Annotated in this window: 83 protein-coding genes (2 of these 83 cut by a window edge); 54 read left to right on the top strand and 29 right to left on the bottom strand. The window is 72.4% G+C overall.

From position 1 onward, the window contains the following. Nucleotides 1-530, bottom strand: partial view of an SDR family NAD(P)-dependent oxidoreductase gene (locus ABT053_RS18380; protein WP_350970253.1) — the 5' portion only. It extends 235 nt beyond the left edge of the window; 530 of the gene's 765 nt are visible here — the first part of the coding sequence; the start codon lies at nt 528-530; the stop codon falls past the left edge of the window. 115 nt (nt 531-645) lie between these two features. On the opposite strand from ABT053_RS18380, the gene ABT053_RS18375 reads away from it, so the two are divergent. From ABT053_RS18375 to ABT053_RS18365, 3 genes are all read left to right on the top strand, one after another. Next, nucleotides 646-3537 (top strand): condensation domain-containing protein, encoded by a 2892-nt coding sequence (locus ABT053_RS18375; protein WP_350970252.1) that lies wholly within the window; start codon nt 646-648, stop codon nt 3535-3537. Then, a complete protein-coding gene (locus ABT053_RS18370; protein WP_350970251.1) occupies nt 3534-4745 on the top strand; it encodes an acyltransferase family protein in 1212 nt (403 codons plus the stop codon). Before ABT053_RS18375 ends, ABT053_RS18370 begins: the two co-directional genes overlap by 4 nt. A 374-nt stretch (nt 4746-5119) precedes the next feature. Further along, nucleotides 5120-5602, top strand: a complete 483-nt coding sequence (locus ABT053_RS18365) for a hemerythrin domain-containing protein (protein WP_350970250.1) — start codon at nt 5120-5122, stop codon at nt 5600-5602. A gap of 79 nt (nt 5603-5681) precedes the next feature. On the opposite strand, the gene ABT053_RS18360 is transcribed toward ABT053_RS18365, so the two are convergent. Beyond that, the gene (locus ABT053_RS18360; protein ID WP_350970249.1) at nt 5682-7202 is read right to left on the bottom strand and encodes a DHA2 family efflux MFS transporter permease subunit; all 1521 of its coding nucleotides are present in this window, start codon (nt 7200-7202) and stop codon (nt 5682-5684) included. Nucleotides 7203-7345: 143 nt separating this feature from the next. On the opposite strand from ABT053_RS18360, the gene ABT053_RS18355 reads away from it, so the two are divergent. From ABT053_RS18355 to ABT053_RS18320, 8 genes are all read left to right on the top strand, one after another. Continuing rightward, complete coding sequence (locus tag ABT053_RS18355; protein ID WP_350970248.1) at nt 7346-8005, top strand: TetR/AcrR family transcriptional regulator; 660 nt, start codon at nt 7346-7348, stop codon at nt 8003-8005. Between the two features lie 842 nt (nt 8006-8847). Then, a complete protein-coding gene (locus ABT053_RS18350) occupies nt 8848-10881 on the top strand; it encodes a beta-alanine-activating enzyme beta-propeller domain-containing protein (RefSeq protein WP_350970247.1) in 2034 nt (677 codons plus the stop codon). 148 nt (nt 10882-11029) lie between these two features. Further along, nucleotides 11030-11236 (top strand): DUF397 domain-containing protein, encoded by a 207-nt coding sequence (locus tag ABT053_RS18345; RefSeq protein ID WP_350970246.1) that lies wholly within the window; start codon nt 11030-11032, stop codon nt 11234-11236. A 478-nt stretch (nt 11237-11714) separates the two neighbouring features. After that, complete coding sequence (locus tag ABT053_RS18340) at nt 11715-12683, top strand: ABC transporter substrate-binding protein (protein ID WP_350970245.1); 969 nt, start codon at nt 11715-11717, stop codon at nt 12681-12683. Beyond that, a complete protein-coding gene (locus ABT053_RS18335; protein ID WP_350970244.1) occupies nt 12673-13728 on the top strand; it encodes a FecCD family ABC transporter permease in 1056 nt (351 codons plus the stop codon). The genes ABT053_RS18340 and ABT053_RS18335 overlap by 11 nt, the downstream gene beginning before the upstream one ends. Beyond that, a complete protein-coding gene (locus ABT053_RS18330; protein ID WP_350970243.1) occupies nt 13725-14726 on the top strand; it encodes a FecCD family ABC transporter permease in 1002 nt (333 codons plus the stop codon). Before ABT053_RS18335 ends, ABT053_RS18330 begins: the two co-directional genes overlap by 4 nt. Further along, nucleotides 14719-15564: an ABC transporter ATP-binding protein gene (locus tag ABT053_RS18325; RefSeq protein WP_350970241.1), complete on the top strand. Its 846-nt coding sequence runs from the start codon at nt 14719-14721 to the stop codon at nt 15562-15564. Before ABT053_RS18330 ends, ABT053_RS18325 begins: the two co-directional genes overlap by 8 nt. Further along, the gene (locus ABT053_RS18320) at nt 15561-16460 is read left to right on the top strand and encodes a MurR/RpiR family transcriptional regulator (RefSeq protein WP_350970239.1); all 900 of its coding nucleotides are present in this window, start codon (nt 15561-15563) and stop codon (nt 16458-16460) included. The genes ABT053_RS18325 and ABT053_RS18320 overlap by 4 nt, the downstream gene beginning before the upstream one ends. 119 nt (nt 16461-16579) lie before the next feature. Here ABT053_RS18320 and ABT053_RS18315 read toward each other — a convergent pair whose 3' ends face one another. Beyond that, nucleotides 16580-20137, bottom strand: coding sequence for a non-ribosomal peptide synthetase (locus ABT053_RS18315; protein WP_350970238.1), 3558 nt, complete (start codon nt 20135-20137; stop codon nt 16580-16582). After that, entirely contained in the window at nt 20134-22680 is a 2547-nt protein-coding gene (locus tag ABT053_RS18310) for a S9 family peptidase (protein ID WP_350970236.1), read from the bottom strand. Before ABT053_RS18310 ends, ABT053_RS18315 begins: the two co-directional genes overlap by 4 nt. A 301-nt stretch (nt 22681-22981) precedes the next feature. On the opposite strand from ABT053_RS18310, the gene ABT053_RS18305 reads away from it, so the two are divergent. Beyond that, nucleotides 22982-24193: a cytochrome P450 gene (locus tag ABT053_RS18305; RefSeq protein WP_350970235.1), complete on the top strand. Its 1212-nt coding sequence runs from the start codon at nt 22982-22984 to the stop codon at nt 24191-24193. Between the two features lie 11 nt (nt 24194-24204). Next, on the top strand, nt 24205-25362 hold the full coding sequence (locus tag ABT053_RS18300) for a winged helix DNA-binding domain-containing protein (RefSeq protein ID WP_350970234.1): 1158 nt from the start codon (nt 24205-24207) through the stop codon (nt 25360-25362). 362 nt (nt 25363-25724) lie between these two features. Here the strand turns inward: ABT053_RS18300 and ABT053_RS18295 are convergent, their stop codons facing one another. The 4 genes from ABT053_RS18295 to ABT053_RS18280 all read right to left on the bottom strand — a co-directional run bounded on the left by ABT053_RS18295 (nt 25725) and on the right by ABT053_RS18280 (nt 28703). Then, entirely contained in the window at nt 25725-26510 is a 786-nt protein-coding gene (locus tag ABT053_RS18295; RefSeq protein WP_350970233.1) for a thioesterase II family protein, read from the bottom strand. Between the two features lie 2 nt (nt 26511-26512). Then, the gene (locus ABT053_RS18290; RefSeq protein WP_350970231.1) at nt 26513-27574 is read right to left on the bottom strand and encodes a hypothetical protein; all 1062 of its coding nucleotides are present in this window, start codon (nt 27572-27574) and stop codon (nt 26513-26515) included. After that, a complete protein-coding gene (gene pyrF / locus ABT053_RS18285) occupies nt 27568-28413 on the bottom strand; it encodes an orotidine-5'-phosphate decarboxylase (RefSeq protein WP_350970230.1) in 846 nt (281 codons plus the stop codon). Before pyrF ends, ABT053_RS18290 begins: the two co-directional genes overlap by 7 nt. A gap of 89 nt (nt 28414-28502) precedes the next feature. Then, on the bottom strand, nt 28503-28703 hold the full coding sequence (locus ABT053_RS18280) for a hypothetical protein (protein WP_350970229.1): 201 nt from the start codon (nt 28701-28703) through the stop codon (nt 28503-28505). Between the two features lie 803 nt (nt 28704-29506). Here ABT053_RS18280 and ABT053_RS18275 point away from each other — a divergent pair. Beyond that, nucleotides 29507-30721 carry an ice-binding family protein gene (locus tag ABT053_RS18275; protein ID WP_350970227.1) on the top strand — a complete coding sequence of 405 codons (1215 nt, stop codon included), beginning with the start codon at nt 29507-29509 and terminating at the stop codon, nt 30719-30721. Nucleotides 30722-30877: 156 nt separating this feature from the next. Here ABT053_RS18275 and ABT053_RS18270 read toward each other — a convergent pair whose 3' ends face one another. Next, nucleotides 30878-31330, bottom strand: a complete 453-nt coding sequence (locus ABT053_RS18270) for an Lrp/AsnC family transcriptional regulator (protein ID WP_350970226.1) — start codon at nt 31328-31330, stop codon at nt 30878-30880. Between the two features lie 93 nt (nt 31331-31423). Between ABT053_RS18270 and ABT053_RS18265 the strand changes: the two genes are divergently transcribed. Continuing rightward, on the top strand, nt 31424-32293 hold the full coding sequence (locus ABT053_RS18265) for an LLM class flavin-dependent oxidoreductase (RefSeq protein ID WP_350970225.1): 870 nt from the start codon (nt 31424-31426) through the stop codon (nt 32291-32293). Beyond that, nucleotides 32290-32715, top strand: a complete 426-nt coding sequence (locus ABT053_RS18260; protein WP_350970224.1) for a nucleoside deaminase — start codon at nt 32290-32292, stop codon at nt 32713-32715. The genes ABT053_RS18265 and ABT053_RS18260 overlap by 4 nt, the downstream gene beginning before the upstream one ends. Before the next feature lie 16 nt (nt 32716-32731). Here the strand turns inward: ABT053_RS18260 and ABT053_RS18255 are convergent, their stop codons facing one another. Further along, entirely contained in the window at nt 32732-33664 is a 933-nt protein-coding gene (locus ABT053_RS18255; RefSeq protein ID WP_350970223.1) for an alpha/beta fold hydrolase, read from the bottom strand. Nucleotides 33665-34095: 431 nt separating this feature from the next. Next, complete coding sequence (locus tag ABT053_RS18250) at nt 34096-35055, bottom strand: ArsR/SmtB family transcription factor (protein ID WP_350970222.1); 960 nt, start codon at nt 35053-35055, stop codon at nt 34096-34098. A 60-nt stretch (nt 35056-35115) separates the two neighbouring features. Here ABT053_RS18250 and ABT053_RS18245 point away from each other — a divergent pair, with 60 nt between their 5' ends. The 4 genes from ABT053_RS18245 to ABT053_RS18230 all read left to right on the top strand — a co-directional run bounded on the left by ABT053_RS18245 (nt 35116) and on the right by ABT053_RS18230 (nt 40519). Next, entirely contained in the window at nt 35116-36315 is a 1200-nt protein-coding gene (locus ABT053_RS18245) for an MFS transporter (RefSeq protein WP_350970221.1), read from the top strand. Nucleotides 36316-36432: 117 nt separating this feature from the next. Next, a complete protein-coding gene (locus tag ABT053_RS18240; protein WP_350970220.1) occupies nt 36433-37614 on the top strand; it encodes a sensor histidine kinase in 1182 nt (393 codons plus the stop codon). After that, nucleotides 37611-38273: a response regulator gene (locus ABT053_RS18235; protein WP_350970319.1), complete on the top strand. Its 663-nt coding sequence runs from the start codon at nt 37611-37613 to the stop codon at nt 38271-38273. Before ABT053_RS18240 ends, ABT053_RS18235 begins: the two co-directional genes overlap by 4 nt. 182 nt (nt 38274-38455) lie before the next feature. Continuing rightward, nucleotides 38456-40519, top strand: coding sequence for an MMPL family transporter (locus ABT053_RS18230; RefSeq protein WP_350970219.1), 2064 nt, complete (start codon nt 38456-38458; stop codon nt 40517-40519). 26 nt (nt 40520-40545) lie between these two features. Here ABT053_RS18230 and ABT053_RS18225 read toward each other — a convergent pair whose 3' ends face one another. The 3 genes from ABT053_RS18225 to cobF form a co-directional block, all read right to left on the bottom strand. Continuing rightward, nucleotides 40546-41385 (bottom strand): pentapeptide repeat-containing protein, encoded by an 840-nt coding sequence (locus ABT053_RS18225; protein ID WP_350970218.1) that lies wholly within the window; start codon nt 41383-41385, stop codon nt 40546-40548. Nucleotides 41386-41493: 108 nt separating this feature from the next. Beyond that, complete coding sequence (locus tag ABT053_RS18220) at nt 41494-42462, bottom strand: putative protein N(5)-glutamine methyltransferase (RefSeq protein WP_350970217.1); 969 nt, start codon at nt 42460-42462, stop codon at nt 41494-41496. Between the two features lie 244 nt (nt 42463-42706). Continuing rightward, nucleotides 42707-43492, bottom strand: coding sequence for a precorrin-6A synthase (deacetylating) (gene cobF / locus ABT053_RS18215; protein WP_350970216.1), 786 nt, complete (start codon nt 43490-43492; stop codon nt 42707-42709). Between the two features lie 155 nt (nt 43493-43647). Between cobF and ABT053_RS18210 the strand changes: the two genes are divergently transcribed. Both ABT053_RS18210 and ABT053_RS18205 read left to right on the top strand, forming a co-directional pair. Next, nucleotides 43648-44136, top strand: coding sequence for an NUDIX domain-containing protein (locus tag ABT053_RS18210; RefSeq protein WP_350970215.1), 489 nt, complete (start codon nt 43648-43650; stop codon nt 44134-44136). 167 nt (nt 44137-44303) lie between these two features. After that, a complete protein-coding gene (locus ABT053_RS18205; RefSeq protein ID WP_350970214.1) occupies nt 44304-44654 on the top strand; it encodes a PRC-barrel domain-containing protein in 351 nt (116 codons plus the stop codon). 412 nt (nt 44655-45066) lie between these two features. Here ABT053_RS18205 and ABT053_RS18200 read toward each other — a convergent pair whose 3' ends face one another. Both ABT053_RS18200 and ABT053_RS18195 read right to left on the bottom strand, forming a co-directional pair. Then, complete coding sequence (locus tag ABT053_RS18200; RefSeq protein WP_350970213.1) at nt 45067-47220, bottom strand: pectate lyase-like domain-containing protein; 2154 nt, start codon at nt 47218-47220, stop codon at nt 45067-45069. Between the two features lie 518 nt (nt 47221-47738). After that, nucleotides 47739-48749 (bottom strand): helix-turn-helix transcriptional regulator, encoded by a 1011-nt coding sequence (locus ABT053_RS18195; RefSeq protein WP_350970212.1) that lies wholly within the window; start codon nt 48747-48749, stop codon nt 47739-47741. Between the two features lie 62 nt (nt 48750-48811). Here ABT053_RS18195 and ABT053_RS18190 point away from each other — a divergent pair, with 62 nt between their 5' ends. Further along, nucleotides 48812-49654 carry an SDR family oxidoreductase gene (locus ABT053_RS18190; protein WP_350970211.1) on the top strand — a complete coding sequence of 281 codons (843 nt, stop codon included), beginning with the start codon at nt 48812-48814 and terminating at the stop codon, nt 49652-49654. A gap of 224 nt (nt 49655-49878) precedes the next feature. Further along, on the top strand, nt 49879-50991 hold the full coding sequence (locus ABT053_RS18185; RefSeq protein WP_350970210.1) for a winged helix DNA-binding domain-containing protein: 1113 nt from the start codon (nt 49879-49881) through the stop codon (nt 50989-50991). A gap of 65 nt (nt 50992-51056) precedes the next feature. On the opposite strand, the gene ABT053_RS18180 is transcribed toward ABT053_RS18185, so the two are convergent. Then, nucleotides 51057-51269 (bottom strand): hypothetical protein, encoded by a 213-nt coding sequence (locus ABT053_RS18180; RefSeq protein ID WP_350970209.1) that lies wholly within the window; start codon nt 51267-51269, stop codon nt 51057-51059. A 408-nt stretch (nt 51270-51677) separates the two neighbouring features. Between ABT053_RS18180 and ABT053_RS18175 the strand changes: the two genes are divergently transcribed. The 7 genes from ABT053_RS18175 (at nt 51678) to crcB (ending at nt 58266) form a co-directional block, all read left to right on the top strand. Then, on the top strand, nt 51678-52787 hold the full coding sequence (locus ABT053_RS18175; RefSeq protein WP_350970208.1) for a helix-turn-helix domain-containing protein: 1110 nt from the start codon (nt 51678-51680) through the stop codon (nt 52785-52787). Further along, complete coding sequence (locus ABT053_RS18170; RefSeq protein WP_350970207.1) at nt 52777-53964, top strand: hypothetical protein; 1188 nt, start codon at nt 52777-52779, stop codon at nt 53962-53964. The genes ABT053_RS18175 and ABT053_RS18170 overlap by 11 nt, the downstream gene beginning before the upstream one ends. Before the next feature lie 41 nt (nt 53965-54005). Next, nucleotides 54006-54554 (top strand): GNAT family N-acetyltransferase, encoded by a 549-nt coding sequence (locus ABT053_RS18165; protein WP_350970206.1) that lies wholly within the window; start codon nt 54006-54008, stop codon nt 54552-54554. 252 nt (nt 54555-54806) lie between these two features. Further along, nucleotides 54807-56372: an acetyl-CoA acetyltransferase gene (locus ABT053_RS18160; protein ID WP_350970205.1), complete on the top strand. Its 1566-nt coding sequence runs from the start codon at nt 54807-54809 to the stop codon at nt 56370-56372. 408 nt (nt 56373-56780) lie between these two features. Further along, a complete protein-coding gene (locus tag ABT053_RS18155; RefSeq protein WP_350970204.1) occupies nt 56781-57545 on the top strand; it encodes a fluoride efflux transporter FluC in 765 nt (254 codons plus the stop codon). Continuing rightward, on the top strand, nt 57542-57883 hold the full coding sequence (locus ABT053_RS18150; protein ID WP_350970203.1) for a DUF190 domain-containing protein: 342 nt from the start codon (nt 57542-57544) through the stop codon (nt 57881-57883). Before ABT053_RS18155 ends, ABT053_RS18150 begins: the two co-directional genes overlap by 4 nt. Next, the gene (gene crcB, locus ABT053_RS18145) at nt 57880-58266 is read left to right on the top strand and encodes a fluoride efflux transporter CrcB (RefSeq protein WP_350970202.1); all 387 of its coding nucleotides are present in this window, start codon (nt 57880-57882) and stop codon (nt 58264-58266) included. Before ABT053_RS18150 ends, crcB begins: the two co-directional genes overlap by 4 nt. 124 nt (nt 58267-58390) lie before the next feature. On the opposite strand, the gene ABT053_RS18140 is transcribed toward crcB, so the two are convergent. Beyond that, nucleotides 58391-59071 carry a TetR/AcrR family transcriptional regulator gene (locus tag ABT053_RS18140; protein ID WP_350970201.1) on the bottom strand — a complete coding sequence of 227 codons (681 nt, stop codon included), beginning with the start codon at nt 59069-59071 and terminating at the stop codon, nt 58391-58393. 146 nt (nt 59072-59217) lie between these two features. Between ABT053_RS18140 and ABT053_RS18135 the strand changes: the two genes are divergently transcribed. Further along, nucleotides 59218-60744 carry an MDR family MFS transporter gene (locus ABT053_RS18135; protein ID WP_350970317.1) on the top strand — a complete coding sequence of 509 codons (1527 nt, stop codon included), beginning with the start codon at nt 59218-59220 and terminating at the stop codon, nt 60742-60744. Between the two features lie 269 nt (nt 60745-61013). Here ABT053_RS18135 and ABT053_RS18130 read toward each other — a convergent pair whose 3' ends face one another. The 3 genes from ABT053_RS18130 to ABT053_RS18120 form a co-directional block, all read right to left on the bottom strand. Continuing rightward, complete coding sequence (locus tag ABT053_RS18130; RefSeq protein ID WP_350970200.1) at nt 61014-62000, bottom strand: alpha/beta fold hydrolase; 987 nt, start codon at nt 61998-62000, stop codon at nt 61014-61016. Between the two features lie 130 nt (nt 62001-62130). Then, complete coding sequence (locus ABT053_RS18125) at nt 62131-62325, bottom strand: hypothetical protein (RefSeq protein WP_350970199.1); 195 nt, start codon at nt 62323-62325, stop codon at nt 62131-62133. An 83-nt stretch (nt 62326-62408) separates the two neighbouring features. Continuing rightward, a complete protein-coding gene (locus ABT053_RS18120; protein ID WP_350970198.1) occupies nt 62409-63161 on the bottom strand; it encodes a class I SAM-dependent methyltransferase in 753 nt (250 codons plus the stop codon). A gap of 107 nt (nt 63162-63268) precedes the next feature. Between ABT053_RS18120 and ABT053_RS18115 the strand changes: the two genes are divergently transcribed. Beyond that, on the top strand, nt 63269-63859 hold the full coding sequence (locus tag ABT053_RS18115) for a helix-turn-helix domain-containing protein (protein ID WP_350970197.1): 591 nt from the start codon (nt 63269-63271) through the stop codon (nt 63857-63859). Between the two features lie 199 nt (nt 63860-64058). Here the strand turns inward: ABT053_RS18115 and ABT053_RS18110 are convergent, their stop codons facing one another. Further along, nucleotides 64059-64880, bottom strand: coding sequence for a nitroreductase/quinone reductase family protein (locus tag ABT053_RS18110; protein WP_350970196.1), 822 nt, complete (start codon nt 64878-64880; stop codon nt 64059-64061). 615 nt (nt 64881-65495) lie between these two features. On the opposite strand from ABT053_RS18110, the gene ABT053_RS18105 reads away from it, so the two are divergent. From ABT053_RS18105 to ABT053_RS18090, 4 genes are all read left to right on the top strand, one after another. Next, entirely contained in the window at nt 65496-66020 is a 525-nt protein-coding gene (locus ABT053_RS18105; RefSeq protein WP_350970195.1) for a PadR family transcriptional regulator, read from the top strand. Beyond that, nucleotides 66013-66675, top strand: coding sequence for an ABC transporter ATP-binding protein (locus ABT053_RS18100; RefSeq protein ID WP_350970194.1), 663 nt, complete (start codon nt 66013-66015; stop codon nt 66673-66675). Before ABT053_RS18105 ends, ABT053_RS18100 begins: the two co-directional genes overlap by 8 nt. Next, nucleotides 66672-68036: an FtsX-like permease family protein gene (locus ABT053_RS18095; protein WP_350970193.1), complete on the top strand. Its 1365-nt coding sequence runs from the start codon at nt 66672-66674 to the stop codon at nt 68034-68036. Before ABT053_RS18100 ends, ABT053_RS18095 begins: the two co-directional genes overlap by 4 nt. A 247-nt stretch (nt 68037-68283) precedes the next feature. Then, the gene (locus ABT053_RS18090; protein ID WP_350970192.1) at nt 68284-69087 is read left to right on the top strand and encodes a (2Fe-2S)-binding protein; all 804 of its coding nucleotides are present in this window, start codon (nt 68284-68286) and stop codon (nt 69085-69087) included. On the opposite strand, the gene ABT053_RS18085 is transcribed toward ABT053_RS18090, so the two are convergent. Then, nucleotides 68985-69602, bottom strand: a complete 618-nt coding sequence (locus tag ABT053_RS18085) for a DoxX family protein (RefSeq protein ID WP_350970191.1) — start codon at nt 69600-69602, stop codon at nt 68985-68987. The genes ABT053_RS18090 and ABT053_RS18085 overlap by 103 nt on opposite strands. A 279-nt stretch (nt 69603-69881) precedes the next feature. After that, nucleotides 69882-70307, bottom strand: a complete 426-nt coding sequence (locus ABT053_RS18080; protein WP_350970190.1) for an SgcJ/EcaC family oxidoreductase — start codon at nt 70305-70307, stop codon at nt 69882-69884. Nucleotides 70308-70699: 392 nt separating this feature from the next. On the opposite strand from ABT053_RS18080, the gene ABT053_RS18075 reads away from it, so the two are divergent. From ABT053_RS18075 to ABT053_RS18045, 7 genes are all read left to right on the top strand, one after another. Next, nucleotides 70700-71203, top strand: a complete 504-nt coding sequence (locus tag ABT053_RS18075; RefSeq protein WP_350970189.1) for a diol dehydratase small subunit — start codon at nt 70700-70702, stop codon at nt 71201-71203. 418 nt (nt 71204-71621) lie between these two features. Beyond that, on the top strand, nt 71622-73886 hold the full coding sequence (locus tag ABT053_RS18070; RefSeq protein WP_350970188.1) for a propanediol/glycerol family dehydratase large subunit: 2265 nt from the start codon (nt 71622-71624) through the stop codon (nt 73884-73886). Between the two features lie 117 nt (nt 73887-74003). After that, nucleotides 74004-75851, top strand: a complete 1848-nt coding sequence (locus ABT053_RS18065) for a diol dehydratase reactivase subunit alpha (protein ID WP_350970186.1) — start codon at nt 74004-74006, stop codon at nt 75849-75851. After that, nucleotides 75848-76480 (top strand): glycerol dehydratase reactivase beta/small subunit family protein, encoded by a 633-nt coding sequence (locus tag ABT053_RS18060; RefSeq protein WP_350970185.1) that lies wholly within the window; start codon nt 75848-75850, stop codon nt 76478-76480. Before ABT053_RS18065 ends, ABT053_RS18060 begins: the two co-directional genes overlap by 4 nt. Next, nucleotides 76438-76881, top strand: coding sequence for an OsmC family peroxiredoxin (locus tag ABT053_RS18055; protein ID WP_350970184.1), 444 nt, complete (start codon nt 76438-76440; stop codon nt 76879-76881). The genes ABT053_RS18060 and ABT053_RS18055 overlap by 43 nt, the downstream gene beginning before the upstream one ends. A gap of 146 nt (nt 76882-77027) precedes the next feature. Beyond that, entirely contained in the window at nt 77028-77516 is a 489-nt protein-coding gene (locus tag ABT053_RS18050; protein ID WP_350970183.1) for a GlcG/HbpS family heme-binding protein, read from the top strand. 270 nt (nt 77517-77786) lie between these two features. Next, nucleotides 77787-79283, top strand: coding sequence for an aldehyde dehydrogenase family protein (locus ABT053_RS18045; RefSeq protein ID WP_350970182.1), 1497 nt, complete (start codon nt 77787-77789; stop codon nt 79281-79283). Between the two features lie 320 nt (nt 79284-79603). On the opposite strand, the gene ABT053_RS18040 is transcribed toward ABT053_RS18045, so the two are convergent. Beyond that, nucleotides 79604-80716: a hypothetical protein gene (locus tag ABT053_RS18040; protein ID WP_350970181.1), complete on the bottom strand. Its 1113-nt coding sequence runs from the start codon at nt 80714-80716 to the stop codon at nt 79604-79606. Nucleotides 80717-81146: 430 nt separating this feature from the next. On the opposite strand from ABT053_RS18040, the gene ABT053_RS18035 reads away from it, so the two are divergent. After that, complete coding sequence (locus ABT053_RS18035) at nt 81147-81863, top strand: polyprenol monophosphomannose synthase (RefSeq protein WP_350970180.1); 717 nt, start codon at nt 81147-81149, stop codon at nt 81861-81863. 364 nt (nt 81864-82227) lie between these two features. Further along, on the top strand, nt 82228-83316 hold the full coding sequence (locus tag ABT053_RS18030) for an ice-binding family protein (protein WP_350970179.1): 1089 nt from the start codon (nt 82228-82230) through the stop codon (nt 83314-83316). Nucleotides 83317-83663: 347 nt separating this feature from the next. Here ABT053_RS18030 and ABT053_RS18025 read toward each other — a convergent pair whose 3' ends face one another. Next, on the bottom strand, nt 83664-84239 hold the full coding sequence (locus ABT053_RS18025) for a DinB family protein (RefSeq protein WP_350970178.1): 576 nt from the start codon (nt 84237-84239) through the stop codon (nt 83664-83666). A 372-nt stretch (nt 84240-84611) separates the two neighbouring features. On the opposite strand from ABT053_RS18025, the gene ABT053_RS18020 reads away from it, so the two are divergent. Together ABT053_RS18020 and ABT053_RS18015 are read left to right on the top strand one after the other, a co-directional pair. After that, nucleotides 84612-85940 carry a PP2C family protein-serine/threonine phosphatase gene (locus ABT053_RS18020; RefSeq protein ID WP_350970176.1) on the top strand — a complete coding sequence of 443 codons (1329 nt, stop codon included), beginning with the start codon at nt 84612-84614 and terminating at the stop codon, nt 85938-85940. A 138-nt stretch (nt 85941-86078) separates the two neighbouring features. Beyond that, nucleotides 86079-87383 (top strand): aminotransferase class V-fold PLP-dependent enzyme, encoded by a 1305-nt coding sequence (locus ABT053_RS18015; RefSeq protein ID WP_350970175.1) that lies wholly within the window; start codon nt 86079-86081, stop codon nt 87381-87383. Nucleotides 87384-87624: 241 nt separating this feature from the next. On the opposite strand, the gene ABT053_RS18010 is transcribed toward ABT053_RS18015, so the two are convergent. The 3 genes from ABT053_RS18010 to ABT053_RS18000 all read right to left on the bottom strand — a co-directional run bounded on the left by ABT053_RS18010 (nt 87625) and on the right by ABT053_RS18000 (nt 90829). Further along, nucleotides 87625-88905 (bottom strand): MFS transporter, encoded by a 1281-nt coding sequence (locus tag ABT053_RS18010; protein ID WP_350970174.1) that lies wholly within the window; start codon nt 88903-88905, stop codon nt 87625-87627. Beyond that, nucleotides 88902-90272 (bottom strand): PLP-dependent cysteine synthase family protein, encoded by a 1371-nt coding sequence (locus ABT053_RS18005; protein WP_350970173.1) that lies wholly within the window; start codon nt 90270-90272, stop codon nt 88902-88904. The genes ABT053_RS18010 and ABT053_RS18005 overlap by 4 nt, the downstream gene beginning before the upstream one ends. Nucleotides 90273-90385: 113 nt before the next feature. Continuing rightward, nucleotides 90386-90829 (bottom strand): hypothetical protein, encoded by a 444-nt coding sequence (locus tag ABT053_RS18000; protein ID WP_350970172.1) that lies wholly within the window; start codon nt 90827-90829, stop codon nt 90386-90388. Nucleotides 90830-90874: 45 nt separating this feature from the next. Here ABT053_RS18000 and ABT053_RS17995 point away from each other — a divergent pair, with 45 nt between their 5' ends. From ABT053_RS17995 to ABT053_RS17970, 6 genes are all read left to right on the top strand, one after another. Continuing rightward, the gene (locus tag ABT053_RS17995) at nt 90875-91150 is read left to right on the top strand and encodes a hypothetical protein (protein ID WP_350970171.1); all 276 of its coding nucleotides are present in this window, start codon (nt 90875-90877) and stop codon (nt 91148-91150) included. Nucleotides 91151-91346: 196 nt separating this feature from the next. After that, the gene (locus tag ABT053_RS17990) at nt 91347-92225 is read left to right on the top strand and encodes an isocitrate lyase/PEP mutase family protein (protein ID WP_350970170.1); all 879 of its coding nucleotides are present in this window, start codon (nt 91347-91349) and stop codon (nt 92223-92225) included. Nucleotides 92226-92576: 351 nt separating this feature from the next. Continuing rightward, nucleotides 92577-94166: a helix-turn-helix transcriptional regulator gene (locus ABT053_RS17985; RefSeq protein ID WP_350970169.1), complete on the top strand. Its 1590-nt coding sequence runs from the start codon at nt 92577-92579 to the stop codon at nt 94164-94166. A gap of 104 nt (nt 94167-94270) precedes the next feature. Next, a complete protein-coding gene (locus ABT053_RS17980) occupies nt 94271-104518 on the top strand; it encodes a type I polyketide synthase (protein WP_350970168.1) in 10248 nt (3415 codons plus the stop codon). Between the two features lie 14 nt (nt 104519-104532). Continuing rightward, nucleotides 104533-109392, top strand: a complete 4860-nt coding sequence (locus ABT053_RS17975) for a type I polyketide synthase (RefSeq protein WP_350970167.1) — start codon at nt 104533-104535, stop codon at nt 109390-109392. 31 nt (nt 109393-109423) lie between these two features. Next, on the top strand, nt 109424-115343 hold the 5' portion of the coding sequence (locus ABT053_RS17970) for a type I polyketide synthase (protein ID WP_350970165.1). Its footprint extends 2825 nt past the window's final position; only the first 5920 of its 8745 coding nucleotides appear in the window; the start codon lies at nt 109424-109426; its stop codon lies off the right edge, out of view.

Genomic DNA, 115343 nt, shown 5'->3' with positions numbered 1-115343 from the left:
TCGCGGGCGGCCGGCAGGGTGAGCGCCGCGACGGCGCCCTTGGAGGCGGCGTAGGCGACCTGGCCCGCCTGGCCGTCCTCGGCGGCGGCCGAGGAGGTGTTGACGACCACGCCGCGCTCGCCGTCCTCCAGCGGCTCGGTCGCGGCCATCGCGGCGGCGGCCAGGCGCATCACGTTGAAGGTGCCGACCACGTTGACCGCGAGCGCCCGCTCGAAGGTCTCCACGTCGTGCGGCCGGCCGTCGAGGCCGACCGTACGGGCGGCGGGCGCGATCCCCGCGCAGCTCACCGCCACGCGCAGCGGCCCCGCCACCCCGGCGGCCACCTCCACGGCACGTTCGACCGAACCCGCGTCGGTCACGTCCGTCTCCACGAACGTGCCGCCCACCTCGTCGGCCACCGGGCCTCCCGTACCGGCGTCCAGGTCGGCCACGACCACGTGCGCGCCGGCCTTGGCGAGCTCGCGCGCGGTGGCGGCGCCCAGCCCGCCACCGGCCCCCGAGACCAGCGCCGTCACACCCTGCAGCTCCATATCCGTTTCGCCGCCTTTTCGCAATAGAGGGTAAATGCTCTCGCTTATCAAGACATATCCTGACGCAAAATTCTGCATTCACGCTGCACCCCACAGACGTGAGGACACCATTCACATGACGATTGCCAACAGCGCGGACAATGTGCACGACCTGATCGCCCGCCGCCGGCGCGAGCGAGATCGCATCCCGCGACATCCCGTGCCGGCTTCGGGGGTGCCGGTCTCCTCAACCCAGGAGCGCATCTGGTTCGGCGAGATGTTCAATCCGGGTTTCGGGTTCTACCACGTGCCCGCCACCCTGCGGCTGCGCGGTCCCCTCGACGCGGGCGCCCTCGACCGGGCGCTGTGCGAGGTGATCCGGCGCCACGAGATCCTGCGCTCCACCGTCGAGGAGGTCGACGGCATGCCCGTGCAGCGCGTCGGCGACGCGCCCACGAGCGTGCTGCGCTCCGTGGACCTGGGTTCCGAGGACCCGGGTTCCGAGGACTCGGCCGGAGAGGTCGAGGCGGAGGCCGCGCGGATGGCCGCCGACGACATCCTGGCCCCGTTCGACCTGCGCCACGGGCCGCTCTGGCGGGCCCTGCTGCTCAGGCTGGGACCCGACGACCACGTGCTCGTGCTCACCTTCCACCACATCGTCTTCGACGACCCGTCCTTCGGCATCGTCGGGCGCGAGATCGAGACCCTCTACGACGCGGCCGGCGACGGGGGGGCGAGCCTGCCCGACCTGGACCTGCAGTACACCGACTTCTCCGTCTGGCAGCGCGAGCGGCTGCGCACCGAGGACGTGCGCTCGCGCCTGGTCGACTACTGGCGGCGGACCCTGGACGGCGTTCCCCGCCTGCTCGACCTGCCCTCCGACCGGCCCCGGCCGCCGCACCGGCGCCGCGCGGGCCGCTTCCACCGCTCCCGGCTGTCCGGCGACGCCGTCGCCGCCGTGCGCGCGGTGGCGCGCGACGAGGGCACCACCCCGTTCACCGTGCTGCTGGCCGCCTACGGCGTGCTGCTGTCGCGCTACGCGGGCCAGGCCGACATCGTCACCGCCGTACCCGCCGCCGGGCGCATCCGGCCCGAGCTCGAAGCGCTCGTCGGGTGCTTCATCAACATCATCTGCCTCCGCCTCGACCTGCGCGGCGAGCCCACCTTCCGCGAGCTGCTGCGCCGGGTGCGCCACGCCTCCGTCGAGGGGCACGACCACGAGGAGATGCCCTTCGAGGAGCTGGTGCGCGAGCTGCACCCGCAGCGGCCGCAGAGCCACACGCCGCTGTTCCAGGCCGGGCTCGGGGTACGCGACAACGACGGGGTCTTCCTGAACCTGCCGGGCGTGCGGGCCTCGGAGTTCGTCCCCGACGTCGAGGTCTCGCACTTCGACCTGATGGTGGACTTCAGCGTCGACGGCGACGGCATGGCGGGCCTGTGGGGCTACAACGACGACCTGTTCGACCCGGCCGCCGTCGAGGTCCTCGCCGAGCAGTTCGCGCTCCTGGTCGCGAAGGCCTGCGCCGACCCGGACCGGCCGGTCGGCGACCTCGCGCTCCCCCCGGCCCCCCGGCTTCCCGGGCCGGAGGCCGGTGACGCCGAGCGGGCGGCGGCCGTCCTGGCCGAGCGGGTACGGCTCACCCCTGACTCGCCCGCCGTCACCGCCCACGGGTCCTCCGTTTCCGGGGACGCGTCCTCCGTCGCTTCCGGCGTCACGCTGACGTACGCCGAACTCGACGCGCGGGCCGAGAGCCTCGTGCCCGCCGTGCGCAGGGGGGCCGAGCCGCCGTCCGCCGACAGCCCCGACCCCGCCGTCTGGCGGTACGCCCGCCTCAAGGCGGACATCCTCGACGGCGGCACGGCGAGCACGGCGAGCACGGCGAGCACGGCCACCGCGCCGATCGCGGACCTGGCCTCGCGGATCGGCCTGGGCATCGGTGAACGCGCCGACACCGTGCTCACCTTCGCCCCGCCCGCGTCCGGCGCGTTCACCGACGCCATGCTGCTGGCACTCCTGCACGGCGCGCACCTGGTGACCGCGCCCCCCGAGGCCGCCCGCGACGCCGGGCGGCTGAGGGAACTGGTCGCGGACGCCACCGTCGTGCACGCCCCGCCCGCCGCGTGGCGGCTGCTGCTGCAGGACGGCCTGCCCGCCGACCGGCCGTTCACCGCGCTCTGCGACGCGGCCACCACCCCGCCCGGCCTCGCGCGGGAGCTGGCCGCGGCCGTCCCCACCTGGACCCTGTACGGGGAGCGCTGGGCCTCGGCCCGCCGGATCGACCCGCTCGCCGAACCCCGCAGGGGCGTCCTCCTCGGCGAACCCCTGGCCGGTACGCAGATCGAGGTCGCCGACCGGGCCGGGCGCCCCGGCGCCACCGGCGTGCCCGGCGAGATCCACGTCCGGGGCGCCGCCACCGGCGACCGGGGCCGTACCCTCCCCGACGGCTCGATGGAGCTGCTCGGCCGCTTCGACCGGATGTTCACCGTCGGCGGGTTCCGGGTGGACACCGACGAGCTGGCCCGTTCCCTGGCCGGCCGCCCCGGCGTGGCCGAGGCCGCCGTGGACGTGCGCCACGACCGGCTCGCCGCGTACGTGGCGGGGGAGGGGATCGACACCAAGGAGCTCACCGCCCACCTGCCCGAGTACCAGGTGCCCGGCTCCGTCACCGTCCTCGACTCCCTGCCCAGGACCGCCGCGGGCCACGTCGCCCACGAGGAGCTGCCCAGCCCCGACGCCCCCGCCGACGAGGGCGGGCACGTGCCGGTCCAGGGCGGCACCGAAGAGGCCGTCGCCGGGATCTGGCGCGAGCTGCTCGGCGTGGAGGAGATCGGCGCCTCCGACGGCTTCCTCGACCTCGGCGGCCACTCGCTCACCCTGGCCAGGCTGAGCCTGCGCTACGAGGTGGCGTTCGGCGTCGAGGTGGAACTGCCCGACCTGCTGCGTCACGCGACCGTCCGCGAACAGGCGGCGCTGGTCGACGAACGCCGCGCGCAAGCCGGCCTCACGGGAGAGGAGGCGGCGTCGTGACCTCGTTAGCCGCCAGGCCGTCACCGGAAACGATCGAGGGACCGCCCAGGACGCGGCTGGAGTCACTGACCGGGCTGCGGTGGTTCGCCGCGTTCGGGGTGTTCTTCAGCCACGTCGCGATCCTGCTGCCCCTGCCCTACCTCAACGAGCTGTTCGTCCTCGGCACGGCCGGGGTGACGTTCTTCTTTGTCCTGTCCGGATACGTCCTCACCTGGACGTTCTTCGACCGGGACACCGCGCCGAAGTTCTACTGGCGCCGCTTCGCCAGGATCTGGCCGTCGCTGCTCATCACCACCGTCGCGGCGGTCGCGCTGCTCGTCGGCGGCCAGCTCTGGCCCACCGAGGGTGGCACGTCGCTGGTGTGGTGGACGGTCGCCACGCTGCTCATGGTGCAGGCGTGGTTCCCGTCGTCGTTCCAGGGCGACACCGTGCCGCACACCGTCTCCTGGTCGCTGTCGTGCGAGGCGTTCTTCTACGCGGTCTTCCCGTTCGTGGTGCGCCCGATCGTGCGGCGCACCCTGCGGCAGATGGTGCTGATCGCCGCGGCGCTCATCGCGATCAGCATCGGCACGCGCGTGTGGCTCTGGCTCGCCAACCCGCAGCTCACCGGGGAGAACTGGTTCACCTCCGACCTGTACTACTTCGCCACCCACTCGCCGATCTCCCGGGTCAGCGAGTTCGTGCTGGGCATCGTGATCGCCGCCGCGGTGCGCAGGGGCTGGCGCAGCCCGATCGGGCTGCGCACGGCGACCGCGATCACTGTCGTCTACTTCGGGCTGCTGTGGGCGTGGTCCTGGTCCGGCGTGTGGCAGACCGCGCTGGCCGAGACCGCCAACCGGGGCAGCATCGTGGTGTTCGCGCTGCTCATCGCGGCCGCGGCGACCAACGACCTGGCCGGACGGCGCAGCCTGCTGAGCTCCCGCCCGCTGGTGGCGCTCGGCCAGTGGTCCTACGCCTTCTACCTGATCCACTTCCTGGTGCTCTTCCCCATCGCCAAGCACGCGTTCGGGCGGCAGTCGCTCTACGACTTCCCGCAGCCCACCTGGGCGCACCTGCCGTACGCGCTCGTCGGCCTGGTCGTCAGCGTGCTGCTGTCGTGGGGGCTGTACCGGCTGTACGAGTATCCGATCGAGAAGAAACTGCGGGCCCTGCTGCGCCGCGAGCCCAAGGCCGCCACCCCGGCCCCGGGCGCGGAACCCTCCATGTGAGCCGAGGGTTCGAAGGGTCGTCATGGTGACCCCCGCGGTCACCATGACCCCCCGCACCGCCCGCTCATGGCGTGACCGCCCGGTCCGTACCGCGCGGGGCCGGGCTCCCCGGCCCCCTGCGGCCCGTCCGTGAGACCATGCACAGGCGTCTCCGGCCCCGCCGTGGACACCCCCGGGCCGTGGAAGGTCATCCGCGGGTGTGGCCGTACCACCGCGGTTCCACCGGGACTCGCCGCGCGCCTCCGGATCTTCGGGGGCGCCGGGTGGATCGACCTGTCGGTGAAGTCGGGGAGTCGGGGAGTCGGGGGAAGAGCGTGAACGCACGTCCCGGGGCGGGTGACCGCCTCACCGCTTTCGGTACACAGTTGCTCGAAGTGCACATCTGGCTCCGGGAGATGCTGGAGGGCCTCCAGGACGGCGTCGACGACTACTTCGACGGCAAGGGGCTTCCGCCGCGTGACCTGCGCGCCCACTGCCTCTCCTTCTGCGCTGCGTTGACGCGCCACCACACCGGCGAGGACAGGGGCGCGTTCCCGGTGATCGCCGAGGAGTTCCCCGAGCTGGGCAAGGTGCTCTCCGACCTGCGTACGGACCACAACCATCTGGACTGGCTGCTGGGGAACCTCCAGAAACTACTCGCATCCCTCCCGGAGAAGCCGGACCCGGTAACGGCCTCCAAGGTGCGCCAGGAGGTGGAGGCGCTGTCGGCCGTCATGCGGACGCACTTCATCTACGAGGAGAAGAAGCTGATCTCCGTGCTCAACTCGATGGACGTCCCCGGGTGGCACGAGAACCGGCCCGACTTCCTGCTGATCGACGACGACGAGGAGGACGGGCCCGGGACCTCGCCCTGGTGAGGTTCCACACCGCTCCACACCGGGAGAACGGTGACCCCGGGGTGGCACGGGCCGGGAACGCACGTCCCCGTCCCCATCTTCAGGATCGCGGACCGTCGCCGGAGTACTGGGACGTCCTTTCGGACGTGGCGGAGTCCTCTTCCTCCCGTACGACGGGGCCCTCCCGTACGACGGGGCCCTCCCGTACGACGGGGCCCTCCCGTACGGCCGGATCCTCCGGGCGGCCGGGCAGGAGCGGGACGGCGGCCAGGACGACCAGGATCATGGCGACGGCGAACCAGAAGACACCGTGGAAGCCGGTCACCGCGTCGGCGGCGGTCTGCAGGATGAGCGTGACGACGGCGACGCCGATCGCGGCGCCGAGCTGGTTGAGCGTGTAGAGCACCGAGCTGCCCTGCGCCACCAGCGGGGCGGGCAGCGTCCGGTACAGAGACCCCATGGTGGGCGCGCTGAAGAAGCCCATCCCCAGGCCCAGGGTGAGAGAGGCCAGCGCGGGCCACACCTCGGGGGTGTCCGCTCCGGCCCGGGTGAGGGCGAGCCCGCTGAGCGCGGCCACGAGCGCTCCGCCACCGGCGAGCCCGCGGGCGCCGATCCGGTCCGACAGCCGTCCGGCGAGCGGCATGCTGATCGCGCCGCCAAGACCCAGCGGCGCCATCAGCAGTCCGGCGGCGAGCACGCCGTGCCCGTGCGCCTGCTGGTAGTACAGCGGCAGCGCGAACAGGACGGCGAAGTTCGCGAGCCCGCCGAGGCCCATGATGGTGACGCTCGCGGTGAACCCGCGACCGGCGAACAGCCGCAGGTCGATCAGGGGTGGCGTACGCCGGACGCTAAGCGCGTGGATCGCGTAGACGGTCAGCAGGGCGACACCGGCGGCCAGAGGGGTGAGCGCCTGCCAGGCGGTGAAGGCACCCTGCTCGGCCGTCTGCGAGAGGGCCAGGGCGAGAGCGGCGAAACCCGGGCCGAGCAGGGCCAGGCCGAGGACGTCGAGCCGGGCCCGAGGCCGCTGCCGTTCGGTAGGTGGATCGGCGGGCAGCACGCGCAGGGCGAGCAGGAGGGCGACGAGACCGACGGGCACGCTGAGCAGGAACATCCAGCGCCACGGCAGGCCCTGCAGGATGGCGCCGCCCGCGATGGGCCCGAGGATGGGGCCGAGGCAGAGGACCACCCCCATCAGGCCCATCACGCGCCCCGCGCGGTGGGGGCCGGCCGCGCGGGCCAGCAGGATCAGGACGAGCGGGTCGAGGAGGCCGGCGCCGACACCCTGGACGACACGGAAGGCGATCAGGCCGCCGACGTTCCAGGCCAGCCCGGAGGCGAGGGATCCGGCCAGGAACAGGACGAGACCCCACAGCCACAGCCGCCTGCCGCCGAACCGGTCGACGGCCCAGGTGGTGAAGGGGATGGTCGCCGTCACGGCCAGCAGGAAGCCGGTGGAGGTCCAGCCGATCGTGCTCAGCGAGGTGTCGAACGCCCTGGCCAGGGTGCCGGTGGCGACGGCGGCCATCGTGCTGTTGAGGATGCCCAGCAACCCGCCGAGCAGGATCACGGCGATCAGCCGCAGCAGTGCCGGATCCAGCCGGTCGTCTCGCGGTCGTGTCATGGGCCGGCTCCGATCTGGTGGTTTGATCAAGGTCAACTAGACCAGCGAGTCCAAATTAAGAGACCGATCAGTCTTAGTCAATCAAGTCCACCGAAATAGACTCACCGGTATAGTCGCGTGATTCTCGCGCTATGATGCGGCCCATGAACGGAGCGGGAACCTCAGCCGGGCGGGGCCTCGCCACCGCGCGCGGGCGCATCGACAAGCGGAAGGCGATCCTGGACGCCGCGTTCGCGGTGTTCGCCCGCCAGGGATACGCCCAGGCCGGGGTGGACGTGATCGCCGCCGAGGCGGGCGTCGCCAAGGCGACCGTGTACAACCACTTCGGCGACAAGGAGACCCTGCTCCGCCAGGCGATCACCGCTCAGGCCGACAGGGCGCTGGCCAGGAACATGGCCACGCTGGAGCGGCTCACCGACGACGGTGGCGAGCTGTGCGCGACGCTGGAGGAGGTCGGTCACAGCCTGCTCCGGTGTTACTGCGACGACAGCTCCTGGGCACTGCGACGACTGCTCGCGGCGGAGCTCAACCAGTTTCCCGACCTGCTCGACATCGTCCAGGGACGAGCGGCCGACCGCGTCGCCCAGGCCCTGGCCGACCGGCTGGCCAGGCTCATGCTCGCCGGCCGCCTGCGCGCGGCCGACCCCGCTCAGGCCGCCGAACAGTTCGGCGCCCTGCTCACCGGCCCGATGGAGGCGCGGTCGCGGCTGGGCACCCGCGAGGTCGCCGACACCGAGCTGCGGGACGTGACCCGCGCCGCCGTCCACACGTTCCTGCGCGCCTTCGGCCCCGACGCCGTCTAGTCGCCCGTCGCGCGATCTCGGCCGGGTGGCCGGTCCGGCTCCGCCTGGGTGGGTCGGCGGCAGCCGTCACGCCGGCCTCCGGGACGTCGGGTGGCCTACGCGTCGCGGCGCCGTATCGGCACGGCGCCCGCGTGCAGGGCGACGGCCAGCAGGTGGTTGCGCGCGCCGCGCCCGCCGTGCACGGCCAATGAACGGCACCCCCACCGCCGCCAACGCTTCGGGCAGCTCCGGCAGCTCCGCCGCAGCGGTCTTGACCTGCATCGATTTCCCGGCAGCCCTGGCAGCCGGATCCGGATCGAGCGCCGAGACCGCCCACATCGGCAGCCCCGTCTCGTCGCGCTGCTGCACCGGCCGGGTGGGCGTGGACGCCTCAAAATCACCGACCGGCGCAACTTCCCCTGACGCGAAACGGTCGTGCGGGAAAAGATATTTGATAAATACAGGGATAAGTCCTCCCTGTGGCGCTTGTAAATGGCCCAACAGGCGACCCGCGTTCCTTATTCTGCTCCATCGGACAGGCGTCTGTTACGAGCACTTGAAAGCGCTTCGGTAATCACTACTACCACTCGAAATGCCATGTATAGCACTGGGTGACAACCTCGCCAGCACTCATCCCAATGCTTTACCGGTAGGGCATCGGGGTGTGATCTAGGCCGCAACGCGACCGAAAACACCCATGCCAAAGTTGGGCTAAATCACTAAATTAGTATCATTAAGGTCAAAACGTATGCAAGTGGACATTGCTGTTCCCGGATAGGCGTCAAGCAGCGCTTGTAGAGATCCGGTTACGACCTGAACGCGTAACGTGTGCCCCACCGCAACGCGGCACCACAATAAGAACCATGCGTGCGCATCAGGAACACAACCGGCGATGGTGGCACAAGCAGCCATGGACAGTCGCCGGACTGGCGCTTTGCGCGCTGGCGCTAGGGCTGTGGTTTTTCTTGCGCGCCTTGGGCTTGGAGACCGCAGCCAATATTGCCGGACTGATATCCCTGATAGGGACTATGACGGCAAGCGTGGTCGGGTGGGCGCGATCCCGGAACCAGACCACAAGCCCGCAGGTCGAGCACACCACTCCGGCAGCGGTGGCGGAGCTGCTGGAGACCATCACCGAGACCATGGACCGTGTCCAACACTCCATCGACCGGCAAAGATCTCTGGCCGACGGCCTCACCGAGATGCGCGACCGACTCACACAAGCCGCGAGCAGACTGACCGGTCAGCGTCAAGTACTCCGCCAGCAAATCGCCGATCATCAGTCGCAGCCCACCGTGCTGGCAAGCATGGGCGCCGTCGAACGTGAGCAACTCAAAGTTGAAAACGCCCGGTTACGCAACGAGCTGGCTGACACGCAACAACGTCTGGAAAAAGCCGAACGATTGTGTGCCAGGGTAGAGCAACGGCTAGCGGAAGCTAAAGACCGATGCACTCAAGCCGAACGGCTGCATCAACAGGCACGCGCGCAAGCCGAAGATCTCGCCCGTCGCCTCGCCAACCTAAAAGCCATCTCAGTACCCACACCCACGGCTCTCACCAGCCTCGAACCAGTCGCCGAGCCCCAGCCACTAATGGGAGAAACTGACCAGCGCGTCGCTGCCCAGATCCTGCGCCGTGTCGACCAGATGCTTCAGCAAGAGACCAACACCTTAGAGCGAGTCCACGACGACCTCGCCAAGAGCGCATTCACCATCGACCAACTCGATCATCCCGATACGATCACCAACCCGCCCCAGCCGCCGACAGACCGTCTGCCAAGGATGCTGATCGCCAGTGCGGCCGTGGTCACCGTCGGTGCTTTCCTCCTCGCTGGCCTGCTCCCGCAAATCTTCCTGGGCACAGCCCAGCCACACGCTGTCCAAACCACTGGCCAGTCACACAAACCATCCATCACACCACCCCGCCACACCGGATGGACCTACACCACCGGCAACGAGGTTGAGTCCAGTCCGACGGTGGTCGGTGACGCCGTCTACATCGGCAGCTACGACAAGAAGGTGTATGCGTTGAACGCCGTCGACGGTACTCAGCGCTGGGCCCACACCACCGATGGCTTCGTTTTTTCCAGCCCGGCGGTGGTCGGTGACACCGTTTACATCGGCAGCAGTGACGGCAAGGTGTATGCGTTGAATACCGCTGACGGTACTCAACGCTGGGCCCACACCACTGGCGGCGCCGTCCACTCTAATCCGACGGTGGTTGGCGACACCGTCTACGTCGGCAGTAACGACAACAAGGTGTATGCGTTGAACGCCGCTGACGGTACTCAACGCTGGGCCCACACCGCCGGCGGTTTAGTCGTCTCTAGTCCGGCGGTGGTTGGTGGCACAGTCTACGTCGGCAGCAGTGACGGCAAGGTGTATGCGTTGAACGCCGTCGACGGTACTCAGCGCTGGGCCCACACCACTGGCGGCGCCGTCATCTCCAGTCCGGCGGTGGTCGGTGGCACCGTCTACGTCGGCAGCAGCGACAACAAGGTGTATGCGTTGAACGCCGCTGACGGTACTCAACGCTGGGCCCACACCACGGGCGGTTTAGTCGTCTCCAGTCCGGCGGTGGTTGGCGACACCGTCTATATCGGCAGTAACGACCTCAAGGTGTATGCGCTGAACGCCGTTGACGGTACCAAGCGCTGGATCCACACCACCGGCAACGCCGTTGTCTCCAGTCCGGCGGTGGTCGGTGGCACCGTCTATATCGGCAGCATCGACGGCAAGGTGTATGCGCTGAACGCCGTTGACGGTACCAAGCGCTGGATCCACACCACCGGCGGCGACATCGTCTCCAGTCCGGCGGTGGTCGGTGGCACCGTCTACGTCGGCAGTCACGACGGCAAGGTGTACGCATTGGACGCTGAGACAGGCAGACCTGACTAGCAAGGCAGAAATCTGCCGATGATGCTTATCTTGTACAAGTCCAGACCTGACGCACATTTTTGAGCACCTGCGGGCCATAGCTGCCGGTCCGGACGCAACACGGACCCTATTGGCCGAGGCTCAACAGAGTTGGAAGGGGGCGGGCGTGATGGATCTTGACCTGTCCAACGCCGAATGGCGTACGAGTACTCGCAGCCAAGGCAACGGCCAATGCGTGGAAGTTGCCACCAACATCCCTGGGGTCGCAGCCGTCCGAGACAGCAAGAACCCCGAGGGGCCAGCCCTGGTCTTCATGCCTGCTGACTGGAGAACCTTCCTCGCAGGCGTGAAAAGCGGAAAGTTCGACGCAGCCTGAGACGAGCACGGAAGCGCCCGATCACCTGTGTGGTGGTCGGGCGCTTCGCTTGAAAAACTTGCCTCCGGCGGGGATCTCCGCTCCGAGATGAACGAGGAGCGCAGCGGAGTGGCTGAGGTGGGCGCCTGCTCATCCCGTCCGCCTGGACCAGGCAGAGCCCGGCGGACCGGCCGCCTACGGATCAAGGGCCGTCTGTGATTGTTCTCTCCAGGTCGGATCGGCGCCGCCTCGCAAGGCGCGGCCCGCCCCGCTGATCCGGCCCCGCCGACCATGACAGACGGCCCCGCCGGCCGTGACGGACAGGCCCGTCATGTCATGCGGCCCGGCACTGCTCCCGTGCCCTGCCTGCGGGAAGGCGGGAGGTGTCGCGTACGTTCCAGTTTTGACCTGTGCACTACAGGTTAGGTTAGGCTGCCCACACTAGCGCGTGCCCGATCTGTCGGGTGAGGCGCATTAATGTGTGAAAGGTCTGTTTTTAATGTCTTCCGTCCCCCTGCGCCCGGCCCGTCCTCTGGGCCGGGTCGTGCTCGCCGTCGTCGCCGTCCTGGCCGCCGCCGGGCTCTCCGCCTGTTCGAGCCAGGCCGCCACGAAACTCGCCGGAGCGAGTGACACGAACGCCCGCGACATCGTCCACGAGCTCGGCACGACGAAGATCGGGGGACGGCCCGCCCGGGTGGTGGCGCTGGAGTTCTCGTTCGTCCAGACCCTCGACCAGCTCGGGGTCACCCCGGTCGGCATCGCGGACGACGACGACGCGGCCCGCATCCCGCAGCTGCTGGGCAAGAAGATCGACTACACCTCGGTCGGCACCCGTCTGGAACCCAACCTGGAGCTCGTCAGCGGCCTCCAGCCGGACCTGATCATCGCCGACTCGACGCGGCACGCCACGATCTACCCCCAGCTCGGCGCCATCGCGCCCACGATCGTGCTCAACAGCTGGGAGGGCAGCTACCAGGACATCAAGGACTCCGCCCTCACGATCGCGGACGCCCTCGGCGACAGGGCCAAGGGCGAGACCGCCGTCGCCGAGCACGACAGGCGCATGAAGGAGATCGCCGCGAAGATCCCGGCGGGCTCCGACGGGCGCGTCCTGCTCGCCGTCGCCACGCCGGACGGGATGAGCCTGCACACCTCCTCGGCGTTCACCGGATCGGTGTTCAAGGCGATCGGGCTGAAGCCCGCGGTCGACGCGACGGACACGGTCGAGAGCGGTGTCGGGCTCGAACGCCTCGTCGCGGTCGACCCGGACATGCTGTTCGTCGCGACCGACGGGCCGGGCACCGTGTACGACGAGTGGCGGAACAACAGCGCCTGGGCCGGCATCTCGGCCGTCAGGTCGAAGGCCGTGTACGAGGTGAACCGGAACGCGTTCTCCCGCTTCCGCGGCATGCACACGGCGGAGGTCATCGCCGCCGACGTCGTGCGGAAGCTCAACGGTGACCGGTAGCACCGGGTCCCTGGCGCCGTCGCCTCCCGCGCCCGGCCGCCGCGGAGAACGTCCGCGACGGCCCGCCGGGGCCGGGCGGACGCTCGTGCTCGCGCTGGCCGGGACGGGCCTGCTCGTCCTGGCCGGTCTCTGGAGCCTGACGGTGGGCGCCACCGGGATGCCGCCGGACCGGGTGGCCGGCGCGCTGTGGGCAGCGGCCGGATCCGCCGACCGCGGCCTCGTTCTCGGGGTGCGGCTTCCCCGGATCGTGCTGGCCGCGCTCGTCGGGGCGAGCCTCGCGGTGGCCGGCCTCCTGGCGCAGACTCTCACCCGCAACCCCCTCGCCTCGGCCCAGACGTTCGGGATCAACGCGGGCGCCGCGGTGGCGATCGTCGCGACGACGATCGCGTTCGGCGCGGGCGGCGTGGCGGCGACCGTCGCGGCGTTCGCCGGAGCGGGGGTCGTGGGGGTCGTGATGTGGGCGCTGTCGGCGGCGACCGCGATCGGCACCGTCGGTCTCGCGCTGGCCGGCATGTCCCTGCAGATCCTGCTGTCGGCACTGGTGCAGGCGATCCTCGTGATGAACAACTCCACCCAGGACATCGTCTTCTGGCTCGCCGGATCGGTCACCGGCGCCCAGTGGCCCGACGTGACCCTGCTGCTGCCGTTCACCCTGACCGGCTGCGCCGTCGCCGCCGTGGCCCACCGCGGGTTCGGCCTGCTCGCCCTCGACTCCGCCACCGGGGAGGCGCTCGGGCAGAACACCCGCCGCGTCGCCGGAGGGGCGGCACTGCTGGTCGTGACACTGGCCGGCGCGTCGGTCGCCGTCGCCGGGCCGATCGGCTTCGTCGGCCTGATCGTCCCGCACATCGCCCGCGCGCTCGTCGGCGGCGACTTCGGGCGCCGCCTGGTCCTGTGCGTCGTGGGCGGTGCCCTGCTGCTGGTCGTGGCCGACCTGCTCGCGCGCCTGGTGGCGTTCCCCGGGGAGACCCCGGCGGGTGTGATCACGGCGGTCGTCGGCGCCCCCGCCTTCCTCTTCCTGGCCCTGCGGAGCAAGACACGATGACCCTCCCGGGAAACCGGACCCGGACCCGGGTCCACGTGATCGTCCTGCTCGGCCTCCTGGTGGCCGGGCTGGCCCTCGCGGGGATCTGCGCCGGAGCGGTGCCGCTCTCGCCGCCCCAGGTCCTCGACGCGCTCACCGGCGGGCCCAACGGCTTCGTCGTCCTGCAGTACCGGCTGCCGAGGGTCGCTGTCGCCGTCCTCGCCGGCGCCGCGCTGGCCCTGTCCGGACTCTTTCTGCAGGCCGCGGTACGCAACCCGCTGGCCTCGCCCGACGTGATCGGGGTGACCAAGGGGGCCGGGCTCGGCGCGATGCTCGTGGCGGTGCTCGTCCCCCCGGGCGCCCACCTGTGGGCCACCCCGGTCGGGGTCGTCGCCGGGGCCGCCTCCGTGACCGCGCTGCTGCTCCGCTTCTCCCGCCGGGCGGGGGCGCACGGCGCGACCCTGGCGCTCGCCGGGATCGCGATCGCCGCCCTGGCCGCCGCCGCGATGCAGTACCTGATGGTGGTGTTCCCCCAGCGCGCCGACCAGGCGATGGTGTGGCTGGCCGGCAGCGTCTACGGCAGCACGGGCGCCGACGTCGCGGGCCTGGCCGTCTGGCTCGTCGTCTGCCTCCCCGGGGTCGTGGTCTGCGCGCGGCTGCTCGACCTGGCCGGGCTCGGCGACGACAGCCAGTCCGGCCTGGGATGGTCGCCCCGGGGGATCCGGGTGCTCCTCGTCGTCGTCGCCGTGGCCCTGGCCGCCGGCTCGGTCGCCGCCGTGGGCGGGATCGGGTTCCTCGGCCTGCTCGCCCCGCACCTGGCCGCCCGCCTCGCCGGCCGCAGGGCGAGATGGCTCGTCCCCGCGACCGCGCTCACCGGCGCCGTCGTCCTCAGCCTCGCCGACCTGGCCGGACGGCTGGTCGCCCTGCCGAACGAACTGCCGGCCGGCGTCGTCGCCGCAGTCGTCGGCGGACCCTACCTCCTTTACATCCTTCTCCGGGAAGCACGCGTCCATGCCTGAACCCCGCACCGGCGGCCACCGCCTCGAAGCCGTCCAGGTCTCCGTCGGCTACTCCGCCGCCGCCCCGGTCCTGACCGCCACGGACCTGAGCGTCCCGCCGGGGCGGATCACCGCCCTGATCGGGTCGAACGGCTCGGGCAAGTCGACCCTCCTGCGTACGCTCGCCCGCGCGCTCGAACCGCTCGCGGGCCGGGTGCTCCTCGACGGCGCCGACATCGCCCGCATGCCCAGGCGCGACCTCGCCCGCGCCCTGTCGATCCTCCCGCAGTCCCCGGTCGCGCCGGAGGGGCTCACGGTCCGGGACCTCTGCCGGTTCGGACGTCACCCCCACCGGGGCTTCCTCGCCCGCGAGACCGAGGACGACCGGCGCGCGGTCGAGGCGGCGATCGGCGCGGCGCACCTCGGGGAGCTCGCCGACCGCGACCTCGACGAGCTCTCCGGCGGGCAGCGGCAACGGGCCTGGATCGCGCTGTGCCTGGCGCAGAACTCCCCGATCATGCTGCTCGACGAGCCCACGACCTACCTCGACATCGCCCACCAGATCGAGGTGCTCGACCTGCTCCGCGAGCTCAACCAGACCGCGGGGACCACCGTCGTCATGGTGCTGCACGACCTCAACCAGGCCGCCCAGTACGCCGACCACGTGATCGCCGTCGCCGACCGGCGGGTGCACGCGGCCGGGCCCCCGGCCGAGGTGCTGACCCCCGGCACCGTCCGCGCGGTCTTCGGCGTCGACTCCGTCGTCGTCGAGCACCCCGTGACCGGCTCCCCGCTCTGCCTGCCCCTGTCACGTCCGGGACGCGTTCCGGCCGGACAGGCGGGAGACTGGAGCGGATGACCCGGACCAACGCCTCCCCAGACCCCGCCGAGGGATCCCCGGTGCTGCGCGAACGGATCGCGCGGCACGGCCGGACCCTGTCACGCACCGAACGGATCGTCGCGGAGTACCTCGCGACACTCGCGCCGAGCGAGCTCCCGTTCGTCAACGCCGACGCGATAGCCGAGGCGACCGGGACCAGCGACGCGAGCGTCATCCGGACGGCCCGCAGGCTCGGGTTCAGCGGGCTGCCCGAGCTCAAACGCCTCGCCACGAGACCCCACGCCACCGTGACACCCCCGCGTGAACGCGTCGTCCGCAGGCTCGCCGCCCTCGGCACCGACCTCGGCCCCGCGACCGCGCGGATCTTCGACGCCGCGCACGAACTACTGCACGAGACGGCGGCGGTCCTCGACCTGGAGGCCCTGGACACGGCGATCGGGACGATCTCGGCCGCCGACACCGTCTGGTGCGTCGGGATGGGAACCTCCGCGGCGCCGGCCCTGCATCTGTCGGACCTGCTGAGCCGGGCGGGCACCCGCACCCGCTGGCTGCACGAGACCGGCTTCGACCTCGCCAACAGGCTCCTCGACCTGCGCGACGGCGACGCGGTCGTTCTCGTCCACGCGGCCCGTCCCATGCCCGACGTCCACGCGCTCGTCACGCTCGCGGGCGAACGCGGCGTCCCGCTGATCCTCGTCTGCGGTACGCAACTGGCCGACCGGTACGGCGACGAGGTCACCGCCGTGCTCGGCGCCGTGGGGTCGGCGTCCCGCATGGCGAGCTGGAACACCGGCGCGTTCGTCCTCGCCGAGATACTCGGGCTCATGGTCGAGGGCGCCCAGGAGACGGCCGCGCTGGAGACCCGGGACAGGCTCGTCGACCTGCGAGCGCGTTTCGGGCACGCGCCCCGGTAGCGTGCCCTGACCGGGCCGGCCGGGCTCGGGAAGTGCCCGCGACGGGCGTACGCGCGGATACGGCCTTCCGCGGCCGGGCCCACCGTAGAGCGGTTGCCGCTGTTCCCGCGCGGTACCGCTTACCCGAGTTCGCGCAGTGCCGAGGCGAGGCCCGCGGCCGTGGGGCGTTCCCAGAGCAGGCGGGCCGCCACCGGCCTGCGCAGGCCGCCGCGCAGGCGGCCGAGCAGCGTCACCGCGAGCCGGGAGTCGCCGCCCGACTCGAAGAAGGCGTCGTGCGGGCCCATCCGCGGCTTGTCCAGCACCCGCCGGAAGGCCTCCAGCACCTCCAGTTCCAGCCGGTCGCGAGGCTCGTCCGACCGGCTTCCGGCGCGGGCGGCCGAGGAGGCCAGCCGGCGGCGGTCTATTTTGCCCGCGGTGGTCAGCGGCAGCTCGTCCAGCACGTGCACGGTTCCCGGAACCATGTAGCCGGGCAGCCGCCCGGCCGTCCACGCTCTGGCGTCCTTCGCCGTCACCGGGGCGATGGCTCCGGGGGCGGATTCCGAAACGGAGGCGGAAGCGGGGGGAGAGGCGGAGGCGGGGATGGAGTCGGAGGCGGGGGCGGCCACGTAGGCCACCAGTTGCTCGTCCTCCAGCGCCACCGCCGCGTCGTCCACGCCGGGACAGGCCCGCAGCGTCTGCTCGATCTCGCCCAGCTCGATCCGGTAACCGCGATGCTTGACCTGGTGGTCCACCCGGCCGATGAAGTCGAGACGGCCGTCGGGGCGCTGCCGTACCAGGTCACCGGTCCGGTAGAGCCGCCCGCCGGACATCGGGGGCGGGGGCCCGCCCGGGGACGGGGACGAAGGCTCGTCCGAGGCCGAGGCCGAGGTGGGTGGTCCGCTTGGTGTCGAGGATGAAGGTCCGTCCGATGCCGAGGGTGAAAGTTCGCCCGGTGCCGTCGGGGGCGGTCCGGCGAGGGGGACGAACCGCTCTGCGGTCAGCGCGGGCCGCCGGTGGTAGCCGCGCGCCACGCCCGCGCCGCCGACGTGCAGCTCGCCGGGCACCCCCCACGGAGCGACGCGCCCGGCGGCGTCCAGCACCAGCGCGTACGCCCCCGCCATGGGCAGCCCGATCGGCGGCACGCCCTCTCCGGCCGAGCAGTCGGCCAGGGTCGCGATGACGGTCGCCTCGGTCGGCCCGTAGGCGTTGACCATGCGCCTTCCGGCACCCCAGCGCTCGACCAGCTCGGGGGTGCACGCCTCGCCGCCGGTCACCAGCACCCGCAGCTCGGGCAGCGGGTCGTCGGGCAGTGTCGCGATCACCGAGGGGGGCAGCAGCACGGCGTTCACCTCGCGCTCCGACAGGCACCTGCTCAGCGCCCGGCCGACGAGGATGTTCCCGGCCTCCGGCACGCACAGGGTGCCGCCGGAGACCAGCGTGGTGAACACCTCCCACACCCAGGCGTCGAAGGTCGGCGGCGCGAACTGCAGCAGCCGCACCCCGGGCCCGATGCCCAGCTCGGGGGCGAGGGCCATGACCAGGTTGCACGCGCCGGAGTGCTCCAGCAGCACCCCCTTGGGCAGGCCGGTCGAGCCCGAGGTGTAGATCATGTACGCGAGGTCGCGCGGCCCGGCCGGGCTGGGCGCGGCGGTCCTGGCGGGGTCGCGCAGGTCGAGGTCGAGACGGCGCCCCCCGCCCTCCGGCAGGCCGCCGAGGATCTCCTCGGTGCTCACCAGGACGGTCGCCGCCGCGTCGGACAGCAGGTACTCCAGCCGGGGGGCCGGTTGCGACGGGTCGAGCGCGAGGAACGCGCCGCCCGCGTACAGCACCCCGGCCACGACCGTGACCAGGCGGGCCGAGCGCGGCAGGCAGATCGCGACCACGCTGCCGGGGCCCACGCCCTCGGCGGCGAGCCACCCGGCCAGTTCCCTGGCGCGCTCGTCCAGCTCGCGATAGGTGAGGCGTCCGTCGTCCCCGTCCACGGCGGTCGCGTCGGGGGTGCGCCCGGCCTGGGCGGCGATCAGCGCGGCCAGGGTGGAGCCCGGGGAGTCCAGGTCCACCGCCGCGGGCGGGCCCGCGATCTGGCCCGAGCGGTCGTCGAGCGGCAGGTCGAGCACCGGCCGCCCGGGGGAGCGGGCCATCTCGGCGAGCAGCCGGGTCAGGCGGGCGGCCATCAGTTCGATCGTGGCGTGGTCGAAGACGTCGGTGGCGTAGGTCAGGATCGCCCGGAACCGGCCGCCACTTCCGGCGCCTTCCCCGGTTTCGCTTCTGTCGCTTTCCCCGTCTCCGGTCCCAGTTCCGGTTCGGGTCTCGGTTCCGGGTTCGGTCCGGGTTCCGGCGCCTTCCCCGTTCCCGTTCCCGGTCTCAGCCCCGGTCCCGGTGTCGGTCCCGGTTTCGTGCGGTGTGTCCGTGGTGAGGCGCAGGTCCAGGTCGCAGGCCGTGCGACGGGCGGCGGGTTCCCGGTCGCCGAGCGGTTCGAGGCGCAGGCCCGCGGCCTCGTGCGCGGCGGGACGGGGGACGACGCCGTACGCCACGTCGAACAGCGCGCCCCGGCTGGGGTCGCGGGGCGGGGCGACGGCGGCGGCGAGGTCCTGCAGGGGCAGCCGGTGCCGCCAGGCGCCGTCCGCGGCCCGGTCCAGGCGGGCGGAGAACGCGGCGAGGTCCGGATCGCCGGACAGGTCCACGGGCAGGGGGACGAGGTCGTCCAGCGGCCCCGCCGTCCCGGCGAACTCGTTCGGCTCCCCGCCGAGCAGCCCCGAGACGCGGCCCGGGGCGTGCACGCCGATCGTGAAGCGCTCCTGGCCCGAGCAGCGCGCCAGCAGGACGGCGAACGCCGCGAGCACCGCCCGGGAGGGGACGCCCAGCTCGGGCGGCACGGTCACCTCGAAGCGGTGCGCCCCGCCCGCGCCGGAGCGGCGCCCGGGGCGGGCCCGGTCGGTGGCCGGTTCCAGCGGCGGCACGTCCCGCAACGCCTCCCGCCAGAACTCCCGCCTGTCCCCGTCCGTCACCTCGGGACCGGTGCCCGGCGCCGGCGCGGAGGCACCGGCCGATCCGTCCAGGCCGCCCGCGGACGCGCGGGGCGCGGCGGAAAGGCGCGGGAGGTCGTTCTCGGCGGGTGCGCGAGGCGTACCCGGCAGGCGCGAGGGGTCGTCCTCGGTGGGTGCGCGGGGCACGGCGGGAAGGCGCGGGAAGTCGTCCTCGGCGGGTACGCGGGGCGTACCGGAAAGGCGTGAGGAGCCGTCCTCGGCTCGGGCCCGGTACAGCTCGGCCAGGTCGGCGGCGAGCACGGCGACCGAGCCCTCGTCCGCGACGCACGGGTGCATGCGCAGCACCAGCACGTGCTCCTCGGGGCCGAGTTCCAGCAGGGAGACGCGGGCCAGCGGACCCGTCACCGGGTCGAACGGGCGGCCCTCCACCTCGGCCAGCGCCGCGCCGAGCCTCTCCGGCTCGACCGGCACCGCGCGCGGCGCGGGCAGCGCCCCGGCCGACACCACCGGGCGAGGGCCGTCGCCCCGGGTCGGCAGGGCCCAGCGCAGCACCTCGTGCCGTTCGGCCAGGTCGCCGAGCGCCGAGCCCAGCGCCTTCTCGTCGAGGGGACCGGTCAGCCGCAGCCGCAGGGAGATCCCGTCCGGCACGGCGTCGCCGCGAATCCGGTGTTCCAGCCAGGCCCGTTCCTGGGCGGGCGAGAAAAGTCTCACTGGTTGCCTCCGGGCAGGTTCAGGCGGAGCCACTCCAGCTCCTGCTCGATCATGCTCTGGAAGTTCGCGGGGGAGACCATCGAGTACGGCATGTGCGCCTCGCCCCAGTAGCTGACCAGCCGCACCTTCTTGGCCTGCCTGGCCAGCGCGGTGTACATCTCCTCCGAGCCGGTGTGGGTCAGGTAGTCACGCTCGCCGTGCAGCATGAGCACCGGCGTCTTGATCTTGCCCGCGTGCAGGAGCGGGCTGTTGCGCACGTACCGCTGCGGGTCCTCCCACGGCGGCTTGCCCAGCCCGAACTCGAACGCCGGGTCCTCGATGTAGGCGGGCGCGAACCACTCCTGGGCGCGCGGGGTGTAGCGGAAGCGGGAGTCGAACACGCCGTAGCTGCTGATCACGTCGGAGAAGCCGGAGATCGCGATCGCCGCCTTGAAGCGGTCGGTCTGTGTGACGAGGCTGTGCACGTTGTAGGAGCCGAAGGAGTGCCCCAGCACCGCCAGCCGCTTCGGGTCGGCCACGCCCTCGTCGATCACGGCGTCCACCGCGTTCATGATCGGCTTGGTGGGCCACGTCATCGGCTCGGCCGCGGCCTTGCCCTCGGGGCGGGGGATCGAGGGGACGAGCACGGCGTAGCCGCGGGCCGCGAGGAACTGCAGGGTGAGGTAGCTCGGGTTGTTCACCTTGAACTCCGGCACGTCCTCCAGCGTGGAGACGATCCGGGTGCCGTACACGTTGACCACGAGCGGGTGGCGCTGCCCGTCGCGGTGGCCCGGGGGCAGCAGCAGCGCGCCGGTCAGCTTCTCCCCGTTCGCGCCCTTGTAGGTGACGAGCTCGCGCTTGGGCGGGGTCACCTGGGCGAGGTGGCCGTTCAGCGACAGCCGCTGGGTGTGGCGCCCGGCGTGGGAGGTCCACAGCGCGGTGCCCTGGTCGCCGCCCGCGCCGAAGATCACGGTGCGGTTCGCGGGGGAGTACCCGGCGACGCCCGCCTCGGGGTGGGGCAGGGGGAGCGGGGTCAGCGTGGGCGAGGCGCCGGGGGCCAGCTCGTACAGGCCGCCCTTGGCGTCGCGTGCCAGCACCAGGGGGAAGTCGCGGTCGAGACGGGGGTTGGCCGGTTCGGCGCCGCCCCGGTCGGTGGGCCGCACGCCGTTGCGCCTGACGCCGTCGTCCAGCGGCCAGGCCAGCTCCGCCAGCGGGGCGGCGCCGGTCGCCTTCAGGTCGCGCGCCTGCCCGGTACGCGGGTCGATCAGCCACGCGCGCCCGTCGGCCACGCCCAGCACGCCGCCGGGCACCGGTACCAGCTCCAGCGGCGGCACCTTGAACCGCGAGGTCAGGTCGCGCGGCGCGGCGGAGGGGTCGGCGGGGTCGAACGCCCACCAGTCCTGGCGGGCCGTGGGATCAACGGCGTTCGCGGTCTTTATGCCGCGCACCAGCGGGGTGCCCGCGCCCCACAGCAGGCCGGTGGCCACCAGCCGGTCGGCGGCGAGCGGCGCGGCCTTCCCCCCGGTCGCGGGGACGAGGTAGGCGGTGAACGGGTCGGGGGTCTCGGGGGTGGTCTTGCCGACGACCAGCAGCCGGGAGCCGTCGGCGGCCCAGCGGGGCTGCACGGTGACCGAGGGGCTCGGCACGTCGCTCACCACGCGCGGCTGCCCGCCGGAGGCGGAGGCGATCGCGAGCTGGGTGCGCCGCTCCAGGACCCGCTTGAGCTGCCCGTCGACCGCCGGGGTGGGGCCGAGGTCGTCCACCCGGGCGATGTTCCGCCCGGTCGGGTCGGCCACCAGGTTGCCCGCCGTGTAGGTGCGGGCCGGTCCCGCCGAGGTGATCTTCCCGGTGACGGCGTCGACGACGGCGACCTCCTCGTCCAGCTTGTCCTGGTCCTGGGTCGCGGAGCTGTCGAGGACCGAGGCGGTGGTCTCCTTGCCCTTCTCGACCTTGGCCCACTGCTTCGGGGCGGCGCGCTGGGCCTCCAGCCACTGCCCGTACTCCAGCGCCCAGCGGCCGGCGTTCACCATCGGGGCGATCACCCGCCGCGCGTCCAGCCACTGGATCAGGTAGCCCGAGGCGTTCGTCATCGTCTGCACCCCGCGCGGGGTCAGCTTGCGGGTCTCGCCCGTCTCGCGGTCCCACACGTGCAGGAACACGTCGTCGCCGCCCCGGGTGGAGGCGAAGGCCAGCAGACGCCCGTCGGGCGACCACACCGGGTTGTAGTGGCCGGTGCCGTCCTTCGCGCCGTGCGTCACGTCGCGCGCCGGTCCGTCGCCGTCGGCTATCCAGATGTCCGCGCGCTCGTTTCCGTCGACAAATGATGCGCCATATCTGCTCGACTCGCTCGGCCCGCGTTTCACGACCGCCGCCACCGCTTTACCGTCGGGGGACGGGACGACCTGGCCGAGTTTCCTCGTGGTCATGAAGTCCTGCATCGCGAACGGCCTCGCGGTCCCCGTGGCGGCGGGTCGTTCCACCGATGGGGAAGCAGGTGGTGAGGCGCCTCCCACCAGGGCGGCGGCCGTGAGCAACGACAGGACGAGCTTGACACGTAGCACCATGGGAGGACGATAACCATGTCGCCGGAAACGCGGAAAAACGCTCGAACGGGCCTCCGGCGGGCGGCCTATAATCCCGCCCTCGCCTTAATTCGGGGCGGCACGCGGGTTAATCAGGGCCGCCCGCAGGTAATCGACCTCGTCCCCCAGTCGAACGGGCCCGCCGCCAATCGGACCTGTCACCGATCGGTCCTGTCACCGATCAGGTCCACCGGTAATCGGGTCAGGTCCACCGGTAATCGGGCCATCCCGCCGGCGAGATGACTTCTGCCGGAAAATTCTCCGAGGAATGGGAAGTTCCTAAATGACTGATGTCGATCTGGCCGATGCCGATCTGCACGTCGGCGACAGACCCCACGAGGTCTTCCGCCACCTGCGAGACAACGACCCGCTCTACTGGAACCCCGACGGCAAGGAGCCCGGCTTCTGGTCGGTCACCCGGTACGAGGACTGCGTGAACGTCCAGAAGGACCCCCAGACGTTCAGTTCCAACCAGACCAACACCCTCGGCCCGCACCGCAACACCGGTGACCAGGGATCCGGAAAGATGATCAACACGACGGACCCGCCCCGCCACACCGAGCTGCGCAAGCTGGTCAACAAGTGCTTCACCCCCCGGGCGATCGCCGCCCTGGAGCCGTACCTGCGCTCGGTCGTCAAGGACGTGTTCGCCGACGCTCTGGAGCGCCGGGAGTGCGACTTCGCCACCGTCGTGGCGGCCCTGCCCGTCGCGGGCATCTCCGCGCTGCTGGACGTGCCGCGCCAGGACTGGGACCTGATGCTCAGGCTCACCTCCACGGCGTTCGGCTCGCACGACAGCGAGTACCAGATGACCTCCGACGTGCGCGCCAACGCCGCCCAGGCGCACGGCCAGCTCCTGCTGTACTGCCAGGGCCTGGTGGAGAAGCGCCGCAAGTCGCCCGGCGACGACATCGTGAGCCTGCTCGCCCGCTCCCAGGACGCGGGGGTGCTGAGCGAGGAGGAGTGCCTGCTCTTCTTCGACGTGCTGATGCTCGGCGGCAACGAGACCACCCGGCACGCCGCCGTCGGCGGGCTGCTCGCCTTCATGGAGCACCCCGACCAGTGGGACCGGCTGCGCAAGGAACCCGAGCTGGTGCCCAACGCGGTGGGCGAGCTGCTGCGCTGGACCTCGCCCAGCCGGCACGTGCTGCGCCGCGCCGCCCGCGACACCGAGCTGCACGGCAAGACCATCCACGCGGGCCAGGACGTCGTCATCTGGCACACCTCCGCCAACCGCGACGAGCGCGTGTTCGACTCCCCCGAGGTGTTCGACGTCGGCCGGCCGCGCAGCTCCCGCAGCGGGCACGTCGCGTTCGGCTCCGGGCCGCACTTCTGCCTGGGGGCCGCCCTCGCCGAGCTGGAGCTCACCGTCTTCCTGGACGAGCTCGCGAACTCGGTGTCGGCGGCGGAGCTGCTCGGGCCGCCCGACTACCTGCGCTCTCCCGTCATCAACGGCGTCAAGCACGTCCAGGTTCGGCTGCATCCCATGGGGTAGAAGCGACGACCATGAACTCACTCACCTGGGATCAGGTCCACGCGCGGCGGCTGGCCCGCCACCATCTCGTGAAACCCGTCTCCGGCGACCTGCGCAAACCCGTGCGCGACGTGTGCGGGGTGCAGTCGCAGGTCGCCGCCGCGGCCGAGCTGGCCATCGGGTCACGGGTGAAGGGCGCCACGCAGGAGCAGGTGCGCGCCGAGCTGTACGACAAGAAACGCCTCGTCAAGACGTACAGCCTGCGCGGCACCCTGCACGTCCACGCCGCCGACGAGCTGGCGCTGTGGATGGCGGCGATGCGCTGGAAGCCCTACTGGCGCGCCAAGGGCAGCTGGCACGCCCACCACGGGCTCACCGCCAAGCAGGGCGAGGCGTTCGTCGACGCGGTCCGCGAGGCGCTGGACGGCGAGTGCCTCACCCGCGAGGAGCTCGCCAAGGAGGTCTCCGGCCACGTCGGCGCGTGGGCCAAGGACAAGCTCGCCTCCAACTGGGGCGAGCTGCTGCGTCCCGTCGCCTACCTCGGCGTCCTCTGCTTCGGGCCGGTGCGGGGCGCCAAGGTCACCTACGTCAGGCCCGACCGGTGGGCGGGGCTGAAGACCGAGGTCAAGGACCAGCCCGACCCTGAGGAGTCGGCGATGGAGATCGTGCGCCGCTACCTGCGCGCGTACGGCCCGGCCACCCACCAGGACCTCGCCCGCTGGTTCGCGCTCAGGCCGCCCGAGGCGCGCGAGGCGCTGGAGTCGCTCGGCGACGAGGTCGCCCAGGTCGAGGTCGAGGGGCGCAAGGCGTACGTCCTCGCCACCGACGAGGGCCGCTGGCCGTCCGACCCGAGCTGCGTGCGGCTGCTGCCGCAGTACGAGGCGTACGTCCTTGGCAGCGGTCCCAAGGAGGTCGTCGTGCCCAAGGACACCGCCGCCCGCGTCTTCGAGCACGGCCGGGGCAGGTACGAGGGCGCGGTCGCCCACCAGATCATGCTGGTCGACGGGGTCGTCTCCGGGATGTGGGAGCGCAGGGAGAAGGGCGGCAAGGTCGAGATCAAGCTGGAGTCGTTCGTCAAGCTCGACTCCGGCCAGACCAAGGAGCTGGAGAAGGAGGTCGAGCGCGTCGGCCGCTTCTACGGCGCCGAGGCCACCCTGTCCACGGGCAAGCTCGTCGGCAAGAAGCGCTGAGGGTCTCTCACAGGCTTCACAGGCCGCCCGCCGGACCAGATGGGCACGTTCGGGTGGGGAGTCCGTCCGGGACTCCCGCCCATCGGCGGGCACCGGATTGCCGCCCGGTCCTTCGCGCACGGTCTCGCCCGGGACTTCCGTCCATCGGGTTCCCGGTCAGCCGCGTCTCGCTCACGGCCGCGCGGGCACCGGTCCGGGGCCGTCCGTCTCGCCCGGGGCTTCCGTCCGCCGGGTTCCCGGTCAGCCGCGTCTCGCTCACGGCCGTGCGGGCACCGGTCCGGCCGGACTCACCGCTCGTGACCCGGCCCGCCCGGCCCGCCCGGCCCGGGGCCGTCCGTGCCCCGGCCTCCCTCACCGGCAGCTCACCGGCAGGTGCCGAGGTCTCCGCGTATCGCGCGCAGCACCGCCCGGCGCTGGGTGTGGATGAAGAAGTGCCCGCCGGGCAGCAGCCGCAGCCGGAACGCCGACTCCGTCTGCGCGCTCCACGCGCCCAGCCCGGCCGCCGTCGTGGTCGGGTCGCCGTTCCCGCCGAACACCGAGATCGGGCAGGCCAGCGGCGGCTCGTCCTGGTGGACGTACGACTCCGCCGCGTTCAGGTCGGCCCGCAGCACCGGCATGACGAGGCTCATCAGCTCCGCGTTGCCGATCACCTCAGGCGGGATGCCGTCCAGCCGGTGCAGCACCCGCATCAGGTCCTCGTCGCCGAGCTGCCCGAGGCGCGGCATGCCGTCGCGGACGTGGGGGGCGTTCCAGCCCGACACGAACAGCCGCCCGGGACCCGGCAGCCCGCGCGAGCGCAGCCGCCGCGTCACCGTGAACGACACCAGCGCGCCCATGCTGTGCCCGAACAGCGCGAACGGCAGCGGGTCCAGGCGCGACAGCCCGTCGACCACCGGATCGACGATCGCCGACAGCTTGTGCAGGGGCTTCTCCGAGATGCGGGTCTCCCTGCCCGGCGAGCGCACCGCCCACAGCTCCACGTCGCCGGGGAGCAGGTCGGCCCAGCCGCGGAACGTCGTGGCGCCGCCTCCCGCGTTGGGCACGCAGACCAGCCGCGCGCGGGGCCGTTCCGGCCGGTGCAGCGGCACCAGCCAGCTCGCGGGGTGAGCCGCCGAGGTCGTGGGGGCAGGGGAGGAAGCAGTGGACACAGTCATAGCGGAACCGCCAGGGATCGTGCGGAGTCCCGGGCCCGCTCGCAGGCGGAGACCAGGTCCGCCAGGGACTCGGGAGGGAACATGTGCGCCGCGTCGCCCGGCCGGTACATCCGCCCGGGCTTCACGCACGACTCGATGAGCAGCCCGTCCGCGCCGTACGCCGAGGCCGCCAGCGAGGCCGGGGCCACCAGCGAGGCCGAGCCGGTGCTGTGGCTGGGGTCGAAGACCACCGGCAGGTCGGTATGGGCGCGCAGCGCGGCGATCGCCCCGAAACCGGGCTGGGGCGGCGTCCCCGAGGCGCCCGCGCAGAGCACCACGGCGGCGTTGCCCCGGGCGAGGACGAACTCCGCCGCCCGCAGCCAGTCGTCGACGCTCGCCCGGGGCCCGCGCATCAGCAGTACGGGCCTGGGCTGCGCGCCCAGCTCGGCGAGGAGGGGGCGGTTGTCCAGCTGGCGCCCGTCCACCTGCAGGCAGTCGGCCACCTCGGCGACCGCCTCCACCTCGCGCGGGTCGCACACCTCGGTGATCACCGGGATGGCCGCCGCCCGCCGGACCTCCGCGAGCGCCGCCAGGCCCCGCACGCCCTTGCCGGGGAAGTTGTAGGGGCTGCTGCGCGTCTTGGACAGCCCGGCTCGCAGGGCGTGCGCCCCCTGCGCCCTGACCGCGAGGGCCGTCTCGACCGCGTCCTCGGCCGACTCCAGCGCGCACGGTCCGGCCGCCCACCACAGCCGCGGCCCCCCGACCGTCGCGCCGGTCGTCTGTCCGGGGGAACCGGGAGCCGCCGGAGGACCGGACCCCGGAGAGGGGCCGATCGTCACCTCGCGCGGTGCCACGCCGCTCTCCCGCCGTACCAGCCAGTGGCCGTCGGGGGTCGGGCGGCGGGCCAGCACGGCGGGCGAGGCGGGTACGCGGGCGAGGGACTCGTCGCCGCTCACCACGACGAAGGTCCTCCCGGCCAGGGTGACCGGCCAGGCGGTGACGTCCTCGTGCGCCCCGGCCTGCGCCGCCACCTCCGCGGCGACGTCGGCGGGGGTGCCGGGCCGCAGCTCGATCAGCACGCCGGGGCCCCCGTGCCGATCGCGCCGATCGCGCCGATCTCCTCCCGCCAGGCCGCGATGCTCGCGCCCAGCGCGGCGACGTCGGGCCCGTGCCGCAGCACCCCGGTCGTGACCGGCAGGACGGCCCGGCCGGGTGCCTCGGCGGCGACGGCGACGAGGTCGCGGGTCTCGCGCCCGGCCCGGCCGAGGCCCGGCAGTTCCACGACCGCCGACGGCATGCGGCCCACCAGGTCGAGGGCCTCCTCGCGGCCGGCCCCGACCACGGCCGCGGCCGCCACGCCGTGCTCGTCGTTCCACTCCCGCACCTCGTCGGCGGTGCGCTGCGCGACGGTGCGCGATCCGGTCACGGCGCCCTGCACCCCGCCGGCCGCGTGGTTGGAGGTGCGTACGAGCACCATGACCAGCGTCCCGCTGTCACGGGCCCGGCGCAGCAGCGGGCCGAGGGCGGCGAAGCCCATGAACGGGTTCGCCGTCACCGCGTCCCCGGCCAGCACGCTGCCGGGACCCAGGTAGAGGTCGGCGTAGGAGTCCATGGTGTCGTCGGCGTCGCACACCTTCGCGTCCAGCACGGCGAGCGAGCCCCGCTCGTGCACGCCGTCGACGACCTCGCGCAGCAGGGCCGTGCCCGCGGCGCCGAAGCGGGTGAAGAACGGCACCTGGATCCGGTAGACGGAGACCAGCTCGCCCGCGGCCTCCAGCACCACCGCGCACATCCGCCGGGCCCCGTCCAGGTCGTCGTCCATCCTCCACGCCTCCAGCCACTTGGGGGAGGGGGCGATCCCCAGGCAGAGGGCGGAACGGGTCGTGAGCAGATCGGTCCATATCGGTACGGCAGCCATGGGCCCATTGCACACGCTTGTGCCGGGGACCGCCTCGCGCCCGCCCGCCGTCAGGGTTCCGTCGGTTAAAATGCTCCCATCTTTCTGATCTACATTGTAAAGGCGCTCAGCGAGTACAGCGCCCCCCGTTCCTGGGCGGGATCAGGTCCACGAGGTAGCGGGTCACGGTGTCGTCGACGCAGGGCGTCGAGGTCGCGCCTGCCCCCGCGCAGGGGCTTGGTCCTCGCCCGCGCGATCACCTTGTCGATGGCGGCCAGGACGCCCTTCGCGCTGGTGGCCGGGCAGGCCATCCGGGGGTCGTCACGGCCGCCGCGGTGGCCGGCGCCACCACGGCTCCCGCCCGTCGACGCCGGGCACCGCCGGTTCTCGTCGGCTGCGCGCCGTTCATGTTCTTCTCCTTCGGGTCGGTCCTGATCGGTCCGCCCTACCTGCGGGTGGAGTCGAGGATCACCGGACGGCAGAAAAGAACCTCGGGGGAGAAAAATAGATCTTTCCGCCTCTGCCTACCTTTGTAGGCATTTCGAGTTGTAGGCCGCTTTCGTGGCGCTTGACGGGTGGCTGTCAGTGGCGGATCGAGTGACTTTCCGGGCGATCTGCGGGGTGAGAGGCAAGGAGGCGGAGGGGTCCGAAGCGAGTACCGGGGGGTGGGGGCGCGGACGCGTTCCCGGGGTCTCGTGGTCGCGGGTTGGACGGCGCACGGCCCCGCCGGTGAACGACGTGTCTCCCACGCCCCTTCCACCGCCTTCCCCGCAGCCCCGCCTTCCCGGGACCTTCCCGGCGCCCTTCCGGGACCCTCCCGCCGCCTTCCCGCAGCCCTCCCGTCATACGGCCGCGGGGCATCTGAATCAAAAAGTTATTTCAAGACATAAGTCGATATGATGTCGTTAACGGCTTTCTTGTGCGTATAGGTTGATGTCCTCGCAGGTGGGAGTGGAGTCGGCGGTGATGGGATTTACCCGTATGTCGTATAACGAGTACGGCTCCGCTAATCGGTATTGTCGAAAGGAGTGGTGCATCGCTGGAAATGCGCCCTTACGGGGCAATGTTCAAAGAAAAGGAAAACATTATGATGGAGACCGTTCAACCTCGTTTGATGGCGCGAAACACCGTTCGTTCCCGGCTGGCGGGTGTCCTCGTCGCCGTGGTCGCGCTGGGGGGCGTGGCCGCCTCACCGGCGGCCGCGAGTGTGGGAGCGCCGGTGCCGCTCGGCACGGCCGCGAGCGTGGCGACACCGGTGCCGCTCGGCACGGCGTCGGGCTTCGCGGTCCTGGGCCGGGACGCCGTCACGAACACCGGGACCACCGTCGTCACCGGAGACCTCGGGGTGTGGCCGGGCGCGGCGCTGAGCGGCTTCCCGCCCGGTGTCGTGAACGGGACCATCCACCTGACCGACGCCGTCGCCCAGCAGGCCCAGACGGATCTGACCACCGCCTACAACAACGCCGCGGGCCAGCCCGTCGACGCCACCATCGCGACGCAGCTCGGCGGGACCACCCTGACGCCCGGCGTCTACGACTCCGCCTCCGGGACCTTCCAGATCACCGGGAACCTGACCCTCGACGGGCAGGGGGACCCGAACGCCGTCTTCGTCTTCAAGACGGCCACCACCCTGGTCACCGCGGGCGCCAGCACGGTGACCCTCATCGGGGGCGCGCAGGCGGCCAACGTCTTCTGGCAGGTCGGCAGCGCGGCCACGCTGGGCGCCAATTCCAGCTTCGCGGGGAGCATCCTCTCGCTGGGCGCGATCACCGCGACCACCAGCGCGACCGTGGTCGGACGCCTGCTGAGCCGCAACGACGCGATCACCCTGGACACGGACACGATCTCGCTGCCACTCTTCGCGTCCTGCGGGGTGCCGACGACCACCACGCTGACCTCCGCGTGCCCGCTGGGAGACGGTGGCCCGATCACCTTCACCGCGACGGTGACGTCCTCGGACGCGACCATCCCCACGGGGCAGGTCGTCTTCGCCACCGACGGGGCGACGCTGGGCACCGTACCGCTCGTCGGGGGCGTCGCCACCCTGACCACCTCCAGCCTCCCCGCGGGGGTGGATCGCGTCGTCGCCACCTACACAGGTACGGCCCAGCTCGACCCCAGCACCTCGCCGGTGCTGATCCAGCGGGTGGACCTCGGGTGTCCCTGCACGCCGGTGACCCTGCGGGGGAGGAGCGGTGAGCGAGGCGATGTCCGCCGCGACGACCAGGCCGGTGCGCGGGCAGGTGCGCAGGCAGGTGCGCGGACCGGTTCCGCGGCCGAGGGGAAGGCCGGCACCCGGATCACGGCCACCTGCGGCCGCCGCTCCTGACCGGCGCGCGGGGGACGGGACCCCGCGGCCGTCGTCCCTGTCCGGCGCGCGGGAAGCGGACCGCCGCGGTCGTCCCTGTCCGGCGCGCGGGCACCGCGCCCCCGCCCCCCCCCCTACCCCCCGCCCCGGGATGCCGCCGCCCCCCGGGGACCCCGATCAGGATCGGGGTCCCCGGGGGCCGCGATAGGGGAGTGTCCGGCTGTAGACGAGGTTGGTGGTGGTGCTGCCCAGCTGGGCCAGCTCGTTGACGAGCTCTTCGAGGTGGCCCATGGAGGTCGCGGCCACCTTCAGCATGTAGCAGTCGTCGCCGGTGGTCCGCAGGCACTCCAGGATCTCCAGGCGCTCGCCGAGCAGCCGGTGCAGCGGCTCGTGCCGGCTGCCCGGATACTTCAGGCGGACGACGGCCAGCACGGGGAAACCGGCTTTCTCCAGGTCGACGTTCGCGTGGTATCCGGTGATGACGCCCGCCGCCTCCAGCCGCCTGACCCGCTCGGTCGTGGCGGAGGCGCCGAGGTTCACCCGCCGCCCCAGCTCGGTGATCGGGATCCGGCCGTCCCACTGGACCTCGGCCAGGATCGACCAGTCGGTCGCGTCGAGATTCTCGGTCATCTGGCGAAGATACCGGCATATCACCGGCGTACGGCCTCGTACGCCGGGATGAGTCCCTTCCGGCCGCCGGTGATCAATGGATAGCCTGAAGCCGTGAAAATAGGGGTTAATGTCCCAAACTTTGGACCCGGTACCGATCCCGGGGCGCTCCGCGGCTGGGCGCGGACGGTGGAGGGCCTGGGTTTCGACCTGCTCATGGTCTCGGACCACGTCGTGATCACTCCCGACGTCGCCGAGCAGTATCCGGCGCCGTTCTACGAGCCCTTCACCACCCTCGCCTGGCTGGCCGGGGTCACCGACGGGATCCGGATCGGCACCACGGTGCTCATCGTGCCGTACCGCCACCCGCTGCTCGTCGCCCGGATGGCCGCCAACCTCGACCGGCTCAGCGGCGGGCGGCTCGTCCTCGGCGTGGGCGTCGGCTGGGCGCGGCAGGAGTTCGAGGCGCTCGGGGTCGCGTTCGAGCGGCGGGGGGCGCTGACCGACGACCATCTCCGGGTGATGCGCGCGGCCTGGGACGACGAGGAGGACTACCGGGCCGGGCGGATCCCGGTGTGGGTCGGCGGCAACAGCGACGCCGGCCTGCGCAGGGCGGTGCGCCTGGGCGAGGCGTGGCACCCGCTGCGCCTCACCCTCGGCCGGATGCGCGAGGCGCTGGACCGGCTGAAGGTCATCGCGGACGAGGAGGGCCGGCCGGTGCCCGGTTTCGCACCCCGTATCGCCCTGCGGCTCACCGAATCCCCGATCACCGCCCCCGGGCGGCTCGCCGGTGAGGGCACGATCGACCAGGTCGCCGACGACCTCGAACGGCTGCGGCTGCTCGGCGCCGACACCGTCGTGCTCGACCCGTTCGACGGCGACCCGGAGGAGACGCGCCACCCGGAGGTGGCCTGGCGAGCGCTCGCCGCCGTGGCCGCCCGCTGGGATCTGCGCACCCATCGACCACGAACAGGACAATCATGACGAACGACGACGAGAAGCATCTCCGCCGGGCCATCGAGCTCGCCGCCAGGGCGCGGGAGGGCGGAGAGGCCCCGTTCGGGTCGCTGCTGGTGGGCCCGGACGGCGCCGTCCTCGCCGAGGACCACAACACGGTCCTCGGCGACCGCGACATCAGCGCCCACCCCGAGCTGAAGCTGGCCAGGTGGGCGGCCCGCGAGCTCGACCCCGGCGCCGCGGCGGCCACGACCATGTACACCAGCTGCCAGCCCTGCCCCATGTGCGAGGGCGCCATCGCACGCTCCGGCCTCGGCCGCGTCGTGTTCGCGCTCTCCAACGAGCAGTTCGCGAGCCTCAAGCCGGGAGGCGGCTGGCCGCACGTGCCCCAGGAGGGGCCCGCGCTGTTCGACGAGGCGCGCGTCCCGGTCGAGGGCTACTACACCTGACGGTCCGCCCCGGCCGCTACCGTGTCGTCGCGGCCGGGCCCCCGGGCGGACTCCCGGCCGGGCTCTCGGAGAGGAACGAGCCGAGCAGCTCGGCCGTCGTCTCGGGGGCCTCCTCGGGGAGATAGTGCCCGCCGGGCACCGCCCGGCCGCGCACGTCGTCCGCGTACCCCCGCCAGACGTCCAGGACGTCGTAGTTGCGCCCGACGAAACCGCGCTCGCCCCACAGGGCCAGGACGGGGCAGGTCACGCGCCGGCCCGCGTCCGCGTCGGCGTCGTCGTGGCGCAGGTCGATGCTCGCGGCGGCCCGGTAGTCCTCGCAGGAGGCGTGGACGGCCGCCGGATCGGAGAAGCAGCGGACGTACTCGTCCTGGGCCGCCGGGTCGAACGAGGGGCCGCCGTGCTGGACCTTCATGTGGGAGCGGACCCAGTAGCCGGGATCGGCGCCGATCATGCGCTCGGGGACGCCGTCGCCCGCGGCGAGGAAGAACCAGTGGTAGTAGCCGAGCGCGAACGCGGCGTCGGCGTGCCGGAACGCGTGGCGGGTGGGCACGATGTCCAGCACGGCCAGCCTGGTCACCGCCCCGGGCTCGTCCAGGGTCAGGCGGTGGCCGACCCGCCCCCCGCGGTCGTGGCCCGCCACCGCGAAGCGGCCGAAGCCGAGCGAGCGCATGACCAGCAGCTGGTCGTGCGCCATCGCCCGCTTGGAGTAGGGGGCGTGGTCCGGCGCGGAGGGAGGCTTGTCGCTGTCCCCGTACCCCCGCAGGTCGGTGAGGACCACGGTGTGCTCGCGGGCGAGCACGGGCGCCACCCGATGCCAGATGAGATGTGTCTGCGGGTAGCCGTGCAGCAGCAGGACCGGGGGACCGTCGCCCGAGACGTACGTGTTGACGCGCACGCCGTCGGCGTCGATCACGTGGTGGGCGAACGAGGCGGGCAGAGGGATGCTCACGGTGGTGCCTCCGATGGGCGCGACGGGTCCGCGGGACCGGCCGGTCGCCTCGCGGCTTCAGGTCGTCCCCTGCCTGGATACCGGAACCCGGCGCCGCCTGTCGCCCGTGACACGTCCGCGCCCCGGCTTCCTCCTCCTCGGATTCTCGACGAGAACCGGATCTCCCCGGCGGGAGCGGAATTCTCGGCGGGAGCGGGACTCCTCGATGGGCGCTGGGCCCTTCGGCGGGAGCAGGACTCCTCGATGGGCGCGGGGCCCTTCGGCGGGAGCGGGACCCCTCGATGGGCGCCGGGCGGCTCATCCGCCGGAGGGCCAGGCGCGCATGCCGTCTCGGCGACCCGCGGCAGATCGTCCCTGGAGCGTCCCGCGGCCGCCTGGACCGCGATGCCGTCGATGAGGGCCGTTCCGTCGCCGGCCTCACCGTGCCGCGTTCACGCGTTCCACTCGGCCAGGGCGTCGCCCGTCGGGGTGCGCGTGTAGAGCACCGACCGCCCGCTCCTGCCGCGCGAGACCAGCCCCGAGCGCCTGAGCACCGCGAGGTGGTCGCCGACGCCGCCGAGCGTCATGCCCAGCCTGGCGACGAGCTGGCTGGTGCTCGCGGGCGCCGCCAGCTCCAGCAGCACCGCGGCCCTGCCCCTGCCGAGCAGCGCGGCCAGGCCGTCCGGCGCGGGCACCCGGCTCTCCCACAGCGCGGCCACCCCCCGCGCGGGGTAGGTGAGCCCGAAGGCGCGCGGCGGGTCGAGGTAGACGGTCCTCGCGTCGAACGCGTTGGGCATCAGGACCAGGCCGACACCGCCCAGCCGGTGCGAGGCGCCCGCCACCCGGCCGAGCAGGATCCGCTCGCCCTCCAGCGAGATGTGCACGCCCAGCCCGTCGAACACCTCGGCCCAGCCGTACGCCGCCAGCCGTCCCGCCCGCCGCACGATGTCGTGCTCCAGCAGCGCGCGCATCCTCGGCCAGTCGGGCTCGATCAGCTCGTTCCACACGGCGGTCAGGCTCCCGGCCACCCGCCCGGCGACGTCGGGCACGTCCAGCGCCCCGGCCGTCGCCCGGCCCCAGTAGCTCAGCTCCAGGTCGGCGCGGGCCTTCCGGTACGGCGTGCGCCGTACCGCCAGCGCCTCCTCGGAGAACGTGACGGCCACGCGGGGCGGCACGCAGAAGAAGTCGGGCACGTAGTCGGTGACCATCAGCAGGTCGGCCAGCGCCCGCAGGACGGGGTCGGCGGCGACCAGCGCCTCGTAGCGGTCGCGCACCCCGGCCGTCCACCGCGACATCCCGGCCGGCAGCCGGCCGCCGCCGAGCAGGGGCAGGGCGGCGACCACCTGGGCCATCGGCGACACCACGAAGCGGGTGCGGGCCAGGTCCTCGGGGGTGCACTCCAGATAGGCCAAGGTTTCGCCTCCTGACGAAACAATAGCCCCCGGCGGGGGCCCGCCCGCATGCTCCGATGCGTGAACACCTATCGGGAGATCTTCGCCGTCGGCGAGTTCAGGACGCTGTTCGCCGCGCAGGCCGTGACCGTGGTGGGCAAGACCATGGAGAGCCTGGCGCTGTCCACGCTGGTGTACGCCCACACCGGCTCGCCGTTCCTGGCCGCGCTGGCCTACCTCGCGGGGTTCCTGCCGCAGGCCGTCGGCGCGCTGGCGCTCGGCGGGCTCGCCGACAGGCTGCCGCCCCGGGCACTGCTGGTCTCGTGGGCCCTGGCCAGGGCGGTCGCGGTCGCGGTGCTCGCTCTCGGGGTGTTGCCGGTGTGGGGGATGTTCGCGCTGGTCATGACGTGCGGGCTGTTCGACGCCGTCGCGGGCGGCGCGCGCCAGGCGCTGCTGGCCGACCTGCTGCCGGGCAACGGCTACGTGCTGGGCCGCTCGGCGCTGAACATCGCGGTCGGCGCCACCCAGATCGCCGGATTCGCCCTCGGCGGGACGCTGCTGGCCTGGGCCGGGCCGCACGCGGCGCTGTGGTCGGGCGCGGCGCTCGGCGCGCTGGTGGCACTCATGCAGCGGCTGGGACTGAGGGCCAGGCCGCCGAGGGTGTCGGGGCGGCCGACCTGGCGGCAGATCCGGGCGGTGAACGGGGAACTGCTGGGCGACCGGCGGATCCGCGGGCTGCTGCTCGTGCAGTGGGTGCCGAACGGGCTGGTCGTCGGGGCGGAGGCGCTCTACGTGCCGTACGCGGGCGGCTCGGCGGCGGGGGCGCTGTTCATCGCGGCGGCCGGGGGCATGCTCGCGGGTGATCTCGTGGTCGGCCGGTGGACCACGCCCGAGCGGCGGGTCCGGCTGGCGGTGCCGCTGTTCACGCTGATGGCGGTGCCGTATCTCTTCTTCGCGCTGTCACCGGGCACGTGGGTCGCGACGGCACTGGTGGCGGTGGCCTCCTTCGGGTTCGCCGGGCACCTGGGCACGCAGGAGCGCTACGTGGCGGCGGTGCCCGAACGCGTCAGGGGGCAGGCGCTCGGGCTGGCGGGCAGCGGCACGATGGCCGGGCAGGCGCTGGCGGCCTCGGGGACGGGGACGCTGGCCGAGTTCGTGCCGGTCTCCGCGGCGATGGCGCTGGCGGGGGTGGCGTCGCTGGTGGCGACCGCGTGCCTGTGTCCCGCCCTGACCCGCCCCGTGCGGGCGCGCGAGGCTTCGCGGCCGGGCGGCGGGTCGTGAGGCCGCCCGGTACGGTGGCCGCGAGAGGCCCGGCCGTCCGGGCGTGCACCTCCGGCGGTAGGCGGCTACCGCCACGGGGGGATGTCCCGGCCCGCCGGGCGGGATTAGTGTGCGGGGGTGAACAGGTTCGCGCTGGTGGCCGCCATGGCCGTGGTCGTCGGGTTCTCCTCGGTCATGGCCTACGGCAACCAGCCCGGTGCCCGGCCGCTCGACGTCCTCGGCTGCGCGCTGCTGGCCCTGACGGTGCTCGGCCTGATCAGGCTGGGCGAGTGGCCCGGGTTCGGCCTGGCCGTCTGCGCGGCCTCGGCGGCGGCCGTGTTCACCCTCGGCTACGCCTACGCGCTGTGGCCGGTCCCCGCGCTGATCGCCGTGTTCGCGACGATCTCCTCGGGACGCCGGGCGCTGGGCTGGGCGGGTACGGGTTTCCTCGTGGCGGTCCCCTCGGGCGCCGTGCTCGCCGACAGGACCCTCGACAACCTCACCGGCCTGCTGCTGTGGGCGCTCATCGCGGTGGTGGTCGGGCAGCTCGCCGAGGTGTCCAGGGCCCGCCGCGCGCACGCCGCCGAGGCGGAGCGGCGGATGGTCGAGGCCGAGCGGACCCGCGAGGAGATGGCGCGCGGGCGGGGGCGGGAGGAGCGGCTCAAGGTCGCCAGGGAACTGCACGACGTCACCTCCCACACCGTGTCGCTGATCGCGCTGCACGCCGCCGTCGCCGCGGAGGCGATCGACCGCTCCGGCGGCCCCGAGGCGGCCAGGGAGGCGCTGTCGGTGATCCGTACGGCCAGCCGTGAGGCCCTGGCGGAGATGAAGGGCGTCCTCGGAGTCCTGCGCGAGGACGGGCCCGAGGGAAGGCGGCCGATGCCGGGCGCCGGGCAGCTGGAGGAGCTGGTCGCCGCCGCGGGCCTGCCGGTAGAGTTCGAGATCGCGGGGGAGCGGCGGGCGCTGGCCCCCGTGGTGGACCTGACCGCGTACCGGATCGTGCAGGAGGCGCTCACCAACACCATGCGTCACGCGAGGGCGAGCACGGCACGGGTCCGGCTGGGCTTCGAGACCGGCGGCGTGACCGTCCAGGTGGACGACGACGGCCAGGGGAGCGGCGTGCCCCAGCCGGGCGGTCCGCGCGTGCCGGTCGGCGGTGAGGGGATCCGCGCCGGACACGAGCGGGTCGGTGACGACGGGATCCGCGGGGGGCACGGGCTGGCGGGGATGGCGGAGCGGGTGGCCGCGGTCGGCGGGCGGCTCGTCGTCGGAGACCGGCCGGAGGGCGGTTTCCAGGTCGCCGCGTGGCTTCCGGCGTGATCACCGTCCTGCTCGCCGACGACCAGCCACTGGTCCGCGCCGGCCTGCGAGCCCTGCTCGACGCGGAGGAGGATCTCACCGTTCTCGGTGAGGCCGCCAACGGCCGCGAAGCCGTGCGGCTGGCCGCCGAGCTCCGCCCCGACGTCGTGCTGATGGACATCCGCATGCCGGAGATCGACGGCCTGGAGGCCACCCGCAGGATCGTGGCGGCGGGCGGCGCCAAGGTGGTCGTGGTCACCACCTTCGACCTCGACGAGTACGTCTACGAGGCGCTCCGCTCGGGGGCCAGCGGTTTCCTGGTCAAGGACGCCGAACCGGCCGAGCTGCGCCACGCCGTACGCGTCGCCGCCAGGGGAGACGCGCTGCTGTCGCCGGGCGTCACCCGGCGGCTCATCGAGGAGTTCTCCGCCAGGCCCGATCCCGCGCCCGGCCGGGCCAGGCTGGCGCGGCTGACCGATCGCGAGCGCGAGGTGCTGGCCGGGGTCGCCGAGGGGCTGAGCAACCTCCAGATCGCCGAGCGTCTGCACATGAGTCCCGCCACGGTGAAGACGCACGTCAACCGCATGATGGCGAAGCTGGCCGTGCACGACAGGGCGCAGCTCGTCGTCCTGGGCTACGAAAGCGGCCTGGTCCGCCCCGGCCTGCCGGGACAGCGGTGAACCGGGGCGCCGGTGAATCGAGGCGCTCATAGGTCGAGTGGCGTCGGTGGAGGCGTTGGCGGGTCAAGCTGCCGGCGGGCCGGGGAAATCCCCGCGTTCCCGTGTCCTACCGCCGGTGCGGTAGGGCGCCGCCCGCGCCGGGTGGACGACCGCGGGCGGTGCCCGTTCCTAGCGTCGGGATCATGACATCCCTCAACTCCCTGGCCCGCCTCTGCGCCCGCCACGGATGGCTGGTGCTGCTCGCCTGGCTGGCCCTGGCCGTCGCCCTCGTCGTGGGCGCCGGCCGCGCGCCCGGCGCCACGGCCGACGACTTCACGCTGCCCGGCTCGGAGAGCCAGCGGGCCGCCGACCTGCTGGGCGACCGCCCCGCCGAACCCCGGGGCAGGCTCGTGGTGTCCGCGCCGGCGGGCGTGCGCGCCCCCGAGGTACGGCGGGCGGTCACCGCCCTGATCGCCCGCATGAACACCGTCCCCGGCGTGACGGTCGCCGCCCCGGCCCCGGCCTCGGGCTCGCGGTCCCAGCCGCCGCCGGAGGCCCCTCACAAAGAGGCCCCCTACGAGCAGGTGTCCACGGACGGCACCGTCGCCACCGTCCCGATCGGCTACACCGGCCAGGAGAGCGTCACGAAGCTCAAGGAGGTGCGCGACGCCTTCCGTCCCCCCACCACTCCCGTCCTCACGGCCGAACTGTCCGGTGACGACTTCGCCGACTTCACCCCCGGGGGTCTCACCGAGGGCATCGGGCTGCTGGCCGCCGCGGTGATCCTGCTCGTCGCGTTCAGGTCGCTGATCGCGACGGCGCTGCCGCTGCTGACGGGCGTGACCGGGGTGGTCTGCGCCGTCTCCCTGCTCTCGTTGCTGGGCAACGTCGTCCCCACGCCGGGGTTCGCCGTGTACGTGACCATCATGCTCGGCCTCGGCGTGGGCATCGACTACGCGCTGCTCGTCGTCACCCGCTTCCGCACCTCGCTCGGGGAGGGCCGTACCGTCGAGGACGCCGTGGTGCGGGCGATGACCACCGCGGGCAGGTCGGTGCTGTTCGCCGGAGTCACGGTGATCATCACCGGCGCGGGCATGCTGGTTCTCGGTCCCTCGCTGGGCGGTGGCATCGCGCTGGCCGCCGGGTGCGGCGTGCTCATGGTGATGCTCACCGCCCTCACCCTGTTGCCCGCGCTGCTGGGCCTTCTCGGCACCCGCGTCGACCGCTTCTCGCTGCCGCGCCGCAGCGGGACGACCGGCTCGCCGGCCCGCCGGTGGAGCCGGGCCGTGCAGCGCCGTCCCCTGGTGGCCGGCGCCCTCGCGCTCGGGCTGCTCCTCGGGCTCGCGCTGCCCGTGGCGAGCCTGCGCTTCGGCTGGTCGGACGCGGGCAACCGGCCGGTCTCCGACACCACCCGCCGCGCCCACGAACTGCTCGCCGACGGGTTCGGCCCCGGCGCGGCGGGCCCGCTCGTCCTGGTCTCCGCCGAACCCCTGGGCCGGGCGGTCGCCCAGGCCGCGAGCACGCCGGGCGTGGCCGGGGTGACCGCGCTGGACGAGCGGACCGCCCTGGTCGTGCCGAAGACGGGACCGCAGGAGGAGGCCACCACCGCCCTGGTCCACGCGCTGCGCGCCGGGTTGCCGGCCCCCGTCCTGGTCACCGGCGGTACGGCGGCGGGCATCGACTTCGCCGAGCACTCCTTCGACCGGCTGCCCTGGATGGTCGGCGCGGCGCTGCTCGCCTCGTTCGCGCTGCTGGTGCCGGTCTTTCGCAGCCTGGTCGTGCCGTTGAAGGCCATCGCGGTGAACCTGCTGTCGATCGGCGCCTCCTACGGCGCGGTCGTCGCGATCTTCCAGTGGGACGTGCTCGGCCTGGGCACGGGCGGGCCGGTCGACGCGTGGGTGCCGATGATGCTGTTCGTGGTCACGTTCGGGCTGACCATGGACTACGAGGTGTTCCTGCTCTCCAGGATCCAGGAGGAGTACGCCCGCACCCGTGACAACAGCCGCGCGGTCACCGAGGGCCTGGCGGCGACGGCACGTGTGATCACCGCGGCTGCCGCGATCATGTTCTGCGTGTTCGCCGCGTTCGGCACGTTCGACGACAGGCCGCTCCGGATCCTGGGTGTCGGCCTGGCCGCCGCCGTCCTCATCGACGCCACCGTCGTCCGCCTGGTCCTGGTGCCGTCGGCGATGGAACTGCTCGGCGACCGCAACTGGTGGTTCCCCGGGACCGGCCGCGGGCGCGCCGCTGCCGAGCCGGTCGGGTGAGGACGGGAACCGCCTGTGAGCGGGGACTACCAGTGCGCCGGGCGGGTGAGTGACGGCGGCAGCGTGGTCCTGGCGTCGCCCTTCGCCGCGTCCAGCTGGGACTGGATCAGGAAGATGCTCCCGGTGAGGTCGGCCCCCGAGAGGTCGGCGCCCCTGAGGTCGGCCCCGATGAGGTCGGCCGTCCTCAGGTCGGCGCCCCGCAGGTCGGCCCCGATGAGATAGGCCCCCCGCAGGTTGGCGCCCCTGAGGTCGGCGCCCCTCAGCTTGGCCCCGATGAGGTCGGCGCCCCTGCGGTCCTTCTTCCCGCGCCCGGCTCCGGCGCGCACGAGCTCGCTCGCCCGCAGCAGCAGGGCGTTGACCTCCCGCCGGTGTGCCGCCACGTCCAGCCGTACGAGGGCGTCGGGGGTGTCGCGGGTGAGGCGTTCGGTCCTCTCCAGGGCGAGGGCGAGCTCGGCGTGGACGGGGCGGGCCGGGGGCAGCGTGAGCGCCTCGGAGAGGTACCAGAGCAGCTCGTGGAGATCCCGCATGATCGGGAACACCTCGAACATCCGCTCGGCGGTCTGCGGCGCCCGCCGCCAGTCCTGCCCGCCGAAGGTGACCTGGGAGACCTTCTGCCCGGCGCCGAAGCAGTCGTAGACGGTGCAGCCCCGGAAGCCCTTGTCCCTGAGGCGGGTGTGGATGCCGCAGCGGAAGTCGGCCCGCAGGTTGGGGCAGGCCTGCCCGGCCTTCTTGTCGATCGCGAAGTCCGACGAGGCCGAGAAGGCGGGCACGACACAGCACAGCGCGAAGCAGCTCTCGCAGTCGGCTCGCAGCTCGGCGCGATCGTCCCCCGGGGAGGGGGCCGGGTGCTCGCGGCTCTCGGACACTGCGCGGGATCTCCTGAACAGGGCGGACGTGCCGTCCACGGCCGCCGGAAAACGGCCGTGAACAGCGATTTCACCTGTGCACCCTACCCGAACCCGCCCGTCTCCCGATCACGTGCGGGACCGCGCGGGCGGGTGAGGGGCGGGCGGGTGAGGGGTGGGCATGGTCCCGATGACGACGGTGGCGTCCAGCTCGTCGGAACCGGCCACCCGTGGGATCAACCCGTTGCGGGCGAAGGCCTCCGCGGTCTGGGGCGCCTGGCGCTCGCTCGTCTCGATCAGCAGGTGGCCGCCCGGTGCCAGCCACAGCGCCGCCGCCGCGGTCACCCGCCGCTGGATCTCCAGCCCGTCCGCGCCGCCGTCGAGCGCCACCAGCGGTTCGTGCACACGGGCCTCCGGGGGCAGCAGCCCGATCGCCCCGGTGGGCACGTAGGGCGCGTTGGCGGTCAGGATGTCGACGCGGCCCCGCAGCGCGGCGGGCAGCGGCTCGTAGAGATCGCCCTCGTACACCAGGCCGTCGGCGGCGGGGATGTTGCGCCGGGCGCAGCGCACCGCGGCGGGGTCGATGTCGACGGAGTGCGACTCGACCCGGCCCAGGGCCGCGACCAGCGCGGCGCCCACCGCGCCGGAACCGCAGCACAGGTCGACGACGACCCATGGCCGGTCGGGGACCTGACCGGCGGGGTCGGCGGGGGCAGCGGAGTCGCTGGGGACGGCGGAGTCGGTGGGGTCGGCGGGGCTCGCGGGATCGGCCGGGACGGTGGCCGGGCGGGAGCGGCCGGTGGGCCCGGCGGCCCGGCGGGCGAGGGCGACGGCCTGGTGGACGAGGAACTCGGTGCGGCGGCGGGGAACGAAGACCCCGGTGTCCACCGCTATCCGCAGCCCGCAGAAGTCCGCCCAGCCGAGAACGTGTTCGAGGGGCAGACCGGCGACCCGCCGGTCCACCATGGCGCTGAGGTCGGACGGTGTCCGCGCCGTGGAGATGAGCAACCGCGCCTCGTCCTCGGCGAAGACACAACCGGCGGCCCGAAGCCTGGTGACGATGACGGGCTGGGGGAGGAACGACGATGAAGCCGACATTGGAGCCTTTCGGAACGCCGATGGGGCTCCCCCGGTCACCTACGTCGGAAGGACCGCGCGGCCGTGAGATGGGAGCACCCGACCTGACACAGCGGTAATGGGTCTCACCTCCTCGATCACGTCCATTGCTGGAGGGCAACACTACCCGAGCCGCTCCCGGGCGCGAGCACGTTCACGGCGAGCGCGCCCTCCGGCGGAGCGCGCGTCCTCCGGGGGGAGGACGCGGCGCGCGGGGAGCTCCGGCTCAGGAGGGGGACTCGGGGTGCTCCGCGCGAGGGATCCGCCTCAGCAGGTAGGTGTCCATGATCCAGCCCTTGCGCTCCCGGGCCTCGGTGCGGACGTCGCGGATCCGGTCGGCGACCTCCGCGACCGGCCCGGCCACCAGGATCTCGTCGGGGGTGCCGAGGTAGGCGCCCCAGTAGATCTCGAAGCCGGTGGTGTCGGGCAGGGAGGCGAAGGCGTGGCGGGCGTCGAGCATCACGACGATGTCGTCGGACCCGCCGGGACCCTCCTCGGACAGGCGGCGGCCCGTGGTGATGTGCAGGGGCCGCGCGACCTGGGTCAGGCTGGTGCGGTGCCGGGCGGCCAGCGCGGACACGCTGCTGATGCCGGGCACGACGTCGTACTCGAACCGGACCGTGCCCCGGGCGAGGACCTCCTCGACGATGGCGAGCGTGCTGTCGTAGAGGGAGGGGTCGCCCCAGACGAGGAACGCGCCGGTCTCGTCGTCGCCGAGCTTGTCGCGGACGAGCCGCTCGTAGATGTCGGCCCGGCGCGACCGCCAGTCCTCCACCGCGCCCGCGTACGCGGGGGTGGTCCGGTCGCGGTCGGGGTCGCGGGCCTCGACCAGCCGGTACGAGGGGCGGGCGTGCGCGTCGACGAGGTCCTGCCGGAGCTGGACGAGGTCGTGCTTGGCCTCTCCCTTGTCGAGGACGAAGAACACGTCGGTCGCGGCGATGGCCTTGACCGCCTGAAGGGTGAGGTGGTCGGGGTTTCCCGCGCCGATACCGATGATGAGGATTCGCTTCACGCGGGAAAGTCTGCCGCCCGCGCGAAGGGGCCGACGCGCCGGGCCGGGCCTTGACGCCGACCCTCCTCATCCGGCCGCCCTCCTCCCTCGGCCGATTTCCGGCAGGAGGGGCGAAAGCGTGAGGTAGGGCCTCGTCCTGGTCTAGTCTCGCGACCGTGACGATCAGGAATTCGCACTGCTCCTTCTGCGGTGAGGCCTTCGCCCCGGACCAGCCATGGCCGCGCACCTGCTCCGGTTGTGAGAACACCTCCTACCTCAATCCGCTGCCGGTCGCCGTGATGGTGCTGCCGGTGGACGACAGCCTGCTCGTGGTCCGTCGCGGCATCGAACCGCACCGGGGCGGGCTCGCCCTGCCCGGCGGCTTCGTCGACATGGGCGAGTCCTGGCAGCAGGCGGCCGTACGGGAGCTTCGCGAGGAGACGGGCGTCGTCGTCGACGCGGACGGCGTGCGGCTCCTCGACGTGCTCAGCGCTCCCGACGGGACCGTGCTGGTCTTCGCCCTGGGGCCGCAGACCGGCGAGGAGGACCTCCCGCCGGTCGTGCCGACGGCCGAGACGACGGAGTGGCTGCTGATCGACGGGCCGCGAGAGCTGGCGTTCCCGCTGCACACCCGGATCGTGGCGGATTACTTCGCCGGAAAATGATTACGGTGAGTGCCGGTGGCCGCGATCCGGTCCCCGACCTCGGCGGGAGGCGCGACACGGCCGCAGGGGGTTCCCCGGCTCGGCTCCTCGTTCCCGTACGGCCCGTTTAGCGCGGGCGCGACGGGTAGAAGGCGGGTGTCCTACCTTCACTGACGAGGAGAAACGCCATGACGGAGAACGTGTGGAGCTACCGCCCCGAGGCCTACAGTGGCGAGCAGGCGCTGGACCTCGTGGGGTTCGACGTGGAGGCCACCGACGGCAAGATCGGTTCGGTGGACGAGGAGAGCAACGCGGTGGGTGACAGCTACATCGTCGTCGACACCGGTTTCTGGATTTTCGGCAAGAAGGTCGTGCTTCCGGCCGGCACCGTGCACCAGATCGACCCGCAGGAGCGCAAGGTGTACGTCTCGCGCACCAAGCAGGAGATCAAGGATGCGCCGGAGTTCGACGAGGCGACCTACAAGGAGCCCGACTACCGCGACAAGCTGGGCGGCTACTACGGCCCCGGCGCGCCGTAATCGTTGACCGTCAACGAGCCCCTCCCCTCCCGGGGAGGGGCTCGTTCGTCGTATCCACCCCGTTTCGCACCTCTCCGCGAAGGTGAGGAGAGAGGAAGGGGACGGCCAGGGCGATATGGATCGGGACGTTCACCTCGTCTCCCCGCTCCGCGCGTCACGTGTGAGACGTCCTCCGTTCCGTGTGTCACACGTTCCGTGTGTCACACGTTCCGTGCTTCACGCGTAAGACGCTCACCGGCTCGAACCGTTCGCCGAGCCGGACCTGTGCCTCGCGCACCTCGCGGCGGTCCGTGACGCCTCGTGACATTTCACGACGCGGGGTAACCGGCGGGGGCGCGTGGGCCGGACGCCGCGCCCCGGGACCCCGAGGCGGTGGCCTCGGAGCGGTCCCGGAACGCGGCGGGAGGTCCGGTCAGGGGTAGTTGACCAGGTTGGCCACGTTGGTGCTGGAGTTGGACGGGCCGCCCGTCGTGTTGATGATGTTGCGGATCGTGCCGACGCCGCCGAGCGAGACCGTCACCATGTTGTGGAAACGGACGCCGGGCGTGTTCGGCGCCTCGAACGCGCGGGCCGCCACGACCCCCGGATTGACGTTGAAGTAGCAGTAGCTGCCCAGGCCCCACGCCTCGTGCGTGGTGACCGTGTTGGCCACCTTGTACGCGGTGTAGCCCTGCGTGCTCCCGTTCATCCAGGCGGCCTGGTTGGGCGGGTCGTAGGGCATCTCGTTCTGGTAGAAGTACGTCCGGCCGCCGTTGCCGTTCCAGACGGTCTGGTGCTGCTGGTAGTGCTCGACGAACAGGCCGTACATCGTGACGTCGTCACCGTTGACGGTGAGCCCGTTGGCGGCGGTGTTGCTGTTCCAGCCGATGCCGCTGCCGTGGTCGCCGCGCCAGATCCACAGGTGGTCGCCGATCACGTTGTCGCTGTTGACGACCAGGCTCTGGGTGGCCTTGCCGACGGCCGCGCCGCCGACCCGGAAGTACACGTCGTGCAGCGACGTCGGGTTGGCGGCGTGGCTCGCCGACGATCCCGTGGGGCCGACCTGCATCAGCATGGCCGAGTTGGTCGTGCCCGCGTCGAACAGCACCCCGGCCACCTTGACGCCGTCCACGTCGGCGACGGTCATCGCGGTCACGCCGTTGTCGGGGATGAGCGTGGCCAGGCCCAGGCCGAGCACGACGGTGTTGGCGCGGGTCACCCTGATCGTGTCGTTGAGGTGGTAGACGGCCGGGGTGAACAGCAGGTTCAGCCCCTGCGCGAGCGCCGCGTTGATGTCCGCCGCGGTGTGGCCGGGCTTGACTATGAAGAACTGGCTGATCGGGATCGAGGTGCCCGCCGGGTTGCCGCCGGTCCACGTGGTGCCGACGGAGTTGGTCCGCAGCGCGGGGACGAACACCTGGTAGGCGCCGGCCTGGTCGACGTACAGGAACGGCTTCTCCCGCACGACCGGCGTGGTCGCCACCCTGGTGTACGGCGGGTTCGGGAAGTTGCCCGCGGGCGGGTTGTTGACGCCCACGAACACCATGTTCCAGTTGGAACCGGTCCAGCTTCCCCACTCGGCGTTGCGCGACAGCCACTGCTGCTGCGAGCCCGACCTGACCTGGCCGTCGATCTTCGAGTCGGCGATGAAGCCGCCGCTCGACCAGCCGCCGTCGTCGAGCTGCAGGTTGCCGCGCAGGTGCATCCGCCGGTACGAGGCGGCCTGCGAGACCGCCCAGCGGTCGGTGCCCGACGGCGGGTTGACCGACAGGTTCTCGGCGCCGCGCCAGAAGTTGTGGGTCGCGTTGCCCTGGAACCAGTCGGCCTCGGCGTGCACGCCGCCGTTGATGGTGACGTTGTCGGGGGACAGGCCGAGACCGGCGATCTGCGTGTAGAAGCCGATGTTGGCGTCCACCGAGTACGAGCCCGGCTTGAACAGCAGGGCGAAGCGGTTGCCGCCGAACTGGTTGGTCTGCTGCTGGCCGAAGACCGAGTTGAGCCTGGCCTGGATGGTCGCGGTGGGCGTCGACGGGTCGAAGACGCTCACGTTCGGGCCGAGGTCGGGGTTGTTCCCGGTCGGCGGCGGGCTGCCCAGGCTGAAGGACTGGGCGGTCGTGCCGTTGCACGTGTACTGCTGGAACTGCACGCTGTCCCCGATCGAGGCGCCCGGCACGTCGAGACACTTGCCGCTGTGCCGGTTGACGAAGTGGTAGAAGCCGCCGGGTTCCTCCACGGCCTGCCACTGCTGGTTGTTGCCGCCAGAGTACGACCAGAGCTGGATAGGGGCGCCGTCGGCGGTGGAGACGTTCGTGACGTCCCACGCCTGGGCGGCGTTGTTGCCGTTGTTGACCCGGTAGTACCCGCCGCTGGTCGGCTGGAACTGCCAGAGCTGGGCGGTCGAGCCGTTGCACGCGTACTGCTGGACGACGGTGCCGTTGGCGGTCGCGGCGGCGCGGGCGTCCACGCACTTGCCGCTGTTGCGGCTGATCACGGTGGTGAGCCCGGCCGGCGGGGCGGCCTGCGCCGCGCCGGGCAGCACGACCAGGAACGCCGCGACCATGGCGAGCGCCATGAGGATGTGCCTCATCCGGTCCTCCTGGAGTCCTGCCGTGACGCGGGTGAGGTGCGGGCCCGCCGGGCCGGGGCCTCGGCGGGACCGGCGGTGCCTGGGGCCGGCGCGGCGACCGCGCCCGGAGGCGGCGGTGGGGGGTGCTGCGGGGTCACGGTGGCTCTTCTCTGTGGGGTTCTCTTCCTGTGCCGAGGTGCGCGCGCCCTGGCGCCGGGCATCGTCGGCTCGTACGGCGAGGTGACGGATCCGGGATCCACTCCGGCGGCCCGGGAGCCCCTCCGGTAACTTCACCCTTTAAATTAACTCGGATCAAACACGCGGGCAGGAGGCTTGTCAATAGGAAAGTTTACAAATAGTAGTCGCGCGGACGCCGCGGTGCGGGCTCGCACCGCGAGTCTTCCCGGGTGTGAGGAACGCCGGGACCGGGATACGAGGAACGCCGGGACTGGGATGTGCGGAACGCCGGGACCGGGATGTTAGGAATGCCAGAACCGGGATGTCAGGAACGCCGGGACCGGCCGCCGGTCCGGCGGCACTCAGGAGGGGCCTGGTTCCTCCTGGAACGTCCCCGACGGCGCCGCCCCGGGGGAGTCGCGCCAGGCGGCCCGATGCAGGCGGGCACTCAGCGTCCGCAGGTGTTCCACCAGCTCGGGCGGCTCGTGGACCTCGAACTCGAAGCCGAACGCGGCCACCCAGACCGCGAGGTGGTCGAGGCTGTCGGAGCCGATGCGCAGGAGGCAGGTGTCGTCGTCCACGGGTTCCACCACTCCGAGGGTGGAGGGAACCTCGTCGGCGACCGCCCCGGCCGAGCCGTGCATGGTGAGCACCGCCCGGTAGCGGTGCCGGTCCGTGGTCATGCCCAGGGCGAAGTATCCGGCCAGGTCGTCGGAGGGAAGCGGCCGGGGGACGAACCGGGGCCCGGTGGGGACGCGCGGGGACACCCTGTCGGCGCGGAACCTGCGCCAGTCCGACCTCTCGGTGTCCCAGGCGAAGAGGTACCAGCGCCGCCCGACGCTGACCAGGCGGTAGGGCTCCACGTCCCGTACGCTCTCCGAGCCGTCGTGGGAGACGTAGTCGAACCGCAGCCGCCGGTGGTCGCGCACCGCCGAGGCGATCGCGGTCAGCGTCGAGGGATCGACGGTGGGACCGGACACCGGCACGGTCACCACGGCCGAGCTCAGCGTGCCGACCTGGTGGCGCAGCCGCGAGGGCAGCACCTGGTCCAGCTTGGCCAGCGCTCGCACGGAGGTCTCGGCGATGCCGGTGACCGCGCCCGCGGTCGCCGTCCGCAGCCCGACCGCCACCGCGACCGCCTCCTCGTCGTCGAGCAGCAGCGGGGGCAGCGAGGCGCCCGCGGCCAGCTGGTAGCCGCCGCCGACGCCACCGGTCGCGTTGATCGGATACCCCAAGAGCCGCAGCTTGTCGACGTCGCGGCGCACGGTCCGCGGGCTCACCTCCAGCCGCCCGGCCAGCTCCGCGCCCGACCAGTCCCGATGGGCCTGCAGCAGGGCGAGCAGGCGGAGCAACCGAGCCGAAGTCTCCAACATGAGACGATTTTTCCAGCTATCGCGGACAGGAGCTGACCGCGAATGCTCCTAACGTCTGCGCCATGACCACAGAAAATCCGATGACCGTTCTCGTAACCGGTGCCACCGGCAACGTCGGCCGCCCCCTCGTCGAGCAACTGCTGGCCGAGGGGCACCGGGTCCGCGCCCTCACCCGGAACCCGGCGAGGGCGAACCTCCCCGCGGGCGCCGAGGTGGTGGCGGGCAACCTGGCCGACCCCGCGACCCTGCCCGCGGCCTTCTCCGGCGTCGGCGCCGCGCACCTGATCGGCTTCAGCGGGGACGACTTCGCGCCGCTGACCAACGGAGCGGAGATCGTGGACCTGGCGAGAAAGGCCGGCGTACGCAAGGTGACGGTGCTCAAGGGGGACGTGACGAAGAGCGCGCTGGAGGAGGCCGTCGAGGCCGGTGGCCTGGAGTGGACCCACCTGGCGCCGGTTGAGTTCATGTCCAACGCCCTGGAGTGGGCGGAGTCCGTGCGGGACGAGGGCGTCGTCCGCGAGGGGTTCGCCGGTGCCAGGAGCGCCATGATCCACGAGGCGGACATCGCCGCGGTCGCCGCGACCGCGCTGACCACCGACGGTCACGCCGGCCAGGAGTACTGGCTGACCGGGCCGCAGGCGCTCACCCCGCCGGAGAAGGTACGCGTGATCGGCACCGTCCTGGGCCGCGAGGTGCGCTACGTCGAACTCACCAGGGACGAGATCGTCGCGGAGTGGCGCGGGAGCGGCTACTCCGACGAGGACGTCGAGTTTTTCCTGACCATGCGGACCAACCCGCCCGAGGCGGGCTACACCGTGCTCCCCACCGTGGAGAAGGTCACCGGAAAACCGGCCAGGACCTTCGCGGAGTGGGTCCGGGAGAACGCCGCCGCCTTCGGCGCCTGACCGCGGCACCGGCCCGGCCCGCCTGACATCGGCACGGGCCGCCCGCCCGGCGGTGCCACCGGGCCGTCCGCCTGACGGTGATACCGGTCCGACCGATGGTGCCACGGGTCCGTCCGCTTGACGGCGATACCGGTCCGTCCGTCCGGTGGCACCAGACGGACGGACGGACCGGTATCGCCAGCCCCGTACAACCGACTGAAGCAGCAGGGAAGGGAAAGGACACGGTGGAAACCCTCACCCGGCGAGACCTCAACCGGGCGACCCTGGAGCGGCAACTGCTGCTGCGCCGGGCGGACCTGCCCGCGCTCACCGTGATCGAGCGCCTCGTCGGCCTGCAGGCCCAGGATCCCGACCCGCCGTACGTCGGGCTGTGGAACCGGATCGGCGCCTTCGGGATCGACGATCTGACCCGGTTGCTGCACCGGCGGGAGGTGGTGCGCGCGACGCTGTTCCGGGGAACCCAGCACCTGGTCGCCGCCGAGGACTACCTGTGGCTCAGGCCGTTGCTGCAGCCGATGCTGAACCGCTGGCAGAAGGGCGGGTTCGGCAGGTTCACCGCCGGGCTGGACCTCGGGGAGCTCGCCGCCGCCGCGCGGGAGATCCTCGGCGAGGGCACGCTGACCAGGCCCGAACTCGGCAGGGCACTGGCCGGGCGATGGCCGGGACGCGACCCCGTCGCGCTGGCCAGGTCGGCGCAGGGCCTGTTGCCGGTGGTGCACCCGCCCCCCGACGGGACCTGGGGACGGCGAGGCGCGACCCCCTTCGCGCTCGCCGAGCACTGGCTCGGCCGGCCGCTCGCCGCCGAGCCCTCGGCGCGGGAACTGGTCGTGCGATACCTCGCCGCCTTCGGCCCGGCCACGGTCAGGGACATCCAGGCGTGGAGCGGCATGACCCGGCTGGGGGAGGTGGTCGAATCGCTCAGGCCCCGGTTGCGCGTGTTCGGGAACGAGCACGGGCAGGAGCTGTTCGACCTCCCCGAGGCGCCGCGTCCGGACCCCGGCGTCCCGGCTCCCGTCCGCTTCCTGGCCGCGCTCGACAACGTGGTGCTCGCCCACGCCGACCGGACCCGCGTGGTGTCCGACGACCGGCGCGGGCACGTCGTCGTCGAGGCGGCGGTGACCGTCGACGGTTTCGTCCACGGTCTCTGGAGCGTCAGGCGGGACAGGGGCACGGCGACGCTGGTCGTGCGGCTCTTCGAACCCCTGCCGGGGCGGGACGAGGCCGCCGTGACCGAGGAGGGCGCCCGCCTGCTGCGCTTCGCGGCCCCGGACGCCGAGGGCCACGACATCCGGTTCCACCCCGTCGGCGACACTCCCGGACCGGGCCGGGGAACGTGAGATCCGCGCTCCGGCCGGCCGGGCCCGTGTGGCCGCACGGGGTGGCCGGGTGGATCCTCGCCACCTCAGAACATCGTCAGGGCGGCCAGGTAGGCCGTGACCAGGATGGCGAGGATCACGAGCAGGACGCCCGTGCCGCTGATCACGAGAAGGACGTGCGTCCGCCGGGACATCCAGCGAATCGCCGCGAACACCAGTGTGATCGTGGTCGCGAGGATGAGAAGTGTCAGATTCCCGCTGTCGACGGGAGCCGGTATTGCCGCGGTGAGATGTGTCATGGGGGTTCCCTGCGATAAGGACATGCTCGGTCGGATGCCTTGCCGTGCGGACACCTCCCCGGTGAACCGGCGATCGGGTTCGCCGAGAGGTGTGCGCGTGCTTTCCTGCCGGGGTGCCACTCGCCGCCGCGTCGTGGGCCGGCTCAATCACCTGGCATGGCCGCCTCCTTAATCGACTTCAGTTAACTTCAGCTAATTAACGGAAGTTCGCTATTTGGATAATTCCCACGCTGAACTTCTCGACGCTGCCCCGAAGGCCACAGGAAACTGACTACAATGACGTCTTCTCGTGCACGCGTCTTCGCATGTCGGACTGCTTTGTAACGCCTCAGCTGCGGATTCTTCATCGACCCCGCGCCCGGATTGGTGTTTAGTGGGGTGACTGAAGTTCAGATGAATGAGGCTGAGATGAGGGGCGAAAACTCCGCGTCGGTCGCGCTGGCGCGCCGGTTACGCGAACTCCGTGACAACCGGTGGCCTGACAGGCGGATCACCCAGTCCCAACTCCGCGAGGCCCTCGGGGTCAGTGCCCCGCTGATCTCGTCGTGGGAGTCCGTGCACACCCCCAGGATCCCGCCCCTGTCCAGGATCGAGGGATACGCGGCGTTCTTCGCGACGAGACGGTCGGTCGAGGAGGGGACGGCCCGCCTGCTGCCGCTGCCCGACCTGACCCCGGAGGAGCTCGACCAGCGGACCAGGCTCCTGGAGGAGCTGACACGCCTGCGCAACGCGGCGCTGCGGTCGCAGATCGCCGTCACGCTCAGCGGGGAGAAGGCCGCCCAGGCGGACCCCTTCCGCGAGGGCCCCTGGCACTTCGCGGACGGCCGGCCGATCACGATCATCTGCTCGCAGGTCCCCGAGGAGGACCGGGCCAGGATCCCGTACGCGAATCCCGCCAGCGCCGACTACATCGAGCTCTACAAGTACTCGGACCTGGACTCGCTGTTCGAGCTGCACGGGCATCTCCGGGCCGCGAACCCCCAGAGCCTGGTGACCATCCGGGTGACCGAGGACCTGAAGTCGGACGACCTCACCACCCACCTGGTGCTGCTGGGCGGTGTCGACTGGAACAAGGTCACCGCGTCCATGCTCGCGAGAATCAAGTTGCCGGTCCGGCAGGTGCCCGACTGGGAGGGCGAGAAGGGGCCTTACTTCGAGGTCGACGAGGGCGGCGACACGCGCAGGCACCACCCCCTCACCCGGAAGTCGGACGAGGGGGTGCAGCTCCTGGAAGATGTCGCGTTCTTCTATCGCGGGGTCAATCCCGACAACGTCCGGCGCACGCTGACCATCTGCAACGGGATGTACGCCCGGGGTGTGTACGGAGCGGTCCGGGCCCTGACCGACGAGCGGTTCCGCGACAGGAACGCCATGTTCCTGCGGACGCGTTTCGGCGACGCGAAGTCGTACAGCGTCCTCACCCGGGTCAGGATCCAGGGCCAGGTCGTCGTCACCCCGGACTGGAACCTCGACACGGTCAGGCTGCACGAGTGGACGAAGCCCGCAGATGGAGACTGAGACGAGACGGGTCGCGACGGAGCACCACCACGGCTCCCACCGGCACCTGGTCGACATGCGCGAGAGCGCGCCCGAGGCCGTGCCCGGGTCGGCGCGAGCTCCCGGAACGCCCGGCACGGTCGACGCCATCGTGGTCCCCACGATCCGGCACCCCCGCTGGCTGGAGCACGCGACCCGCCTGGCGGGCGCGCTGCGCTGCCCGCTGGTCTCCCTGCACAGTCGCAGGTGGAGCAGCGCGCGGCTCGCGTCCACCATCATGCCGACCGGCGTGGAGTTCGTCGCGATCGACATCGACGACGTGGACCGGCTGAACCTGCCCGACCTCAAGACGACGGCCCTGCTCAGGGGCACGCTGTTCGAGCGGCCGACCGATCTCGGCGCGAAGCGGAACACGGGGCTCCTCCTCGCCCGCCTGATGGGCTGGAAACGCGTCGTCTTCCTGGACGACGACATCGAGGTCGGGGGACACGAGGAGGTCGCGCGGGCCGCCGCGCTGCTGGACACCTACGACGTGGTGGGCATGCACATCGGCGGCTACCCCGACAACTCGGTGGTCTGTCACGCGAACAGGGAGACCGAGGGGCACCAGGACTCGTTCGTGGGCGGCGGTGCCCTCGCGGTCGAGACGACGCGTTTCCCCTCCTTCTTCCCGAACATCTACAACGAGGACTGGTTCTACCTGCTGGGCGACACGTCGCTGCGCCGGCTCGCGCTGACGGGAATGGTGCGGCAGCGGCCGTACGACCCCTTCGACCGGCCCGCCCGCGCCCGGGACCAGGAACTCGGCGACGTGCTCGCCGAAGGCGTCTACTGGCTCCTCGACGAGCAGACGGGCGCGGGCTGGCGGGGCGCGGCCGACGTGCGGCACTGGAGCCGCTTCCTGCTCGCGAGGAAGGAGTTCATCGAGAACGTGCTGGGGCGGGTCCGGCGCCTCCCCCCGGGCTCGAAGCCGGACCGCAAGGCCATGGAGGCCTCGCTGCTCGCCGCCCTCGGCCGCCTCAGCCGGATCGAGGCCAGGTTCTGCGTCGACTACGTCAGGGCGTGGACCGAGGACCGCCACCGGTGGGCGGAGCACCTGCACCGGCTCCCCGTGCTCGAGACCGACGCCGTGGCCGCGATGAAATGGTTGGTCAGGAATGGCGAGAAGCCCCTGCACGGATATGCCGGATGGAAATGAACTCTTGATTTTCCGGACATTTAGCCGGGAATGTGTTGTTCGTGGGGACAGCCGACATACGCCAGGCCACCGGCGGGGATCTTCCCGCCATGGTCCGGTCACTCGGCCAGGAGGAGTACTTCAGCGACCGGCTGGCCCTGCAGGACAGCGGCCACGGTCTGCTCCTCGTCGCCTGGCAGGAGGGTGTCACAGATGGTGGGGCGGGTGACGTGGCGGTGGGGGACGTCTACGTCTGGCTGGCCGCCGCCGAGGAGGCGGAGCTGCGCGCCCACCTGCCGCACGTCGCGTTGCTCACCCACCTGGAGGTCGTCGCCGGACGGCGCAACGAGGGGATCGGCACCGAGCTCCTGAGGGCCGCCGAGCACCGGCTCTGGGATCTGGGCCACAAACAGGTCGCCCTCGGCGTGGGCCTGGACAACCGCGACGCCCAGCGGCTGTACGCCCGCCTGGGCTACACCGAGTGGCCCCACGGCCAGGTGGCCACGACGGAGGTCGTCTACCACCCCGGCGGTGAGCGCGAACTCCGTCCGGAGATCTGCCGGATCATGGTCAGGCAGCTCGACCCGGAACGGGGAGGTCCCTGGCGGTGAGCGTCGCGGGCCTTCGGCGAATCCGCCGCCGACCATTCGGATCTCCGGCACCCGCTGACCGCCCGGACCTCCTTCACCCGCGAGCGCCGGACGGTGGCCCGGTTTCGGAGCGCGGCAGTACGATCAATACCGTTTAAGGACGATATTCGCCTGTAAATCGCACCTGTCCATATCGTCTTTCGCGGGTGGCCGGGGCGATCATCCGCCTGGGGTGGTGACGGACCCCGTCCCCGGACCCGCTGGAGCGTGAAGATGACCCTCATGGGCCTGGACCCCCGCACACCGGTGCTCGTGGGCGTCGGCCAGTCGTCCGAGCGGATCGGCGAGCCCGGCTACCGGCGGCTGTCGCCCGTCGAGCTCGCGGCGGCCGCGGTCCGCGAGGCCGTCGCCGACACCGGCGCGGACGGCGCGGCGGTCGCCGCCGCCGTCGACACCGTGGCGGGGGTGCGCCAGTTCGACATCTCCGCGCCCGGCGTCCCCGCGCCGCTGGGCCGCTCCACCAACTACCCGCGCTCCGTCGCGGGCCGGGTGGGGGCGAACCCCGGCCGGGCGATCCTGGAGGTGGCGGGCGGGCAGGCTCCCCAGCACCTGGTCAACGAGCTCGCCGCGACGATCGCGGCGGGATCCTCGCGGGTGGCCCTCGTTGTCGGCTCCGAGGCCATCTCGACGGTGCTGCACCTGGCCGGGGCCGAGGACAGGCCCGATTTCACCGAGACGGCCGAAGGCGACCTGGAGGACCGGGGTTACGGCCTCGAAGGCCTGGTCTCCCGGTTCCTGACCGCGCACGGGCTGGCGGGCGCGCCGAGCCAGTACGCCCTGTTCGACAACGCGCGCCGGGCCCGCCTCGGGCAGACGAGGCAGGAGTACGCGGCCGGGATGGGGGCGCTGTTCGCCCCCTTCACCAGGGTCGCCGCCGCCAACCCGCACGCCGCCGCCCCCGTCGAGCGCGGCCCCGCGGAGCTGGTCACCCCGGCCGAGGGCAACCGGTTCATCGCCGAGCCCTACACCCGCTACCTCGTCGCCCGCGAGAAGGTCAACCAGGGGGCGGCCGTCCTGCTGATGTCCGTGGCCGAGGCGAGGCGTCTCGGCGTTCCCGTGGAGAAGTGGGTCTTCCTGCACGGCCACGCCGACCTGCGCGAGCGCGACCTGCTGGACCGGGCCGACCTCGGCGTGGGGCCGGCCTCCGTCATGGCCGCCGGGCACGCCCTGGACCTGGCCGGCATCGGGGTGGCGGACCTGCACGCCATCGACCTCTACAGCTGCTTCCCGATCGCCGTCTCCAACATCTGCGACGGCCTCGGCCTCGCCGCCGACGACCCGCGCGGGCTGACGGTCACCGGCGGCCTGCCCTTCTTCGGCGGGGCGGGCAACAACTACTCGACGCACGCGATAGCCGAGATCGTCCAGCGGCTCCGGGCCAGGCCCGGCTCGTACGGCATGGTGGGGGCCAACGGCGGGATGCTGAGCAAGTACTCGGCCGGTGTCTACTCGACCACCCCCGCCGGGTGGCGCCAGGACCGCAGCGCCGCGCTGCAGGCCGAGATCGACGCCTGGCCCGCCGTCCCGCAGGCCGTCCGGGCCGACGGGTGGGGCACGATCGAGACCTACACCGTCAGGCACCGGCGGGCCGGCACCCGCTTCGGCATCGTGGTCGGGCGGCTGGAGGCCGACGGCCGCCGCTTCCTGGCGACGACCGCCGAGGGTGACGAGGAGACGGTCGCCCTGCTCGGCGACGGCGAGCCCGTCGGCCGGCGCGTCCACGTCCGCTCCCTCGACACCGGCAACCGGGTGACCGCCGAAGCCGGGACGGACGGCTGACCTCGGACACGATCGGCCTCGTCGCGCGCCCGGCAGGGCACGGGACGAGCCGGTGGGACCGGGGCGTCACGGCCTCCGCGCTTTTTATTTCCGGAGGGACGCGCCATCCGGAGGTAAAAAGCGCGGCATCGCACGACGGGGGTTCGCCGATCCAGGTGTGCCGGTGCGGGGGAGCGGTCATACCCCTCGTCGAGGAAGCCCGGCGCGCCCGAGGGCGCGGGTGCCGGAGGGTGATCGCGAGACGGCCCCGCTAGGCTGGGAGGCACGGATCCCGCCGACGCCGGGGTCCCGCGGCGGTGGGGCCCGCCGCGCCCAACCGCGGCACCCGCTGCCGCCAACGGTCCCTACCCGTGACAGGTCGTGCCCGCGCAGCCGTGCCGGGCCTTCACCACGCGTAGGGAGAGGCATGTGTCCGACCAGGCGAGGTTCACGGTGGCGACCGAGCCCATCGACCCTGACGTCAACCCCGGCACCAATTCCAGCACCGACCCCGACGTCAACCCCGGCACCGATCCCGGCACCGACCCCGACGTCAACCCCGGTACCGATCCCGGCACCAATTCCGGCACCAATTCCGGCACCAATTCCGGCACCGACCCTGGCACCGATCCCGATCCCGATCCCGATCCCGATCCCGATCCCGATCCCGATCCCGATCCCGATGCCGTTCCCGATTCCGGTACCGGTACCGGTCCTCCCGGTGTGCGCGGGCGCCATGGGTCGCGTCGCTCCCGTCACGGTGTCCTGGCGGTGGTCGCCGCCGGTGGCGCGATCGGCACGGGGGCCCGCTACGGCGCCGCCCTGCTGTGGCCGACCGCGACCGGCTCCTTCCCGTGGACCACGCTGGCGGTCAACGTGACCGGCTGCCTGCTCATCGGTGTTCTCCTGGTCATGATCACCGAGGTGCGGACCGCGCCGGCCTGGGCGCGGCCGTTCCTGGCCACCGGCGTGCTGGGGGGTTTCACCACCTTCTCCACCTACTGCCTGGACATCGAGCGCCTGGTCTCCGCCGGCCGGACCGGGCTCGCGCTCTGCTATCTGGCGGCGACGGTCCTGGCGGCGCTGGCCGCGGTGACGGCCGGCACGTGGACCACCCGCCGGCTCCTGAAGAGAACGGCGAGAGCGGCGGCGAAGGCGACAAGAGTGACGAGGGCGAGGAGGGGAGCGCGATGATTCCAGCCGGACGGGCGCTGCGGTTGACGATCTTCGTCGACGACACCGACACCTGGCACCACCGGCCCCTGTACACCGAGATCGTGCACCGTGCCCACGCCGCAGGGCTGGCCGGGGCGTCGGTCTTCCACGGCCTCGAAGGTTTCGGCACGACCTCGATCGTGCACACCACCCGGCTGCTCTCGATGGCCGACGACCTGCCGGTGGCGATCACGATCGTCGACACCGAGGAACGGATCCGCGCCTTCCTGCCGCAGCTGGACGACATCCTCGGCGAGGGGCTCGCCGTCCTGGACGAGGTCGAGGTCGTCCGCCACCGGGGCGGGCGGGCGACGTGAGCGGGCCGCGGGACTGGCTTCCGGTGCTGCTCGGCGGCGCCGTCGGGGCTCCGCTGCGCTATCTGACCGACCGGGCCGTGCAGGCCCGCCACGACACGGTCTTCCCCTGGGGGACCTTCACCGTCAACGTGATCGGATCGCTGATCCTGGGTCTGCTGACCGGGGCGGCGCTGTCCGGCGCGGTGGGCACCGACGTGCGGCTGCTGCTCGGCACCGGGTTCTGCGGGGCGCTGACCACGTACTCGACGTTCTCCTACGAGACGCTGCGGCTGGCCGAGACCGGCGCGATCCTCTTCGCGGTGGCCAACGTCGTCGCCTCGGTCGTCGCGGGGCTAGGGGCGGTGTTCCTCGGCCTCGCCCTCGCCCAGGCGATCTTCGCGTGACCTCGTCCCACCGAGGTCCGGGAGACGTACGGTCTCGGAAGCCGGGTCTGGGAGGGTCCGGGAGCTGTACGGCCTCGGAAGGCGGGTCCGGTGGACGGCCGGTCCCGGCAGGGGGACCGTCGCGTCAGGCGTCCTGCCGCGCGGGCCGTTCGCCGTCGGAGGGCCGTTCGCCGTCAGAGGGTCGATCGTCATCGAGAGGCCGCTCGCCGTCGAGAGGCCGTTCGTCGAAGGGCCGGGCCATCTCGTCGAGGACGTCGTCCATGATCTCGTCCAGCGGGCGGGTCTCGTGCTCGTCGGTCCACAGGTGCGTGGCGATGCGCAGCGCGACCAGGAAGGCCGCGGCCATCACCTGGGGGCGCGGGCCGGAGCCGCCGTCGCGTTCGGTGATGACCTGGGCGAGCTCGCGTTCGAAGTTGGTGTGGTTGGCCAGCTGCCTGGCCAGGAGCGAGGGGTGCCGCTTGGCGAGCCTGGCGCGGATCACCCACTGCCTGTCCGGCCCGCCCAGCTGGCAGTAGACGTCGTGGGCGGACGCGTGCAGCGCCCGCCAGGCCGGTTCCCCGGCGGGGCGGGTGCGAATCCGCTCGACCAGGAGGCGGATGCGCTGCTCGTCGCCGTAGAGGAGGGCGTCCTCCTTGCTGGCGAAGTAGTTGGAGAAGGTCCGCCGGGAGATGTTGGCGGCGTCGGCGATGGCCTCGACGGTGACGTGCTCCAGGCCGTGCTCGACGGTGAGCCGCAGGGCGGCCTCGTGGACCGCCAGCCGCGTCTCGGCCTTCTTGCGCTCGCGCAATCCCGCTGTGATCTCCATGACGTGAACAGCCTACTGTCCGGATAAGTGTGCCCAGTGCGCAAACTTTCTCAGTGGGCATGTATCTTGTCACGGTCTGTCCTAATTATCTGTATCGGAGGTCGTGCGTGAGCACGCAAGCGGTCGCGCCACCCGGCGCGGAACCGATGACCCATCGCGAGATCCTCGAAGCGCTGAGCGGTCTGCTCCTCGCCCTGTTCGTGGCGATGATCAGCGCCACGATCGTGTCGGTGGCGCTGCCGCAGATCATCGGCGCGCTCGACGGCACCCAGTCCCAGTACACGTGGGTGGTCACCGCGTCGCTGCTCGCCGCGACCGCGTCCACCCCGGTCTGGGGCAAGCTCGCCGACCTGTTCAGCAAGAAACTGCTCATCCAGATCTCCATCGTCATCTTCATGGTGAGCTCGCTGGCCTGCGGGTTCGCGCAGAACACCGGCCAGCTCATCGCCTTCCGCGCCATCCAGGGCCTCGGCATGGGCGCCCTGCAGGTCCTGGTCCAGGTCATCATCGCCGCGATGATCAGCCCCAAGGAACGCGGACGCTACAACGGCTACCTCGGCGCCGTGATGGCCGTGGCCACCGTGGCGGGCCCGCTCCTCGGCGGCCTGATCGCCGACACCTCGTGGCTGGGCTGGCGCTGGTGCTTCTTCATCGCCGTGCCGTTCACGATGATCGCCTTCGTCCTGCTGCACAAGACGCTCCACGTGGTCACGGTCCGGCGGCCGGACGCCAAGGTCGACTACGCGGGCGCCACGCTGATCGCCGCGGGGGTGAGCGTCCTGCTCATCTGGATCACCTTCGTCGGCAACTCCTTCGACTGGATCTCCTGGCAGACCGGGGCCATGGTCGGTGGCGGGATCGTCATCCTCGCCGCCGCCGTGCTGGTGGAGTCGCGGGTCAAGGAGCCGGTCGTGCCGCTGCACATCGTCCGCAGGCGTGACCCCGCCCTGGCCATCCTGGCCAGCCTCGCGGTCGGCATGGCGATGTTCGGCGGATCGGTCTTCCTGGGCCAGTACTTCCAGATCGGCCGAGGGTACGGCCCCACCGAGGCCGGGCTGCTGACCATCCCGCTGATGCTCGGCGTGCTGCTCTCCTCGACGGTCTCCGGGACGCTCGTGTCGAGGAGCGGCAAGGTCAAGCCGTACATCGTGGCGGGCGCCGTCGTGCTCACCGTGGGATTCCTCGGCCTGTCCGTGATCGACCACGAGACCTCGCTGGTGTTCGTGTCGGCCGCGATGCTGCTGGTCGGCATCGGTGTCGGCATGTCCATGCAGAACCTGGTGCTGGTCATCCAGAACGTCGTCCCGCTGCGGGAGCTGGGTGCCGCCAGCGGCGCCATCACCTTCTTCCGTTCGCTGGGTGGCACGATCGGGGTCTCGGTCCTGGGTGCGATCCTGGCCAACAGGGTGGCCACCGGCATCGCCGAGGGCTTCGCGAAGGCGGGCATCCGGCCGTCCGGCTCGGGGGGCAGCACCCTCAACCTCCAGGCGCTGCCCGAGGCCGCGAGGACCGTCGTGCGCGCGGCGTACGGCGACGCCACCGGGCACATCTTCCTGGTCTCCGCCGGGATCGCCGCGGTAGGCGTCGTCGCCGCGCTCTTCCTCAAGCCGACCAGGCTCCGTGACAGCCTGGACCTGCCGGACACGCGGGAAAGCGCCGCCCTGGCCGACTGACCCGGTAGCCGCCGACCAGGGGTCCGCCACCCCGGGGTTCGCCACCCGGGGTCCGCCACCTCGGAGTTCGCCATCCGGGGTCCGCCGACCCGGGCGCGGGGACGGCGCCGCGATCGCCGCGCGGGACTGCCCGGCGGCCGAGAGCACCTGGCGGAGCCCGGCGCTCAGGTGGCCGAGAGCGTCTGATGAAACCTGACGCTCAGGAGGCCGGGAGTGTCTGACGAAGCCTGACGCTCAGGAGGCCGGGAGCACCTGAGGAACCCCGGCGCTCAGGTGGCCGAGAGCACCTGGTGGAGCCTGGCGGCGAACGCCTCGGGCTCGGAGCCGAAGCCCCCGTGGTCGCCGGGGAACGCCGTGGGCCGCGTGCCCAGCAGACCGGCCACGGCGGCGGCGGCCCGGTACGGCGGCTCGCCCTCCGACTCCTCGCCCACCGCGGCCACGACGCGCACCGAGGACGCCCCGAGCGCCACGGTGTCGGGGGTGTACCGGGAGAACGGCGGCACCTCGTAGCCGATGAAGAACTCCATGTTCCTCTCGATCCGCGCCAGCATCTCCATCGTCTCCGGGTCGGGTTCGCCCTGTGGCGCCTGAGCGCCCCCGGGGATCCGCTCCGGTCCATCGGCGGACGGGTCACCCTCCGTCGCCCGCGCACCCCCCACCCGCGCGCCTTCCCCCTGCCGACTTCCCGCCCGCTCGTCCTCCGCCTGCTCGTCTCCTGCCTGCTCGCCTTCCGCGCGCTCGTCGCCGCTCGCCGCGAACGCGGCGGACAGGGCCCCCATGGCGGCCCCGGTCCCCTCCTTGGCGAACGCCTCCTCCACGTCCCGGACGACGTCGCGCCAGCGGTCGCGGTCGGGCAGCAGCTCGAAGAGCGGCGGCTCGTGGGCGACCAGGACGCGCACCTGCTCGGGATGGCGGGCCGCCAGCTCCAGGCCGATGATCGCCCCGGAGCTGTTGCCGAAGACGTACGCGGGATCGTCGGCGGTGACCCCCACCTCCACCAGCACGCGATGCGCGTCGTCGGCGTGCGTCTCGATGCTCTGCGACTCCGGCGGCCCGTCCAGGGGACTGCGCGAGTTACCCCGCCGGTCGTAGGTCACCACCGTGTAGCGGTCGGCGAGCTGTTGAGCCAGGCTCGCGTACCCGGCGGCGTCGTAGACCCCGCCGCAGATCAGCAGCAGAGTCGGGCCCGAACCCCGGATCTCGTGGTGAAGGGTCGCGCCGGGCACCTTCAGGGTGCTCGTCCTCGTGGGTTCCATGCTCGTGTCTCCTCGGAACTCGCCGGTCTCGGTTCGGCCGGTCACCGAGGGGTCGGAGCCGCGGCCGCGTCCTCGACATCCTCGCGCGAGATTCCCGGGAAATTCCGGACGCCGTCACGGGGTCGTGGAACTAGGCGGGCGCCGGGGGCTCGTACTCCAGGCCGAGTGTGGGGCAGATGTCCCGCAGGCACTCCTCGAAGACCGGTTCGAGGTCGGAGTAGGCGAAGTCCAGCTGGTTCAGGACCTCCATGCACAGCAGCCCGTACAGCCTGATCCAGCGGGACCCGTACAGCCTGATCCGGCGGGGCAGAAAGACGTGCGCCACCGACGGCCCGCGCCGGCCGGTCGCGCTGGCGGGGGCCGCCGGTCCGCTGGAGGCCCCCGCTGCGCGGACCCCGCACGGGGGGCTCAGCCGGGCAGGCGCCGGACCCTAAGGACGTTGTCCCTGCGGGTGGTGGGCTTTCCGTCGGGGTCGTTCTGGATCCGGTCGTGTTCCTCGCAGAGCTGCACCTCCCACTCCCCGTCCGGGAGTTGCAGGGCCTCCAGGACCTCCTCCGGCGTGGGGAGGTGCACGTCGGGATGGGGATTGGGCTCCCAGGCGGGGAATCCGGCGTGCCCGACGACGAGGAGTGTCCCGCCGGGCGCGACCGCGGAGGCGGCGGTCCGCAGGATCTTCTCGCGCGGCATGTCGCCGGGGGAGTGCAGGAAGTGCGCGGAGACGAGATCGAAGAGACCCTCTGGGAAGGAGGCTCCCAGGTCGTGCCGCTGCCAGTCGACGCGGTCGGCGACGTCAGCCGACGCGGCGTGCCGGGCGGCGCGCTCCAGGGCGACGCCGGAGATGTCGGTGGCGGTGACGCGCCACCCCCGCCGCGCGAGCCAGATCGCGTCGGCTCCCTCGCCGCATCCCAGGTCCAGGGCGCTGCCCGGCTCCATGCCGGTGACCTCGCGGACCAGGATGACGTTGGGGTTCCCGCTCCAGATCTGGTCGCTCTCGCCGTAGCGGAGGTCCCAGAACTCCTCCTCCGGGAGGGTGGCCTCCCGCGTGTGGCCGTGCCCGTGCTCATGTCCCCCGTCTGAGGGAACCGAGGGGGCCGGGGGGACCGAGGAGTCCGGGGCCGAGGGGGCCGAAGGGGCCGGGGAGTCCGGGGGAGTTGTTGTCACTGTTTGTTCCATTCGTCCGCTCACGTGTGATTTATTCGTTCATCGCCCATGGTCCACCCTGGTCCCGGAATTTGACAAAATTACTTGCCGGGTTGGCAAATGGAGGCATGGCAGACGACACCATCGCGAGCGTGCTGACCGCCGTGGGTCCGAGGCTGCGGGCGCTGCGCCGCACTCGCGGCACCACCCTGGCCCAGCTGAGCGAGACGACCGGGATCTCGCTCAGCACCCTCTCGCGCCTGGAGTCCGGGCAGCGCAAACCGACCCTGGAACTCCTGCTGCCCCTGGCGAAGGCGTACGGCGTGCAGCTGGACGAGCTGGTCGGCGCGCCGGAGACCGGTGACCCCCGCGTGCACATGCGTTCCTTCACCCGGCACGGCATGACCTTCGTGCCGCTCGCCCGTCATCTCGGCGGCCTGCACGCCTACAAGCTGATAATGCCGGGCAGGCCGCACGGGGACGCGCCGCTGGAGCAGCGCACCCACGAGGGCTACGAGTGGCTCTACATCCTGTCGGGCCGGTTGCGGCTGCTCCTGGGCGAGCACGACCTCGTCCTCAGCCCGGGGGAGGTGGCCGAGTTCGACACCCGCACCCCGCACGGGTGGGCCGCCGCGGGTCCCGAGCCGGTCGAGTTCCTCAGCCTGTTCGGGCTGCAGGGCGAGCGGATGCACGTGCGGGCCAGGCCCGCTGACAGCTGACCCACTGCCCCGCTGACCTGCCGACTCGCTGACCTGTTGCCCCACTGACCTGTTGCCCCGCTGGCCCGCTGACCTGCTCTGCCGACTCGTTGACCCGTTGACCCGTTGTCCCTCTGACCCGCTGGCCCTCTGACCCGCTGGCCCGTCGGCCCGCGTACCGGTGGTGGTGGTCGTCACCGGTACGCGGGCGCCGGGGGTGTCACATGTCGAGGATCGGGATCAGCTGCCGCTCCTCGTAGTCGAGGTGCCTTTCGAGCTCGTCCGTGAGCCGTTCGACCTCGGCGAGCACCAGCGGGGGGTCCGCGCCCTCGGTGGAGATGACCTCCCGCAGCTCCTCGACGAGAGCCGCGATCTTCTCGTGTTCCCGGCTCAGGCGCTCCAGGGTGGGGGCGAGTTCGGGGTAGCGGTCGGCGAGGAAGGGGAACATCGCGATGTCCTCGCCGGTGTGGTGGTTGTTCAGCCCCTGGCAGAGGGTGAGGCAGTTCACCCGCAGCTGGGCGCCCAGCCCGGTACCCGACTCGGTGACCTCCTCGCGGATCAGTGAGAGTTCCCGCCGGAACATGTCGTGGACTCGCTTGAGGGTGTCGCTCGCCGATCCCGCTTTCGGCGGCCCGCCCCCGGCCAGGGCGACCACGGGGATGACGCGGGTCGTCTTCGCCTGGTAGTCGGCCCAGCCGGGGTTGGCCTCGGCCGCGCGGGCGAAGACGCGGTCGCGTTCGGCGCCCTCCAGGACGACGGCCCGCGCCTCGTAGGTGAAGAGGCCGTCCTCGACCGTGACGAGCGGGTTGGCCACCAGGTTGTGGTACCAGGCCGGGTGGTTCGGCGCGCCACCGGCAGAGGCGATGACCAGGATCCGTCCGCCGCCGTCGGGAAGGTAGCCGAGCGGGGTCGTGTGCCGGGCGCCGGATCGCGCTCCGACGGTGGTCAGCAGGAGCAGCCGGGCGCCCTCGAAGGGGCCGCCGACCTTCCCGCCGTTGGCACGGAACTCCTCGATGATCTGCTGGTTGAATTCGATCGGCATTCTCTGTTTTCTTCTCCGGGTTCGATGGTCCCGCGAGCTGTTCGCGGGCATGACGAAGGACCGCCCGGCGGGCGGCACGACATCACCACGGGGCGACCGCGACCGTGGTGCGGGCAATGAGGGGGGCGCGCTAGACGACCGGCCGGGCCGGTGATTCACCGCCGGGGCCGGTTCGCGGATGGCGCGAGATCGGCGACGGCCGACGACGACCGGCACCGTGAGAGCGCGTGGGGATCACGCGGAACGTGGTGGCCACCTGGGACGCGGAGACCGCGAGGTGGGGACCACGGAAGGAGTCGCGCCGAACGCGCGGAAGAGAGAAAAGAAGGGGGGCCTCTGGCCCGCCCGGGGCTCACGCCTCGGCCGGGTGCCCTACTCGCTGTTGGCCAAAGGCCGACCCGGCAGTCACGAGGTCAACCGTAGTGTCACGGACTCGCGAAGGCAACGCCGCGCCCGCCGACGCCGTACGACACCATACGTCGCCATCCGGCGCGGCCCGGCGTCTTCGCTTCGAGGTCGTCCGGTGCCACGGACGCGCCAGGGCGACTCACCCGGCGCCGGGTGATCCGTGTCAGCTATTCATACGATGTATGCATTGAGTGTATAGTCGCGATCATGTCTACCGGACACGTCATGCTCGGGCTGCTCGCCGAGCGGCCCAAGCACGGGTACGAGCTCAAACGCGAGCACGACCAGCGCCTGCCGGGTGCCAGGCCGCTCGCGTACGGACAGGTCTACGCGACGTTGCAGCGCCTGCAGCGGGACGGGTTCGCCGAGGTGGCGGAGACCGTGCGGGAGGGCGGCCCCGAGCGCACGGTGTACGCCATCACCGGGGAGGGGCTGGCCGAGCTGGCCCGGTGGCTGGAACAGGTGGAGACACCCGCGCCGCACGTCTCCAGCGCGCTCGTCTCGCGCGTGGTCGTGGCGATCGTCGCCGGTGGCGCCGCCGACGGCTACCTGGTCAGGCAGCGCGCCGCCCACCTGGCGCGGATGCGCGAGCTCACCGCGGAGCGGGCCTCGGGGTCCCCCGCGCAGGTGCTCGCCGCCGACTACGCGCTCCAGCACCTCGACGCCGACCTGCGCTGGATCGAGACGGCGATGGAACGGCTCACGGATCTTAAGGAGGAGATGGATGCTTGAGGCACGTGCGTTGCGCAAGACCTTCGCCAGGACCGTCGCGCTGGACGGCGTGTCCGCGGAGATCGGCGACGGGGAGATCGTCGCGATCACCGGGCCGAGCGGTTCCGGCAAGTCGACGCTCCTGCACTGCCTGGCCGGGATCGTCCGCCCCGAGTCGGGGGAGGTGCACTTCGACGGGCGGCGCGTCGACACCCTCGGCGACGCCGATCGCACGAGGCTGCGCAGGCAGAGCTTCGGTGTCGTCTTCCAGTCGGGCAGGCTGGTCCCCGAGCTGACCGCCGAGGAGAACGTGGCGCTGCCGCTGCTGTTCAACCGGCACGGGCGCCGGGAGTCGCTGCTCGCCGCCCGGTCCCGGCTGGAGAGGCTGGACGTGGCCGGATGCGCGGACCGGCGGCCCGGCGAGCTGTCCGGCGGCCAGCTGCAACGGGTCGCCGTGGCCCGCGCGCTGGTCACCGGCCCCCGGGTGGTCTTCGCCGACGAGCCGACCGGCGCGCTCGACTCGCTGGCCGGAGAGCGGGTGATGGACGAGCTCGTCGGCACGGCCCGCGCGGACGGCACCACACTGGTGATCGTCACCCACGACAACCGGGTGGCCGCCTACGCCGACCGGGAGATCGCGCTGCGCGACGGCAGACCGGCGGGGGTGATCGTGTGATCGCCGTGATGCGGATGCTCGCCAGGGGCGGGTCGCGGCGCGAGCGGGTACGGGGGCGTCTCATGACCGCGGGGGCGGCGCTCGCGACCTTCCTGCTGTGCGTGGCGGCGAACCTGCTGGCGTTCGGGCTCGGTGTCTCGGTTCACCCCGAGGGCTTCCTCGTCCAGACGCGGATCGAGTATCTGGGCTTCTTCTCCGGCCGGGACGCGCGGCTGCTCACCGCGCTGGCGCTGGCCCTGCTGGTCGTGCCCACCATGGCCTTCGTCCACCAGGTGAGCCGCCTGGCCACCGCGACCCGGGAACGGCGGCTCGCCGCGCTCCGGCTGGCCGGGGCCACACCGCGCGAGGTGCGCCTGCTCGGGGCGTACGAGAGCGGGTGGCGGACCCTGCTGGGCGGGGTGTGCGGCGTCGCGCTGTACCTGGTGGTCAACCTGGCGGTGGCGGGAGCGCTGCGGGGCGCGGTGCCCCTGGTCCCAGCGGCGCAGCTCGTGGCGATCCTCGCCGCGGTGACGCTCGCCGGGACGCTGTCCGGGCTGATGGCGGGGCGGCACGTGGTGACCTCCCCGCTGGGCGTGGTCCGGCGGACGCCCCCGGCCGGTCCCAGGGCGCTCGATCTGGTGCTGGTCACGGTGGGTGCCGGGCTGCTCGTCGCGGGGTTCGTCGACAGGGGAGATTTCCTCCGCGTGCCGTACGTCGCGGTGCTGTCCATGGTGGTCGGCATGGTGCTCCTGCTGTTCGGCCTGGTCCTCGGCGCCGCGTGGCTGATCAGGGTGGCCGCCCGCTGGGCCGGTGACCGGACCGGGACGGCGGAGACCCTGCTGGCCGCCCGGATGGTCGGGGCCGACCCCCGGGGGTGGGCCCGCGCGCTGTCGGTGGTGGGGCTGACCGTGTTCTTCGGCGCCGGGGTGGGCGCCCAGCAGGGGCCTATCCTTCTCCGGGGCTATCTCGATTCCTCCTGGGCGGTGGCCTATCTGCTCGTGGACCTCGCGCTGCTGGTCGCGCTGGTCACCTCGGCCGCCGCCCTCGTGGCGCACCAGGCGGAGGACCTGCTGGACCACCGGCACTCGTTCGCGGCCCTGGCCGCCTCGGGGGTGCCCGGTCCCGCGCTGGGCCGGGTGCTCACCCGGCAGGCGCTCATCGCGGCGCTGCCGGTGTGCGTCGTGTCCGCCATCGCTGGGGTGGGGGTGGCCGTCTCGTCGATATGGGACGTCTACCGCGAGGTGCCGGGGGCGTTCGCCGTCGCCGCCGGTGGGGCGGTGCTCATGGCGGGGATCGGGGTGCTGGCCGCGACGCTGGTGGCACGGGCCGCCCGGCCGATCCTGCGCCGCACGCTGCGGCCGGAAGGGCTCCGGGACGAGTGAGGGGGAGCCGGGGGGTGTGTGAGTATGGGGGTGACTCCTCCCGGGTTTCCCCCGGCGCTCCCCTCGGGGTCGCGGGTCCTGGATTCGTGCGTCTCGGGGGCATGGAAGCCGGGTGCGCGGGCATCGGGCTCACGGGTTCGCGGGTTCCGGGCTTGTGGGGGCTGGGTACGCGAGTCTTGGGCTTGTGAACCTCGGCCCTGAACCGTCCCGAGTCTTCCCCGGCTCTCCCAGAGAGGACGTGGTCGCCGTGCCGTCCGTCCGGCCCGGAGCACCGGGACCGTCCCCCGCCTCCCCGGCCACGGTCGCCGCGGTGGTCGCGGACGTCTCCGCCACCGGGGGATACTTCGGCCTGGACCTCGGACCGGTTCTCCGCGAGCCCGGCTGGCGGCCGCTCACCGACCTGGTCGCCGACCCCGGCACCGTGGAGGCCCAGGTCGCGGACATGGCCGGGCGGCTCGGCACCGGGGAGACCCGGGTGGCCGCCTCCATCCTCTTCCAGGGCCTGGCCGCCCGTTTCTGGTCGCCGCCCCTCGGCGCCGCGATCGCCCACGGCCTGCTCGTCGACCTGGACCCCCGGCAGGTGCACTGGCGACCGGTGGCCGGTGGTCCGCTGCCGCTGCGGGCCGCCCACCTGGAGGGGTGGGAGGTCCGCGATCCCGCGCGGATCGCCGGGCCGCTGTACCGCACCGTGGTGACCGGGTTGCTGGAGCCACTCGCCGGGACGGTCCGGCGGATCGTGCCGACGGCCCCCGGCCTGCTGTGGGGCAACGCGGCCTCCGCCCTGGTGGGCACCCTCCTCGAACTGGGCCGCCACCACCCCCGGCTCGCCGCCGAGGCCGTGGCGGTGGGCCGCGAGCTGCTGGACACGGGCCTGCTGCGCGGCACCGGCGAGCTGGCCGAACCCGCCCCCGGCCGTCCCCTCTTCACCCGGCGCAGCTGCTGCCTGTTCTACCGCCTGCCGGACGGCGGCATGTGCGGCGACTGCGTTCTGGCCGATCCCGGGGTCCGTCGCGAGAGGTGGGCGCGAGCCGCGCGGAAGTCCGGTCGATGACCGTGCCGCTCCTGGGCCCCTGCCCGTCCGGGGCCGTACCCGGGTATGGTCCCGGCCGCCCAGAGCGCGACCGCGATGTACAGGATCTGCTCGGGAATCCTGATCCACAGGGGTGTCGCCTCGTCGCCGCCGAAGGGTACGTCGGCGACGGCCGCGTAGACGTTGGCCGGAAGCAGCAGCACGTAGAGGGCGGTCAGGCCGATCCCGGCGGCCCGGCGCGTCGCGGCGACCACGAGGCCTGCGGCGCCGAGGAGTTCCAGCACGCCGGTCGCGTAGACCACGGCACCGGGGAACGGCACGATCGGCGGTACCATGCGCACCATGTCGGCGTGGTTGGGCATGACGGTCACCCCCGCCGGGACGAAATGCGCGGTGGCGGTGACGACGAGCATGACGGCCATCCCGTGTGCCGCGCTCGCGGGCCAGGTGGCGAACCGGCGGGCACCCAGCGCGCCCAGGGCGCGGAAGCCCAGGGTGGCGACCACGAGGACGATCTCGACAACGAACGCGGACATCGGCGTATCCCTTCTTTGGATAGTGACACTATCTCATGCTTGGATACTGTCGCTATCCAATAACGCGAAGGGATCGCGAGACGGTCGTGGCACATCACGACCTACCGGTCCGCCGGTCCGCCGGTCCGCCGGTCCGCCGGTCTGCTGGTCTGCTGGTCCGTGAGTCCGTGAGTCCGTGAGTCCGTGAGCCCGTGGGCAGGGGCATGCGGCGCGCGGCTCGCGAGGGGCCGCCGGGCCCCGGGTGTCACACCGGCCGGTGCGGCACCGGAGACCCGGTGGTCACGCGTCGAGCACCTCCGTGTTCTGGCAGGCGACCAGGAGCCAGCGCCCGTCCTCCTTGGCCATGACGTACAGCGGGCTGCCCTCGTTCTGTCCCTCGATCGGGTGACCGTCGAGGGTCACCGCCCGCTGGCGCACCTTGACGGCGGCGACGTCGGGACGGACGAACAGCACGTGCACCACCTCGTAGGCGCTCGTCGAGTCCTTCATCGCGCCGGGAAGCACCCGGTGGGTGAAGTCCGAGATCTCGTCACGGCCGGTGAGGCGTCTGCCGTGCCCCGTCGTCCAGATCGCGTCGGACCTGAACAGATCGACGAACTCGCCGGGGAGTTCGTGCTGCTGGGCGTGCTCCAGCGTGGCGATCACCTGCTCGATCGCCTCGATCTCGGTCTCGCGTGCCCGCTCGTCGATGTGTGTCGCGTTCATGTGGATCAGCGTGGGGCCTCAAGCATGGTTGAGGTCAACCTGGCCGGTCGGGTCGCGTTCCCGGCTGGTCGGCGCGGGAACGCGACCGGGTTCGCCTGGTCACTTGGCAAGGACCACGAAGACTCCGAAGGCGGCGGGAGCGTGTGAGTGTCGATCGTTTTTTCGTGAAATTTGCCCTGATAGTGGACGCTCCGTGAGGAGAACCTGAAGCTCGACAGCGTTTCACCTATGTGTGACATCGCACTGGACGCGCACGTGTTCGCCGCATGTGTCCGCCCCGAGGCGGTGACGACTCCGGTGGTACGGGCCCGCGAGGCTCGTGAGGTTCGTGAGGAGAGGGCGGGTGTGATCCGATGACCTCCGCGAAGGCGACGTCCGCAAAGAAGACCCCGGTGAAGGCGACGTCCGGAAAGAAGGCCCAGGCGAGGACCACCTCCGGGAAGAAGGGCTCAGTAAGAACGGCGTCCGGGAAGAAGACCTCGGCGAACCTGGATCCGCGACGTGACTACCCGCTGGCGTCCCATCGTCCGGAGCTGCTCAGGACACCGACGGGCAAGCGCCTCGACGAGATCACCATGGAGGCCGTCCTGGCCGGGGAGGTGGTGGCCGAGGACCTCCGCATCGCGCCGGAGACGTTGCGGCTGCAGGCGGAGGTCGCGGACTCGTCCGGCAGGCCGCAGCTCGGGCAGAACTTCCGGCGGGCCGCCGAGCTGACCGCGCTGCCGGACGAGAAGGTGCTGGAGATCTACAACGCGCTGCGGCCGCGCGCCTCCACGAAACAGCGGCTGGCCGAGATCGCCGAGGAGCTGGAGCGCGACCACTCCGCCACGCTGTGCGCGCGGCTGATCAGGGAGGCCGCCGACGTGTACGAGCGCCGGGGCATCCTCGCGAGCTGAACGCGACGCGTGTTCGACGGCTGGGCAGGGCGTCAGGAAGGTGGGACAGGGGATGAGCACCAGGAAAGCGGCGGGCGGGCAGGCCGGCGGGCAAGCGGATGAGCGAGCGGACGGACGGGCGGGCGCACGGGCACCGGCACCCCGGCGGTCCGGTCGCGCGGCGGCCCGGCGGGCGCTCGACGTCCCCCCGCGATCCGAGGGCACGGCGGCCCGGCGGGCGCCCGGGGGCCCCTCACAACCCGACTCACGACCCGACGCCCCTCCGCGATCCGAGATCCCTTCGCGGTCCGAGGTGCCCCCGCGATCCGAGGTCCCTTCGCGGTCCAAGACGCCCCCGCGATCCGAGGTCCCTTCGCAATCCAAGGGCTCCCCGCGGTCCGAGACTTCCCCGCGGTCCGAAGGCGCGGCGGGCCTTCCGGTGCCGCCCGTTTCCCGGCGCTCCAGGCGTACGGAGATCCTGGAGGACCGCCCGGTCAACCTCGACGGCTTCGTGGAGGAGTGGCCCGAGGTCGGCATGGTCGCGATGGACAGCCCGTACGACCCGCGCCCGAGCGTGCGCGTGGAGAACGGGATCATCGTGGAGATGGACGGCAAGGAGAGGAAGGACTTCGACTTCCTCGACCAGTTCATCGCCGACCACGCGATCGACGCCTCGGCGGCCGAACGGGCGATGGCCCTCGAACCCGCCGAGATCGCGCACATGCTGGTGGACTCGAAGGTGTCGCGCGGAGAGGTGCTGGCGGTCTCGTCCGGCCTGACCCCGGCGAAGCTGCTGGAAGTCGTCAAGACCATGAACGTGGTCGAGATGATGATGGCACTGCAGAAGATGCGGGCACGGCGCACCCCGGCCAACCAGGGACACTCCACGAGCGCGCGGGACAACCCGGTCCAGGTGGCCGCGGACGCCGCGGAGGGCGGGCTGCGCGGGTTCCGCGAGCTGGAGACCACCCTCGGCGTGGTGCGGTACGCCCCGCTGGTAGCCATCGCGTTGCAGGTCGGCGCGCAGGCGGGGAGACCCGGCGTGCTCACGCAGTGCGCGCTGGAGGAGGCCACCGAGCTCGAACTGGGCATGCGCGGCATCACCGCCTACGCGGAGACGATCTCGGTGTACGGCACCGAGCAGGTCTTCTGCGACGGCGACGACACCCCGTGGTCGAAGGCGTTCCTCGCCTCCGCCTACGCCTCCCGGGGGATCAAGATGCGGTTCACCTCCGGCACCGGCTCCGAGGTGCAGATGGGCCACGCCGAGAGCAGGTCGATGCTGTACCTGGAGATCCGCTGCGTCCTGGTCGCGAAGGGGGCCGGGGTCCAGGGCCTGCAGAACGGCTCGATCAGCTGCATCGGCGTGCCCGGCGCGGTACCGGCGGGGATCCGCGCGGTGCTGGCCGAGAACCTCGTCGCCGGCACCGTCGACCTCGAGTGCGCCTCCGGCAACGACCAGTCCTTCTCGCACTCCGACATGCGCCGCACCGCGCGGCTGATGCCGCAGCTGCTGTCGGGCACCGACTTCGTCTGCTCGGGCTACTCCGCCGTGCCGAACTACGACAACATGTTCGCCGGTTCCAACCTGGACCCCGAGGACTACGACGACTGGAACACCATCCAGCGCGACCTGCAGGTGGACGGCGCCCTCCGGCACGTCCCCGAGCCGGAGATCCTCGCCGCCCGGCGCAGGGCCGCGCGTGCGCTGCAGGGCGTCTTCGCCCACCTCGACTTGGCGCCGATCACCGACGGGGAGGTCGAGGCGGCCGTCTACTCCCACGGCAGCAGGGAACTGCCGCCGAGGGACGTACTGGAGGACCTGAAGTCGGCGCGCTCGGTGATGGACCGGGGCGTCACCGGGCTCGACATCGTCAAGGGGCTGGAGGCCGGTGGCTTCCCCGACGTGGCCGAGGCGCTGCTGGGCGTGCTGAGGCAGCGGGTCTCCGGTGACCTCCTGCAGACCTCGGCGATCCTGACCCCGGAGCTGACGACGCTCTCGGCCGTCAACGACCCCAACGACTACGCGGGACCGGGCAGCGGATACCGCCCGGACGGCGCGCGCTGGGAGGAGATGAAGCGGCTGCGGCACGTCGTCGGCGCCCGCGACCCGGAGGAGGGGGAGGTCGCGGCCACCGCGCGCACGATGCGCCTGGGGGAGAAGGGCGCGGCGCGGCCGGGACGCCGCTCCGACGAGGTCGTCATCGGCGTCTCCCCGGCCTTCGGCGCCTTCTTCTCCACGACCATCGTCGGCGTCCCGCACACGGAGGTGCTGCGCGAGCTGCTGGCGGGGGTGGAGGAACAGGGGGTGCACGCCCGCGTCATCCGGTTCTACGGCAGCTCCGACCTCGCGGTCATCGCCCACGGCGCGGCCGTGCTGTCCGGGTCGGGGATCGGCGTCGGCGTCCTCTCGCGCGGGACCACCATGATCCATCAGAGGGACCTGCTGCGCCTGTCGAACCTGGAGCTGTTCCCCCAGGCGCCGCTGATGGACCTGGAGACCTTCCGCAGGATCGGCGGCAACGCGGCCCGGTACGCCAAGGGCGAGTCGCCCGAACCCGTGCCCTCGCGCAACGACTACATGGCCCGCCCGCGCTGGCAGGCCAAGGCCGCGCTGCTGCACATCAAGGAGACCGAGTTCGTACGGGAGGGCGCGGACCCGGTGGAACTCGACGTGCTGATCCGGATGGCCGATACCGGCTGAGCCACAGGAAACGGAAGCGGAAAGCGGGAGCGGAAGGCCGCATCGGGAGACGGGAGCTGAAAGCCGGAGCGGAGGACTGGAGCGGGAGACCGGGGCGGAACGGCCGGAGGGAGGACCATGTCCCTGGTGGTGGGGGTGGACATCGGCAACTCGACCACGGAGGCGTGCGCCACGCGCGTCGGCGAGGACGGGCGGGTCGACTACCTCTGCTCGGCGCTGGGCAGGACGTCGGGCGTGAAGGGCACCGTGGAGAACGTCGCGGGTGTCGTCGAGGTCGTACGCCTCGCCCTCGCCGGGGCGGGGTGCGATCCGGCCGGGCTCCGGGCGGTACTCGTCAACGAGGCGACCCCGGTGATCAGCGGACTCGCGATGGAGACCATCACCGAGACGATCATCACCGAGTCCACGATGATCGGGCACAACCCGGAGACGCCCGGCGGCGTCGGGCTGGGGACCGGCACCACCGTGGCTTTCCCCGAGCTGCCGCGATGCGCCGCCGGGAGCGCGGTGATCTGCGTCGTCGGCGCGGGCGTCGACTTCGAGGACGCCGCCGAGGGGATCAACGCGGCCGTCGCGCGCGGGGTCCGGGTCACCGGCGTGGTCGTCCGCGCCGACGACGCCACCCTGATCGCCAACCGGCTGGGCGAGCCGGTACCGGTGGTCGACGAGGTCACGCTGGTGGACAGGGTGCCGCTGGGCATGCCGGCCGCCGTCGAGGTCGCCGAGCCCGGCCGTACGATCAGGACCCTGTCCAACTCCTACGGGATCGCCACGGTGTTCGGGCTCGACCCCGAGCAGACCCGCATGATCGCGCCGGTGGCGCGGGCGCTGGTGGGCAACCGCTCGGCCGTCGTGGTGCGCACCCCGGCCGGGGACGTCACCGACCGCAGGATCCCGGCCGGTGCCCTCACCCTGATGGGCGAGAAGGTCAGGCGGTCGGTCGGGATGGACGCCGGGGCCGAGGAGATCATGGCGACGCTGCGGCGGGTGCGCCCCCTCGCCGACGCCGCCGGCGAGCCCGGCACGAACGTCGGCGGGATGCTCGCCCGCGTCCGCGACACCATGTCCGACCTGACGGCGACGCCCGCCGACGCCGTACGCGTCCAGGACGTGCTCGCCGTGGACACCTTCGTGCCGCAGCGGGTCACCGGCGGTCTGGCGGGGGAGTTCGCGCTGGAGAACGCGGTCGCGCTGGCCGCGATGGTACGGACCAGCAGGGGGCCGATGGAGCTGCTCGCCGCCCGGCTGCGGGCGGCGCTCGGCACCGAGGTGCTGATCGGCGGGGTCGAGGCCGACATGGCGCTGCTGGGCGCGCTCACCACTCCGGGGGCCGGTCGGCCGGTGGCGATCCTCGACCTCGGCGGCGGGTCCACCGACGCGGCGGTCGACACCGGCGACGGCGAGACGCGCTCGGTGCACCTGGCGGGCGCGGGCGACCTGGTCACCAACCTGATCGACTCCGAACTCGGGCTGGAGAACCCGGAACTCGCGGAGGAGATCAAGAAGTTCCCGCTGGCGAAGGCGGAGAGCTTCTTCCACGTCCGGATGGAGGACGGCACCGTCCGCTTCTTCGACAGCCCCCTGCCCGCCGACACCTTCGCCCGCGTCGTCACGCTCACCGGCGACGGGATGCACCCGATCCCCACCCGGCACGGCGTGGAGAGGATCCGCCGGGTACGCAGGTCGGCCAAGCACCGGGTCTTCGTGGTCAACGCGCTCCGCGCGCTCGAACAGGTGGCCCCGGGCGGCGACCTCCGGCAGCTCGGCTTCGTGGTGGTCCTCGGCGGTTCCGCGCTGGACTTCGAGATCCCCGACATGATCGCGGAGGCGCTCGCGGAGTTCGGGATCGTCAGCGGGACCGGCAACGTGCGGGGCCGCGAGGGCCCCCGCAACGCGGTGGCCACCGGCCTGGTCGTCAGCCACGCGTCGGCACGGGCGGCGGGGACCGTGGTGGGTGGCCGATGACGTACGGGGAGCGGAACCGGCCCGCCGTGGTGGTCTTCTGCCATCCGGCCCCGGGAAACAGGCAACACCTGCGCGAGATCGAGGCCGGCATGGAGGAGGAGGGCGTGCCGTACCGCGTCGAGGACGGACGCGCCGACGTCGGTGACGGACGTGTACATGTCGAGGACGGACGCGTCGGTGCTGAGGACGGACGTGTTCGCGTTGAGCACGGACGCGTCGGTGTCGGTGACGGACGTGTTCGCGCCGAGGACGGACGCGTCGGTGCCGAGGACGGCCATGTCGGAAGCGGGGCGGGTGGTGAGGCGGGGGGCGAGGCGCGGGAGCTGGCCTTCGCGGCGGCCCAGGCGTCCAGTCTCGATGTCGGGGTGGGCGTGGACGCCGCGGGGAACATCTGCGTGCACCACGCCAAACTCCCGCCGGACGCGCCCGCGGTGGCGGGCACCGCCTCGGATGCCCGCGTCATGGGACACAACGCGGCCCGGCTGGTCGTCGGCGTCCCCTTCAAGAAGTCCGAGCAAGAAGTCCAAGTAGGAAGTCCGAGCAGGAAGTCCGAGCAGGAAGTCCGAGCAGAGGGAGGACCCCCGGCATGCCTGATCGCATCGCCACGACACGATGGACCGGTGACCTGACCACCGGATCGGGAACGGTCACGCTCGTCTCCTCGGGAGCGGGCGGGTTCACGTTCTCGCTGCCGACCCGGGCGGGTGCGGCGAACGGCCAGACCAGCCCGGAGGAGCTGGTCGCCGCGGCGCACTCCGCCTGCTACAGCATGCAGCTGTCGGCACTGCTCACCGCGGCCGGAACGCCCCCGGAACGGATCGACACCACGGTGACGGTGTCCCAGAACCTGAGAGGTGAGGCCTACCTGATCACCGAGATCCGGGTGGTCGTACGGGCCGCCGTCCCGGGCGCCGACCCGGAGGACTTCCGCCGGGCGGCGGAGAGGGCGAAGGAGACCTGTCCCGTCTCCGTGGCCCTCGGTGGCACGGAGATCACCCTGGACGCCGAGCTGGAACAGGTGTCCACCTAGGAGAACATCGCAGCCTGGCCGTACGGGAACTCGCCGGTGACGGATTCGCCGGTCACGGGTCATCCGGCCGGGGACTCGCCGGCCGGAGAGTCTCCACCCGGAGAGGTGCCGGCCGGAGACTCGCCGGCCAGGGAAGGGAGACTCACATGTCCGTACGACTCGGCCTCGCCGGTGCCCGTCACGTGCTGGACGCCGCGCTGGAGAAGGCGGACGAGCTCGGCCTGCCCATGAACATCGCCGTGGTCGACGGCGGCGGGCACCTGCTGGCGTTCGCGCGCCAGGACGGCGCGATCCTCGCCGGTGTCGACATCGCCACGCGCAAGGCCCGTACCGCCGTGCTGATGGCGATGACCACCGAGCAGCTGGGGAAGGCCGCCGCGCCCGGCGGCTCCCTTCGCGGCATCGAGGTGACCAACGAGGGTCTGGTGATCTTCGGTGGCGGCATCCCGCTGGCCGGGGCGGGCGGCGCGGTCGTCGGCGCGATCGGGGTGAGCGCGGGGAGCGTGGAACAGGACATCACGGTCGCCCAGGCGGGGGTGGACGCCTTCGCCGCGTCTTCGGGACCCGCCGTACGGGGATCGCCCGCGCCGAGGGCCGACCGGGCGGTTCGTCGCGAGGTGGAGGAGGGGCCATGAGATAGAGGCGGGGGCGACCCGAGGGCGACGACGGCACGGGTGGCTCCACGCGGCCGAGGTGGCCGCGGCGACCGAGGCGATTACGACGACCGAGAGGAGGCGGCCGAGTCCGGGCGGAGACGGAGGGTCCTTGTGCTCTCACTTCGTCCGTAGTCTGATTGAGAGGAATTGTTCATCGGGCCGAGCGTTCACGCACCCCGGACGGTTTCGCGGTGCGGGCGGACGCGCGGTCCGGCACAGCGTCTCTGAACAGGAAGGGAGCCGACGCTGATGACGGTGACCCTGGAAAAGAGCGTCGAGGACTTCATCACCACCCCCCACAAGTTGTTCATCGACGGACAGTGGGTGGACGCGGCGTCCGGCAGGACTTTCGCGACCCCCAACCCCGCTACCGGACAGACCCTGGCGAACGTCGCCGAGGCCGACGCAGAGGACGTCGAGCGGGCGGTGCGCGCCGCTCGCAAGGCCTTCGAACACGGACCCTGGTCACGGATGACCGCCTCCGAGCGAGGGCGGATCATCTGGAAGATCGGTGACCTGATCCTGGAGCACGTCGAGGAGCTGGCCCAGCTCGAATCGCTGGACAACGGCAAGCCGGTGGCCGTGGCACGGGCCGCGGACGTCCCGCTCGCGGCCGACCTGTTCCACTACATGGCGGGCTGGGCGACCAAGATCGAGGGCAACACGATCGCGCTGTCGGTGCCGTACATGCCCGGCGCCGCGTTCCACGCCTACACCCTGCGCGAGCCGGTTGGCGTGGTCGGCCAGATCATCCCGTGGAACTTCCCGCTGCTGATGGCGGCCTGGAAGCTCGGGCCCGCGCTGGCGACCGGGAACGTCGTCATCCTCAAGCCCGCCGAGCAGACACCGCTGTCCGCCCTGAGGCTGGCGGAGCTGATCGCCGAGGCCGGGATGCCCGACGGCGTGGTCAACGTCCTGCCCGGGTACGGCGAGACCGCCGGTGCGGCGCTCGCCGCGCACGACGGCGTGGACAAGATCGCCTTCACCGGCTCCACCGAGGTCGGCAAGCTGATCGTGCACGCCGCGGCGGGCAACCTGAAGAAGGTCACCCTGGAGCTCGGCGGCAAGAGTCCCAACATCGTCTTCGACGACGCCGACCCCGACATCGCCATCCAGGGCGCGGCGAACGCCATCTTCTTCAACCACGGGCAGTGCTGCGTGGCCGGATCCCGGCTGTTCGTCCAGCGCGACCGGTTCGACCAGGTGGTGGAGGGTGTCGCGGAGATCGCCCGGGGCATCAGGCTCGGTCCGGGCATGGAGCCCGACACGCAGATGGGGCCCCTGGTCTCCGACGAGCAGCTGCGCCGGGTGACCGGCTACCTGGACTCGGGGCGCGAGGAGGGCGTCCAGACGCTGGCCGGCGGTAACCGGCACGGGGAGCGGGGCTACTTCGTCCAGCCCACCGTGCTCACCGACGTACGCCCGGAGATGAAGGTCGTCCGCGAGGAGATCTTCGGGCCGGTGGTGGTCGCCTCACCGTTCTCCGACCTCGACGAGATCGCCGCGGAGGCCAACGCCACCGACTACGGGCTGGGGGCCGGCATCTGGACCCGCGACATCTCCAAGGCGCACGCCCTCGCAAGCAAGATCCGCGCGGGCACCGTCTGGATCAACTGCTACAACGTCTTCGACGCGGCCCTGCCCTTCGGCGGCTACAAGCAGTCGGGCTGGGGCCGTGAGATGGGCCACCAGGCCCTCGACGCCTACACCGAGGTGAAGTCCGTCTGCACCCAGTTGCAGACCTGATCGCACCACACACCGGACCCGTGCCCGCCCACCGTACGACAACAGGTGGGCGAGCACGGGTCCGGTCTTTTGCCAGGGGGGACCGGTCCCGCGCCTCAGCGAGACGACCCGACCCTTTTCCGGGCCGTCCGTCCGCGACAGTGGTTGCGGGGGCTTCGGAGCGGGAGCCGTCCGGAGTGAAGTGGTCGCGAAGGCTCCGGACCGGGAGTCGTCCACGGTGGTCGTGGAGGTCTCGGACTGCGAGTCGTCCGTGGTGGTCGTGGAAGTCCCGGACCGGGAGCCGTCCGCGTCGGTCGCGTTGGCCTCCGGTTGCGGAGACCTCATGACCGGGTGCCGGACGCGGGCTCCAGCAGGGACCAGCTCCGGTCGTCCCCCCAGATCGAGGACGCGTCCACGTACGGGCGCAGCAGGGCGGTGAGCTCCGCGTCGCCCCGGCCGTTGAGCTCGTCCGACGCTATCTTCCTCGCCGCCCCGGCGAGGAGGTCGGCGACCTGGATCCGCGCGTCCGCGTACGAGGCGACGAACCTCAGGCCGGTCAGCCGGGCCGTCGGCGACCAGGGGAGCCCGTCGGGCCGTGGCTCGCCCAGCATCTCCCTGATCCGCGCGACGCGTTCCTCCGTCAGCGTGGTCTGCCGGTCGTGGACGATCGAGACGGGCCTCGTGCCCTCACCCCAGTAGGCGACGGCCCGGACGATGGCCGGGATCAGGGGGTCCAGCGACGGAACCCCTCTCGGGTCGTCGAGAAGCCGCGTCAGGAAGGAGTGCACCCGAGGTCTGGCCCGCCAGAGCAGTTCCATGATCTCACCGGCCTCGCTCCCCGCACCGGCGAGGCGCAGGTCGCCGACCACGCCGAAGAACGCCTCGGCGACCGTCTCCGCGCTCCGGCCGTTCCCCGCCCCTCGGCCGATCTCCGGACTCCGGCCGTTTCCCGCCCCCCGGTCGTTCCCTGCCGCCTGGCCGTTCCCCGTGGCCCGGCCGTTCTCCGTCCCCTGGCCGTTCCCGGCGCTCCGGTCGTTTCCCGCTCCCTGGCCGTTGCCCGGGTTTCGGCCGTTTCCGGTGCGTAGCAGGTCGTTGGACGACTCCAGGAAGGCCTGCCAGCGTTCGTGCCCGAACGTGCGCCGGCCCTCGCGGTACAGGGTGGCGGCCATGGCGTCGGCCTGCCGGTCCTGCCGGCGGTCCCGTCGCAGGCCCGTGTCCGGGGTGTGGCCGGTCTCCCCGGTGAGCAGCCCAGCGAGCCTGCCGACGACGAGGAACGTCTTGTCGGTCAGGTGCACGTGGGCTTTCCCGTGGATCGGCCCCGACGGCCCGAGCAGCCAGGTGAGGGCGGGCCTGTTCTTCTCGCGAAGCAGGACGTTCGCCTTGTACTCCACCGCCGGGGAGGGGGCCCTGTCCCGTATTCCCTGAATGCAGCTCGCCGCCGATTCGACGTCCATCCACAGGCTGGCGTGGGTGAAAACGTCGGTGTTTCCCCCGATGAGTTTCTCGCCCTCCGAGCCGGACTCGTCGCAGCTGATTTCCAGGGATCGATCGGCCGATACGGATTGTGCCCGCATAATGTCCTTGCGATATCGGTCACTGCCCGGTTCCATGACTAATGGACGATTCTTTAGGATACGTCACCCTGATAGTCGCGCAACGGATTTTTCCCTCCACGCAGCCGGCGGTGCGCCGTACCGTGCCGGTGGCCCCATCTCCGAGGTGACCGGCGCGGCCGGCCCGTCGGCCGCTAGCATGGAGTGATCTTCGCGGCCTCCGGTGCCCGAGACCACCCCTTCCGGTGTCCGAGACCACCGGACGGGAACGCCGCGCCGTTCCGCGGCGAGGACATCCGACCATCGAGCCCGGAAGGCCCTGACCCCGAACATGGCCACCGTCACCGTCGTGATCCCGACGTTCAACGAGGTGGACAACCTTCCGCCGCTCGCGGAGGCGCTGCTCGCGTTGCCGCTGGACGACCTGCGCGTCCTGGTCGTCGACGACGGCTCCCCCGACGGCACCGGGAAGGTGGCCGACGGGCTGGCCGCCGCGCATCCCGGCCGGGTCGGCGTGGTGCACCGGCGGCTGAGGGAGGGGCTCGGGCGCGCCTACGTCGACGGCATGGAGACCGCGCTCTCGGCCGGTACGGACTTCGTGGTGCAGATGGACGCCGACTTCTCGCACCCCGTCGACGCCGTGCCGCGCCTGCTCGACACCGCGCTGGCGACGGGGGCGGCGTGCGTGATCGGCAGCCGGTACGTGCCGGGCGGGACGCTGGCCGCCGAGTGGGGCCTGCGGCGGCGGGCCCTGTCGAGGTGGGCGAACATCTACGTCCGTACCATCCTGCGCGTCGGGTTGCGGGACGTGACCGCCGGGTTCAAGATCTGGCGGGCGGAGAGCCTCGCCGCCCTGGACCTCGGCGCGATCTCCTCGGGGGGCTACAGCTTCCAGGTGGAGATGCACTATCGGGCGATCAGGGCGGGGATGACGATCGCCGAGATCCCGATCCATTTCTCCGACCGCCGGGCGGGCAGTTCGAAGATGAGCCTCCGGGTGCAGCTGGAGTCGGCCCTGATGCCGTGGCGGTTGATCTTCAAGCGTTGAGGGGCCCGCGCGGCGCACCGGTTTCCGCGCGCCCGGCGCCGGGTCCCCCGCCGTGGGAACGAAGAGCGCCCCGCCGGGCCGACCTGGACCGGCAAAGGCGCTAAATGTCGCCTTTATCGATAAACGTCAAGCTATATCTGCTTGATGGTTATTTGCGATTGATAAATTTGCTTCACTGGGATCTGCCGGTATGTCATGCGACGGGTGTTGTACTGCTGATCGGTAATGTCGGAAGGTGTGACGCATCATCTCAATGCGTCTGGGTGGCACAATACTCAAAGAAAAGATCAATATTATGATATATGCCAATCGATCTCGCGGGACGGCGCGGAAGATGGCCCGTTCGGGGCTGACCGGGATCCTCGTGACACTGATCACGATGGGGGCCGTCGCCGTACCCCGTGCCGCGAACGCGGCGGCGCCGGTGCCGCTGGGCACCGCCGCGAACTTCACCGCCCTGGCCTGGGACGCCATCGGCAACGTCGGCGCCACAGTGATCACCGGGGACGTCGGTGAGTGGCCGGGCGCGGCGTTCGGCGGCTTCCCGCCCGGCGTCATCACCGGCACCGTCCACCTGACCGACGCCGTCGCCCAGCAGGCGCAGACCGACGCGACCACCGCCTACAACGACGCCGCCGGACGGACCCCCGACGCCACCGTGGCGCCGCAGCTCGGCGGGACCACCCTGACGCCCGGGGTCTACGACTCCACGACCGGCGCCTTCGTGGTGACCGGGAACCTGACGCTCGACGGGCTCGGCGACCCCAACGCGGTCTTCATCCTCCAGTCCGACACGCTCGACACCTCACCCGCCAGTACGGTGACCCTCGTCAACGGCGCCGCGGCGCGCAACGTCTTCTGGCAGGTCGGCGGGCTGGTCAACCTGGGAGCCGGTTCGGCCTTCGCCGGTAACGTCCTGGCGATCGACACCATCGAGCTGTTCAACGGCGCGAGCGTGAACGGCCGCCTGCTGGCCACCACCCACGGGGCGGTCCGCTTCGACACCAACGCGGTCGCCGCGCCCGCGCCCCCGGTGTGCGGGGTCGCGACCACCACGACCGGGCTGACCTCGACGTGCGCCGGGGGGAGCGACAGCGCCCCGATCACCTTCACCGCGACGGTGACGGCGTCGGACGGGAGCATCCCCATGGGCAGCGTCACCTTCGTCACCGACGGGATGACCCTGGGGACGGCCCAGCTCGTGAACGGTGTCGCCTCCCTGACGACCTCGACCCTTCCCACGGGGGTGTACCGCATCGTCGCCTACTACCCGGGTACGGCCCAGCTCGACCCGAGCACCTCGCCCGTGCTGATCCAGCGCGTCGGCCTCGGCTGCCCGTGCACGCCGACGACCACGGTGGGCCTGGTCACGGTGCGGGTCAACTCGGAGACCGGCGAACCGGCACCCGGGGAGAGGGTCCGTACCCAGATCGTGCTTGGCAGGAGCGCGTAGGCACATAGGCGCGCAGGCACATGAGCACGTAGCCGGGCGACCGGCGCCGCCGGTCGCACACCGGCCGGCGGCGACCCCCTCTCCAGGACCCGGCGAGGAGCGCCGGGCCGCGTGCTCACGCCCGAGGAGCGTCGGACCGGGCACTCACGCCCGAGGAGCGTCGGGTTGCGTGCTCACGCCCGAGGAGCGTCGGACCGGGCACTCACGCCTGAGGAGCGTCGGACCGGGCACTCACGCCCGAGGAGCATCGGGTTGCGTGCTCATGCCCGAGGAGCATCGGGCCGCGCACTCACGCCCGAGGAGCGTCGGGTTGCGTGCTCACGCCCGAGGAGTGCCGGGCCGCGTGCTCACCCCCGGGGATCGACCAGGGCCTCACCCGGCCGATCGGCGGGTTCGCGCCTCCGCGCCTCGTGAAGGTGGCGGACGAGGCCGATCTCGGAGACGTTCTTGGTCAGCTCGACGGTGACCCAGCCCGCTATGTCCACCAGCCTCTGCTCCTGCCCCCACGGCAGCCCGGCGGTCCTCTCGGTGGAGTCGAGGTCGGCGTCGGTGAGCGGCAGCAGGGCCGCCCGCCAGTCGTCCCTCAGCCCGCGCAGCCAGCCGGCCGCGGCCGCGGCGCCGCCCGGCCAGGTGATCTCCTCGCGCGCGGGCGCCCCCGGCCCGAAGCAGTGCCCGAGGGTGGTCGTCCACCAGAAGCCGATGTGCCAGGTCAGCCACCCGATCGAGACGACCGGCGCGGGATCGGGCTCCGGCACCTCCCAGTCGGCCACCCAGCGGCCCCGGCCGTCCGGCCGGACGGTCCAGCAGCCCGCCGCGGGCTCCCAGAGGCAGGCCGGGTCGTCGAGGTCCTTCAGGTGGTGCTCGAACAGCGCCCATGCGATGTCGAGTTGCCGGATCAGCAGATCAACGCGAGGTACGGTCACCCGGGAACCCTGGCACCGCCCCCGGCCGCCCCGCCACCGGTTTTCACCGCGGGAAAGGCCGGGCGCGGGCCGGGCGGCGCGCGGGCCGGCGCAGGTCGGGCGGGGGCCGGCCGGGACGGCGCGATCGTCGGGTATGGTGGCGCCATCCGATCCGGGTACGTGCCCGGCGAGGGGAGCGGACCCTGTCCCCGTCCGTGTCCCTCTCCCCGTCCCCGTCCGTGGTGGGTCGCCCCACGCGCGATCGCGGCCGGTGGGGATCGTCGGTTCGTCAGGAGGATCGGATGCGGGGACGAGCACACGGGGAAGCCCTGTCACCGGTGACGGGAACGATCGCCCGCGCCGCGGATGTGCGGGGTGCCTGAGGAGGGCGTCGTGCCCGCACCGAGGGGACGCCGTCTCAAGACGATCGCCGACCTGCCAGCCGAGGTGTTCGACGAGGCGCGGGTGGCGGCGGTGCTCGCCACGCGGTTGCTGGACGGTGAGCCGGAGCAGGTCTTCGACGACCTGACCGAGCTGGCGGCGACCTCCGCCGGGGTCGAGCGGGCCTTCGTCACCCTGGTCGACGACCGGCGCTCGTTCTGGCTCAGCGCCATCGGCATGGGAGCGCTGAGCGCCGGCGAGCGCCAGAACGCGGTGGAGGAGAGCCCCTGCCACATCCTCATCGCCACCGGCCGGCCGCTGATCGTCTCCGACGCGGTGGCCGACCCGCGGATGCGGGACCTGGCCGCGGTGGACAAGCTGGGCATCGGCGCCTGGGCGGGCTATCCCATCCACGGTCCCGGCGGTGAGGTGCTGGGCGGGTTGTGCGTCGTCGACTCCCGCTCCCGCGACTGGAGCGAGCGCCAGGTCAAGACCCTGGACACCCTGGCCAGGGCGGTGACCGCCGAGATCCGGCTGCGGCACGCGCTGGTCACCGCCGAGCGGCAGGTACGCGAGCTGGAGAGCTCCTTCCTCGCCTCCACCGAGCTGGCGCGCACGCTGCAGCGAAGCCTGCTGCCGCCCGTCCTCGCCCAGGTGCCCGGCCTCGAGACCGCGGCCCTGTACCTGTCGGCGAGTGGCGGGGCGGAGGTGACGGGCGACTTCTACGACCTGTTCCCCGTCAGCGGCTCGCGCTGGTGCGTGGTGCTGGGGGACGTGTGCGGCAAGGGGGTGGAGGCGGCGACGGTCACCGCGCTGGCCCGCTACACCCTGCGCGCCGACGCGCCCAGGCACCTGTCGCCCAGCCGGGTGCTGGACCAGCTCAACGACGCCCTTCGCGCCCAGCAGGTGTCGGTGGGCCGCTTCCTGACGGTCGTCAGCGCGATCTTCCGCCCCGAGGGCGACAGGTTCGTCGGCCTGCTGTGCACCGCCGGGCACCCGCCGGCCCTGCTGCGCCGCGCGGACGGCACCGTGCACGAGCTGTTCGGCGCCGGGGCCGCGCTGGGCATATTCGACGACGTCGACCTGCACAACGTGCGCTTCGAACTGGACCCCGGCGACGTCCTGCTCTTCTACACCGACGGCGTCACCGAGGCGCGCCAGAAGGGCGGCGTCGACTTCTTCGGCGAGGAGGCCCTGGCCCGGCTGCTGGCCGGTTGCGCGGACCTGAGCGCCCAGCAGGTCATCACCCGGGTCAGGGACGCGGTCCTGGCCCACACCGGCGACGAGGCGAGCGACGACACGGCCCTGCTCGCCCTGCGCGTACCCCCGCGGCCGAGGTAGGCCGCGCCACGCCCGCGCGTCGAGGATGCCGGGGCGGGGGGCCGGGGGGCCGCACACTGGAAGCCGGTGGTGAGACGCGGTCGCGGTAACCGCCGTGGCCCGGCCCGCGGGGGGACCGGGCCGTCCGCGGGGGGATCGATGACCATATCCAGGCGTCACGTGGTGGCCGGGCTCGGCGCGTTCGCCGCCTCCTTCGCGGGGAGGTCACCGCAGCCGCCTCCCACCCCGCTGACCGTTCCGGTCGGTGTCCCCGCCGACCGGCTGGCCCGGGACGAGGGTTTCTGGGGCACCGTCGCGCGGCAGTACCGGGTCAGCCCGGACTTCGTCAACCTGGAGAACGGCTACTACGGGATCATGCCCGAGCCGGTGCGCCAGGCGTACCACCGCAACGTGGACCGGCTGAACGAGCTGAACTCCCACCTGCTGCGCACCTCCTACGCCGGCCGGGCCGACCAGGTCAGGAAGCGCGTCGCGGCCGTCCTGGGCGTCTCCCACGAGGAGATCGCCCTGACCCGTGGCGGCACCGAGGCCCTGCAGAACCTGATCGGCGGCTACAACCGGCTGCGGCCGGGCGACGCGGTGATGTACGCCGACCTCGACTACCACAGCGCGCGGTACGCGATGAACTGGCTGCGCGACCGGCGCGGGGTGAGCGTCGAGCGGATGGTCGTCCCCGAGCCGGCGACCCGCCAGGCCGCACTGGACGCCTACGCCCGCGCGCTCCGCGACCGTCCGCGGGTCAAGCTGCTGCTGCTCAGCCACATGAACAACCGCACCGGGCTCGTCCTGCCGGTGGCGGAGATCGTCACGATGGCCCGCGACCACGGCGTCGACGTGATCGTCGACGCGGCCCACTCCTGGGGGCAGCTCGACTTCACCCTCGGCGACCTCGCGGCGGACTTCGCCGTGTTCTCCCTGCACAAGTGGATGGGGGCGCCGCTGGGGTCGGGCTTCCTCCACATCCGCAAGGACCGCCTGGCCGACATCGATCCCGCCTTCGCCGACGAGACCTACTCTCGCCATGACATCCGCTCGCGGGTCCACTCCGGCACCATGGACGTCGCCCCGATCCTCACCGTGGGCACCGCCCTGGACTTCCACGACACCCTGGGCGCCGCGGTCAAGCAGGCGCGGCTGCGCTTCCTGCGCGACCGCTGGGTGCACCAGGTGATCGACCTGCCCAACCTGGAGATCCTCACCCCCGAGGATCCCGCGATGTACGGGGCGATGACCGCGTTCCGGATCACCGGCCGCACGTCGGAGGCCGACAACGTCGCGATCGCCAAGGACCTGATGGACCGGCACCGGATCTTCACGGTGCGCCGAGGCGGGCCGGCGCGCGGCGACTGCGTCCGGGTGACACCGGCGCTGTTCACCTCCCGGGACCAGGTCGACCTGCTCGCCGTGGCCGTACGCGAGCTGGCGTCGCGGACGGGCCGCTGAACGCGGGCCCCGGCCGGAGCCGTGTCACGAGCGGGGAAGGCCGGTGCCCACCGGTTCACGGCACCTTTCGGGGCATCTTCCGCGGTACCTTTCCGCGATCGTGGACGTCTCGGACGGCGGGTCCGCCACCTGCTCGGACCCGCCCGTGCGCGGTCCTCGGTCGCGCCCGGGGTTCCACCGGGGGTTCCGGGCCGGGCCGGGGCGGACCGGATCGTCGGCCCGGCCCGGAACCCCCGCGCTACTACGCCGTCGCCCGGACGGCCTCCGGTGAGGGCGCCAGGCGTCCCGATCGGTCCAGGGCGGCGACGGCGGCGGCGCAGCCCAGGCCGATCAGCGCCAGGGCCAGCCACGGCAGGGCCGGCAGGCCGGCCCGCGCGCCCAGGTCCAGGGCCCACCCGGTGAGCAGGTTGCCCGCCGCGATGCCGAATCCGGCCAGGGTGCTGTAGAGCCCGTAGTACGTGCCCACCAGGTGCCGGCCGCCGAAGGTGGCGATGGTCGCCATCTCGAACGGATAGATGATCATGGTGGCCAGGCTGAGCAGCACCGCCGTCCCCAGGACGGGAACCAGCGCGAGCATCCCGGCGACACCCCCCGACGGGACGGCGACGGTGCCCGCCCAGGGGGCGGCCAGGGCCAGGGGGACGAAGGCGAGCCCCATCACGACCAGGCCCCGGGCGATGGCCTGCGGCGGCCGCCACCGCCGGGCCGCCCACGCCGTCAGCCGGGCCTGACCGGCGATGGTCATCACCGCGGAGACGGCGAACACGAGGGTGATCCCCAGCTCGCCGCCCGTCACCCGGCGGACCTCCAGCGGCAGCCCCAGGTAGACCTGGAAGTTCAGCACGTAGGAACCGGCCATGGCCAGCGAGAACAGCAGGAACGGCCGGTCGCCCGCCACCCCGCGCCAGGCGGGCAGCACGCCCCGCCCGTCCCCTCCGGACTCCCGGGTGGTGTTCCCGGGCAGGGCCCGCATCTGGGCGACCGTCAGGGCCGCGAACATCACCCCCGCGACCAGGCAGACGAGCCTGAAGGCCACCGCGTTGAGCAGCAGGCCGACGAGCGGCCCGACCAGGATGCCGACCTGGGAGAAGGCGTTGAACACGGCGAACGCCTCGACCTTGCGCGCTCCGGCCTCGCGGGCGAGGTAGGCCCGTACGGCCGGGTTGAACAGCGCGCCGGCGAACCCCGTCAGCGCCGAGGCGATCACCAGAGCGGGCAGGGAGTCGGCCACGGCCAGCAGCAGGAACGCGACCGTGCGCAGCCCGCACCCCGCGACGATCATGGGCTTGTGGCCGAGCCGGTCGGCGAGCGTGCCGCCGACCAGGAACATGCCCTGCTGGCCGAGGTTGCGGATGCCCAGGACCAGGCCGACCAGCGCGGCCGGCAGCGCCAGCGTCCCCGACAGGTGACCGGCCAGGTAGGGCATCAGCATGTAGAAGCCGGTGTTGATGGTGAGCTGGTTGACCAGCAGCAGCCTCACCGGCCGGTCGAAGGAACGGGCCAGGGCCAGGGTGCCTCTCACGGCCGGACCCCCTCGCCACCGGCGGGCGCCGTCCCCTCAGTGGTGGCGGTCGCGGCGGCTCTGGTACGAGTGCCGTCTCCCGAGGTGGTCCGAGGCGTTTCCTCGATGCTGTTTCCCGAGGTGGCCTGGGCTGTTCTCGCGGTGCTGTCTCCCGAAGTGGGCCGGGATGTTTCCGCGGCACTGTTTCCCGAAGTGGACTGGGATGTTTCCGCGACGCCGTCTCCCGAGGTGGTCCGAGGTGTCTCCGCGGCGCCGTCTCCCGGGAAGGCGGCCGGGTCGAGCACGGTCGCGCATCGGGTCCAGCGCGTCGGTTCGCGCTCGGCCGGGTGGGCGATCTCGTCGGGGTCCGCCGCCGGGGGCGCGCCGAGCAGGCCGTGTTCGGCGCAGTAGTCGTCGTTGAAGACGGTGTCGAAGTAGCGGTGCGGGCCGTCGGGGAAGATCGCCGCTATCCGGGTGTGGCCGGGCAGCTCGCGGGCGAGCCAGGACGCCACCAGGGCCACCGCGCCGACGCTCCAGCCGCCGGTGGCGTACCGCAGCGCGGCCAGCCGCCTGCAGGCCCAGACCGCCTCCGAGGGCGCGACCCAGTGAACCTCCCCGAAGGACTCGTACGCCACGTTGCGCGGGTGGATGCTGCTGCCCAGGCCGCGCATGAGCCGGGGGCGGGCGGGCTGGCCGAAGATGGTCGAGCCGACCGCGTCGACACCGGCGAGCCGCAGGTCGGGGTAAAAACGCCGGAGTTCGCGGTAGACGCCGGCGCTGTGGCCGCCGGTGCCCACGCTGCACACCAGGACGTCGATCCGCCCGAGCTGGCCGGCCAGCTCCACGGCCAGTCCCGCGTAGGCGGCGACGTTGTCGGGGTTGTTGTACTGGTCGGGGCAGTAGGCGTCCGGGTGCTCGCCGAGCAGTTCCCGTACGCGCTGACGGCGGGCCTGCTGCCAGCCGCCCACCGGGTGCGGTTCGGTGACGATGACGACGCGGGCCCCGTAGGCCGACAGCAGGCGGCGCATCAGCGGTTCCATGCCCGGGTCGGTCACCAGCGTCACCGGGTGGCCGTGGACGATGCCGGCCAGCGCCAGGCCCAGCCCGAAGGTCCCGCTGGTGGATTCCACGATGGGCGCTCCCGGCCGCAGCAGGCCGCGCTCGCGTGCCCGTTCGACGATGTAGAGCGCGGAGCGGTCCTTGATCCCGCCGGGATTGCCGCTCTCCAGCTTCGCCCAGAATCCGCGTCCCCGTCCCGAGGCGATCTCGGGAACCCAGAGCACCGGCGTGTTGCCGACCACGTGGTCGGGAGTGTGGCAGGTGGCCCCGGTGATCAGCCGGCTGAGCGAGGCTGTGTCGATCTGTGAAGAGTTAAGGGTGTATGTCATGATCCGTTTCCCATGGTTGCGATGTGGTCGACTCGCTTTTGGGCACGCGGAAGCGACGGCTCACGCCGTTCGTGTCGAGCTTGAGTCGATGCCAGGCGGCCCGGTGGGCCGGTCTACACGCGGGAAACGGATTTGAGAACGAGGAGCGCGGCTCCCGGCGGCGGGCACGCGGGCCGCGAAGATCGCCGGGTGGGCGGCGACGAGGGGGGCGCGGGCACCTCGGTGCTCATCGTGTCGGCGACGGCGGGGCCGGTCTGCAGCAGAGGGCGCATGTCGGTGATCTGGGCCCCGGCGGCCGCGCCGCACAGGCGATGATCGTGGTCGACGGGAAGGCGGGGGCACGGCGCGTGCTCGCTCGGCACCGCGGCGGGGGGTCCGGTGTTCGAGCCGCCGGCGGAGATCGCCGTCTGCGCGCCGGGCGCGTGGTGGTGCGCCGCGTGAGCGTGGGCGGCGGCGTACAGCGCCAGATGGATCAGCACGACGATGCCGAGCACGGTCAGGCACAGCGTGAAGGCGATGCCTCCGCGCCGAGCGACCCGCCGTATCGACACGATCATGACCACAAACGTACATCACCATGTGTGGTCGTTCGACTCCGGGGTGTGATTTTGCGCTCCGGGTGGACGGGCCTGGGTGAGGCCGGGCCGCTGGGCGGCCGTGGCGACCTCGCGCGGGACGGGCCTCGGGGTGTGGCGCCGGTGTGGCGTGGGCGGCGCGGCCTGCTGGCGCTGCGGATTTATCCGGGACAGCGCGACGCGCTCGCCGAACCCGACGACGGCGGGCGCCTGCGCGCGCTGTCCATGATCGCCGGGATCTACAACCTGTTGTGGGCGGTCGTCGTCGTCCTGATGATCGCCCGCCCGGGTGCCTATCCGTGAGCCCGTCCCGGGACGATCCGCTCCCGCCCACCCGGGACGGGGCCGTCGCCACGCGTGTTGGTAGCGTCGAAAACGGGAGCGGTTCATCACCCTCGACGCCGTGGGCGCGTACCGGGTCATGATCGACCGGCGGTCGTCTCGGCGGGTGTGACCCGTGAGACGTGTGCGGTGGCCGACATGGCAGGGGGGACGATCGATGACCGGACGGACGACGCGTTTGAGGCGGTTGCTCGCCGCCCCCGAGATACTCGTGGCGCCGGGCGCCTACGACGGGACGGGCGCCAGGATAATCAAGGAGCTCGGCTTCCAGGCGCTGTACCTCAGCGGTTTCGAGACCTCGGCCAGCGTGCTGGGACAGCCCGACGTCGGCTACCTGACGATGACGGAGATGGTGGCCCGGGTCGGGGCCCTCTCCGAGGCCGTCGATCTCCCGCTGATCGCCGACGGCGACACCGGCTACGGGAACCCGCTCAACGTCCACCGCACGGTCCGCCAGTACGAGAAGGCCGGCGCGGCGGCGATACACATCGAGGACCAGACCTCCCCCAAACGCTGCGGGCACATGCTCGGGCGTCACGTCGTCCCGAAGGAGGAGATGGTCGAGAAGGTCAGGGCGGCCGTCGACGCCCGGCGGGATCCCGACTTCGTGATCATCGCCCGCACCGACGCCCGCACGACCATGGGACTCGACGAGGCGCTCGACCGGGGAGCCGCCTACCACGCGGCGGGCGCCGACATGCTGTTCGTCGAATCACCCGAGAGCGAGGACGAGATGCGGCGGATCTGCGCGACGTTCCGGGGTGTCGTCCCGGTGCTCAGCAACCAGATCGAGGGCGGCCGCACGCCGACGCCGGGCGTCCGCGCACTCCAGGAGATGGGTTACGCGCTCGCGATCTTCTCGCTCGGGACGGGGTTCGCCGCGGCCAAGGGGATGAGGGACTATCTTGAGACACTCGCGGCCACGGGCGACACGAGCGGGGTGCTCAAGGACATGATCCTGTTCGATGAGTTCAACAGGCTGATCGGCCTGGACGAACACGCCGAGCTCGACCGGCGCTACCAGGTCCCCGGCTGACGACGCCGCTTTCCGGCGGAAGCCGTTCCGTGCCCGCGTACCCCGAGTCGCTTGACGACTCAGGGTATTTTATGGTTACTTAGTAGGAAATGTAGACAATAGATGACGGGGGCCCGGGACGCGGTGGCGCGGTCACGGGCCCGGCTCGCGGACGACGGCGACGGCTGAGCCGAACAGAAGGCGTTGATTCTTTGCGGCCGGTGGGGGATGCGAAAATCGCATCGATGACCGCTGCTTCTTTTCTCGGCGGAGAGTCGTATGGAATTAATGGGTTCTCAGGTTGAAATCGACCGGCCGCTGGACGTGCCGTACCGGAAAAGCGGCGGCGCGGGAACGGCGACGATTCATGAATTGTCGCGATTCTCGGCCGTCCCGCTCGCCTCCTCCCTGGAATTCCTCAGGGAGGTGTTCGACGACGCGGGCCTCGACGAGAAAACATCGGCACGGGTCGCGGACCTGTTCGGCCAATGGCTTCGGGAAAGGTCCTCCACCGGAGAGGCCGGGACGCCGCGGTCGGTGCGGCGGCTGCTCTGGCGGGGGCGCGTGGACCAGGCCGTGCGGACGCTGCGGGAGCTCGGCGACTCCGCGGGTCCCGGCAGGCGGGCCGCTGGACCGTTCCGCGACCTGGCCGACTGGATCTCCTGCTGGTACCCGGGCCTGCGGGTCCGCCCGGCCGCGGGGGATCGCGACGCCGATCCGGCCGACGGGCCCGAGGTGACCACCGGCCTGGAGGGGGTACGGGTGCTCTCCGCCCTCCTGACCGGGCACGACGGGCGGAAGGCCGTCGACCGCGCCGAGCAGGTCCTGCGGCTGTGCCCCATGGGGAGGACGGCGCTGGACTCGCTCACCGCCGCGCTCGTCACCCTGATCTACGCCGACCGGGCTGACCTCGCCCGGCGGTGGTGCGAGCCGCTGCTCGAACAGACCACGACCCACTGCGCCCCGAACTGGCAGGGGATGTTCGCGGCGATACGGGCCGAGACCGCGGTTCGCCAGGGCCGTCTCCAGGAGGCGGAACGGTGCGCCCACGCGGCGCTCACCCACATGCCGACGGCCGCGTGGGGAGTGGCCCTCGGCTTCCCCCTCGCCGCCATGGTGGCCGCGAAGGTCGGCATGGGCAAGTACGAGGACGCCGCGCGCTACCTGGCCGTACCGGTTCCCGAGGCCATGTTCGAGACGCCGGTCGGGCTGCACTACCTGTTCGCGCGCGGCGGCTACCGGCTGGCGACCGGTGCCCCCGAGGCCGCCCTCGCGGACTTCCGGACCTGCGGTGATCTCATGAAGAGCTGGGACATCGACCTGCCGGGGATCGTCGCCTGGCGTCTCGGCGCCGCCCAGGCGTGCCTGGACCTCGGCCGGATCAGGGAGGCGAGAATGCTCGTCGACGACCAGCTGGCCGCCCTGGGCCCGGCCATGACCCGTACCAGGGGAGCGGCCGTGACCCGCACCAGGGGAATCGCGACGCGCCTGCGGGCGGCGACGCTCGCCGTCGAGGCGCGCCCGGCCGTCCTGGAGGAGGCGGTGGAGATCCTGCAGGCCTCCCAGGACCGGTTCGAGCTGGCCCTCGTGCTCGCGGAGCTCGGCCGCGCCCACTCCCGCCTCGGGGAGTCCCACCGGGCCAGGGCCGTCCAGCGCAGGGCCCGCCACATCGCGAGCACCTGCGGCGCCGAGCCGCTGACCGGCGCGGTCTCGCCTCCGGGGAGCCCGCCGGGTCCCTCAGAAGGCGCCGTCCCCGCGGGTCCCGGCCTCCCGGGCACCGGTGACGCGGACCTCAGCGACGCCGAGCGCAGGGTCGCCACTCTGGCGTCCCAGGGATATACGAACCGGCAGATCTCCGGAAAGCTCTATGTCACGGTGAGCACGGTCGAGCAGCACCTGACCCATATTTACCGGAAGCTCGGCGTTTCCCGCCGGGGCGATCTCCCGACTTTTCTTGACTAACTCTCCGGTCAACTACCCCTAGGGGTTGCTAGGGGTGCTCCATTCGGATGTGAATGGCGAGAATCATGTCAGCATTTCTCGCCGGTTCACGATATGGAGTAAAGATGAGTCTCGGCCATTCGACGTCGAACGAATGGGGAACCGGGCCGGCCGACGCGATCGCCGTCGTCGGAATGGCATGCCGGCTGCCGCACGCCCCCCACCCCGGCGCCTTCTGGAACCTGCTGAGCGAGGGACGCTCCGCGATCACGGAGGCGCCCGCCGGCCGCTGGGGCGGGGACGCGTCGGCTCCCCGCTTCGGGGGGTTCCTCGACGACGTCGACCGGTTCGACCCCGAGTTCTTCGCGATCTCCCCGCGTGAGGCGGCGGCGATGGACCCGCAGCAGCGCCTCGTCCTGGAACTGGCCTGGGAGGCGCTGGAGGACGCCAGGATCCTGCCCGCCGACCTGGCGGCCACCTCCACCGGCGTCTTCGTCGGCGCGATCGCCGCCGACTACGCCGCCCTCCTGCACCGGCAGGGGCCGGGCGCCATCACCCGCCACACGATGACCGGCCTCAACCGCGGCCTCATCGCCAACCGCGTCTCCTACGCGCTGGGGCTGCGCGGCCCGAGCCTGACGGTCGACTCCGCCCAGTCGTCGTCCCTGGTGGCCGTCCACCTCGCCGCCGAGAGCCTGCGCGGGGGCGAGTCCACCCTCGCGATCGCGGCGGGCGTGAACCTGAACCTCGTCGTCGACGCCACCATCGCCGCCGAGAGGTTCGGCGGGCTCTCGCCCGACGGGCGCTGCTTCACCTTCGACGCCCGCGCGAACGGCTACGTGCGCGGCGAGGGAGGAGGCGTCGTCGTCCTCAAGCCGCTCGCCAGGGCCGTCGCCGACGGCGACCGGATCCACTGCGTCATCCGCGGCAGCGCCGTCAACAACGACGGCGATCCCGGCGGGGGCGGCAGCGGCAACGGCGCTCTCACCAGCGGTCTCACCGTGCCGAACCCGGACGCGCAGGCCGAGGTGATCCAGCTCGCCACCGAACGCGCGGGCGTGGCGCCCGGCGCCGTCCAGTACGTCGAACTCCACGGCACGGGGACGAGGGTCGGGGACCCGATCGAGGCCGCGGCACTCGGCGCCGCCCTGGGCGCGGGCCGGACCTCCGCCGAACCGCTCGCGGTCGGATCGGCCAAGACGAACGTCGGGCACCTGGAGGGCGCCTCGGGAATCGTCGGCCTGCTCAAGGTGGCGCTGAGCATCGCGCACCGGCGGATACCGGCCAGCCTCAACTTCGAGACGCCGAACCCGGACATCCCGTTCGACCGGCTCAACCTGCGCGTGCAGTCGGGCACCGGCCCCTGGCCGAGACTGGACCGGCCACTCGTCGCGGGGGTCAGCTCCTTCGGCATGGGCGGCACCAACTGCCACGTCGTGCTCACCGAACCACCCCCGGCCGGGCCGCTTTCCGTCGACCCGCTTTCCAACGACCCGCTCCTCGCCGAGCCGCTGTCCGTTGACTCGCTCTCCGTTGACTCGCTCCCCGTCGACCCGCTGTCCGTTGAACCGCTGTCCGTCGAATCACCGCTCGCGGAACCACTTTTCGCCGGATCACCGTCCGTCACGTCACCGCTCACCGAATCACCGCTCGCCGGGCCGCTTCCCGTCGGATCACCGGCCGCCGAGGCCTGGGTGGTCCCGTGGGTGCTCTCGGGCGCGAGCGAGGCCGCGCTGCGCGACCAGGCCGCCCGGCTGCACGCCTCTCTGACCACAGACTCCCTCAGCACAGCTTCTCTTACGACGGACTCCCTCAGCTCGGGCTCCCTGAACAGGGGTGGCTCCTTCGAGCCCGCGGACGTGGCGTTGTCGCTCGCCGTGACCCGTACGGCGTTCAGGCACCGGGCGGTGCTCGTCGGCGACCGCGCCGAGCTCGTCGACGGCCTGCGGGCACTGGCCGGGGGAGACCAGGCGGCCTCCCTCGTACGGGGCACGGCCAGGCTCGACGGCGGCGATACCGTGTTCGTCTTCCCCGGCCAGGGGTCCCAGTGGGAGGGCATGGCCGAGGGGCTGCTGCGTACCTCACCGGTGTTCGCCCGGCACGTCCGGGCGTGCGCGGACGCCCTCGCGCCGCACGTGGACTGGTCGCTGGTCGACCTGCTCACCGGCCGTCCCGGCGCGCCCCCGCTGGACCGCGTGGACGTCGTGCAGCCCGCGCTCTTCGCGGTCATGGTCTCGCTCGCGCGGCTGTGGGAGTCGGCGGGCGTCCGGCCCGACGCGGTCATCGGCCACTCGCAGGGGGAGATCGCCGCCGCGCACGTCGCCGGTGCCCTGTCACTCGACGACGCCGCCGCGATCGTCGCCCTGCGCAGCCGGGCCATCGCCGCCATCGCGGGCACCGGGGGGATGGCCTCCGTCCTGCTTCCCGCGGAACGGGTGCGCGACCGGCTGGCCCGCTGGGAAGGGCGGCTCGGCGTCGCGGCCGTCAACGGTCCCGCGTCCACCGTGGTCTCCGGCGACGCCGGGGCGCTCACCGAACTCCTCGACGGATACCGGCGGGAGGGCGTCCGGGTGCGGAACGTCTCCGTCGACTACGCGTCCCACTCGCCGCAGGTGGAGCCGGTGCGGCAGCGGCTCCTCGACGAGCTGGCCGGGATCCGGCCGGAGGCGTCGGACGTCGCCTTCTACTCCACCGTCACCGGTGCCCGGCTCGACACGGCCGAGCTCACCGCCGGTTACTGGTACCGCAACCTGCGCCGGACCGTGGAGCTCGAACGGGCGGTCCTGGCCGCCGTCGCCGACGGGCACCGCGCGTTCGTCGAGAGCAGCCCGCACCCGATCCTCACCGAGGGGATCGGGGAGAGCGCGGGTGACGTGCTCGCGGTCGGTACGCTCCGGCGCGGCCAGGGCGGCCCGCGCCAGTTCCTCACCTCGCTCGCCAGGTTCCACGCCCACGGCGGGGCCGTGCGCTGGCCGGACGTCATCGGCGGCGGGGCCGGCCTGGTCGACCTGCCCACGTACGCCTTCCAGCGCCGGAGCCTGTGGCTCGACCAGGCCCCGGTATCCGTTCCACCGGCTTCACAGGCTTCACCAGGGGTCCGTGGGGACGTCCCCGCGCCCGCCGTACGGCATGAGGGGCGGGAGCGCACGGCCCTGGAACTGGTCCGGGCGAGCGCGGCGATCGTGCTCGGTCACGCGGCGGGGGACGCGGTCGACGAGGATCTCACGTTCAAGGACCTCGGTTTCGACTCGGCGGCGGCGGTCGAGTTCCGCGACCGGCTCGCCGAGGCGACCGGGCTGCGGCTGCCCGCCTCGCTCGTCTACGACCGCCCGACGCCGCAGGCCGTCGCCGCCTACCTGGACGCCGAGGTCAACGGGACCGTAGTGGAACCGGAAGGTCCCGCGCGGACGGCACCCCAGGCAGGAGAGCCGATCGCGATCGTCGCGATGAGCGGCCGCTGGCCGGGCGGCGCCGGATCGCCCGAGGACCTGTGGCGGCTGCTGCTGTCCGGCGAGGACGTGATCGGCGGCTTCCCCGGCAACCGGGGCTGGGACGTGGACCGGCTCCTCGCCCCGGACGGGCCCGGCACCTCCGCCACCGGAGAGGGAGGCTTCCTCCACGACGCGGACCGGTTCGACGCCGCCTTCTTCGGGCTGAGCCCGCGCGAGGCCGCCGCGATGGACCCGCAGCAGCGGCTGCTGCTCGAAGCGTCGTGGGAGCTCCACGAGCGGGCCGGGATCGACCCGTCGAGCCGGCGCGGCAGCCGTACCGGCGTGTTCGTCGGCGTGATCCCCCAGGAGTACGGCCCCCGCCTGCACGAGACGTCGGAAGGCTACGAGGGCCACGCCCTCACCGGCACGCTGACCAGCGTCGCCTCCGGCAGGCTCGCCTACACGCTGGGGCTGGAGGGGCCCGCGATCACCGTCGACACCGCCTGCTCGTCCTCCCTGGTGGCGATGCACCTGGCGATCCAGGCGCTCCGCGCGGGCGAGTGCGAGTTCGCGGTCGCGGGCGGCGTCACGGTGATGTCGGCGCCGGGCATGTTCACCGAGTTCAGCCGCCAGGGCGGGCTCGCGCCCGACGGCAGGTGCAAGCCGTTCGCGGCCGCCGCCGACGGCACCGCGTGGTCGGAGGCGGCGGGCCTGGTCCTGCTGGAGCCGCTGTCGGCCGCCCGGCGCCACGGCCACCCCGTACTCGCCGTCGTCCGGGGCAGCGCCGTCAACCAGGACGGCGCCAGCAACGGGCTCACCGCTCCCAGCGGCCCCTCGCAGGAGCGGGTCATCCGGGAGGCCCTCGCCGGGGCGGGGCTGTCGCCCGCCGACGTCGACGCCGTCGAGGCGCACGGGACGGGGACCGCGCTGGGCGACCCGATCGAGGCGCGGGCGCTGCTGGCGACCTACGGCCGCGACCGCCGAGGGGGGAGCCCGCTGCTGCTCGGCTCGTCGAAGTCGCACCTCGGCCACACCCAGGCCGCCGCGGGCGTCACCGGCGTCATCGCGATGGTCCAGGCTCTCCGGTACGCGACCCTGCCGCCGACCCTGCACATCGACCGGCCGTCACCGCACGTCGACTGGACGGCGGGCGCCGTCTCGCTCCTGACCGAGGCCACCCCGTGGCCGGAGACCGGCCGCCCTCGCCGGGCCGCCGTCTCCTCCTTCGGCATCAGCGGCACCAACGCCCATCTCATCCTGGAGCAGGCACCGGAGGAGACCGGCCCGCGCGACCGGCCGGGCGATCCCGGCGGTTCGGCCGATCCGGATGGATTCAGTGAATCCCGCGAATCCCACGAGTCTCGCCATCCCGGTGGTTCAGCCGATCCGGGTGGATCCCGCGAGTCCCGCGAGTCCGGCCATTCCGGTGGTTCAGCCGGTTCAGGTGGATCCGGCGAGTTCCGCGACGCCGACAATTCGGTCGGTGAAAGGGGACTCGGCGAGTCTCGCCATCCTGGTGATTCGGCCGATCCGGGTGAATCCAGTGAATCCCGCGATCCCGGTGTCGTCCCGTGGCTTCTCTCGGCGAAGACCGAGGACGCGCTCCGCGAGCAGGCCGCGCGGCTGCGGGCGCGGGTGGCCGCCGACCCCGCGCTCGACGTGGCCGACGTCGGGTTCACCCTGTCCACGGCCCGCGCCGCCCTGGACCACCGCGCCGTCGTGCTCGCCGAAGGCCGTACGGGCTTCCTGGACGGGCTGGACTCCCTCGCCTCGGGGAGATCCGCCCCGGACGTCGTACGCGGCACCGCCACCAAGCAGGGCGGGCTCGCGTTCATGTTCACCGGCCAGGGCAGCCAGCGCCCCGGGATGGGGCGGAATCTCGCCGCGGCCTTCCCGGTGTTCGCCGACGCCCTCGCCGAGGTCGCCCGGCACCTGGACGGCCACCTCGGCCGCCCGATCCTCGACGTGATGTTCGCCGGGCCGGACACCGCCGACGCCGCGCTGCTCGACACGACCGCGTACACCCAGCCCGCGCTCTTCGCCTTCGAGGTCGCCCTCCACCGGCTGGCCGAGTCCTTCGGCCTGCGTCCCGACCACCTCATCGGCCACTCCGTCGGCGAGTTGGTCGCCGCCCACGTCGCGGGCGTCCTGTCGCTGCCCGACGCCGCCACCCTCGTCACCGCTCGTGGCAGGCTCATGCAGGCGGTTCCGGCCACTGGCGCGATGGCCGCCCTGCGGGGGACGGAGCGGGAGGCCCAGGCGCTCCTGGCCGGTCACCGCGGCGAGGCCGACATCGCGGCCGTGAACGGCCCCGACTCCGTGGTCGTCTCGGGGACCGAGGCTGTGGTGGCGGAGATCGTGGCACGCTGGCGGGGGGAGGGCCGCACGGCCAGACGGCTGCGGGTCAGCCACGCCTTCCACTCGCCGCACATGGACGCGGTGCTCGACGACTTCCGGCGCGTCGCGGCGGGACTCGACTTCTCCGCGCCGCGCATCCCGGTGATCTCCAACGTCACCGGCCGACCGGCCGGGGCGGACGAGCTGCGCGATCCCGGCTACTGGGCCGGCCACATCCGGCGGGCCGTCCGGTTCCGCGACGGGATCGCGGCCCTGCGCGAGCTCGGCGTGACCGACTACCTCGAACTCGGCCCCGACGCGGTCCTGACCGCCCTCGCCCACGAGTGCCTCGCGGACTCCCCCCCGCGCACCCTCGCCGCCGCGTCCCGCGCCGACCGTTCCGACCGCGCTGACCGTTCCGGCCGCTCCGACCGTGCCGACGGTTTCAGCGGTCCCGGCCGTACGGAGGTCCGGGCGTTCACCTCTGCTCTCGCCCAGCTGCACGTCCACGGCGTGAGCGTCGACTGGCGGGCGGCCCTGGAGGGCCGTGGCGCGAGGCTGGTCGACCTGCCCACCTACGCCTTCCAGCGACGCCGGTTCTGGCTGGACACCTCCTCCGCCGTCTCCGGCCCCGCCGCCGCGGGGCTGGAGACGGCGGACCACCCGCTGCTCGGCGCGGCGGCCGACCTGGCGGGCGGCGAGGGCTCGCTCCTGACCGGCCGCCTCTCGTCCCGCACCCGGCCCTGGCTCGCCGACCACGTGGTCTCCGGCGGCGCGCTGCTTCCCGGTACGGCGTTCGTCGATCTCGCCCTGCATGCCGCCGACCGGCACGGCGGGCTGCGCCTGGAAGAGCTGGCGCTGGAGGCACCGCTGGTCATCCCGGAGCGCGGCGAGGTACAGGTCCAGCTGTTCACCGGTGCCGACGACGGCTCCGGCCGCCGCCCGATCGCCGTCCACTCCCGGACCGCCCCGTCGGACGGCTGGACCCGTCACGCCACCGGCGCCCTGGTCGCCGCCGTTCCGTCGCCCGGGGAGACGGCCGAGGCCTGGCCGCCGCCGGGAGCGGTCCCCGTCGACCTGACCGGCCTGTACGAGCGGCTCGCCGACCAGGGCTACGAGTACGGGCCCGCCTTCCAGGGGCTGGTGGCGGCGTGGCTGCTGGGTGACGACACCCTGGCCGAGGTGCGGCTGCCGGACGAGCAGCTCGCCGAGGCCGCCGGGTACGGCCTGCATCCCGCCCTCCTCGACGCCGCCCTGCACGCGGTCGTCGGGATCACCTTCTCCGGCGACCGCGCGCGGGGCGTCCACCTGCCGTTCTCGTGGAACGGGGTGTCGCTGCAGGCGTCGGGCGCGACCGCGCTGCGCGTGCGGAGCACGCCGACCGGCCCCGGCACGGTCGGCATCACCGCCGCCGACGCCACGGGGGTGCCCGTCGTCTCCGTCGAGTCCCTCACATTCCGGCCCGTCGCGCCCGAACGGCTCGGCGCCTCCCGTACGCGGGGCCGCGCGGTTCCGTACCGGCTGGACTGGACGCCCGTGCCCGCGTCCACACCCGTGGGGCCGGTGCCGGCGTCGGTGCCGACCCGCTGGGCGGTGGTCGGAGCCGATCTCGATATCCCCGATGTGCCGATATTTGATGACCTGGAAGCTGCGGGGACGGCTGCTCCGGACCTCTTGCTCATCCCGGCGACCACCGGCGACACGCGACGGAACATCGTACCGGGCACCGCGTCCGGCATCGCGTCCAGCGCCGCGTCCGGCACCGCGTCCGGCACCGCGTCCAGCGCCGCGACCGGCACCGCGTCCAGCGCCGCGTCCGGCGCCGCGACCGGCATCGCGTCCGGCATCGCGTCCGGCACCGCGTCCGGCGCGGTACCGGGCGTGGGACAGGACGCGGGGCAGGGCACGGAGCAAGGCGCGGGGCGGGGCACGGCGCTGCCGGGGGCGCTGCACGCCGGGACGGTCACGGCGCTGGAGCTGCTGCGCGAAGCGCTGCCGGACGAGCGGTTCGCGACGACCGGGCTGGTCGTCGTCACCCGGAACGCCGTCGCCACCCATCCCGGGGAGGACGTCGAGGACCTCGCGCACGCCGGGATCTGGGGCCTGGGCCGTACGGCGCAGACCGAGTTCCCCGGCCGTGTCGTCCTGCTCGACCTCGACTCACACCCGGAGTCGGGGGCGCGGGCGGCCGTCGCGGCGGCGCTGGCCACCGGCGAGAGCCAGCTCGCGATACGCCATGGCGAGATCCTCGTTCCCCGGCTCACCCACCCGGCGGAGGGGGACGCCCTGGACCTTCCGGACGAGGCCTGGCGGCTGGACGTCACCGTTCCCGGCACGCTGGACAACCTCGCGCCGCTGCCCGCCCCCGAGGCGGAGCGCTCGCTGGCCGAGGGGGAGGTCCGGGTCGCGCTCAGGGCGGCCGGGCTGAACTTCCGCGACGTGCTCATCGCCCTCGGCGTGTACCCCGGCGGCGCCAGGATCGGCGCCGAGGGCGCGGGCGTCGTCGTGGAGACCGGGCCCGGCGTGACCGGCCTGGCACCCGGCGACCGCGTCATGGGCCTGATCCACGGGACCGTCGGCCCGCTCGCGGTCACCGACCGGCGCTACCTGACGCGTGTCCCGGCCGGGTGGTCGTTCGCGCAGGCAGCCACCGTGCCGGTGGCCTTCCTCACCGCCTACCACGGCCTCGCCGACCTGGCGGGTGTCCGTCCCGGCGAGCGGCTGCTGGTCCACGCCTCGACCGGAGGCGTCGGCATGGCGGCCGTCCAGCTCGCCCGGCACTGGGGGGTCGAGGTGTACGGCACCGCCTCGCCCGCGAAGTGGGACACCCTGCGCGGGCAGGGGCTCGACGACGACCACATCGCCTCCACCCGCACCCTCGACTTCGAAACGGGGTTCCCCGCCGTCGACGTCGTCCTCAACTCCCTCGCCCACGAGTTCACCGACGCGTCCCTGCGGCTGCTCGCGGGCGGCGGCAGGTTCGTCGAGCTGGGCAAGACCGACAAGCGCGACCCGGCCGACGTGGCGGCGGCCCACCCGGGTGTGACGTACGAGGCGTTCGACCTGTTCGAGGTGGACCCCGGCCGGATCGCCGAGATCCTCGACGTGCTCGCCGCGCTGTTCGAGGAGGGCGCGATCCAGCCGCTGCCGGTCACCGTCCGCGACGCCCGGCACGCCCACCACGCCCTGCGCCACCTCGGCCAGGCACGGCACACCGGCAAGCTGGCCGTCACCCTGCCCGCCCGCCTCGACCCGGCAGGAACCGTACTCGTCACCGGCGGCACCGGCACGCTGGGCGCCCTCACCGCGCGCCACCTGGTCACCCGGTACGGGGTCCGCCACCTGCTGCTCGCCGGACGGAGCGGCCCGGACGCGCCGGGCGCGGCCGAACTGCGCGCGGAACTCACCGCGCTGGGCGCCGAGGTGCGGATCGCCGCGGCCGACGTCGCCGACCGCGCCGCGCTGTCCGCGCTGATCGCCTCCGTACCGGCCGGGCACTCGCTGACGGCCGTCGTCCACGCCGCCGGGACGCTCGACGACGGGGTGCTCGGCTCGCTCACCTCCGACCAGGTACGCGGCGTGCTCCGCCCCAAGGCCGACGCCGCCTGGCACCTGCACGAGCTGACCCGCGACCTCGACCTGTCGGCGTTCGTGCTGTTCTCCTCCGCGGCGGGCATCCTGGGCAACGCGGGCCAGGCGGGCTACGCCGCCGCGAACGCCTTCCTCGACGCCCTCGCCCACCACCGCCGCGCGCACGGCCTGCCCGCCACGTCGCTCGCCTGGGGACACTGGGCGCAGGCCAGCGGCATGACCCGCGACCTCACCCGGGCGGACGTGGCCCGGCTGGCCCGTTCGGGCCTGCCCGCCATGCCGACCGAGTACGCGCTCGCCCTGCTCGACGCCGCGCTGGCCGCGCCGGACCCGGTCGCGGTGACGGCCAGGCTCGACCGGTCCGACTCCGAGAGGGTCTCCCCGCTGCTGAGAGGGGTGGCGGCGCACGGACGGCCCCGCCGGATCGCCGCACCGGCGGCGGGAACGGCCTCCTCCACGGCTTCCCTCACGGCCTCCTCCGTGACCTCCCTCGTGTCCTCTCCCGTGACCTCCCTCGCCGAGGAACTCGCCGACCGGCCGGAGGCCGACCAGCTGCGCAGGCTCCTGACACTCGTCCGGTCCACCGCCGCCACCGTGCTCGGCCACCCGGACCTCGACGCCATCGACCCCGACAGGGGGTTCCTCGACGGCGAGTTCGACTCGCTCAGCAGCATCGAGCTCCGCAACCGGCTCGACAAGCTCACCGGGCTGCGGCTGCCCACCACCCTCGTCTTCGACCACCCCACCCCGCTCGCGCTCGCCGCGTACCTGCGGACCAGGCTCGTCCCGGCCAGGACACCCGAGCCGGAGGCCGAACTGGACCGCGTCGAGGCGGCCCTCACCGGCGAGGACCTCGACCCCGGCACGCGCGAACGCGTCCTGGCCCGGCTGAACGACCTCCTCACCAGGTGGGGCGGCCCGCGGCCCGCCCCGCAGGACGATCTCGGACACATCGGCGCGGCCACGAACGACGAGATCTTCGAGCTGATCGACAACGAACTGCGCCTCTCGTGAAGGACACCTCTCCCATGGCTGACGAAGAGAAGCTCCGTACCTACCTCAACCGGGTGACCCTGCAGCTCCAGCAGACCCGGCGGCGTCTCCACGAGGTCGAGTCCGCGGGCAGGGAACCGATCGCGATCGTGGGGATGGCCTGCCGGTTCCCCGGCGGAGTCACCTCGCCGGAGGACCTGTGGCGGCTGGTGACCGAGGAGCGGGACGTGATCGGTCCCTTCCCCGCCGACCGCGGCTGGGATCTCGACGGCCTCTACCACCCCGATCCGGACCGCAGCGGCACCTCCTACGTGCGCGAGGGCGGGTTCCTGTACGACGCCGCCGACTTCGACGCGGAGTTCTTCGGGATCTCGCCGCGTGAGGCGCTCGCGACCGACCCGCAGCAGCGGCTCCTCCTGGAGACCGCCTGGGAGACGCTGGAGGACGTCGCCGTCGACCCGCTCACCCTGCGCGGCAGCGACACGGGCGTGTTCGTCGGCGCCATCGCCCAGGAGTACGGGCCCAGCCTCCATCACCGTCCGGCGCGCAACACCGACGGCTACGTGCTCACCGGCAACACCACCAGCGTGGCGTCGGGCCGGATCGCGTACTCGTTCGGGTTCGAGGGACCCGCGGTCACGGTCGACACGGCCTGCTCGTCCTCGCTCGTGGCACTGCACCTCGCCGCCCAGGCCCTCCGGCTGGGCGAGTGCTCCTTCGCGCTCGCCGGAGGCGCCACGGTCCTCGCCGCTCCCGGGATGTTCATCGAGTTCTCCCGGCAGCGCGGGCTGGCCCCGGACGGCCGGATCAAGGCGTTCGCCCAGGCCGCGGACGGTACCGCGTGGGCCGAAGGCGTCGGGCTGCTGGCACTCGAACGACTCTCGGACGCCCGCCGCAACGGGCACAGGGTCCTGGCCGTGCTGCGCGGCAGCGCGGTCAACCAGGACGGCCGCAGCAGCCAGCTCACCGCGCCGAATGGTCCGTCGCAGCAGCGGGTGATCCGTCAGGCGTTGGCGGGTGCGGGGTTGTCGGCGTCGGAGGTGGATCTGGTCGAGGCGCATGGTACGGGGACGAGGTTGGGTGATCCGATCGAGGCGCAGGCGTTGCTGGCGACGTATGGGCAGGGGCGGGTGGTTGGTCGGCCGTTGTGGTTGGGGTCGTTGAAGTCGAACATCGGTCATGCGCAGGCGGCGGCCGGGGTGGGGGGTGTGATCAAGCTTGTTCAGGCGATTCGGCATGGGGTGTTGCCCAGGACGTTGCATGTGGACGAGCCGTCGCCGCACGTGGATTGGTCGGCCGGTTCGGTTGCGCTGCTGACCGAGGCGCGGGAGTGGCCGGACACGGGCGTGCCACGTCGGGCGGGGGTGTCGGCGTTCGGGGTGAGTGGCACGAACGCTCACGTGATCATCGAGCAGGCCCCGGAGGAGCCTGTTCCGGCTGTTTCCGGTTCTGTTTCGGCCGGGGTGGTGCCGTGGGTGGTGTCGGGTCGGTCGGTGGCGGGGTTGCGGGGTCAGGCGGCTCGGCTGGCGGAGTTCGTCAAGGCGGGGTCGCATCTCGATGTTGGGGATGTTGGGTATTCGCTGGCTCGTGGCCGGGGGGTGCTGGAGGAGCGGGCGGTGGTGGTGGCCGCTGATGTCGCGGATCTGGTCGCGGGGTTGGAGGCGTTGGCGGCGGGTGAGGCGTCGGCGCAGGTGGTTCAGGGTCGGGCTGGTGGTGGGCTGGCGTTCTTGTTCACTGGTCAGGGCAGTCAGCGCGAAGGGATGGGTCGGGAGCTGTATGGACGGTTCCCGGTGTTCGCCGCTGCGTTCGATGAGGTGGTCGCCGAGCTGGACCGTCACCTTCCTGGCATCTCTGTCCGGGAGGTGGTGTTCGGTGCGTCGGGGTTGCTGGATCGGACGGTGTTCACCCAGTCGGGGTTGTTCGCGGTGCAGGTGGGGTTGTTCCGCTTGCTGGAGTCGTGGGGTGTTGCTCCTGACCACCTGGCGGGTCATTCGATTGGGGAGGTGTCGGGGGCTTATCTGGCCGGGGTGTGGTCGCTGGAGGATGCGGCCAGGGTGGTGGCGGCTCGTGGTCGGTTGATGCAGGGGTTGCCTGCCGGTGGGGCGATGGCCGCGATCGAGGCCGGTGAGCACGAGGTCCTGGACGCGTTGCCTGACACGAGTCGGGTGGGGGTCGCGGCGGTGAACGGTCCGTCGGCGGTGGTGGTCTCGGGGGATGAGGATCTCGTCGCGGCCGTGGTGGATGGGTTCGCTCGGCAGGGGCGGCGGGTTCGTCAGTTGACGGTGAGTCATGCGTTTCATTCGGCGCGGATGGAGCCGATGCTCGACGACTTCCGCCAGGTCCTGGAGGAGGTGAGGTTCAACGAGCCACGGATCCCGCTGGTGTCGACGCTGACCGGGCGGCTCGCGACGGGGCAGGAGCTTGGGGATCCGGAGTATTGGGTGCGGCAGGTGCGCGAGCCGGTCCGGTTCGCCGACGCGGTGAGCACTCTGGACGCGGCCGGGGTGACGACCTTCCTGGAACTGGGCCCCGATGGGGTGCTGTCGGCGATGGCTCGGCAATCTCTTCCCGATTCGCGGGTGGTGGTGCCGGTGTTGCGTAAGGACCGGCCCGAGGAGGTGACCGCGTTCCTGGCCCTCGGGCAGGCCCACGTCCATGGCAGCCTGATCGACTGGGAGGCGGTCTTCCCCGGCGCGAGCAGGGTCGACCTGCCCACGTACGCCTTCCAGCGGCAGCGTTACTGGCTCGACGCCACCCGATCCGACGGCGGCGAAGCTCAGGCGACGGATGCCCGGTTCTGGGAGTTGGTGGAGAACGCGGACCCCGAGCGGCTCGCCGACACCCTCGGCCTCGACGACGAGGGCACGCGTGGCTCCCTCACCACCGTGCTGCCCGCGATCACGTCGTGGTGGAACGCGAAACGCCTCCGCTCCTCGGTCGATTCCTGGCGCTATCAGGTTGTCTGGCGGCGGATCCGGGACAGGCCGGAAAGCCGTGCGCGGGGAACCTGGCTCCTTCTCGTCCCGGCCGGTGAGACGGCATGGGCGGACCCCGCGGAGCGTGCCCTGACCGCCCGTGGAGCGGAGGTCGTCCGGATCGTCGTGACCGACGCGGACCGGGCGAAACTGGCGGTACACCTGGAGTCGGTGGAGCGGGTCGCGGGCCTGCTGTCCCTCCTGTCGGCGGCCGAGGAGACACGGGCCGTCGTGCCCTGGGCGTACGCGGCCAATGTGGCGCTGCTCCAGGCGATGGACGACGTGGGCCTCACCGCCCCCCTCTGGTGCGTGACCAGGAACGCGGTCTCGACCGGCCCCGACGACGAGGCGCCGGATCCCGCCCAGGCGCTGACCTGGGGTCTGGGCGCGATCGCGGCGGTCGAGAGCCCCGCGCAGTGGGGCGGTCTGGCCGACCTTCCCGCCTCGGCCGGGGAGCCCCACTGGGAACGCCTCTCAGACCTGATCACCGGAGACGATCGCGAGGTCGAGGTGGCCGTACGAGACTCGGGCCTGTACGCGAGGCGCCTGGTCCACGCGCCACCGCGAGACCAGCTGGAACCGTCGGAACCACAGCCGTGGAACACCGAGGGCACCGTCCTCGTCACCGGCGGGACGGGCGCGCTCGGCGGGCACGTGGCGGCCTGGCTCGCCGGGAGAGGGGCCGGGCACCTGCTCCTGGTCAGCAGGCGTGGTGAGGAGGCGCCCGGCGCCGCCGAACTCGGGGCGCGGCTCGCCGAAGCGGGTGCCCGGGTCACCTTCGCCGCCGCGGACGTCGGGGACCGGGACGCCCTCGCCCGCGTGATCGCCTCGGTGCCCCCGGAGCACCCGCTGACCGCCGTGGTGCACACGGCCGCCACGCTGGACGACGGCCTGATCTCCACGCTCACTCCCGAGCGGCTCGACCACGCCCTGCGGGTCAAGGCCGGTGGAGCCCGGCACCTGCACGAGCTGACCCGTGAGCTCGACCTGTCCGCCTTCGTGCTGTTCTCCTCGGTCGCCGGAATCTGCGGCGTCGCGGGTCAGGGCAACTACGCGCCGGGCAACGCCTACCTCGACGCGCTCGCCGCGCACCGCCGGGCCACCGGCCTTCCGGCCACGTCGATCGCCTGGGGGCAGTGGGCGGGCGGCGGCATCGTCACCTCCGAGGCGGGCCGCAACCTGGCCAGGCACGGCCTGCGCGGGCTCCCGCCCGACCTCGCCGTCACCGCGCTGGGCCAGGTACTCGATCGCGACGAGTCCCACGCCGTCATCGCCGACGTCGACTGGCAGATCATGTTCGAGGGCCGGTCCCACTCCCTGGTGAGCGAGCTTCCGGAGATCGTCCAGGCCGGTCGCGGGACACCGGGCACCGCCACGGTTTCGGCCGGTATAGACACCTCCGACCTGGTACGGCAGCTCGCGGGCCTGGCGGAGGCGGAACAGCACCGGACCCTGCTGCGACTGGTACGGACCCAGGTCGCGGTGGTGCAGAGCCGCCCGTCGCCCGACACCGTCGAGGCCGACAGGAGGTTCCGGGACCAGGGGTTCGACTCGCTGGCCGCGGTCGAGCTGCGCAACCGGCTCGGCGCCGCGACCGGACTGCGGCTGCCGCCCTCGATCGTGTTCGACCACCCCACCCCGGCGGCCCTCGCCGGTCACCTGCACGCGGAGCTCGTACCGCGCGCCGAGGCGACGACCACGACGATCACCTCGGTCCTGGCGGGGATCGAGGCGCTGGAGGCGACCCTCTCCGAGGCCTCGGTGAGCGACGCCGAACGGGAGGCCGCCGCCGCCCGGCTGCGGAGACTCGCCGCCACGTGGGGTGAGGCGACACCGGCGAACGCCGTCACGGACGAGCTGTCGTCGGCGAGCGACGACGAACTCGTCGACTTCATCAGCAGAACGCTTGGAATCTCCTGAACCGCGGGCTTGAGAGGGACACACGAAGACGATGAGCGAGGACCAGATCAGGCATCTCCTCAAGCGGGTCACCGCCGAGTTGCACGAGACGCGGCAGCGCCTCCAGCGGGTACAGGACGACCAGACCGAACCGATCGCGATCGTCGGGATGGCGTGCCGCTTTCCCGGTGGTGTGAACTCGCCGCGGGATCTGTGGGACCTGGTCGCCGAGGGGCGGGACGCGGTGTCGGAGTTCCCGTCCGACCGGGGCTGGGATCTGGAGGGCCTGTACGACCCCGACCCCGACCGGCCCGGCAGGACCTACACCCGGCACGGCGGGTTCCTGGACGGCATCGCCGACTTCGACGCGGAGTTCTTCGGGATCTCGCCGCGTGAGGCGCTCGCGACCGACCCGCAGCAGCGGCTGCTGTTGGAGAGCGCCTGGGAGACGTTCGAGCGGGCCGGAATCGACGTGTCCACCCTGCGGGGCAGCAGGACCGGGGTCTTCGCCGGTATGAACGGCCAGGACTACGCGGCCCGGCTTCCCGAGGTGCCGGAGGCCGTCGACGGCTACCTCAGCATCGGCAACGCGGCGAGCGTGGCGTCGGGGCGGATCGCGTACTCGTTCGGGTTCGAGGGTCCCGCTGTCACGGTGGACACGGCGTGTTCGTCGTCGTTGGTGGCGTTGCATCTGGCGGTGCAGTCGTTGCGCTCGGGCGAATCCGACCTGGCCCTCGCGGGCGGGGTGACGGTGATGACGTCACCGGTCGGCTTCGTCGAGTTCTCCCGGCAGCGCGGGCTGGCCCCGGACGGCCGGGTCAAGGCGTTCGCGCGGGCGGCGGACGGTACGGGGTGGGCGGAGGGTGTCGGTTTCCTGTTGGTGGAGCGGTTGTCGGACGCGCGGCGGCTGGGTCATGGGGTGCTGGCGGTTGTCCGGGGTTCGGCGGTGAATCAGGACGGTGCTTCGAATGGTTTGACGGCTCCGAATGGTCCGTCGCAGCAGCGGGTGATCCGTCAGGCGTTGGCGGGTGCGGGGTTGTCGGCGTCGGAGGTGGATCTGGTCGAGGCGCACGGTACCGGTACGACGCTGGGTGACCCGATCGAGGCGCAGGCGTTGCTGGCGACGTACGGGCAGGGGCGGCCGGTTGGTCGGCCGCTGTGGCTGGGATCGGTGAAGTCGAACATCGGTCACACACAAGCCGCGGCGGGGGTGGCCGGGGTCATCAAGGTGGTGCAGGCGATCCGCCATGGTGTCCTTCCCGGGACGTTGCATGTGGACGAGCCGTCGCCGCATGTGGACTGGTCGGGGGGTTCGGTCGAGCTGCTGACCGAGGCGCGGGAGTGGCCTGGGTCGGGGGGTGTGCGTCGGGCTGGGGTGTCGGCGTTCGGGGTGAGTGGCACGAACGCTCACGTGATCATCGAACAGGCCCCGGAGGAGCCTGTTTCGGGTGGTTCTGTGTCAGTTGGCGGGGTGGTGCCGTGGGTGGTGTCGGGTCGGTCGGTGGCGGGGTTGCGCGATCAGGCGGCTCGGCTGGCCGAGTTCGTCAAGGCGGGGTCACATCTCCAGCTGGGGGATGTGGGGTATTCGCTGGCGCGTGGTCGGGGGGTGTTGGAGGAGCGGGCTGTGGTGGTGGCCGCTGATGTCGTGGATCTGGTCGCGGGGTTGGAGGCGTTGGCGGCGGGTGAGGCGTCGTCGCAGGTGGTTCAGGGTCGGGCTGGTGGTGGGCTGGCGTATCTGTTCACCGGTCAGGGCAGTCAGCGCGAAGGGATGGGTCGGGAGCTGTATGGGCGGTTCCCGGTGTTCGCGGCTGCGTTCGATGAGGTGGTCGCCGAGCTGGATCGTCACCTGGATGGGGTCTCTGTCCGGGAGGTGGTGTTCGGTGCGTCGGGGTTGCTGGATCGGACGGTGTTCACCCAGTCGGGTTTGTTCGCGGTGCAGGTGGGGTTGTTCCGCCTGCTGGAGTCGTGGGGTGTTGCTCCTGACTACCTGGCCGGTCATTCGATTGGGGAGGTGTCGGGGGCTTATCTGGCCGGGGTGTGGTCGCTGGAGGATGCGGCGAAGGTGGTGGCGGCTCGTGGTCGGTTGATGCAGGGGTTGCCTTCTGGTGGGGCGATGGCCGCGATCGAGGCCAGTGAGCACGAGGTCCTGGACGCGCTGCCCGACACAAGTCGGATAGGGATCGCGGCGGTGAACGGTCCGTCGGCGGTGGTGGTCTCGGGGGATGAGGACCTTGTCGCGGCCGTGGTGGATGGGTTCGCTCGGCAGGGGCGGCGGGTTCGGCGGTTGTCGGTGAGTCATGCGTTTCACTCGGCGCGGATGGAGCCGATGCTCGACGACTTCCGCCAGGTGTTAGCCGAGGTGACGTTCAACGAGCCGCGGATCCCTTTGGTGTCGACGCTGACCGGGCGGCTCGCGACGGGACAGGAGCTTGGGGATCCGGAGTATTGGGTGCGGCAGGTTCGCGAGCCGGTCCGGTTCGCCGACGCGGTAAGCACTCTGGACGCGGCCGGGGTGACGACCTTCCTGGAGCTGGGGCCCGACGGGGTGCTGTCGGCCATGGCCCGGCAATCACTGCCGGAGCGCGACGACGCCGAACCGCACGTGCTGATCCCCCTGCTGCGCAAGGACCGGCCCGAGGAGGTGACCGCGTTCCTGGCCCTGGGGCAGGCCCACATCCACGGCAGCCCGATCGACTGGGAGACGGTCTTCCCCGGCGCGAACAGGGTCGACCTGCCCACGTACGCCTTCCAGCGGCAGCGCTACTGGCTCGACGCCTCGCCGGCGGGCGCGGCGGACGCCTCCGGGCTGGGGCTCGGCGCGGCCGACCATCCGCTGCTGGGCGGCGCGATCGGGCTGGCGGACGCCGACGCCGTACTCCTGACCGGGCGGTTGTCGCTGCGCTCGCACCCCTGGCTCGCCGACCACGCGATCGCCGGGACGGTCGTGGTTCCCGGCACGGCCTTCGTCGAGCTCGCGATCAGAGCGGGTGACGAGGTCGGCGCGGAGGCGCTGGACGAGCTGGTGATCGAGACCCCCCTCGTGCTCCCGGAACGCGGTGCGGTGCACATCCAGGTGTCCGTCGGAGCCCGGGACGACGATGGCGGCCGTGCCGTCGCCATCCACTCCCGCCCCGAGAATTTCAGTCCCGAGAACTCCCGTCCCGAGAACGGGCAGGGAGACACCGGGTGGACCAAGCACGCGGAAGGCCGTGTCGTCCCCGGCTCGCGGGAGGAGGCCTCCGGCCTGGCCGAGTGGCCTCCCGCCGACGCCGTCGCGCTCGATGTCGCGGACTTCTATCGCACTCTGGCCGGGGCCGGTCTGGACTACGGCCCCGCGTTCCAGGGGGTACGCGCCGCATGGCGGCAGGGGGAGACGCTCCTGGCGGAGGTGTCGCTCGCGGACGGAGAACGGGAGGACGCCGCGCGTTTCGGGGTGCATCCCGCCCTGCTCGACGCCGCCCTGCACGTCGCGGCGTACGAGACCCTGCCGGACACCCCGGCCGGAGGCAACCGGCTGCCCTTCGCCTGGCGGGGTGTGCGCCTGCACGCCTCCGGCGCGTCCGCCGTCCGGGTGCGGCTCACCCCGGCCGGGGCGGAGGAGTGGGCGATCCAGGTGGCGGACGCCACGGGAGCGCCCGTCGCGTCCGTCGAGGGGCTGCGTTCCCGCCTGATCGAGGCGGACAGGCTGCGCGAGGCGCGATCGGCCTCACGCGACTCGCTCTTCCAGGTCGGCTGGGTCGAGCCGCCCACCGAAGAAAACACTTCCGACGCCCCTGAGGTCTCCGAGGTCGTCGTCATCTCCGGCGTCGCCGATCCCGGCCCGTCGGCGGGCGTGCCGGCCGCCGTGCACGAGGTGACGAACCGGGTGCTGGCCGAGCTGCGGCGATGGCTGGGAGAGGAGCGTCCCGCGTCCGCCCGCGCGATCGTGGTCACGAGGAACGCGGTGGCCGTGTCCGCCGAGGAGACCGTCGACCCGCGTTCGGCCGCCGTGTGGGGGCTCGTACGCTCGGCGCAGTCGGAGCAGCCGGGGCGGATCGTCCTGGTCGACGGTGACCGCGACCTCGGCGCGGAGGCCGTTCGTTCACTGGCGGCCGGTGAGCCGCAGCTGGCAGCCGGTGAACTGCAACCGGCCGCCGGTGAGCCGCAACTGGCCGTGCGAGGAGAGCGGATCCTGGTGCCGCGCCTGGTCCGGGCGACGGGCCCGGCCGCCGGAGCCGTACCGCTGGACCCTGAGGGGACCGTACTGATCACCGGCGGCACGGGTGGGCTCGGCGGCCTGCTCGCCCGGCATGTCGTGACCGAGCACGGCGCCCGGCACCTGGTCCTCACCAGCCGCCGGGGCGCGTGGGCCCCCGGTGCGGCCGAGCTGCGCGACGAGCTGGCCGAGCTCGGCGCCCGGGTCGACATCGTGGCGGGAGACGTGGCCGACCGCGCGTTCCTGGAGGGAGTCCTGGCGGCGATCCCGGCCGGACACCCGCTGACCGCCGTCGTGCACACGGCGGGCGTCGTCGACGACGGCGTGGTCGGCTCGCTCACCGCCGAGCGCGTCGGCGCGGTGCTGCGTCCCAAGGTCGACGCCGCCTGGCACCTGCACGAGCTGACCCGCGACCACGACCTGGCGTGGTTCGTGCTGTACTCCTCGGTCGCCGGAGTCCTGGGCAGCGCGGGGCAGGCGAGCTACGCGGCGGCCAACACCTTCCTCGACGCCCTCGCGGAACACCGCAGGAGCGAGGGCCTGCCCGCGCTCTCCCTGGCCTGGGGCCTCTGGGAGCAACGCACCGGCGTCACCGCGCACCTGACCGACCTCGACCGGGCGCGGGCCGCGCGCGGCGGGGTCAGGCCGCTGCCCACCGCCGAGGGGCTGGAGCTGTTCGACGCCGCGCTGCGGCTGGGCTCCCCGGTGCTGGTACCCGCCGCGCTCGACCTGCCCGCCGTGCGCGGCGCGGAGGAGATCCCGCCGCTGCTGCGCGGTCTCGTCCGGCCCTCGCGCCGGGTCGCGCGGGACGCGGCGGAGGGGTCGCCGCTCGTACGGCGGCTGGCCGGGCTCACCGGCGAACGCCGGGAAGAACTCCTGCTCGACCTGGTGCGTACCGAGGCCGCGGCGGTCCTGGGCGCGGGTGTCGAGGTCGTGCGGGCCCGGCGTGCCTTCGGCGACCTCGGGCTCGACTCCCTGACGGCGGTCGAGCTGCGCAACCGGCTCAACGCGGCGACGGGGCTCCGGCTGCCCGCCACCCTGACCTTCGACCACCCCACGCCCTCCGCGCTGGCCGGATACCTCCAGGGGAAACTCGGCGGGAAGCACGAGAAGGCGGCCGAGACCGTCTCCGCCCCGGTGGCCGGAGACGCGATCGCGATCGTCGGGATGGCCTGCCGCCTGCCCGGCGGGATCGGCTCCCCGGACGACCTGTGGCGGCTGGTCGCCTCGGGCGGCGACGCGATCTCGGAGTTCCCCGCCGACCGGGGCTGGGACCTGGAGACGCTGTTCGACGCCGACCCCGCCCACCCAGGCACGTCGTACACCAGGCACGGCGGGTTCCTGCACGAGGCCGCCGACTTCGACGCGGAGTTCTTCGGGATCTCGCCGCGCGAGGCGCTGGCGACCGACCCGCAGCAGCGGCTCCTCCTGGAGACGGCGTGGGAGGCCCTGGAGGGGGCGGGCATCGACCCGGCCACCCTGCGGGGCAGCAGGACCGGCGTCTTCACCGGCGTCATGTACCACGACTACGCCCCCCGGGTCGGGGAGGCGCCCGCCCCGCTGGAGGGCTACCTGGCCAACGGCAACGCGGGCAGCGTGGCGTCGGGGCGGATCGCGTACTCGTTCGGGTTCGAGGGGCCCGCGGTCACGGTCGACACGGCCTGCTCGTCGTCGCTGGTGGCGCTGCATCTGGCGGTGCAGTCGCTGCGCTCGGGCGAGTCCGACCTGGCCCTCGCGGGCGGGGTGGCGGTGATGGCCTCGCCCTCCGTGTTCGTCG

Source organism: Streptosporangium sp. NPDC002524 (genome assembly GCF_040295985.1).
GTDB lineage: Bacteria > Actinomycetota > Actinomycetes > Streptosporangiales > Streptosporangiaceae > Streptosporangium.
The sequence above is the reverse complement of the archived record's forward strand: the minus strand, read 5'-3'. Positions and strand labels throughout refer to the sequence as shown.

What these genes read in the sequence shown, in the direction of transcription:
- ABT053_RS18375 (WP_350970252.1), top strand. Translation starts at nt 646, where the DNA reads ATGACGATTGCCAACAGCGCGGACAATGTGCACGACCTGATCGCCCGC.
- ABT053_RS18360 (WP_350970249.1), bottom strand. Translation starts at nt 7,202, where the DNA reads ATGACACGACCGCGAGACGACCGGCTGGATCCGGCACTGCTGCGGCTG.
- ABT053_RS18355 (WP_350970248.1), top strand. Translation starts at nt 7,346, where the DNA reads ATGAACGGAGCGGGAACCTCAGCCGGGCGGGGCCTCGCCACCGCGCGC.
- ABT053_RS18350 (WP_350970247.1), top strand. Translation starts at nt 8,848, where the DNA reads ATGCGTGCGCATCAGGAACACAACCGGCGATGGTGGCACAAGCAGCCA.
- ABT053_RS18345 (WP_350970246.1), top strand. Translation starts at nt 11,030, where the DNA reads ATGGATCTTGACCTGTCCAACGCCGAATGGCGTACGAGTACTCGCAGC.
- ABT053_RS18340 (WP_350970245.1), top strand. Translation starts at nt 11,715, where the DNA reads ATGTCTTCCGTCCCCCTGCGCCCGGCCCGTCCTCTGGGCCGGGTCGTG.
- ABT053_RS18330 (WP_350970243.1), top strand. Translation starts at nt 13,725, where the DNA reads ATGACCCTCCCGGGAAACCGGACCCGGACCCGGGTCCACGTGATCGTC.
- ABT053_RS18325 (WP_350970241.1), top strand. Translation starts at nt 14,719, where the DNA reads ATGCCTGAACCCCGCACCGGCGGCCACCGCCTCGAAGCCGTCCAGGTC.
- ABT053_RS18320 (WP_350970239.1), top strand. Translation starts at nt 15,561, where the DNA reads ATGACCCGGACCAACGCCTCCCCAGACCCCGCCGAGGGATCCCCGGTG.
- ABT053_RS18310 (WP_350970236.1), bottom strand. Translation starts at nt 22,680, where the DNA reads ATGGTGCTACGTGTCAAGCTCGTCCTGTCGTTGCTCACGGCCGCCGCC.
- ABT053_RS18305 (WP_350970235.1), top strand. Translation starts at nt 22,982, where the DNA reads ATGACTGATGTCGATCTGGCCGATGCCGATCTGCACGTCGGCGACAGA.
- ABT053_RS18300 (WP_350970234.1), top strand. Translation starts at nt 24,205, where the DNA reads ATGAACTCACTCACCTGGGATCAGGTCCACGCGCGGCGGCTGGCCCGC.
- pyrF (WP_350970230.1), bottom strand. Translation starts at nt 28,413, where the DNA reads ATGGCTGCCGTACCGATATGGACCGATCTGCTCACGACCCGTTCCGCC.
- ABT053_RS18280 (WP_350970229.1), bottom strand. Translation starts at nt 28,703, where the DNA reads ATGGCCTGCCCGGCCACCAGCGCGAAGGGCGTCCTGGCCGCCATCGAC.
- ABT053_RS18275 (WP_350970227.1), top strand. Translation starts at nt 29,507, where the DNA reads ATGGCGCGAAACACCGTTCGTTCCCGGCTGGCGGGTGTCCTCGTCGCC.
- ABT053_RS18270 (WP_350970226.1), bottom strand. Translation starts at nt 31,330, where the DNA reads ATGACCGAGAATCTCGACGCGACCGACTGGTCGATCCTGGCCGAGGTC.
- ABT053_RS18260 (WP_350970224.1), top strand. Translation starts at nt 32,290, where the DNA reads ATGACGAACGACGACGAGAAGCATCTCCGCCGGGCCATCGAGCTCGCC.
- ABT053_RS18230 (WP_350970219.1), top strand. Translation starts at nt 38,456, where the DNA reads ATGACATCCCTCAACTCCCTGGCCCGCCTCTGCGCCCGCCACGGATGG.
- ABT053_RS18220 (WP_350970217.1), bottom strand. Translation starts at nt 42,462, where the DNA reads ATGTCGGCTTCATCGTCGTTCCTCCCCCAGCCCGTCATCGTCACCAGG.
- ABT053_RS18205 (WP_350970214.1), top strand. Translation starts at nt 44,304, where the DNA reads ATGACGGAGAACGTGTGGAGCTACCGCCCCGAGGCCTACAGTGGCGAG.
- ABT053_RS18200 (WP_350970213.1), bottom strand. Translation starts at nt 47,220, where the DNA reads ATGAGGCACATCCTCATGGCGCTCGCCATGGTCGCGGCGTTCCTGGTC.
- ABT053_RS18195 (WP_350970212.1), bottom strand. Translation starts at nt 48,749, where the DNA reads ATGTTGGAGACTTCGGCTCGGTTGCTCCGCCTGCTCGCCCTGCTGCAG.
- ABT053_RS18190 (WP_350970211.1), top strand. Translation starts at nt 48,812, where the DNA reads ATGACCACAGAAAATCCGATGACCGTTCTCGTAACCGGTGCCACCGGC.
- ABT053_RS18180 (WP_350970209.1), bottom strand. Translation starts at nt 51,269, where the DNA reads ATGACACATCTCACCGCGGCAATACCGGCTCCCGTCGACAGCGGGAAT.
- ABT053_RS18175 (WP_350970208.1), top strand. Translation starts at nt 51,678, where the DNA reads ATGAGGGGCGAAAACTCCGCGTCGGTCGCGCTGGCGCGCCGGTTACGC.
- ABT053_RS18170 (WP_350970207.1), top strand. Translation starts at nt 52,777, where the DNA reads ATGGAGACTGAGACGAGACGGGTCGCGACGGAGCACCACCACGGCTCC.
- ABT053_RS18160 (WP_350970205.1), top strand. Translation starts at nt 54,807, where the DNA reads ATGACCCTCATGGGCCTGGACCCCCGCACACCGGTGCTCGTGGGCGTC.
- ABT053_RS18150 (WP_350970203.1), top strand. Translation starts at nt 57,542, where the DNA reads ATGATTCCAGCCGGACGGGCGCTGCGGTTGACGATCTTCGTCGACGAC.
- ABT053_RS18140 (WP_350970201.1), bottom strand. Translation starts at nt 59,071, where the DNA reads ATGGAGATCACAGCGGGATTGCGCGAGCGCAAGAAGGCCGAGACGCGG.
- ABT053_RS18135 (WP_350970317.1), top strand. Translation starts at nt 59,218, where the DNA reads ATGACCCATCGCGAGATCCTCGAAGCGCTGAGCGGTCTGCTCCTCGCC.
- ABT053_RS18130 (WP_350970200.1), bottom strand. Translation starts at nt 62,000, where the DNA reads ATGGAACCCACGAGGACGAGCACCCTGAAGGTGCCCGGCGCGACCCTT.
- ABT053_RS18115 (WP_350970197.1), top strand. Translation starts at nt 63,269, where the DNA reads ATGGCAGACGACACCATCGCGAGCGTGCTGACCGCCGTGGGTCCGAGG.
- ABT053_RS18110 (WP_350970196.1), bottom strand. Translation starts at nt 64,880, where the DNA reads ATGCCGATCGAATTCAACCAGCAGATCATCGAGGAGTTCCGTGCCAAC.
- ABT053_RS18105 (WP_350970195.1), top strand. Translation starts at nt 65,496, where the DNA reads ATGTCTACCGGACACGTCATGCTCGGGCTGCTCGCCGAGCGGCCCAAG.
- ABT053_RS18100 (WP_350970194.1), top strand. Translation starts at nt 66,013, where the DNA reads ATGCTTGAGGCACGTGCGTTGCGCAAGACCTTCGCCAGGACCGTCGCG.
- ABT053_RS18085 (WP_350970191.1), bottom strand. Translation starts at nt 69,602, where the DNA reads ATGTCCGCGTTCGTTGTCGAGATCGTCCTCGTGGTCGCCACCCTGGGC.
- ABT053_RS18080 (WP_350970190.1), bottom strand. Translation starts at nt 70,307, where the DNA reads ATGAACGCGACACACATCGACGAGCGGGCACGCGAGACCGAGATCGAG.
- ABT053_RS18065 (WP_350970186.1), top strand. Translation starts at nt 74,004, where the DNA reads ATGTCCCTGGTGGTGGGGGTGGACATCGGCAACTCGACCACGGAGGCG.
- ABT053_RS18060 (WP_350970185.1), top strand. Translation starts at nt 75,848, where the DNA reads ATGACGTACGGGGAGCGGAACCGGCCCGCCGTGGTGGTCTTCTGCCAT.
- ABT053_RS18055 (WP_350970184.1), top strand. Translation starts at nt 76,438, where the DNA reads ATGCCTGATCGCATCGCCACGACACGATGGACCGGTGACCTGACCACC.
- ABT053_RS18050 (WP_350970183.1), top strand. Translation starts at nt 77,028, where the DNA reads ATGTCCGTACGACTCGGCCTCGCCGGTGCCCGTCACGTGCTGGACGCC.
- ABT053_RS18045 (WP_350970182.1), top strand. Translation starts at nt 77,787, where the DNA reads ATGACGGTGACCCTGGAAAAGAGCGTCGAGGACTTCATCACCACCCCC.
- ABT053_RS18040 (WP_350970181.1), bottom strand. Translation starts at nt 80,716, where the DNA reads ATGGACGTCGAATCGGCGGCGAGCTGCATTCAGGGAATACGGGACAGG.
- ABT053_RS18035 (WP_350970180.1), top strand. Translation starts at nt 81,147, where the DNA reads ATGGCCACCGTCACCGTCGTGATCCCGACGTTCAACGAGGTGGACAAC.
- ABT053_RS18015 (WP_350970175.1), top strand. Translation starts at nt 86,079, where the DNA reads ATGACCATATCCAGGCGTCACGTGGTGGCCGGGCTCGGCGCGTTCGCC.
- ABT053_RS18005 (WP_350970173.1), bottom strand. Translation starts at nt 90,272, where the DNA reads ATGACATACACCCTTAACTCTTCACAGATCGACACAGCCTCGCTCAGC.
- ABT053_RS18000 (WP_350970172.1), bottom strand. Translation starts at nt 90,829, where the DNA reads ATGATCGTGTCGATACGGCGGGTCGCTCGGCGCGGAGGCATCGCCTTC.
- ABT053_RS17990 (WP_350970170.1), top strand. Translation starts at nt 91,347, where the DNA reads ATGACCGGACGGACGACGCGTTTGAGGCGGTTGCTCGCCGCCCCCGAG.
- ABT053_RS17980 (WP_350970168.1), top strand. Translation starts at nt 94,271, where the DNA reads ATGAGTCTCGGCCATTCGACGTCGAACGAATGGGGAACCGGGCCGGCC.
- ABT053_RS17975 (WP_350970167.1), top strand. Translation starts at nt 104,533, where the DNA reads ATGGCTGACGAAGAGAAGCTCCGTACCTACCTCAACCGGGTGACCCTG.